Origin of the sequence: Streptomyces sp. NRRL F-5135, from assembly GCF_000719775.1 — a bacterium.
GTDB classification, from domain to species: domain Bacteria; phylum Actinomycetota; class Actinomycetes; order Streptomycetales; family Streptomycetaceae; genus Streptomyces; species Streptomyces hebeiensis.
This window is the reverse complement of sequence record NZ_JOHR01000010.1, coordinates 55,886-171,228: the sequence shown is the minus strand read 5'-3', so window position 1 is coordinate 171,228 and position 115,343 is coordinate 55,886. Positions and strand designations below refer to the sequence as shown.

The following is a 115,343-nucleotide window of genomic DNA, read 5'->3' as shown; positions in this document are numbered from 1 at the left end:
CCGCCGAGTGGAACTCCTTCTGGAGGTCCCGGATCAGGTCGAGGATCTGCGCCTGGACGGTCACGTCCAGGGCGGTCGTCGGCTCGTCGGCGATCAGCAGTTCGGGGTTGTTCACCAGCGCCATCGCGATCATCGCGCGCTGGCGCATGCCGCCGGAGAACTGGTGCGGGTAGTCGTGAAAGCGCCGGGCCGGCTCGGGGATCCCGACCCGGTCGAGCATCTCGATCGCCCGCTTCTTCGCGGTCTTCTTGTCGACGGCGTTGTGGACGCGGTACGCCTCCACGATCTGCGCGCCGACGCTGTAGTACGGGTGCAGGGCCGACAGCGGATCCTGGAAGATCATCGCCATCTTGTGGCCGCGCAGCTCGCGCACCCGGTCCGGGCCGGCCTCGACCAGGTCCTCGCCGTCCAGCCAGATCTGACCGGAGATCCGGGCGCGCTGGGAGTTGTGCAGACCCATGATCCCGAGGGAGGTCACGGACTTGCCGGAGCCGGACTCGCCGACGACGCCGAGGGTCTGGCCGGCCTTGAGGTCGAAGCTGACGCCGTCGACGGACTTGACTAGGCCGTCGTCGGTGTCGAAGTGGATACGCAGGTCCCGTACGGACAGGAACGCGTCGGCGGGGGCGCCCGCGGGCTTCGCGGCGGCCGTCTCCGAACCCGAGGCCGCGCCCGTACCGGTGTCCGTTCCCTTGCCGGTGTCCGTGTCCGTCTTGCGCACGTTGCTCATGAGAGCCTCACCCGGGGGTCGATCGCGGCGTACACGAGGTCCACCAGCAGATTGCAGACAACGATGAAGAAGGCGGCGACCAGGGTCACGCCCATGACGATGGGCAGGTCGCTGCTCTTCACTCCTGTGATGGCGTACTGCCCCATGCCCTGGAAGGAGAAGACCGTCTCGGTGATGACCGCGCCGCCCAGCAGCAGCGCGAAGTCCATGCCGAAGATGGTGACGAGAGGCGTGAGCGCGGCGCGCAGGCCGTGCTTGACGACCACCTGACGCTCCCGAAGGCCCTTCGCCCGCGCGGTTCTGATGTAGTCCTCGCCCATCGTCTCCAGCATCCCGGCCCGGGTGAGCCGGGCGTAGAGCGCGGAGTACAGGAAGGCGAGCGTGCACCAGGGGAGGATCAGGTTCCAGGCCCACTCACCGGGGTTCTCGGTGAACGGGACGAACTCCAGGTTCTGCCAGATCGTCCAGTGGTAGCCGAACAGGGCCAGCGAGACCAGACCGGTGAAGAACATCGGCAGCGAGACGCCGGCCAGGGCGACGGCCATGGCGATGCGGTCGAGGATCGTTCCCCGCTTCAGCGCGGAGAGCACGCCGATGGCGACACCGGACAGGACCCAGATGACCGCCGCGCCGACGGCCAGCGAGAGCGTGACCGGAACGCGCTGGAGGATCTCCGGCCAGACCTCGACGTGCGTCTTGAACGAGTAGCCGAAGCACGGTGCGTGGCACACCGAGGGGTTGGGGCCGAAGTTGTACTCGGCGCCCACCACGATGCCCTTGACGAAGTGCCAGTACTGGAGGTAGACGGGCTGGTCGAGCCCCAGGTTCTTCTTGATCGCGGCGATGGCGTCGGGATCGGCGCCCTTGCCCACGTACTGGGCGGCCAGCGAGTCGATGGTCTGCCCGCCGAGGCGGGGGACCAGGAAGAAGATCGCGAACGTGACTGCGCTGACCACCAGCAGCAGCAACACCGCGGCGAAGACGCGTCGGATGATGTACGCAGCCACAGCCGTGCGGTGTCGGGTCGTGCGGGCGGGATACGCCCGCACGACCCGACACCTTCACCTGCCTTTCGGGGGGTGCTGATTGATGTACAGGTGCGTGTTACGAGAAGTACGGATGACGGAACGGCCGTTGCCCGGCCGAGCCGGCCCTTACTTGGCCGAGCCCATCAGCACGTAGTCGTACATGCCCAGGTACGCCTCGGCGACCGTCACATTGGTGGCGGACTCGGGACGGTAGAGCAGGTTCTTCTTGTAGAAGAGCGGCACGACGGACGCGTTCTCGGCGACCAGCTTGTCGACCTCGCCCCACTTGGCCTGGCGCTGAGCGTCGTCGATGGTGCCGATGCCGTCCTGAAGCGCCTTGTTGATCTTCGGGTCGTCCAGCTCCATCAGGTTGGTGCCACCCGAGGGCTTGATCGCCGAACCGTTGACGATCTGGTCGAGGTAGCCGAAGCCCGACGGCCAGTCGGCGCCCCAGGCCATCATCATCATGCCGGCCTTGTTGTCGTGCACCCACTTGGGCGAGCCCGCGAAGTCGGTGAAGTACTTGTCCGCCGGGAAGGTCTTGATCTCGGCGGTGATGCCGACCTTCTTCAGGCTCTCCTGGAGCTGGGTGGCGGCGGTGACCTCGTCGGGACGGTCGGAGCGCGCGGTCAGCACGGTCTTGAAGCCGTTCGGCTTACCGCACTTGGTCAGGTGCTCCTTGGCCTTGGCCGCGTCGCCCTTGCCACCCGCGGACGGGTACGTGTCGAACTTCGTGTACCCGCTCACGGACGGCGGGATCAGCGTGGTGGCCACCTCGCCCTTGACCTCGCCGCCGATGGCGTTGACCATGCCGGCCTTGTCCGCGGCGTACTGCACGGCCTTGCGGCAGTCGGCGTTGTTGAAGGGCTCGACGTTGACGTTCAGCGCCAGGTACTGCGTGGCACCCGCGTACGGGTTGTCCGTCTTGGCCTTCTCGGCGGGCTTGACGAGAACCTTCGGCTGGGTCTTCGACTGGAGGCCGGTGCCCGCGATGTCCGCCGTGCTCGTGTCGGCCAGCAGGTGCTCGTCGACCGTGGTGGCGTTGACGTTGAACTTCAGCTCGATCTTGTCGGGCAGCGCCTTGCGGATCGGGTCCGACTTCGGGTCCCACTGCGGGTTGCGCGACAGCGTCGCGCCCCGGCTCTCGCTGTACGAGTCGAACTTGTACGGGCCCGAGGAGACGATCTTCTGGACGTACTCGGCGCCCTTGTCGGACTTCCGCGGCACCGGGGCCGTCTGCGAGAAGGCCGCGAGGTAGTCCATGTCCGCGAACGGCTTGGCCAGCTTGAAGACGATCGTGTAGTCGTCCGGGGTCTCGATGGACTTGATGCCCGCCTCGGACTTGTCCTTGTACGGACCCTTGTACTTGTCGCCACCCTCCAGGTAGGCCTTGAAGTACGTGGGGCCGTTGGACAGGGCCTCGGGCGCGAAGTTGGAGCGCTCGACGGCGTACTTGACGTCCTTCGCCGTGATCTCCGTGCCGTCCTCGAACTTCACGCCCTTGCGGATCGTGTACGTCCAGGTCTTGGCGTCGGGGCTGGCCTTGCCGAGCGAGGTCGCGAGGTCGGGGACGACCTGCAGGCCCTCCTTGCCCGCGGCGGGCTTGAAGGTGACCAGGGAACGCGCGTAGAGCCGGGAGAAGTTCTGCACCCAGCCGTAGTACGTGTTGCCCGGGTCCAGGGAGTCGGGGCCACTGGAGTGCTCGTAGGTGACCGTGCCCCCCTTCTTGTCCGACGCGTTGACGATGCCGGTCAGCCCGGCGTCGGCCTTGGCGGAGCCGCCACCCTTGCCGTCACTGTCCTTGTCGCTGCTCCCGCAGGCGGTGGCACCCAGGGCCAACGCGAGCGTCACGGCGATGGCCGATGCCGTCTTTCTGTTGTTCATCTCTGAGGAAAGCCCCCTCGGTTGACCGGTTGCGGCAGGGCCGCGATTACTTGCCACGCGGGTCGAGCGCGTCACGCAGCCCGTCCCCCAGCAGATTGAAGGCCAGCACGGTGATGAAGATCGCCATGCCGGGGATGATCATGAACATCGGGTCGACCTGGTACAGGTCCACCGCGGTGGAGAGCATGCCGCCCCAGGACGCCTGCGGCGGCGCGATGCCGACGCCGAGGAAGCTCAGGGACGCCTCGAAGAGGATGTTGGTGGGGATCAGCAGCGTCGAGTAGACGAGGATCGGCGCGATCAGGTTGGGCAGCAGCTCGCGGAAGAGGATGAACGGGCCGCGCGCGCCCAGCGACCTGGCCGCCTCCACGAACTCCCGCTCCCGCAGGCTCATCGTCTGCGCCCGCACGATCCGCCCCATGTACGGCCAGTTGAAGAAGCCGATGACGAAGATCAGCACGGCGATCCGCAGCGGCAGGCCCTCCAGGCCGAACGCGTTGCCCTGGAGGGAGGCCGAGATGGAGATCGCGAAGAGGAGGAGCGGGAACGCCAGGAAGGTGTCCATCATCCGGCTGATCGCGCTGTCCACCCAGCCGCCGTAGAAGCCGGCCACGACGCCCATGATCACGCCGATCACCACCGACAGCAGCGTGGAGCCGGCGGCGACCACGAGCGAGACCCAGGAGCCCTCGATGATGCGGGCCAGGATGTCGCGGCCGGTCTGCGGCTCGACGCCGAGCGGGTGGTCCCAGCTCATGCCGCCGAAGCTGCCCTTGGGGGCCAGGAGGGTGGGATCGACCAGATCTTGGTTGAAGGCGTTGGGGTCGAGCCCGAAGACCGCCTGGATCGGCTTGGAGAGCGCGGCGACGAGAATCAGCAGGACCACGACCACGCCGCCGGCCATGGCGACCTTGTCCCGCTTGAACCGCGTCCACGCGATCCGGCCGAGCGAGCGGCCCTCGATCTGCTTGCTCCCGGCGCCCTCCAGGACCGCTTCCGGCTGCGCCGTGGCCGCCGACCCGGTGGTCTCGATAGGTGCCGTCATTACGCTGGAGACCCCTCTCGGCCGACGGTGGCCGGCCCATGACCGCCGCTGTAGCGGCTCGTTCGCTGTCCGTGTGGAGCAAGTGACCCCACCACGGCGGGAACTGTGTTCTGTCAGCGCGTCGCACACAAGGCCGGGACAACTTGCTTGACGGAGTCTTCTGCCACGGCGCGATCACCCGCCAGCCCTCACGGGGAATGGTTGCCCAACCGTGATGCGATCAGAGGATTACCGTTATGCGGACGTGGAAATCACGTCAGCGGACCAACCCGGCCACTATTCCCCCACATCAAACATCCGGCGCAGATATATCCAGAGAGCCTGAAAAAGGGGCGAATTACTGCGCCTGACGGCCTTTTACGTGACGCCCAGCCATCGCGTCGCCGCCGTGAGTGCCCGAGGCATGTGGTCCGGACCATCGGCGCACGGGTGCGGTGTGCGGGTCGGGACGCGGCTCAAAATGTACGTTGCGGGAGCGGTACGTGTGGAGGGGCCGCGGGGCCGGAACGGCGTCCTCGCCACGCCGGAACGGGCCCGGATCGCGCGACAGGAACCCCCCGGCGCGGGGAGCGGACATCGGGGAGCGAACCCGAGGGCGGCACGCCGAGAGGCCGGACGCCGAGGGGCGGAGGGCCGAGGGGCGGGACGCTCCAAGGCCCCGGTGGGGTCAAGGAACCGGGGCGAGGGCCCGAGCGAGGCGGCTCCGGGCGCCCGCGGCCCCGGGCTCAGAACGCGTGTGACGCGGGCGGCGGGTAGCCGTAGCCCGGGGCGGGCGCGGCGGCGGGCGCGGGCGCGACATGCGCCTCGCGGTCGTAGAACGGCCGGGAGTTGGCCCGCAGCCACATCGTGACCGGGTCGTACTCGTCGGACATCGCGACGGTGGAGACGGGCAGTCCGTCCGGCACCGCCGAGACGGACTGGCTCATCATCGAGCGCACGGAGTCGACGGACGCCGGGCTCGTGTCGTACAGGTCGAGGCCGATCGCCAGGTACGGGGCGCCGAGCGACGGCTGCACCCAGGCGCGGCGCAACGAGCGGACGGCGGGCGTGCGGTGCGCGTTCTGGGTGAGCAGGGCGTAGAACTGCGGCAGCTGGATGGCCGGCTCGGACAGCCGCAGCGGCCCGGCGGGCATCCGGTCCAGGCCGGTGGCGATACGGCGCAGATCGAGCCACGGGATGCCGACGCCACCGCCGGCGGCGTGCGGATTGAGCCAGATCCCCCACCGGTCGGGATAGAGGATCCGGGCGATGTCCCGGCCGGAGACGATCTCGTGCGCCCGGGTCCAGCCACTGGCGGCGAGCTCCTGCCCGGAGGTGACGCAGGGGGCGTAACCCAGCCCGTCGACCTCCATGTTCCCGTACTGGGCGTCGGGGGAGCCGGCCTGGCCGTGCCAGAGCAGCATCCAGACGCCGCCGTCGGCGAGGGCGTGCAGGAGCGCCTCGTACGCGTCGTAGCGGCCTGGGGTCACCTGGCGCAGCATGTGCTCGACCTGCCCGGCCGCCGCGGTGCCTGACGCGCTCACTCTGGGTCCCGCCCCTCTTCGTTCCACCATGTCCGCCCCCGCGGGGGCCTCCGCCGGCCCGCACGACGGCAGGAGTCCCCAAGGTGTACGGCGCGGCGGCACCGCTTTCGCGGCACTCCCCCGTCATGAAACCAGCTTAGGCGGCCCTCACGGCACCGACTTGACGCCGGATGCGCCCGCCGCGTAGGCGGAACGGGACCGACGGTCCGCCGCACACGTACCCGCGATGCGTGACGGTATCCGTGACGGAGTCCGGAAGCGGTCCATACCTTCGCAGGATCTACGCGATTCCTCCCCGAGGCGGCCACCTCCGCGCCGTACGCCCCCTCGCCGTACGCCCCCTCGCCGTACGACCGCCTTGTCCGAGGCTAACGCTGGTAGAAGGGCCGCACCTTCGCCAGCAGCCAGTCGGCGACCGGGTCCTGGGCCAGGTCCAGCAGGACCAGGTTGACCGGCCAGGCGGCCTGCGCCCGGCCGAGCGCGCGGCCGAGCGCGTCCATCGGGGCGTTGCGGTCGCCCGCTTCCCAGGACGAGAGCTGGACGCCGACGACCAGGACCGGCGTCTCCCCCTCGACGCTGGCGAGGGCACGGCGGGCGCTGACCACCATCCCGGTCGCCTCGAACTCGGCCGCGGCGGCGGAGAGGAAGTCGACCGGGTCCTCCTGCCAGTCCGGCTCGAAGAGCCGCACCCGGCCGCCGCTGGCCGGACCGTCGAGCGGCGTCCGCCCGACCCGGCACAGCTCGGCGACGGCCCCGGGAGGCAGCGGCACGCCGACGGCGCCGCCGGGATTGACCGCGATTCCGAGCTGCGGGGGCAGGCCACGGGCGAAGTCCCGGGCCGGGGCCACGGTGAAGGACATGTGGGGGCCCACGCACTGGCGGAACTGCTCCTCCGAGCTGAACACCGGCACGTACGCGGCGCCGCCGATGTCGACCGTCGGCAGGTCGAGACTGCGGCTGTCGGGACCACCGCCGTTGGGCAGCGGCACCCAGATCCGACTCCGTCCGAGCACTTCGACGAGCCGTCCGCCCGCCGCGTCACTGCCGAGCGAGGCGACCAGTACCTCTTCCAACTCGTTGCCCGGCCACGCTGTGTTCACTGTTTACCCCTCCGCGCCGAAACCTGCCGGAGCACCCTAACGCCGCGCGTGCGAGCGGTGCAGCCACCCGACGGGGGCCTGGCGTCCGCACCACACCGCCCCGCTGACCGCCCCACTGTCCGCCTCGTTCACCGCCGCGTGCCCGGGGCCGGGAACATGATGCGCGCCAAGGCCGTCGCCGAGGCCCGGTCCAGGAGCACGGCCGAGGCGCAGCCGGGCGGCAGGCGGCCCTCCTCCGCGTCCGCCAGGAGACGGCCGACCGCGCCGCGATGGCGGGCGAAGGCGTAACCGGAGACACCTCTGCCACGCTCCCGCTGCCCCGCGCGGGCCACCTCCGCGGGGACGTCCAGCAGGACGAGGTGCAGGCGGGACCCGCGCGCACGGGCCTCGCGGGCGAGCCAGCGCCGTACCCACGACTGCGTGCCGCAGTCGTGCACGACGACGCTCCCGCCCGAGCGCAGCGCGCGCCACAGCCTCGCGTAGTGGGCGACCCGGACCAGGGGGCGGTAGACCGCGTACGGCAGCACGGCCGGCAGGCGCCGCTCCCAGCGGTCCCTGGTGTCCTGGGAATCGATGGCACGCCCCTCGGCCGCCCGCCGGATCAGCGTCGATTTCCCGCTGCCCGGCAGACCGGAGACCACGACCAGGTCCCCTTGCGCGAACGCCAGTCCCTTCGGCCGTCCGCTCCGTCCGCCGCGTCGGCCCTGTCCCCCGCTTCCGCGCAGGTCCCGGACCACGGCCGGCACGCCCTCGGACCGCCCGGCGCCCCCCGGCGCGGCTGCGGGCGAGGCGACAGCGGACGGCACCGCGGCGGGCGAGGCGACAGCGGACGGCACCGCGGCGGACGACGCGGCAGCGGACGGCACCTCGCCGGACGACGCGGCAGCGGACGGCGCTGGCAGCGGCGCGGACAGCACGGCCTTCACGCCCTGCGCGCCCTGTGCGGGCCGCCCCCCGGAGGCCACCGGCACACCGACGCCCCCCGCCGGCGCCCCGTCCGCCGCGTCCCCCGCGTCCGTCTCCGCCTCAGCGCCCTCCTCGGCCCCCGCCTCCGTCACATACGCGCCGGACCCCTGCGACATCATCGCCGTCCCCCTGTCAGCTCAGTCGACCTGGTCCCCAGAACCCTTCCCCGAAAGTGTAAAGAAATGGCAATGCGCCACAACCCTTTCCGGACGTGGCGCCCGTATGCCAGGAACACCTCGCACGGTTCCACACGCCGGTCCGCCGTCCGTGGTTCCCACCGGGTACCCGCCGGGCTCCCGCCGGCCCACCGCCTCGCGCCGCCCCCGCCGACCGGCGGATTCCGACCGTTTCCCACCGGCCTCACCACACCGTCCGCGCACATGCGATGATGTGCCCGCCAACTGCATACCGGCCGTTTGAATCCACGCGGGAGAGTCCCGGTCGCCGTGTGCGCCGGGCGCCGAAGGAGCAAGTACCTCCCTTGAATCTCTCAGGCCCCGTACCGCGTGGATGAGGCAGATCTGAAAAGCGGGCCGCGCTCTCGTGGCCCCACCCAAGGTGCAAGTCACGCCGCCCCGCGACGGTGTACGTGTCCGACGTACACGACGTGTGTCCCCGTGGTCGTGACGAACCTCTCAGGTTCCGATGACAGATGGGGAGGGCCGATCGCACCCTGTCGCCCCGTCGCCCGTCATCCCGACTCTCGCCTCACGCCCTGGGAGCCCCACCGATGAGCACTGTCCCCCCGAGCCCGACTCCCCGTACCCCCCGCAGGACGGCGCTCGACGCCGTGCACCGCGCGCTGGGCGCGACCATGACCGACTTCGCGGGCTGGGACATGCCCCTGCGGTACGGCAGCGAGCGGGACGAGCACCAGGCGGTCCGTACGAAGGCCGGCCTGTTCGACCTCTCCCACATGGGCGAGATCACCGTCACCGGCCCCGCCGCCGCCACGCTCCTCGACTACGCGCTGGTCGGCAACATCGGCGCCCTCGCCGTCGGCCGGGCCCGCTACACCATGATCTGCCAGGAGGACGGCGGCATCCTGGACGACCTGATCGTCTACCGCCTCGGCGACGAGACGTACCTGGTCGTCGCCAACGCCTCCAACGCGCAGACCGTGCTCGACTCGCTGACCGAGCGCGCGGCCGGCTTCGACGCCGAGGTCCGCGACGACCGTGACGCGTACGCGCTGCTGGCCGTCCAGGGCCCCGAGTCCCCCGGCATCCTGGCCTCGCTCACCGACGCCGATCTGGACGGCCTGAAGTACTACGCGGGCCTGCCCGGCACCGTCGCGGACGTCCCCGCGCTGATCGCGCGCACCGGCTACACGGGCGAGGACGGCTTCGAGCTGTTCGTCGCGCCCGAGCACGCCGAGCGGCTGTGGCGGGCGCTGACCGAGGCCGGCGAGGGCGTGGGCCTGGTCCCCTGCGGCCTCTCCTGCCGGGACACGCTGCGGCTGGAGGCCGGCATGCCGCTGTACGGGAACGAGCTGGGCACCCATCTCACCCCCTTCGACGCGGGCCTCGGCCGGGTGGTCAAGTTCGAGAAGACGACGAACGGCGGCGAGTTCGTCGGCCGGATGGCCCTCGCGACCGCGGCCGAGCTCGCGGCGGTCTCCCCGCCGCGCAAGCTGGTCGGCCTGGTCGCCGAGGGGCGCCGGGTGCCGCGCTCCGGGTACCACGTGATGTCCGGCAGCGCGACCGTCGGCGTGGTCACCTCCGGCGCCCCCTCCCCCACGCTGGGCCGGCCGATCGCCATGGCGTACGTGGACGCCGCGCACGCCGCCCCCGGCACGGCGGGCGTCACGGTCGACATCCGCGGCTCGCACGAGCCGTACGAGGTCGTGGCACTGCCGTTCTACAAGCGCCGCACATGACACTGCGACCGACGACACCGCGGCCGTGCACGCGCACGACGCCCGCGGCCGGCGCCGTGTCCCTCGTGGCCGCCGATACCGGCCGACAGGTCGGTCGTCGTCTCGGTTCGTGAGACAGCCGTTCCGTAGTTCCGCACCACACCCCCGCGTACAGGAGAATTCAGGTCATGAGCAACCCCCAGCAGCTTCGTTACAGCAAGGAGCACGAGTGGCTGTCGGCCGCCGAGGACGGCGTGGCGACGGTCGGCATCACGGAGTTCGCGGCGAACGCCCTCGGTGACGTCGTGTTCGCCCAGCTCCCGGCGGTGGGCGACACGGTGACCGCGGGCGAGACCTGCGGCGAGCTGGAGTCGACCAAGTCCGTCAGCGATCTGTACTCCCCGGTGACCGGCGAGGTCACCGCGGCGAACCAGGACGTCGTGGACGATCCGTCGCTGGTGAACACCGCTCCCTTCGAGGGCGGCTGGCTGTTCAAGGTGCGCGTCGCCGAGGAGCCGGAGGACCTGCTCTCCGCCGACGCGTACACGGAGTTCTCCAACGGCTGACCGCGACGGACGGCCGGCCGCGACAGCCGTCGCGGTCAGCCGACCACGCCGGCCGACCGCGGCAGCCCACCGCCCCGGCGCGGCGGCGACCGCCGATCGCCCCCGGTACCCATCAGCATCAGCATTCAGACACCCAGGGACTGAGATGTCTTCGAAGCCGCTTCTCACCGCCTCGCTCCACGAGGTCGACCCCGACGTCGCCGCCGCCGTCGACGCCGAACTCCACCGTCAGCAGTCCACCCTCGAAATGATCGCCTCGGAGAACTTCGCTCCGGTCGCGGTCATGGAGGCGCAGGGCTCCGTGCTGACCAACAAGTACGCCGAGGGCTACCCGGGCCGCCGCTACTACGGTGGCTGTGAGCACGTCGACGTCGTCGAGAAGATCGCGATCGACCGCGTCAAGGCGCTCTTCGGCGCCGAGGCCGCGAACGTACAGCCGCACTCGGGCGCCCAGGCGAACGCGGCCGCGATGTTCGCGCTGCTGTCCCCCGGTGACACGATCATGGGCCTGAACCTGGCGCACGGCGGCCATCTGACCCATGGCATGAAGATCAACTTCTCCGGCAAGCTCTACAACGTGGTCGCCTACCACGTGGACGACGAGACCGGCCAGGTCGACATGGCCGAGGTCGAGCGCCTCGCCAAGGAGTCCCGGCCGAAGCTGATCGTCGCCGGCTGGTCCGCGTACCCGCGCCAGCTGGACTTCGCGGCCTTCCGCCGGATCGCGGACGAGGTCGGCGCGTACCTGATGGTCGACATGGCGCACTTCGCCGGGCTGGTCGCGGCCGGTCTGCACCCCAACCCGGTGCCGCACGCCCATGTCGTCACCACCACGACGCACAAGACGCTCGGCGGTCCGCGTGGCGGCGTGATCCTCTCCACGAAGGAGCTGGCGAAGAAGATCAACTCCGCGGTCTTCCCCGGTCAGCAGGGTGGCCCGCTGGAGCATGTCATCGCGGGCAAGGCGGTCTCGTTCAAGGTGGCGGCCTCGGAGGAGTTCAAGGAGCGCCAGCAGCGCACGCTGGAGGGCGCCCGGATCCTCGCCGAGCGCCTGGGCCGGCCGGACGTCGCCGAGGCGGGCGTGTCCGTCCTGTCCGGTGGTACGGACGTCCACCTGGTCCTCGTGGACCTGCGGAACTCGGAGCTGGACGGGCAGCAGGCCGAGGACCGGCTGCACGAGGTCGGGATCACGGTCAACCGCAACGCCGTCCCGAACGACCCCCGCCCCCCGATGGTCACCTCCGGTCTGCGCATCGGCACCCCGGCGCTGGCCACCCGCGGTTTCACGGCCGAGGACTTCACCGAGGTCGCGGAGATCATCGCGGCGGCGCTGAAGCCGTCGTTCGACCGCGAGGCGCTGGCGGCCCGGGTCACCGCGCTCGCCGAGAAGCACCCGCTGTACCCGAACCTGTGACCGGCGGGCGGTAGCAGCAGCCGCGCGCCGTGCGGACCGTAACCCGGTCCGCACGGCGTCACCCGGTCGATGCGGCGTCACCCGGTCGATGCGGCGCCACCCGGTCGGTGCGGCACCACACCCGGTCCGCGCGGCACACGCACCGACCGGCACCCGCCGGGCCGCACCACCCCCGCGGCCGGCGGCGTCCCACCCACCAGCAAGGAGTCATCCCGTGGCCATCTCGGTCTTCGACCTGTTCTCGGTCGGCATCGGCCCGTCCAGCTCGCACACGGTCGGCCCGATGCGCGCGGCCCGGCTTTTCGCCGCCAGGCTCAAGAACGAGGGCCTGATCGCGCACACCGCGTCCGTACGGGCCGAGCTGTACGGCTCGCTCGGCGCGACCGGCCACGGCCACGGCACCCCGAAGGCGGTCCTGCTCGGCCTGGAGGGCGAGTCGCCGAGGACGGTGGACGTGGAGGGCGCCGACGATCGGATCGAGGCCATCCGCGCCGGCGGCCGGCTGAACCTGCTGGGCGTGCACGAGATCGCCTTCGACGCCGACAAGGACGTCGTCCTGCACCGGCGCAAGGCGCTGCCGTACCACGCGAACGGCATGACGGTCCGCGCCCACGACGCCGAGGGCGGCACACTGCTGGAGAAGACGTACTACTCGGTGGGCGGCGGCTTCGTGGTGGACGAGGACGCCGTGGGCGAGGACCGGATCAAGCTGGACGACACCGTCCTGAAGTACCCGTTCCGCACCGGCGACGAGCTGCTGCGGCTGGCGCGCGAGACGGGCCTGTCGATCCCCGCGCTGATGCTGGAGAACGAGAAGGCGTGGCGCACGGAGGACGAGATCCGGGCCGGGCTGCTGGAGATCTGGCAGGTGATGCGCGCCTGCGTCTCGCGCGGCATGTCCCGCGAGGGCATCCTCCCCGGCGGCCTGAAGGTCCGCCGCCGCGCCGCCCACTCGGCCCGCCAGCTCCGCGCGGAGGGCGCCCCGAGCACGCACGCGATGGAGTGGATCACGCTCTACGCGATGGCCGTCAACGAGGAGAACGCGGCGGGGGGCCGCGTCGTGACCGCCCCCACCAACGGCGCGGCGGGCATCATCCCGGCGGTCCTGCACTACTACATGAACTTCGCGGCGGGCGGCGCCACGGAGGAGGAGAAGGAAGAGGGCGTGATCCGCTTCCTCCTCGCGGCCGGCGCCATCGGCATGCTCTTCAAGGAGAACGCCTCCATCTCCGGCGCGGAGGTCGGCTGCCAGGGCGAGGTCGGCTCGGCCTGCTCCATGGCCGCCGGCGCCCTGGCCGAGGTCCTGGGCGGCACTCCGGAACAGGTCGAGAACGCCGCCGAGATCGGCATGGAACACAACCTCGGCCTGACCTGCGACCCGGTCGGCGGCCTGGTCCAGATCCCCTGCATCGAACGCAACGGCATGGCCGCGGTGAAGGCCGTGACGGCCGCGAAGATGGCCCTGCGCGGCGATGGCAGCCACAAGGTGTCCCTCGACAAGGTCATCAAGACGATGAAGGACACGGGCGCGGACATGTCCGTCAAATACAAGGAAACGGCCCGCGGCGGCCTGGCGGTCAACATCATCGAATGCTGAGCCCCCGCGCCGGAGCGGCCGAATAGCTACGCATGCCCCAATCGACTGACCCATCTGACGGCCCCGCCAGGCAGCGGGCTGGCCGCCGAGTAACTGGTGGCGACGAGCAGGCCGGTCATCTCGGAAGGCTGAATCGCCAGCCCCGTCTGGCGTGTAGCGCATAATGTCTCACATGACCTCTCTCGCCCCCACGGACAATCAGGGCCTACTGCGTTTTCTGCGGAGATGGTATGGCGCTCCTAAATCACCCAATCCGAGATTGGAGGAATCACCTGAAACACCTAGGGAGCTTGTCGAGTGGCATGAAATCTCCGCCCAGTGGGACGGGGCGATCGCGTCACACAACTACGCCATCCCTCTGACGGAACTGGCAGTAGAAGACGGAAAGATTCCGTTCTGGGTTGAGAACCAAGGAACTCGGGTTTGGGCATTCGACCCGAACGATGAAGATCACTCCGTGTACGAGCGAGAACCGTCCGACGAACCGGCCCCTTGGAAGCGGACCGGCGAGCGGCTCTCAGAATTCTTGATTCACGCCACAGTCTTGGAAGCCATCCTCGGTGCTCCTGCAACGAAGGTCACGCAAGGAGTACAAGCGTATTGGCTCTGGTCCCAGGAAGGGGTTCGTGAATTCCCCTTCCCTGCATGGAACTGGCCAGCCCCCGGTTCACGAATCCTCATCGGCGAGAGCTGGCTTGCTCTCGTCCACCCGAGCGACGACCCTGAGGCAGGCCAGGACATCACCCTGGCAGCGATTGCGCCAGGGGATCTTGCTTGGGCAGAGAACCTAGCAGGAGTCAAGTGGCGCTCATACTCTGGGGTTCAGGACTACACAACCGATGAGCCACTTCCCTGGTAGGCAACCAGAACATTAATTGGCGGCCGGTCCAACGGATCGGCCGCCAATTAATTCCCTTGACTCAATCAGGAAGTCCGGTGAATTTCTCAGTCCTTCGTGGCGATATCACCCACAGTTGAGTACCCTTGGGCAACATGCCAGGCAAGGTACTTTTGCATGTTGGACACGCCCCCGTTGGGTAGTCGATGTAGAGCACGGCCTTTCTGATGCCTGGGTTCATGCGCAAGAACGCTGCCGCGTGCGTCTCCACATGCTCTCCGTTGGCCTTCGCCCTGCCCGGAAGATTCTTGAGGAGCCCTGACTGCCCGCCTGGACCACTGATCATCGGAAGCTGATCGTTTCCGACATCAAGGATTCCCACTGTGCGCCGAGGGTAGTCCTTCTGCAAATCCTTCAGTGCCGGGCCACAATTTGAATTGTGAACCAAGACCGGCGTAGCCCCCGCCAGCACATAGTACGTGTGCTACGCGACCCCTCTCCACCTGCATATTCGCAGGTCAACGGCAGTTTCGCAGTCCGCTGGTGTCCGTGGATGTGCGTGGAAATCCGTGGCTGTTGCCGTCGCTACTGCCGTCAGCGGCTTGGGCCGCATAGTCGCGTTGCCGCTGGCGTGGTGTCGGCGCAGGGGGACTTTACTGCCATGCGCCGGGTTCGGCGCGGACGAGGGCGCGGACGGTCTGCTCGTACAGTTCGTGGCCGCTCTGGGCGCAGTGTCCGGCAATCCAGCGGGTGAGTTCGTCCGGGGTGTGCAGCGTGCCCGAGGTGGCGCCGCAGTTGCGCTCTTCGCCAGTGACGCAGACCGCCTCGAACGCTGGTAGCGCCAGGGGGGGCGGGGACGGTGGTCACGTGGTACTCGCGGAAGCGGTAGCGTCCCCGAGAGGCGTTGCGTGCTGGTGCGCCGACGTTCGGAGAGTCAGGCATCCTCGGCCGCCTCTTCCTGACCCGGGATGCGCTGTCCGCGCGAGTCTGCGACCCTGAGCGCGTCCGCCAGGGCTTCTGCCAACCGGCAGGCCAACCAACGGTATTCGCTCGCCGACAGGGATTTCGCGCCGGGCGACGTGACATCGCGGGAGTACTCCAACAGCTCTTGGCCCATGCTGAGCTGTACCGTCTCGATGCTGTCGGCGAGGGTGGAGAGGTAACCCCGGCCGTCGCTGCTCAGGTAGCAGGGCTTCCCCTCCGGGCTGGTCCACGGCAGTAAGCGGGGACCTCCCCCGCCCGACGCGGCGTCGTACAGCTCTCTGCGGCGCATGCGGTCGGCTTCGCTCCTGGGCTGGCTCACTGGCACTCCCGGGCCTGGGTCACTGACGGTGGACACACTGACCGTAGGCGCTGGCTGATCGTCACCCCAGGTGGGAGCCATGGCAGTTCGCGACTCTTGGTTTACGAACTGCCACGTTGCGTGGCAGCTACCCGACAACGCCCAGGTAGTCGGCCATTTCGCGCATCTCCGTCGTGAGGGTGCGCTTGCGCTTGCGCAGGATCTCCTGCATGGTCTCGGCGGCCCCGTTCTGGTGCCGCAGCCACTGCGGGGCGGCTTCCCTGGCACGGGTCAACTCGTCCATGGCGGCTGACAAGTCGCCGGTCCGGGTGTGGGCGCGCGCCACATCGAGGGTGAAGCGGTTCCCGTCGTTAGTGCTGGGCCTGCCCAAGCGCTTCCACGCCTTGGGCGACAACTCCTCCTGCTCGCCTGACTTGCGCACCACCGCGCGGGCGTCGCCGATCACCATGTCGTCTTCGAGTGCTTTGACCGCGGCTGTGACCGGCCCGAAGACAGACCAGTGCCGGGAGACGTTGCGATGCGCCGTCCCGATAGCGGTTGCCGCGACCCGGGCGGCTTGACGGTACTCCTTCGCCTCGTCGGGACGGTTGTTCCTCGCGGCTGCGGCGGCGGCCTCCATCGCCAGGCCACCCCACACCGCGTAGTGGTCCGGCTCGGCCCCGGTGATCTTCGGCTCCACCGCGTCCATGCTCTGGGCGGCGACCTGTTCCGCCTCGTCCAACCGTCCCTGCCTCACCAGCAGCCAGCACATGCAGCCGACACCGGAGCCCGCCGCGAGCATGTCTCCGGCCTGACGGGCGTCCATGATGGCGCCGCGCACAGCGGCGTACGCGATGTCGTACTGCCGTACCTGGGTGAGGTAGGTGCCGGCCAGACGCAGCGCCTCGGCGCGGGCCAACAGGGCCTGCCGGTGCTCGTCCCCACTGTCGTAGTAGGCGACGGCTTGAGCTGCATCGCGCAGCAGGCCCGGCAGTTGAGCCGCGACGCTCTTGTAGCTATCGGAGAAGTACAACACCCGTGCGTCTAGCAGCATCCGCTGGAAGGTGCGCAGGTTCGGTTCCTCGGTCACGGCTTCGATGTCCTGGTCCACGAGTCCGACGGCTGGGGTGAGGGCAGCGCGGAGCTGGATCAGGTTGACACGATTCGGCTCCTCGGCCCGACCGACGGGCTCCGGTGCGTCTGAGGCCATCAGCGCGGCCGTGGTCACCCCCAGCGCGCGGGCAAGCGTGTGCAGGGTCTCCATGCGGATGGTGCCGCCCTGCTCGGCCTTGCGCACGGTGCCCGGCGATACACCTGCGGCGTGGGCGAGTTCCTCCTGGCTCATCCCCGCGCGACGCCGGTACTTGCGGACGTTGTCAGCCAGTTCCGTGGTCATCAACTCACCACCTCCCACTCCACGGTACGCCCGGCCGGCACATCAACCGGGGTGATCCGGTCGGCACCCGCCCACAAAGGTGCCCCACTACGCGGCGGGCCGGGCTCCGGCAAGGCCGGGGCCTGAGCGGGTGGGGTCCCTCGTCGGTCGGGCAGCTTCGCCGAACCAGGGTTCTCCGGGGGCCGCCAAGGCTCACATCGTGACGCGTGCGCTCGGCCTTGGCGGCCCCCGGGGGTTCCTGGTACGCCTCCGGTGACCGGGCGGCGAGGGACACCACCCGCGACCCGCGACCGCTCACCACGACGAAGCCGCACCCGCACTCGGCCCCACTGCCCCTCGGAGGGAGGGCCGGGGTCTGGGGCAGAGCCCCAGGTGGTTCGCTGTGTCGGCTGTTGCGCGCCCGGACCGGCGGGGCCGACGGCAAGCGGGGCGGAGACAGGAGCGGGCGGCGGCCCCGCAGGGCCGGAGCGCGCGCGGCCCGCGCCAGCGGGCCGCCTTGATCAAGTAAAGAAACTCTGAACAGCTCACCACTGGTCGATCTGTCAGGCTGTCGATCAGGTGCGCTGCTGCCGGCGTTTCCTCGACTCGGCCAGTGCGGCCTCCAGCTTCTGGCTCGGCGACACGTCCGACGTGGTGTCGTCGTCATGGAGGGGTGGCAGGAACAGGCCGCGTCGGCTCTTCTCGCGTTTTACCTTCCGGCGCTCGTTGAAGACTCGCTGATGCTCCTCGCGGATCGTGACCCATCGCCGGTCCAGCTCCGCTTCCCGCTCCAGCAACTCGTCATCGCTGAGGTCGGCGAACTCGGCGGCAGCCGCACGGGCCTCGCGGGCGATCTCGTCTCGCAGCAGGTAGTTCGTGATCGGCCCGCGGTGCTTGCCCGGCTCCGGGGCCTGGCGCACGAAGACACCGCGCCCCTTGACCGCGTACACAAGTCCTGCCTGCTTGAGGCTCCGGTAGGCGTTCTGTGCGGTGGAGTTGGCGACTTGGAATCGCTCCTGGATCTCACGGGCGGGAGGAAGCTGAGAGCCGGGCGGATAGGTGCCTTCCTCGATCTCGCGACGGAGGATGTCGGCCACCTGAACGTACGGCGGGCGGCTGTCTTCGTTGTGGATGAGGTCGACCGGCCAGTCCGGGCCTTCGGACTCGGCATCGCCGTGGTCGTCGTCAGCTGGTCCGGCACTCTGGCCGGCTGAGGCGCTGACGTAGCTGCCCCGACCGAGCTGGGAGTAGACGAGCCCTTCCTGCTTGAGCACACGCAGGGCGTTTTGGACGGTGGAGCTGGAGACACCGAACCGGTCCCGCAGCACGTTGGCCGAGGGCAGGCGCTCGCCGGGGCGGAACTCACCGTTCAAGATCGCGTCCCGCAGAGCCTCGGCGGCCTGGAGATACGGCGGCCGGGAGTCCTCGTCCAAGGGCAGGGTCATGCCACCACGGTATCGCCAGCCAGCCGTAGCGCTACAGGCACATCCACGTGTTCCCCGCCTGACCGCCTCACAACCTGATCGCCTTCACGATCTAATCGACCTTGCAAGTTGAGCGATGATCTCCTTATGCTCCTAGCGAGCCGATCAAGCGGCTCTATCGATCAAGGGATGTGATGGCATGGCCATGTCTCGAATTCGTGTTGCTCTGCTGCCGTCGGCGGTGTGCATCGCGGGCACCGAGCCGGTGCTGAAGATCAAGGACCAGCAGACCGGGGAGGTCGCCACCGACCGGGAGACCGGCGCGTCGCTGTACACCGTGACCGTGATGCTCATGGAGGACGGCCGGGCCGAGGTCCTGAAGATCACCGTCCCGGAGGCGGGCCTCGCGACGGGGCTGAAGCCGGGCGTGATGGTGCGGCCGGTGGAGTTGTTCGCGACCCCGTGGGCGCGGATCTTCAACGGGCAGCTCTCCGACGGCATCGCCTACCGCGCCGCCCGCCTGGAGCTGGTCGCGGCGGAGGCGGCCCAGTGATCCGACCCGACAGCCGGGGGGCCGCAGCGGAGGCTGCACGCGCTGCGCCCCTTGCCGGGCACCGAGGGCAAGGCGACGTTCGCCGCCTCCGGTGCTGTGCTCGCCCGGCTCGGCCTGACCCCAGTGGACGCGGCCGGGCTGGGCCTGGCCGAGATGCTCCGCCTGATATCCGATACCGAGGGGGACTGACGTGGAGGACCTGACCGACCGCGCGCCGCAGGTGCTGCTGATCGTAGCCGTGCTGGCGGGCACGCGGCTGCTGTGGGCAATGGTGCGCTATATCCGTGCCGACCGGGGCACGCGGGTCAGCATCCGGCAGGCCATGCGGGTGCGTTGGGGCTGGGTACGGCTGGCGCGGATGGCCGGACTGACGGTCACCGACAAGACCCCGGGCCTGCTGGCACAGATCACCGCGCAGAAGGACAGTCCTGCCCCCGCGCCCCGGGTGCTGACTCCCAGGATCAAAGTCAAGCCGGACCGGTTCGGCGTGATCGTGCGGGCCAGGACGCTGCCGCAGGTGGGTCTGGAGGAGTACCAGAGGGCAGCGCGATTCCTGGCCGACGCCTGGCGGTGCACGCGGGTCTCCGTGCTGCCGGACGGGCCCGGCCGGGTGGTGATCCGTGGCGTGCGCTCCGACCCGTTGACCACGCCGACCGAGCACCGTCCCACCGGCCGCCCGCCGGAGGAGGTGTCGCGCTGGGAGTTGGGCGTGGACGAGTACGCGGCACCGGTGTGCGTGTCCTTGGCAAATGTGCCCGGGGTGACCGTGGCCGGCACCCCGGGCGCGGGCAAGACCTCGGCAGTGAACAAGTTCGTCTGTGACCTCGCGCCGTCGGCGGCCGTGCAGATCGTGGGCTTCGACGGGAAGGTGTCGCGGGCCGAGGAAGGCGACTACGCGGATCTGGTCAAGCGAATGTTCGCATTCTGCGGTGACGACCTGGACGAGGCCAACGCGCTGTTCAAGCGCCTGGTAGCGCTGCGTCGGCGTCGGTCCTCGCTGATCCGCGACATGCTGGGCGTGAAGAACATGTGGCACATCGGCCCCTCGCGGCTTTGGCCGCTCACGGTGGTGCTCATCGATGAGGCGCACACGTTCTTCCGTGAGTACAAGGGCAGCGACGCCGAGACGAAACGTTTGGCCGCGCTGACGGCGGAGAACGCCCGCCTGGTGGAAGACCTGGTCAAGAAGGGCCGCAGCGTCGGCATCCTCGTGATCCTGATCAGCCAGAAGACCACCGGGGATGCCATCCCGACCTTCATCCGTGACGTGTGCCCAGTCGGGCTGTCGTTCGCGCAGAAGACCGTGGAAGCCGCCGTGGCCGCGCTGGGCGACGACATCCGCAACTGGCCGGACGCCAGCCCGGTCACCTTGCAGGACCCCGCCTATGTCGGGGTAGCGGTGATGGCGATGCAAGGCCGCCCCGGCTTCACCCGCATCCGCACCCCCTACGTCTCCGACACCGACGCCGCCCGCATCGCGGAAGCCACCTCCCATCTGACCGCCGACCCTGTCCTGTGCCTGGATGCCCTCCTCGACGCCACCGGCCACACGAACCCCGGCGACGACGACGGGCCGGACGGTCCGGTCGTCTCCCTGTCCAAGCCCTGAACGCCCCCGATCCCACGCATTGAGAGGAGGTTCCGCGCATGGCGGAGGAACGGTTCACCCGGCGCACCGTGACCGTGGTCATGGCGGTCATCGCGGTCTTGGCCTTCGTCTTCTCCTTCGGGAACGTCTGGGCGCTCGCCCTGCGGCTCGGCGTCCCCCGCCCTATCGCGCCGCTGATCGCGCCCATGGTGGACCTGTCCGTCGTCGGCCTCCTGGGCGCGCTCCGGTACCTGGCCCTGCGCGGCGCCCCCAAGGCGGAGCTGAAGGCCGGCACCCGGCTGCTGCACCTGTGCGGGCTGCTCACCCTCGCACTGAACACCGCCGAACCCCTGCTGACCGGACGCTACGGCCGGGCCTGCCTGGACACCGTCGCCCCGCTCCTACTCCTGGGCTGGGGCCACGTCGGCCCCACCTTCCTCGCCCACTTCCACACCGCCGCACACCAGGAGGACGCCACCACAACCACCCCAGCCCCCGCGCCCATCGCCGAGCCGGTGCCCACTACCGCGCCCGCTCCCGAGACCGCGCCCCCGGCCCCGGCCCCTGAACCGGTCCCCACCGCGACACCTGCGCCGACCCTGGCCGAAGCACCCGCCGTGATGGAGGCGCCCGGCTCCGCCCCGGCCGTCGCCAAGGCCCCTGCCACCGGCCCTCGCCCGGCCCTGCCCGCCGCACTGCTGAGTGCGGCCCGGCGCATCGCGGACACCCACCACGCCGAGCACGGAACACCGGTCACCGCCGCCCAGCTCGCTACCCGCATGGGCATCGCCCTGCCGGTGGCCACCGCCGCCCTCGCGCAACTCTGAGCCACCCGGCCACCGGCCGGATCACCCCTCCGAAACCCACGCCCTCGATGGGCCTGGTTCGTCATGCCCCGAGCAGCACCAACACGCCTACGACCGTGGCCGGTTGCTGCTCGGGGCCCCATCCCGACAGAAGGGACACGCCCCGAATGGTCACCCTGGACCTGCGCCACGTGGCAAGCCCCGCCGTACGGGACCTGCTCAACCTCGTGAACCACCCCGACTTTAACCACGCACACCAGCAGATCGAACGCCTCGGCGGCTGCACCGAACCCGTCCGCCTGACCGGCCGCACCACCACCGTCGACACCACGACCGGCGAGGTCCTGCGCGCCTACAGCACGTCCGAGGAGCCCACGGGCAGCCTGCTCACCGCGTGCGGGAACCGCCGCGCCTCCCGCTGCCCGGCCTGCTCCCGCCTCTACGCCGCCGACACCTACCACCTCATCCGCGCCGGCCTCTCCGGCGGCAAGACCGTGCCCGACACCGTCCGCACCCACCCCCGCGTCTTCGTCACCCTCACCCCGCCGTCCTTCGGCCCCGTCCACAACCGCCCCACCACCCCCGGCGGCGACATCCGCCCCTGCCGCTGCCGCAAGCTCCACGAACCCACCGACGCCCTGCTCGGTACGCCCCTGAACCCGGCAACGTACGACTACGCGGGCGCGGTCCTCTTCAACGCCCACGCCTCCGCGCTGTGGGCCCGCTTCACCACCTACCTGCGCCGGGAGCTCGCCGCCCGACTCGGCATGACCCAGAAGGCCGCCCACGCGGTCCTGCGGGTCTCCTTCGCCAAGGTCGCCGAGTACCAGCAGCGCGGCCTGGTCCACTTCCACGCCGTCATCCGACTCGACGGCCCCGACTGCACCAGCCAGCCCCCGCCGCCGTACGCCACCGTCGCCGTTCTCGCCGACGCCGTACGGGCCGCCGCCGCACGGGTCCGCGTCACGGTCGAGTCGGACGCAGTCGGGGAACGAGAACTCTCCTGGGGCGAACAGCTCGACGTACGCGAGATCGCCGCCTTCGGCGCTGACGCCGACTTCACCGACCAGGCCGTGGCCGCCTACGTGGCCAAGTACGCCACCAAGTCCGCCGACGCCTCCGGCACCCTCGACCGCGCCCTGTACTGCCGCCCCTGCCAGGGACGCGGCGCCACCCTCCTGCCCCACGGAACCCCGCTCCCCTGCACCGCCTGCGACGGCACCGGACAGGCCCGCCCACTGCCACGGCTCGCGGTCGCACGCCATGTGCGGCAGATGATCCGCACCTGCTGGGAGCTGGGCAGGCTGCCGGAGTTCGCTGGCCTGAAGCTCTGGAAGTGGGCGCACATGCTCGGCTTCCGGGGCCACTTCTCCACCAAGTCCCGCTCCTACTCCACCACCCTCGGCGCATTGCGCGACGCCCGCCGCGCCTGGCGCACCGAACAGGCCCGCACCCACGCCGGCCTGCCCAAGCCCGACCCGGACACCACCCTCGTCGTCGGCCACTGGGCCTACCTCGGCTCCGGCTACAGCCCCGGCGCGGCCCTCCTTGCCGCCTCCGTATGGCACCGCAGAGAACTCGCACGGCAGTTCATCGCGGAAGGCGGCTGCTGATGACCACGCATGCACCCGCCCCGCCCCACCAGGGGCCGAGCACGGCGGAAGAGTTGCTGACGGTGCCGCAGGTCATGGCGCGCCTCCAACTCGGCCGCTCCGCCGTCTACGACCTGCTCCGCACCCGCCAGCTCGCCTCGATCACCCTCGGCCGCGCCCGTCGCATCCCCGCCCACGTGCTGGCCGACTTCGTCCGCACCCGCCTCGAAGAGGACCCTGCCTGATGACCACGCCCCGAGACACCCCCGCCTCCCGCCGCGTGCGCGCCAACGGCGACGGGACCGTCTACCAGCGCAAGGACGGCCGCTGGGAGGCCGCCGGATACGTCCTCGCCCCCGGCAACACCCGTCGCCGCGTCCGCGTCTACGGCACCACCCGCAAGGACGCGCTGGCCAAGCTCACCGAGAAGATCGCCGCCAGCAACCGCGGCGTCCCCGTCCCGTCCGCGCAGGGCAGCGTGGCCGCGTACCTGACGTACTGGCTGGAGAACGTCGCCGTCCACGACCTCCGCGAGAACACCCACACCCGCTACACCACCTGCGTACACCGGTACCTCATTTCCGGCCTCGGCAAGAAGAAGCTCACCAAGCTCACCGCCAAGGACGTCCGCACCTGGCTCAACCAGCTCCGCACCACCTGCCAGTGCTGCGCACGCGGCATCGACGCCCGGCGTGATCAGCCCCGATGCTGCGCCACGGGGGCCTGCTGCCGCAAGCTGCTGTCCCCGCTGACGCTCACCTACATCCACTCCGTACTCAAGTCCGCCCTGGAGCACGCGGTGCGCGAGGAAGAGATCCCACGCAACGTCGCCCGCAACGTCCGCACCGGCACCCCACGACCCCGACGCTTCGAACCCCTCACCGCCGACGAAGCCCGCCAACTCCTCACCACCGCACACGCTCACCGACTGCACGCGCTGTTCGAACTCGCTCTCCACACCGGGCTCCGCAAGGGCGAACTCCTGGGCCTGCGCTGGGAAGACCTCGACCTCGACGCCGGCACCGCCGCCATCCGCCGCACACTCCAGCGCACCAGCACAGGCGGGCTCACCACGCTGCCCACCAAGACGCGGGCCTCCGAACGCCGCATCGCCCTCCCAGCCCGCTGCCTCCAGTCGCTGAAACTCCACCATGAACAGCAGCAGCGCGAACGTGAGGCCGCGGGCACGGCGTGGCAGCACAGCGGGCACGTCTTCACCACTGCCCAGGGCAGAGCGATCGACCCGACCAACCTCACCCGGACCTTCACCACGCTCCTCCACCGCGCCGGCCTCCGCCGCATCCGCTTCCACGACCTCAGGCACTCGACCGCGACCTTGCTCCTGGAGCAGGGAGTCGAACTCGTCGTGATCAAGGAACTCCTCGGCCACGCCCACATCGGCGTCACCGCCACCGTCTACGCCCACGTCCGACTCCGCCTTCAGCGCCACGCCATCGACACCCTCAGCACCGCACTCGGCAGTCCGGAGACCATCAAGACAGCACGCTCCGACGGCGACGAACCGCCACCTTGCGCCGCCCTCGTCCGCTGACGTTGCCGTCAACTACTGCCGTCACCCCACGCAGAAGCCCCGTCAGGACGCACCTGGCGGAGCTTCTATTTACTGAGGCGAACCTTCAAGAACTATTCGAGCAGTGCCACTTCAAGGTGGTATTCCCGCCACAGGTCCTCCACCAGCCGCCTCCGCGCAAATTTCACCACGCCGCGCGCCCACCAGGATTCCTCAGAGATTCTTGGGAACGCATCTGGCATCAGGAGTGCGCGGAATCTTGCGTCTACCGCTTCCACTTCTGCACGAAGTAGCGCAAGCTCGGGAAAGCGTTGCAGTTCCGCAGCATCAAGAGCTCGCGCCAGCGAATCCCTCGACGTCAGATCATTGAAGTAGTCTTCGGCGTCATCCCGATAGCCCTGTTCGCAACTTTCGACGAAACCACGCCAGCGAGACAGGAGTGCCTCCGGTTCAACGTCACGCCACCGACCAGACTCTCTGACGAAGTTGGAGAACGCGTCACGGAAGTCCCAAGCGCCTTGAGTCATCGGGCCGCCTCTCTCTGGAAGTATGCGAGCGGATCATCTGGCCGGAAATAGGTCGTGATGGTGTTCCCGTCTCTCATTCCAATTCTCCCTTGGGAGTCCATTCGAATGATGACACCGTCACTTCTGACAGCTTCACGTGCAGCAGCGGGACAGCTACCGGGACACATCAGCGCCTGCGCGTCCGCAACGTATCTTTCAAAGCCATCATCCGTATCGTATTCCGGCATATCAGGCCTACGGGTCGGATTCCCGGAATCATCGAGCCCCAAGACATGCTTGTCATATTTCTCGTCCGCAACCCCAATCTTGAAGTCACAGTTGCTGTTGTGAACGAGGACCGGCGTCTGCCCCGCCAGCACATAGTACGTGTGGAGGTCGTCGACTGTGAGGTTGTAGGTGCGGGCGTGCTTGGTGAAGGCGCGGTTGGCGGTGACGATGACGGTGGTGCCGTCGTCGGTGAGCAGGGTCATGCCGGGTGTGAGGTCAGATGCCTCGACCCATTCTTGCTCCGAGGGGGACCAGAAGGGATGCTCGTGCGTAGCCGTCAGGGTTTCGATTCCGTCGCCTGTGGCGATCGACAGCTTATTGAAGTGCTTGTCGTCCTCGGTGACGATCAACCGGGTTACCGTACGGGAACCCGACTCGCCGGTTTCAGGGTCCGTCGCCAGGACCTTGTCCCCGATTTCGACGTCCTCAATGTCCTTGGTTTTTCCGTCGGCCATGAGGACGTCGGTACCAGCCAGGAAGCACTGGGTGCAGCCCGCCCTGGACCCGAGTTTCCCTCTGATTCCCCTTGCGCCAGCCCCCGGCCCCATCGCCGCCATCTCCGGCGTCACACCACGCAGAACGTTCGCCCACAACTCTCGCGTGTCGGAACAATGAGCGGCGCCACACGCAAAAAACGCGTTAATGGCGATTTGGTATTCGTCCGGATACTCGACCAGGCAGTTTACCCCGCCGCCAAATCCGCTGCACACCTTTTCAATTCGAGAGTAAAACTCCGCGATGAAAGCCCGCGTGACCTTCGGGGACCATTCCCACTTCTTGGGAATTATGACCCCCGGAAACACATTCACATATCCGTCATTGTTGAGGTCAGCCGCCGAATTACCTTCCGACTTCCAGCTTCCACATTCCCATTTACACTTGACGGCTTCGCCGGGACGTCCGTTGCCGGGCTTTCCCTCTGAGGTCGTGGGGCAGGCCTCGGTCGATCCGCCGGCACCACCGCAGGCAAGGCCGAGGCCGCTCGGGTCGGTGTTGGTGTGGGGGTTCTGGGCCGCGTAGGTGTAGCCGTTGAGGGTTTGCGGGATGTCGGTCTGGAGGAGCGGGTCGACGCTGATGAAGCGGCCTGTGGTGGGGTCGTATTCGCGGGCGCCGAGGTGGGTGAGGCCGGTGGCCTTGGTGTCGTCGGTGCCGCCGACGAAGCCCTTCGTGCCGGGCCAGGATGTGGGTGCGTCGCCTCGGATGGCGCCGAAGGGGAGCGTGCGGCGCTGGGTAATGCTCAGGTCGGTGGCCTTGACGGCGAGTTGGCCGGTGCCGTGGTGGTCGCCGATGGTGAAGGTGGTGGTGCGGTCGTCGTTGTAGACGGCCATCTGTCCGCCGCCGATGTCGGCGTAGCGGGTGCCTTTGGGCTTGTCGGCACCCTTGGCCAGGGTGATTTCCGTGTGGCCGAGGTAGAGGGTGGTCTCGGTCGGGGTGCGGCCGATGAGGCGGTTGCCGTCGGCGTCGTAGAGGTATTCGGTGGTCTTGGTGCCCTCGGTGACCTTGGCCAGGTGGCCTTCCGCGTCCCAGTCGAACTGCTGGCCGGGCCGGGCGGTGGTGTTGCCGGCCTTGTCGTAGGCGTACGCGTCGGTGGTGGTGCCCGAAGCGCCGGAGGTGGTGACCGAGGTCAGGGAGTGGGCCTGCGGCTTGCCCTGGCCCGGGTAGGCGTAGGTCCGCTTGACGTCCTTTGCGCTGTCACCGGTCGTGTTGTGCTGTGTCTCGGTGGCGCGGTTGCTGGCCTTGTCGTAGGTGTAGCTGTGCCAGTAGGGAGCCGGGCCGCCGATCGATCCCCCTGCCGGCGCCGGCGAACAGGACGAGGTGTTCTGGGTCCAGGCTTCGGTCAGGCGGGCGAGGTGGTCGTAGGTGAAGCACTGGTTGTCGGTCCCGGTGCGCGAGACGTCCGACATGGACAGGACGTTGCCGACCTCGTCGTACCGGTAGGTGAGGAAACGGTCGACGCCGTTCTGCTCCTCACGGTCCACCCGTGTCGTGGCCAGACGTTGCGTCCCCCACTCGTACGTGTTGGTGACCTGCGTCTTCTTGCCGCCACCGGACTGGTACATGGAGTACTGCAACGGCTTGCCGGTCAGGCTGTAATTGATGGCACCCACCGACCCGTCGCCACGGACGGCGTTCAAGCGCAGCGTCGCGTCGTCGTAGTCGTAGAGGGTCGAGCCACCGGGAAGCGACCCGGCCGACGAGTAACTGGTGGCCACGAGCAGGCCGGAAGGCTGAATCGCCATCCCCGTCTGGTAGGTGCCTTGCAGCTTTCCTTCAGCGGCCGGAATGACCACAGCGGTCTTCTTGGGCCGGTAGAGCCTGTCGTATTCGGTGACCCGGGACGTGTACGCCTCACCTCCCACGTACCGCGTGGCTTCGGCGAGCTGTCCCTTGGCGCTGCTGACCGTGTCGTACACCCATGCGGCGCGCAGCGTGCCGGTCGGGGTGCCCTCCCGGAGTTCCCTCTTGCGGCCGAGGTTGTCGTAGATGTTGACGAGGGTCGTGCCACGCGCGTCAGTCGTGGAGGTCAGCTGTCCACGGTCGTCGTACGTGCTCGTCGTGGTGCCCTTGTCGGGGTCGACGTCCTTGATCTTCCGGCCGAGCTGGTCGTACGCGTAGCTCCAAGTGCTGCCGGCCGGGCCGGTCACCTTCGCCGTCTCGCCGCGGGGCGTGTACGCGTAGGACGTGGTGTCGTACGGGGCGCTCGCGCTGCGCTCGTGGTGCTGGCGCAGTTCGGTGGTGCGGCCTCTGGCGTCCGTCAGCGTGGTGGTGGCGATACCGCCGACCGGCGGGATGACGGTCGTGCGATCGCCGCCGTAGCTGGTCGTGGTGGTGGCGAGTACGGTGCCGCCGTCGCCGTTGCCGGCGATCTGACGGGTTTCCGTCGGACGGCCCAGGCCGTCGAAGCTGGTGCGGGTCTGGGTCTCGACCGACAGCGCGTTCTCGGGCTCGAACAGGGTGAAGGTCGGCTTACCGGTCGCGTAGTACGGAGCGAATGTCTTGGCGGCCAGGCCACGCTCGTCGTAGAAGACGTCCGTCAGAACGCTTCCACCGTCCGGCCCCGGAGTCTGAGTCTGGCGTTCCCTCAAGAAACCGTCGTAGATGGTCCACGAGGTGACCTGACCACCGTTATTGTTCAGAACTTTGGTCGCGACCGCCGCGGGTTTGCCCTCCTCGACGCGATAGACGAATTCGCGGCTCGGTGTCAGGTCGCTCGGGCGGTCGGCGAGCCACACCTTGGTGGAGCGGCCGAGGGCGTCGTAGGAGGACTTGGTGACCCTGCCGTTGGCGTCGGTCTCCGTCAGCACCAGACCACGAGGTCCGATGCTCTGAGTGGTGGTCAGCGCGGTCGACGTGTCGCCGGCCTTCGCGGGCGGTGTGGTGGTCTTGACCTGGGTGGGCAGGCCGGTAGCCGGTGCGTAGGCGGTGGTGGTGGTACGGCCGTCGGCGCGTGCGGTGCGTACGGGTGCGCCGTCACCGCTGACGGTGACGTCTGCGGTCAGGTCGGTGCTCGTCAGCCCACGCCCGTAGCCGTCGTAGGTGGCGCCGGATTCCAGGTAGGTGGCCTTGGTCCCGTCATGGCTCTTCAGCGTCGCCGTCGCCGTCACGTCGCCCTTGGCCGGTACCGCCCCGTAGGCGCCACCGTCATAGGCGGTGCGGACGTCGGAGATCACGTCCTTGGAGCGGTCGGTGGTGGCGTCGCACGCCTTCGCCACGGTCTCGACGCGGGAGGGGAGGACGAGGATCGTATCGTCGGCGTTTGTGGCGTAGGTGGTGCGGGTGCACTGATTGTCGTCGGACGTGGTCGTGTCGCCGAAGTCGTCGACCTGGATCACCCGCCCCGCGACGGTGTCCTGCTTGGTGGCCGTGGACGTGGTGCGCCACGAGCTGCCCGCCCCCTTGTCGAGGGACGTCCACTCCTTGGTGCTGGAGGTGCCGGTGAAGTTGGCGGTCACCGTGCCCCAGTCACGTACCTTTTTCGCCGTCTCGTGGTGCCAGGGGCGGCTGACCGACTTGGCGAGGACGTTGCCGCCGGGCTTGTCGAAGGTGACTGTCTTGTAGCTGAAGCCGGCCGCGGACGAGTGATCGGTGATCGGGTCACCTTCGCCTTCGGCGAGGGAAACCGTCACGGCCTTGGTGCCACCGCTCGTGTCCTTGCGGTCGCCGTCCATGCCCCGGAGGAAGTACGTGTCCTGCTGGGACTTCATGGCCGACGCGCCGCCCTGGCCGCCGGTCTGGACGCGGACCTGACCGTACCCGCGCCATTGAGACCAGGTGCGGTGCTTCTCCTTGGTCAGGCCGTCGTCATCGTCGAAGTGCCAGGCCGCGCTGCCCAGGTACTGGTACGTGGTAACCGCGTCGGGAGCGCCGCCCATGCGGTCCGTGGTGGTCGTGGAGGTGACGACGTACTTGTTGAACCACTGCCGCTCGGGATCGTCCGAGCTGTCGCCACCGATGTACTGCGGGAAGCAGCGGGTGGTGTTCGTCTGCGGTGTCGGGAGCGCGTTCCAGTCGCAGGTGGGAGCCGAGTAGTTGACGTCGACCTGACCGCCCATCTCGTCGGCGACCGTGGACAGACGGTCCTTGATGAACGGCGCGTAGCCGTCGCCGGTCTTGTCCAGCCGGTTCTCCAGCTGGGTGTAGGCGAAAGTCGTCTTCGGAAGGGTGATGGCCGGGGTCGCGGACTGGCCGGTGTGCTGAACGGAGTCGAGCAGCAGCTGGTAGTCGGTGTCCGCCATTCCCCAGCGGTGACCCAGCTTCCAGGAGTCCACCTGCGCGTAGCTGCCGTCGGCGTTGAGGGTCTGCGTGGTGACGTCGGTCAGGCGCTTACGGGTCCAGAAGGAGGGCGACAGCCGTCCGTCGTCACAGGCTGTACCGGCCTTGCAGTTCAGGTCCCAGGGTGTGTCGTACCAGTAGGGCGCCTTGTCGTCGATGGTGGACGGATCGCAGGTGACGCCCGAAACGGGGAGGCAGCGTTCGGCGTTGCCAAAGACGACCTGGGCCTGCGGCTTGTCCGCGTACATCCGGTCGGATTTCACGCCGTAGTCGATGCGGTCGAGGTAGCCGCCACGGGTGTACGGAGTGTCGTCGTCCTTCTTCAGGTTGCGACCGTAGGAGTTGGACTCCTTGGTGTAGTGGTAGCCGATCGCGTTGCCGTGCGGGTCGACGACGTAGTCGAGGTTCCAGCGCCAGGCCTGCTGGCACCAGGAGCCGGCGAAGTCGGAGGCGTGGCAGGGCTCGCCCGAGTTATTGCCGTAGACGGGAACCGTCCAGGTGGAGTCCGTGGCCTCCTTGCCCTCCGTCCAGCCCGGAAGCCGGTGGTAACCGAAGTAGTAGCGGGTACCGTCGGGCACGGTCAGCCGCCAGTACTCGCCGTCGTTGTCCCCGTTGCCACGGTCCGTGGACTTCAGGCGCGTGATCTTGGTGCCGTCGTCCTGCTTCAGCTTGAACTCGTCGCCGCCGAGCGGTACCAGTTCACCGCCCTTGCCGTTGAAGGTGAGGAAGGCGTTGTCGTACGCCCAGCACAGGTCACCCGGTTTGTTACCGTCGGCGTTCTTCTGGCCGTCGTCCGCGCACGGCTTGTACCGGCGCTCGATGAAACCGGGCCAGAGGTCGAAGCCGTCACCGGCCCAGGACGCCTGGTTGTTGGTGCCGCCCGCGCGGCCGTCGATCGTGGCCGACGAGTAGGAGAGACCGACCGTCGGCGCCAGGCCGCCGGGAACGTCCGGCGTCGGCATGTCGTACGACCAGCTGAAGTCACCGGTGTTGAGGTTCGTGCTCCACGAGGCCGAGGGCGCGAGCGAGGTGGCCTTGTAGTCGCCCTTGTCGCCGTCCGTGTCGGCCGCAGCCGCGAGGACCGTCGGCGCACCGTCCGGGAGGCTGAGTGACTTCGCCGTGAGTGTCCGCTTGACGGTGTCGTTGATGGCGGCGACGGGTGTCGCGGTCCGGCAGGCGTCCTTGGCCGGGGAGGTCAGCGCGCAGGCGGGCAGCTGTACCAGCCGCATCCGGGAGGCGTACGAACCGCCGAAGGCTCCGGCGAAGTCCCCGTAGTCAACGGTGAGTGCGACGGACGCGGGCGTCGGCGTGGGGTCGGGGGCGGGGGCGGCTGCGCTTCGCTTGTGCGCCGTGGTTGCCGTTGTCGCTGTGGGCTGAAGGGAGAACAGCAGGCCCTTCACACCGGCCTTCTCAGCCTTCTTACGATCGTGTACGCGCGCTTCGACACTGGCAGGCTCGGTCTGCGCGCGGGTACCTCGTGCCGAGCTCGACGCTGCGGCACCGGACTGCTCGGCCGCCGCGAGGCCCAGAGGTGTGTCGTTGACCTCAGTGAACCGTGCTGCGCCGCCGTTCTCGGCAGGCGTCACCGTGACCGTCCGGGTGACGGCTCCCGGCCACTCCGCACGAGGAGGCGCCTCGGGCCTCCTGACCTCCGGCGGCGTCGCACGCGGGACGGTCTTGCCGCCGTACGTCCCCGGCACCGGTTTCTCCGACGCGGGCGGGCCGGGGAGGTTGCTGTCCGCCACCGCCGGTGCGGGTATCGCGGCGTTCTGCAGGATGGTGCCGATCAGCACCACGGACAGCGTTATGGATGTCCGTCGGAGCAGAGAGCCGGATCTGGATCGGGGGAACTGGACGAAGCTGGATCTTCTCATGTGTGGTATCCATCGCTGCCGGGCGTCGGAAGCCAACGGGGGCAGTCCCGACGCGGACCGTGAACGAAAAGAATGGATCGTTGAAATGGCCGCGCCCGAAAATCGGCGGCGCGCGGCCCGTTGAGGTCAGTCGCCGGGAGGCGGCACCTCGGTCGGCAGCTCGAACCACGTCTTCGCCAGCCGCTCAACCTGACTGTCGTCAAGGGCACCCTGGAACGCCCAGACGTCGTCGACCGAACCCGAGAAGTGCTCGCCCCAGGCGCCGTCGGTCTTGGCCCTGCCCACTTGGAGGGACCTCCCGGCCTTGAAGGTCAGTACGTCATCGGCCCACGCGATCAGGTCCTCACATGCGACGTCGTCCGCCTGGCCGTCGCCGTCCTGGTCGCCGCACGCGCTCTCCTGGAGACGTCCGTTGACGTACAGACGGGCCTCCTTGGCGAAGCCGTCGTACACCACGGCCAAGTGGTTCCACTCCCGTACGTCGATGAAATCGCTGTTGCCGACGCGCTCCACGGAAGCCTTGGAGCTGTCCTCGTCCGGCAGCGCCAGCTCCCATCGCCCCCGGCCTTCCGGATCCTTCGCGTCCGGGACGAAACGCACCGTGAACGCGCTCCCGCTCGTACCTTCGCCACTCACCACCGCCGCCGGGCGCTCGGGCAATGCCGCGGCCTGCGCCCACGCGGTGACCGTGAAACTGGCGCTGGTGTCGACGGGCACGAGGCCTGTCGCCGCGGAGGCTTTCACCCCGTCCAGTTGGAGCCCCCTGTCGCCGATCATTCCCGCCCCGAGCGCCGCTCCTCCGGAGAGGGTCATGGGGTTCTTCTCCTCGGACAGGTCGGGCGTGGTGGGTGACGTACCGCTGGTGGCTTCCTCGAAGCTCCACCGCCCCTTGAGCACCGCGGTCCGCTTGAACAGCTGCCGCACCTCGTCCGCCGAGACCGGCCGGTCGAAGAGCCGTACGTCGTCGATCTGGCCGGGGAAGTACGAACCGGGCTTGCCCTCGTAGGAGCCGGCACCGATCTGGACCGGGCCCCCGGCGTACCAGGTCTGGGAGACATCTGCCCGGCCCGCTTCGACCCCGTTGACGTACAGGGTCAGCTGGTCGGCGACCGTGTCGTGCACGCCCACCAGGTGGGTCCACTCACCGCCGTACGCGGTCTTGCCTTCGGCCTGCATGGCCCGGATCGCGCCGGAGTCCGAGGTGTCGGAGATGAACTGGTTGAAGACCCACCGGTCGTAGGCGCTGGAGTAGTACAGCTCGAACCCCGACTTGTGCACTCCCGCCTGGGTCGCGATGATCGCGGCGTGGTCGGGCTTGGCCTTGGGGAGCTTCGCCCAGGCCGAGACGGTGAAGCTGCGCTGGTTGTTCAGGTGCGGTGCGCCGGCGACGGCGTGGTCGTCCTTACCGTCCAGAGTGAGCGCCTTGCCAGCCACACCGGGCTGTCCCGGGGTGGCGCCGCCCTTGAGGACCGCCGGATACACATCGGCGCGGCCGGTGATCCGGGTGGCGTCGGCCGGCTCGTCCATCGGGAAGACCGCGCGGGCCGGGCGGCCCGCGCCGATGGGCTGCTTCTGGTGCAGGTTGGCGACTTCGGTCTCGGAGATCGGCTTGTCGTAGATCCGTACGTCGTCGATGGTGCCGGGGAAGAACGAGTCGGGCTTCCCGCTGTAGGAACCGGCCCCGATCTGCAGGCCGCGCCGAGCGTCCCAGGGACTGGTGTGCGTCGTGGTGCCGACCAGCTTCCCTTGGACGTACAGCTTCAGCTCCTTCGAGGCCGAGCTGTAGGTGCCCGCCAGGTGCGTCCACTCCCCGGCCTTCGCGTCGCCCGGGGTCGCGCTCATGGCACGTACGGCATCCGCGGTCGGTGAGTCGGACGTGTACTGGTTGAAAACCCACCGGTCGTAGGACTTGGAGTAGTAGAGCTCGAAGCCGGGGCTGTGGTTGCCGGGCTGCGCGGCGATGATCGCGGCGGCGTCCGGCATCTTCGACAGTTTCACCCAGGCGGCGGCGGAGAATCCGGTCTCCGTGGCCACGGTGGGGATGTCGGTCTGCGCGTAGTCGTCGACGCCGTCGAACGACACCGCCGTTCCGATCTGCCCAGGGACGCCTGGGGTGGCGCCGCCGCGCAGCTCGGCCACACGTGTGCCGCCCGCTCCCTGCGCCTCTGCCGCGCCAGCCGCATCGTCCATCGTCCAGGTGGCCTTCTCCGGCTGGCCCGCCTTGACCCGGTACTGGTACGTGCGGATCTCACTGCCGTTGCCGGCCGTGTCGAAGGCCTGGGCCGTGAGGAAGTTCAAGCCCGGCTCGGACGGCAGGACCCGCACGGTCTTCGCCGCGCCGCCGGTGGTGGTCACGGTGTTCTTCGACGTCGGGTCGCCGTTGACGCCGTACCAGTACTTCGTCACGTCACCGTCGGCGCCCTTCAGCTCGAACGCACCGTACTTGCCGACTCCGTCCAGCCAGGGATCCTCCGGATTCTCCGGGTCGGAGGCCGGATAGTCACCGGAGCTGATCGTTGGGGCCTTCGGGACGCTGGTGTCGTAGGTGAAGTAGCAGCCCGTCGGGTCACCCGCGGTCGACCAGGCTGAGTACTGGGCACCGTCGTAGGAGCGTGCGTACCACGCCACCTGCTTGTTCTTCGGTATCGAGGACGGCAGGCTCACCGCGAAGCTCGAACCGGACTTCTTGGCCGAGGTACGGGCCGGGCTCCAGCGGGCGACCATGCCCTTGCCGTCCCCGGTGTCCCAGGACGCCTGGAACTGCACGGAGACGTTGTCCCCGTCGGGGTCGGTGACGTTGTTCGCGTAGATCTTGCCGAGGGTGCGCACCCGGGCGGCGTTCGCCGGCTTCTTGCAGGTGCCGCCGTACTCCATCGCCAGCTGGGACATTTTGATCTGCGGCGGTGGCCGGTTGTACTTCACCCGCAGGAACGCCTTGTCCGAGAACCGCTTCCAGCCGTACGCGTCGGACTCGCTCGCCGCCCGCAGGCCGAACGTCATGGTGGACCACTTGCCGTTCGCGGCCTCCTGCACGGCGGACTTCACGTCGAACTCGGCGTCCTTGGCCGAGCAGCCCTCGTAGCCGTAGGCGAAGGACCGCGACGACAGTTCCTTGATCCAGAAGCCTGCGGCCTTCTGCGAGTTCCATGTCGTGGACGACGAGATGTCCTTCGTCCGCCACAGCTCCACGGAGCGCGCGTCGCACGAGGCGGACCAGGTGTTCCGGACCACGAACTCCGCGCTCAGGACGGACTTCCCCGCGAACTGCGAGGTCGGGATCCGGTAGAAGAGCCGCTTGGTGTCGTTCGGTTTGCAGTAGGACCAGTTGCAGTAGCCCATGCCGGCGGTCGACTCGCCGTTGAACTTCCACTGCGGAGACGACGCCCAGTACTCCGACGCCATCGTCCAGGCCGAGGCCTTGGGCGAGTACCACTGCGGGTCGATGAACACCGGATACACCGTGTCCTCACCGGTCAGCACATCCGCGTCCGGGGTCAGGACCAGCGCGTCGCCGGTGGCGGGAACGTCCACGTCGACGGCGGCGAGCTTGCCCGTCTCGCCCGCACCCGGTTCCGTCACGCCGTCCGCCGCATCCGCACTCGTGCCCGCATCCGTGCCGTCCGCGGCGGTGGCATTCTCGGACTTGGCCGTCCTGGCGGACCGGGCGTCCTCGCCGGCAGGGGCGCTGGAGTCCCACATCATCGGCTTCGGCGCCTCGAACACCGCGCCCTTCGCGCCCTGGTCGACCGCTTCCAGGCCGCCCTCCGCCGTCTCCCGCACGTCCACACCCTCGGCCGCGAGTCCCAGACGGAGGGCCGCGAGCTTCTCACTGGCAGCCGCCTCGGCCGACTTCACCACGAGCAGTTGCGTGAAACCGTCCTCCTGCGCCCCCATCCGCAGGTCCACGCCCGGCAGCACCTCGCGGTACGTGGCCGTCGCACCGTCCAGTTCCGGTGCCGGCAGCTCGTCGGGCCAGGACAGTGCCACCTCGCGTCCGGCCTTTTCCATCCGCACCAGGGGCTCGTCCCCGCCCCCGGAGAACCGCAGCGCCACCGTGCTCGCCTTCGGGGCGACCGCTCCGTCCGCGCTCTTCGCCAGCTCGGTGTCGACCGGTTTCCACTCACCGCCGACCCGGGCCCGCACCGGACGCAGATACTCGCGCGCCTCCAACGAGCCGTCCGGCTGGGCGAACACATCGCGGCGCTCGCCCCTGGCCGAGCCGACCTCGACGGGCTTTCCGATGCGCTTTGCCTCGGCCAGTGCCTCGTCGGTGGTCAGGGCCGGCTCCGTGCTCCCCTCGCCGCTCCTCTCACCACTGCGAGCGGAGCTCTCGGAACGCTGCGGCTGCGGCGCCGCCACGGCCGGAAGGGCGGTGGCCGGCACGAGTGCGGCCGACAGCGCCATCACCACACCGCACGCCACCGCTCCCCACCTCGACCGACCGCCCTGACGTCTCGGCACCCGGACAGCACGAATCTCCCCCATCTCACCCACGAACCCCGCCCCAGTCTTCACGCAAATCACACAACTTCGCAGAGTTAACGCGGAGTCGCACAGAGTTGTCAATAGTGATCAAGAGGATGGCGGAATTTGTCTCTCCACGCGCCCGTCACTCCTGGGGGGGAGCGGTCGGCGTCACTCCGAGGGGGCCGAAATGTGCTGGTCGGCGCCCCAGGAGGCGAGGAGAGTCCACCGGCGACGGGGTGGTGCACGCGCGATTGCGCGACGCCGGCGCGTGCGGCGTTTTCCAGTCGGCGTACCACGTCCGCGTCGCCGGATCGGGTGAAGAGAAGAGGGAACTGTCCGCCGCACGGCGGTCCGCCCGAGTGTGACGCTGGACAGCGAACGTCAAGAAGAACAGCCTTCGACCGGGAAACGGAAAGAGAAGGAAAACAGCCGTGGCGGAAAAGGAGTCCCCGCCCGGTCCGGTCCCGCTCAGGCGTCAACTGCGACTCGAGCGTCAACTGCCAGGAATACGGGGCACGTCGGAGATCATTGGCAGTCCGCCGCCCGGCGCCGCCGCCCGTACCGCTCGTCCCGACGGCCGAGCGCCGGGAACCCACACGAGAAGAAAGCGAGTCGTCCCCATGCGGGCCACCTTCTTGTACGAAGCCGGCGACGTACGCGTCCAGGACGCGCCCGACCCGGTCATCGAGCAGCCCACCGACGCGATCGTGCGCGTCGTGCGCTCCTGCGTGTGCGGCAGCGACCTGCACCCGTACCACACCATGTCCGCCGCCGACGGGCCCGTTCCCATGGGACACGAGTTCCTCGGCACGGTCGAGGACGTCGGCTCCGAGGTCTCCGGCTTCAGGCGCGGCGACCTCGTGGTGGCGCCGTTCGCGTTCGCCGACAACACCTGCGAGTTCTGCCGCGAGGGCCTGCACACCTCCTGCCCCCAGGGCGGCTTCTTCGCCGCCGGGGTCGGCGGCGCCCAGGCCGAGGCCGTACGCGTCCCCCAGGCCCAGGGCACCCTGGTCCGGCTCCCCAAGGACGTCGACGAGAAGCTGCTGCCGTCCCTGCTGACCCTCGCCGACGTGTACGCCACCGGCTACCACGCCGCCCACCGGGCCCGTGTCGAGCCGGGCGACTCGGTCACCGTCATCGGCGACGGCGCCGTCGGCCTGCTCGCCGTCCTGTCGGCCAAGCAGCTCGGCGCCGAGCGCATCATCCTCATGGGCCGGCACAAGGACCGCACCGACCTCGGACGCTACTTCGGGGCCACCGACGTCGTCGCCGAACGCGGCGAGGAAGGCATCGCCAGGGTCCGTGACCTGACCGGCGGGCACGGCACCCGCGCCGTCCTGGAGGCCGTCGGCCACATGCCCGCCTACGAGATGGCCGTCGGCACCGTCCGGCCGGGCGGTGTCATCAGCCGCGTCGGTGTGCCCCAGTACGAGGACGCGCCCGTGGGCTTCGGCAGCCTCTTCGGCCCCAATGTCACCCTCACCGGCGGCCCGGCGCCCGCCCGCGCCTATATCGAGCCCCTGCTGCCCGGCGTCCTGGACGGCACCGTCGAACCGGGCCGCGTCTTCGACCGCGCCCTCCCCCTGGAGCAGACCCCCGAGGGCTACCGGGCCATGGACCAGCGGGAAGCGCTCAAGGTCATTCTCACCCCCTGAACCCCCTGAACCCGGCGTCACCTGGCCGGGATCAGCGCCGGGACCTGGGGGGACGGGGACGGGGCCGTCGCCGCCGCGACGTATCTGGGCTCGGACCGGCGGGCCAGACCGGTCGGGCCCGTGGGCATGCACGCCTGCAGCGCGGTGAGCAGGCGCTGGACGTCCTCGTGCGGGCGGACCACCAGGCGCAGGAACTGGCTGCTGCTGCCGAGCTTGTTGCCGCACTCGCGGATGAAGACACCGTGCTCGGTCAGCAGCCGGTCGCGCAGGACCGCGCCGTCGATGCCGTCGGGCAGCTTGACCAGCAGGAAGTTTCCCTGCGAGAGGAAGACGACGAGGTCGGGGATCGCGGCCAGCGCCTGGGCCATGTCGGCGCGGTCGCGGGAGAGCAGTGCGAGGCTCTGGTGGTACTCGACGCCGTACTCCCTGAGCATGAAGACGACGTACTCCGCGAAGGAGTTGAGGTTCCACTTCGGCAGTGCCTTGCGAACGGTCGCCGCCAGGGCGGGGTTGGCGACCATGTAGCCGAATCTGATGCCGTGCAGACCGAAGTTCTTGCCGAGGCTCTTCAGAACGATCACATTCGACCGGATCGCCGCCTCGTCCGCGACGGACGGGGCCCGTTCGGCGTCCACGAAGTCGATGAACGACTCGTCCACCACGACCAGGTCCAGGTCCGACAGCTCGTCCAGCAGCCACAGCACCTGGTGCCGGCGCAGATAGCCGCCGTCCGGGTTGTTGGGGTTGCAGATCACGGCGACGCGGGAGCCGCGGCGCCGGATGAAGCGGACGTACTCCTGGAGGTCGAGCGTGAAGTCCTGGTCCTCGTGCAGGGGGAACATGTCCACCCGCTTGCCGGTCTCCAGCGGCTGGTCGGTCCAACGCCCGAAGGTGGGGATCGGGATGGCCAGGCTCTCCCGTACGAGCAGGTGGTCGATCCAGGTGATCAGCTCGGTGGAGCCGTTGCCCATGGCCACCGTCTGCGGGTTGAGGCCGAGCACCGAGCAGAGTTCGGCGGTGACCGTGTCGGCGTCGCTCGGGTAGTACTTGAGGATCGTCTCCAGCGAGCCGCGCATGCGGGCGAACATGTCCGGCGTCGGGAAGTACGGGTTGCACGGAATGCAGAAGTCGACCCGCTCGCGCGGCGGCTGGGGAGTGTGAGCCCGGAGCTCGCGCCCCGCCTGCGGTTCGGAAACCTCGGCCGGGATGCTCGGAGCGCTCGGCGTGAGGCGGCTCAGCATGGCCCAGGACGGGCTGTGCGCGGCACTGCGCAGGATGCCCGCTTCGGGGGACTGGGACACGGCGAAGTCTCCTTACGGTCGGTGCTTACGGGACGGGCCCACGGCCGCCGCCGCGCGCCGCCGACGCGAGGCGAACACCGCGATGCCCGCGGCCACCAGCGCACCGCCCGCCGCGATCGCCACGTAGTCGAGCTGGGTACCGGCGGCTACGGGGAAGGACGGCGTGGCCCGCTGAGGAGAGGTGGGAGTGGCGTCGGCCTGGGGAGCGGCGGCATCGGCGGACGATCCGGAGGTGGTGTTCCCGGGTCCGTCACCCTCGGGGACGGACGGCGGGGCGGAGGCGGCGGGTGAGGCCGTGCCGGAGGCGTCGGGCCGCGGCGGCACCGTCCCGGTGACGGCGGCGCTGTTGCCGACGCCGCCGAGACCGTTCCCCGCGCCACCGGCGCCGGTGCCCGCTCCGGTGTCGGCTCCGTTCCCGGTTCCGTCACCCCCCGCGGACGTGTCGCCGTCGTCGCTGCCGGCGCCGACGCCGTCGAAGACGACGTCGGAACAGGAGTAGTACGTGTCCGGCGTACTGGTGTTGCGCCAGATCGTGTAGAGCATGTGGCGGCCCGTCAGACCGGTGGGAAGCGTGCCGGAGACGCGGTAGGCGCCGTCGTCCAGGGGTGGGTTGTCGACCGTGAGGAACGGCTGCGGGGCCAGGTCGGACCAGGTCAGCGGGGCGGTCGGATCGTAGCCCTCCGTGGTGAGGTAGAGGCTGAAGGTGCCCTCGTGGGGAATGGTGGACACGTACGTCAGCGTGAAAGCGTCCCCTGCGCGCAGCCGCGTGGCGGGCCAGTCGGTGCGAGCGACGTCGAGCCCCTTGTACGCGTCGAGGCCGCCACTGCACAGCTTGCCGTCGGGGATGACCTCGCGGTCCCGGCCGTTCACACCGGCAACGCGCATGTTGTCGAACTCCTCGAAGCCCCGCCCGCCGTTGGCGGCGACGGCCGCCCGGCAGGCGTCCGTGCGCGCGAGCTGTCCCTGGGAACCGCAGGCGGCCACCCGGCTGACCGGATCGGTGGGAGCGCCGTGGGCGTACGCCGGGCTCGTGGTCAGCGCCACCAGCGCCGTCGCCGTCGGCACCGTCACCGCCAGGATCGCGGAGACGGCCCGGACAGCCCGGACGGCCCGGACAGCCCGGACAGCACTGGCAGCCGTGACGGCCCTGACGCCCTTGACAGTCCCGACGGTGCTCACAGCGGCTGCTTCACCGTCCCGAGCCCTGCGGCCGACAGCGGTCTCGGGAACAACTGCGGCGGTGCGGTGGCGGAACATCCGTGACTGACCTCCTCGGCGACCCGGGCGGCCTCGGACCCGGCAGCCTGCCGTGTATTACGGCGTCCGCCCGCCGGGCGTTCAGTACGTCGGCGGAAAGTTGGGCCGGGCCCGTCCCGCCCGCCCCGGAAGGGACGGCACGGCACGACACGTTGACGGCACGACACGTTGACGGCACGACACACGGCACAACCGGGCGCGTGCGGGCGGGCGCGTCCGCACACGAGCAGGTCCGCGTGCGGACGTACGCCGCTCGCGTCCGTCGTGGCCTCAGCGCGTGCTGAGCCAGTGCGGGTCGGGGACCACCGTCAGGACCGCGGAGACCACGACGACCATCCCCAGCACGACCAGTTCCGCCCGCGCGAGCCGGGCCGCCCCGGCGACGCCCGTCCCGTCCGGCCACGCTTCCGCCGTCCCCGTGCCCACGCCCGGGATCGCCACGCCCACGCTGCCCGCCGCGCCGGCACCGGCTTCCCCGGCGCCCGCTGTCGCCGTACGCGCCCCGGCCGCTCCGCGCAGCCGGGCTCCGGCCCTCAGGGCCAGCGCGCTCGCCACCGCCACCAGCAGCAGCTTCGCGATGAGCACTCGCCCGTACGCCGTCGTGAACACGACGTCCGCGGGGAGTCTGCGCAGCGTGGAGAGCGTTCCCGTGGCGGCCAGGGCGACGAAGAGCCACCCGGCCGGCCGGGCGTAACGGCGCAGCACCTCCCTGGCACCGGCCGGATCGCCCCGGCGCAGCCACAGGGTGCGCAGCACGTACAGCAGCCCGCCCGTCCACAGCGACGCCGCCGTCAGATGTACGACGGTGAGCGCCGCGCCGAGCAACGGGGTGTACGCCTCGGGGTGTGCGCGCAGCGCCTCCGCGCCCACGACCACGGCCAGCGGGACGGCGGCCGTCCGGGGCCGGCGGGTCGCGGCGCACGCGGCGGCCAGCAGGAAGCCGTTGGCCATGACCAGCAGGAGGCGGCCCTCGGCCGTGCCGTACACCGATGTGAGATCGAGTGCGCTGACCCGCGCCAGCAGCCCGATCTGCCCGGCCGAGGCGAGGGCCCCGGCGCCCGCGGCGGCGACGGACCAGCCGCGCGGTAGCGGCCCCGCCCCGGCGAACCGCCGTCCGGCCAACTCGCCCAGGTGGAGGGCGAGGGCCACGAAGACCACCGTGCGCAGTGCGGTGGTGGCACCCGCCGCCGGGATCCGCAGCTCGCCCGTGCCCCGGGCGGCGGTCCCCGCGCCGAACAGCGCGACGAGGAGGGCGGTCGCCGTGCCGCCCGCCACGAACACGGCCCGTGTCACGGCCGTCGTGCGGAGCCCGGCGCCACCTCCCTCGCCGACGCGAAAGCCATCGCCATCGCCAGGGCTACGGGGGCGGGCGCCGCGACCCCCGGATCTCCCGGCTCCCCCGTTCACTGCTCCTTGTTGCGAGCGGCCCAGAACTCGTCGAACGTCAGCAGCCCGTCGCCGTTGGCGTCATGGGCGTTGATGACGGCCTGCGCCACGGTCTCGGTCACGTGGAAGTCCCCGAGCTGCGCCATCGCGCTCTTGTACTCGGTGGCCGTGATGAGCCCGTCGCCGTTCACGTCGAACCGCTCGAACGCCTTGCGCGCCTCGTCGATGTCCGCCACTGTCCCGCCCCTTCGTGGTGCTGTTCCGATGGGGTCAGATTATCCGCTCGCGTTCACTCGTACGGCGGTGGTCCGGCACCAGGGGATGCCGGGCCACCGCCGTACGCGCGCGAACGTCAGCCGCGCCAGGGCTCGTAGTGCGGATTGTCGAGGCACTGCGCCATGATCTCGATCTTCTTGTGGCGGTCCACCGGGCAGACCCCGACGATGCGCTCCCGCGAGACGCCACCCGGGAAGGCGACCTCCTCCTGGGACGCGTACTTGTGGGTGTCCCCGATCGTCTTGTTGATGTCGATCCCGCCGGGGGCGTCGATGTAGTAGTTGAACCCGCTCTTCGAGAACTGCTTGTAGAGGTCGTGGTCGTACGAGGTCGAGACGTACGGCGACGGCTGGTTGACCAGGACGTACTTCTCCAGGTCGTACTGCCCGTCCATCGGCGCCTTGGGGTGGAAGCCCTGCTCGAAGACGGCCTCGGGGCCGCGGCTGTCGGCGCGGTAGAGCTGCTTGCAGTCGGTGCGCCAGGCGGGCTTCGGGCTGATCCGGGCCACTTCGACACCGTGGTCGGCCGCGGCGAACATGGGGTCGGCGACGGCGGGGCAGCGCTCGCCCTTCTTGCCGGCGGCGGAGGCGTGGGCGGGGGCCGGAGCGGGGGCGGTGGCTCCGGAGGGCGGCGCGGGCGCGGCCTCGGTGGCGGCGGCGGGCACCAGCAGGGCGGCGACGGACAGGGTGACGGCAGCGGCCCGGCGTCGCGAGCGAGAGATGGTCATGAGGAGCACCTTTCACGCCGCACGGCGACGGGCGGTGGACCGTCACCCGAATGGGGGCGTGTCAGACCGCCGTTCCGCCGCTCGTGGCCGCCGGGGGGTGTCCTGCGCGTGGACGGTGCCCCTCAGCGTCCCGAACGCCCAAACGCCCGAACGCCCGAACGCCCGAACGCCCGAACGCCCGAAAAGCCTGGACCTCTGGGCCCGTCCCGGGGCGCGGGCCCCGGGCGCCGGGCGCCGGGCCTCAGCGGAAGACCCCCGTGTGCCCGAGCGAGTAGCGGCCGGGCTGCGGGTACACCGCCAGACCGTGCGGGCCTCCGCCGACCGGGATACGGGCCAGTTCCTTCCCGTCGGTGGTGTCGATCGCGTACACCTCGGAGTCGTACCGGCCGGACAGCCACAGGACCTTTCCGTCCGCCGAGACCCCGCCCATGTCCGGGCTGCCGCCGTCCGGCAGCCGCCACTTCTTCACCAGGCGGTCGCGTGCGAAGTCGAAGACGGAGATCGTCCCCTCGCCCCGGTTGGAGATGTACATGACCTTGGAATCGCGGCTCACATAGACGCCGTGGGCGCCCTCGCCCGTCGGCAGCAGCTTCGGGACGGTGAACTTCGCGCCGTCCAGCACCCATACCCCGTGCGCCATCATGTCGGCGATGTAGTACCTCGTGCCGTCGGGCGAGAGCTTCACGTCCTGCGGCATCGCCCCCTCGAAGGGCAGCTTGAGCTTCGCGACGACCTTCATCTTCGTCGTGTCCACCTTCAGCAGTTCGCCGGAGAACTCGCACGAGACGATGAAGTAGCGGCCGTCGGCGGAGAAATCGGCGTGGTTGACGCCCGCGCAGTCGACGGGCTCGGTCTTCCTCACCTTCATCGTGTGCGGGTCGCGGAAGACCAGCTCGCGGTCCAGCGAGGCCATGACCACGGCGTACTTGCCGTCCGGCGTGAAGTAGAGGTTGTACGGGTCGTGCACCTCGACCGGCTCGCCCGCCTTTCCGGTGGCGGGGTCGATCGGTGTGAGGGTGTGCCCGCGGTTGTTGTTCACCCACAGGGTCTTCAGGTCCCAGGAGGGCACCACGTGCTGCGGCTGGCGGCCGACCGGGATGGTCTCGATGACCTTGTACGTCTTCGGGTCGATGACCGAGACCGTGTCGGAGTTGGTGTTGGGGACGTACACCCGGGACGGGAACTTGCGCACGACGGGCGAGAGCATGCCCGGCCGGTCCGCCGCGTAGATGTCCTTGGGGTCGCGCACCGGTGGCATGCCCGGGAGGGCGGCCGACCTGGACGGCTCGGACCGCTCCGGGGTGACGGGCCGGGCGGCCGCCCGGGTGGCGGCGTCCGTCGCCGTACGGTCCGGTCGCGGCCCGTCCGAACCGGCGCAGCCGGCGAGCGGGGACAGCAGCGCCACACCGGCGAGCAGGGCGGCGGCCGGGACGGTGGTGCGGCGCGTGGGGGGAGACATCCGGTGCATCAGGTCAGCAGCTCCGTGGTCGTCACCGCGCGCAGGTCGCGGCGTTCGAGTGCGTCGAGGAGGGCGGGCAGTGCGGCGACCGTGTCGGCGTAGCCGAAGTGCAGGCTCACGATCGAGCCGTCGCGGACACGGCCGGTGACGGTACGTGTGACGGCCGCGGCGCCCGGCGAGGTGAAGTCGAGCGAGTCGACGTCGTAGGACAGGACGTGCGGGTAACCGGCCCGCCGGGCCAGCCGCTGGACGAGCGGGGTGGCGTGCTGGGTGCGCGAGGGGCGGAACCAGCTGCCGATCGAGCCGGTCAGCCGCCGCAGCCGCGTGGCGCACCCGGTGATCTCCGCGAACGCCTCGTCCTCGTCCATCGCGGAGATGTCGGTGTGGTGCAGGGTGTGGTTGCCCAGGTCGTGGCCGCCGTCCAGGATCCGGCGGGCGAGTGAGGGGTGTTCGTCGAGCCAGGTGCCCACGGCGAGCACGGTGATCCCGGCCCCGGCCCGCTCCGCCTCCTTCAGAACGGCGGTGGCGGTGGCCGGGTCGCCCTGGCCGTGGAAGGTGAGGGCGACGCGGCCGCGGTCGCGGGGGCCGTGCGCGATCTCGACGGGCTGTCCGGGGAAGCGGCGGGGGGACGGGGCGGACCGGGCGGCAGGGCGGCCGGTGTCCGTACGGCCGGGTGTGTCCGTACCGCGACCACTGTCCGTGCCACCGCTGCCGCTGCCCGTGCCGCTGCTGCCGCCGTGCGTGTCACCGGTGTCCCCCTGGCCGGTGGCGGCTCGGCCGGTGTGCTCGTGGCCGGTGTCCGTACGGCCGCCGCCCGTACAGCCGGCGACGACGGCTCCCGTACCGCCGGCGGCGAAGGCGCCCGCGAGGGCCGCTCCGGCCGCACCGCGCAGCGCGCGGCGGCGGTCCGGGGGGTCTGCGCGTTCGATACGGTGGCGGTCGTCGTCGATCACGCCCCCATTTAAGGGCGGATCATGTCAAAAGGTGATGATTGACCCGATAGGGGATCCTGCGGGTCGTCAGGTGGACTGGCGGTCCGCAGCGATCCTCATCTCGAACCAGGTGGTCTTGCCGCGCGGCAGCAGATCCACGCCCCAGCGGTCGGACAGCCGGTCCACCAGGAAAAGCCCCCGCCCGCTCGTGTCCAATTCCTGTACGGGCATCAGACACGGCAGTCCGCGGGACGGGTCCCGGACCTCGATCCTGATCCAGCCGCGGCGGCGCAGCATCCGCAGCCCGAATACCCGGGCGCCGGTGTGCCGCACGGCATTGCCGACGAGTTCCGAGACGAGCAGCACAGCGGATTCCGCCGTCTGCGGGGAGAGTGCCCACTGGCGCAGAACAACACTGTGGGTGATGCGACGAGCGGCGGCGGCGGATTCGGGGCGGGACGGGAGCTGGACTTCGGCGTCTGTCGGATTTCCGTACAATTCAAGGGCCTTACGGCCCAGTTCGTCTTCGACGGACGGTATCCACCGCACAGTGGCCGCATCACCGCACTGCCGCGGCTGCTCCCTACCCTCCAGGCCCGCCATGTGCACCATCATGGCCGCCCAGCAGCTCCCCCGTGGCCGTTCCAAGGGAATCGCCCCTGCGGAATGAATCATTCCAAGGGGCGCGACGGCATATGCCCAAGGCACTGGATACCCCCGGTGATGACACTGAGCTGCGTCGACGCCCTCTGATTCAATGATCACCGATGCCGATCGGATCCGATTTCCTTAATGCTCCCTTAAGGCCACGCCAAGCCGTGCACCCGGTTGACGCACGGGTGTCCGCGGACGACGGAGGGCGCCCCGGTGTGCCTGCGGGACACACCGAGAGGTCACAACTGGTCACGGGTCAAAGGAACTTCGCCTTCCCCGGACCGTCCTCGACGAACGACCGCATCCCGCGCTCGCGGTCCTCGGTCGCGAACAGGCCGGCGAACCAATTGCGTTCAATGGCGAGCCCCGTCTCCAGGTCCGTCCCGAGCCCCGCGTCGACCGATTCCTTGGCCGCGCGCAGCGCGAGCGCGGGCCCCTGGGCGAGCTTGGCGGCCCAGGCGTGCGCCTGCTCGTACACCTCCGCGTCCGGGACCACCCGGTCGACCAGGCCGATCGCCAGCGCCTCCTCGGCCTTCACCTGACGACCCGTGAAGATGAGGTCCTTGGCGCGCGAGGGGCCGACCAGCCGGGCCAGCCGCTGGGTGCCGCCGGCGCCGGGGATCAGCCCCAGCAGGATCTCGGGCTGACCGAGCTTCGCACCGGCCCCGGCGATCCTGATGTCCGCGCAGAGCGCCAGCTCACAGCCGCCGCCCAGCGCGTAGCCGGTGACCGCCGCGACGACGGGCTTGGGGATCCGGGCGACGGCGGTGAACGACTCCTGGAGCGCCCGGGAGCGCACGACCATCGCGGCGTGGTCCATCGCGCGCATCTCCTTGATGTCGGCGCCCGCCGCGAAGACCTTCTCACCGCCGTACAGGATCACGGCGCGCACGTCCTCGCGCCGCCCCGCCTCCTCGGCGAGCTCGCGCAGCCGGTCCTGGACCGCGGTGTCCAGCGCGTTCATCGGAGGGCGGTCGAGCCGGATCGTGCCGACGCCGCCGGAGACCTCGAGGGTCACGTATGCCTGAGCCATACACAGCAGGTTAACGTCCGCTCACGACAACGGGCCCGGCGCGGCGTGCCGCCGTGCGCCGGGCCCGTTGTCGTGAGCGGACGGTGTACGCCCCCGGCCGGGGCGGGTGCTCCTACTCGGTCCACTCCGACCAGGACATGTTCCAGCCGTTCAGGCCGTTGTCCGGGGCGATCTGCTTGTCCTTCGAGTTCTTCACGATGACGACGTCACCGATCAGCGAGGAGTTGTAGAACCACGCCGACGGGGTGCCGTTGTTCCCGCCGCCGCGCAGGTCCCGCAGTCCCACACACCCATGGCTGACGTTCGCGGAGCCGAAGGTGCCGGAGGACGCCCAGTAGTTGCCGTGGATGAAGGTGCCCGAGGTGGACAGGCGCATCGCGTGCGGCACGTCCTTGATGTCGTACTCGCCGCCGAAGCCGACGGTCGCACCGTTCATCCGGGTCACGGAGTACTTCTCGCTGATCACCATCTGGCCGTTGTACGTGGTGGTCGACGGGGCCCCGGCGGTGATCGGGATGTTCTTGATCTGCTTGCCGTCCCGCACGACCTTCATCGTGTGGGCGCTCGCGTCGACGGTGGAGACCTGGCTGCGGCCGATGGTGAAGGAGAAGCTCTTGGCCTGCTCGCCGTACACCCCCGGACGGCCCTCGACACCGTCGAGGTCGAGTTCGACGGTGACCTTCGTGCCGGGCGCCCAGTACTTCTCGGGCCGGAAGTCGAGCCGGTCGTTGCCGAACCAGTGCCCCTCGACCGGTACGGACGGCTCGGCCGTCACCTTGATGGCCTTCTCCACCGCGTCGGGCTCGGTGATGCCCCGGGTGAAGTTGATGGAGACCGGCATGCCGACGCCGACCGTCGCCCCGTTCTCCGGCGTGTACTGGCCGATGAAGGTGTTCTTCGGGACAAGGGTGGTGAAGCTCGTGTCCTTGGCGGACTCCCGCCCTTCGGAGTCCTTGGCGACCGCGTGCACCTTGTACCGGGTGGCGCCGGCGAGATGCTGGAGCGGCTCCCAGCTCGCGCCCCCGGCGGACAGCTCGCCGTCGACCGGGTTGCCCTTGTCGTCCTGGACGGTGACCGTGGTGAGCCTGCCCTTGTCCGCGGTGACCTTGAGGGCGCCGGTGGTGGCGACGCCCTTCTCCTTGTCGTCGGGGGCGATGGTCACGACGGCCGCCGACGCCGCGTTCCTGACCTCCGACGCCCCCTTGTCGCCGTTCTTGCCGGGCGTGCCGCCCTCCTCGGAGGACCCGCCCCCGCCACAGGCGGTCACCACCAGGAGCAGCGCTCCGGTCGCCAGCGCGGCGAGGGTACGGGGCGCCCGCGCGCGCCGTCCCCGCTCTTCTCCCCGTCCCCGCTCGTCCTGCCGCCCCCGCCGTCCCGGCCGTATCCCCCGTACGCCCCGTGTCCCCCGTATGCCCGGCTCGGCGCCTGCCGCCTCTGCCGCCCCCGCCGTATCCGCCGTCTCCGCTGTCCCAGGTGTTCCCGCTGTCCCAGGTATTCCCGGTATCGGCAGCCCGTTCACTATGGTCTTCTCCCCTCGCACGGCCTGGCCCCGCCACGGCCCGTACTCCCGCGCGTCGAGTGCGCGCGTATGGCGCAAGATAATCACACCGCGAGCAGGGGTGAGTGCTCCGGAATGTCACCGTTCGGTCCCAACACCCGTCTCCTCCCGTCCCGTGACGCCCCGTACCGCCCCGGTGGTCGCATCCGGGACGGCACAGGTCAGCCATGGGTCGAAGGCGGAACCGGGCGGGAGGACGAGAACGGCGGGCGGTGCGCGGGGGGTTCGGGGGGCCGGGGGCGTCGTGCGGAAGGGGTGCGGCAGGCGTCCGCTCAGCGGAGCGCCGAACCCGCTGTCCACTCCTCCCAGTTCATGTTCCAGCCACCCAGCCCGTTGTCCGGAGCGACCGTACTGTCCTGGGAATTGACCACTTCCACCACGTCTCCGATCAGAGTCCTTTCGAAGAACCATCCCGCGGGGGTGTCCGTTCCGCCGCCCTTGGTGTCGCGCAGACCGACACAGCCGTGGCTGACGTTCTTGGTGCCGAACGTCTCGGCCGGCGCCCAGTAGTTGCCGTGCAGGAACGTTCCGGACGTGGTCAGCCGTACCGCGTGGGGCACGTCCTTGATGTCGTACTCGCCGCCGAAACCGACCGTCCTGCCGTCCATGCGCGTGACGTCGAACAGCTCGGAGACCACCATCTTTCCGTTGTACGTGGTGGTTCCGGGCGCGCCCGCCGTGATCGGCAGCGTCGAGGTCAGCGTCCCGTCGCGCCACACCCGCATGGTGTGCTCCGCCGCGTCCACCAGCGACACCTGGGAGCGGCCGATCGTGAAGCCGACGGTCTTGCGCTGGATCCCGAACACGCCGGGCGCCGCCTCGACGTCGCGCAGGCGCAGCTCGACGGTCACCCGGGTGCCGGGCCGCCAGTACGTACGGGGCCGGAAGTCGAGACGGTCGTCGCCGAACCAGTGGCCGACGATCTCCACGGGGGGCTCCGAGGTGACGCTGACGGCCCGTTCGACGGCCGCGCGGTCCTGGATCCTGCGGTTGAAGTCGAACGAGACGATCATGCCGGTACCGACCGTGGACCGGTTCTCCGGCGCGAAGTAGCCGATGAACCGGTCGGTGGGCACGAGCGTGGTGAAGGTCGTGTGGCGGGCCGAGCGACGGCCCTGCCGGTCCACGGCGACCGCGTCGACGCTGTACTTGGCGGCCAGCGCGACGGTCGCGCCGGGCTCCGGGGTCCAGGACCGGCCGTCCGCGGAGAGCCGGCCGGGCAGGTCCTCGGGGGTGGCGTTCTCGATCTGCCGGACCTCCACCCGCTCCAGCCGGCCGTCCGCCACCCTGACCTCGATCCGGTCCGTGAGGCCGACGCCCCGGGCGCCGTCCTCGGGAACGACCCGGATCGTGTCACCGGGAGCGCTTGCCTTGCCCTCGCTGAGGGTCTCCCCCTGGGAGCAGCCCGCCAGGCAGGCGACCAGCCCGGTCATCAGTCCTGCCCATGTCAGAACGACGGCCATGCGGGCGCCGGCCCGCTTCAGTACGTGTCTCACGCCCCGCCCAACGACCACCCCCCTCCCGGGGAAACGTGAGCGGGGCGCTCCTTGCGGGCAGAACAGGGAGGAGGACCGCGCGAGGGGGCGACGGCCGGGACGCCGTAGGCACCGATCCGCGGGGTCCGCGAGCCGCGGGAGGCCGGAAGGTGGCGAGCGCAGCCGAGCGTCGGTCAGTGCCGGAGGCACTGCGAGGGGCGGTACGGGAATCGGCCGGTGGGGTCGTCGGGGGCCACGCCGTGGACACCGGAAGGCCGAGGGAGGAAGGGGAAGCGCCCCGGGTGATCCGGCAGAGGCCCGCCCCGCCCGTGGTCCGGCCCGGCTCGCCCACTCCCCTGGGCGCGCGCTACCGCGTGGGCCCCGACGGCGTGGCGGGCACCAACTTCGCGCTCTGGGCGGGCGGCGCCGAGGCCGTCGAGCTGTGCTTGTTCACCGAACGCGACGGGCCTGCGGGCGGCGAGGACGTCGAGACGCGTCTGCCGCTGACCGAGCTGACCGACGAGATCTGGCACGGCTTCGTCCCCGGCGTCCGGCCTGGCCGGCGGTACGGCTTCCGGGTGCACGGCCGCTGGGACCCCTGGACGGGCGCCCGCTGGAACCCCGCGAAGCTGCTCCTCGACCCGTACGCCCGCGCGGTCGACGCCGCCGGGGGCAACGACTACGGCGCCCTGCCGCCGGAGGTCTACGGCCATGTCCGCGACTGGCCGCAGCAGCAGGTCGCGGACACCGTGCGCGACGAGCGCGACTCCGCCCCGTACGTGCCCAAGGGGGTCGTCGTGCACGACGGCGTGCCCGGAGACGCCTGGGCCGACGACCGGCGGCCCAAGACGCCGTGGGCGGACACCGTCATCTACGAGCTGCACGTGCGGGGCTTCACCAGGCGCCACCCGGGCGTGCCGGAGGAACTGCGCGGCACGTACGCCGGCCTCGGCCACCCCGCCGCCGTCGGCCATCTGCGGCGGCTCGGGGTGACGGCGGTGGAACTGCTGCCCGTCCACCAGTTCGCGCACGAGGACCATCTGCTCCGGCGCGGCCTGCGCAACTACTGGGGTTACAACTCCATCGGCTACTTCGCCCCGCACGCGGCCTACGCGGCGAGCGGCACGCGCGGGCAGCAGGTCGAGGAGTTCAAGGGCATGGTCCGGTCGCTGCACGCGGCCGGGATAGAGGTCATCCTCGACGTGGTCTACAACCATTCGGCGGAGGCGGGCGAGCGGGGGCCGACGCTCTCCCTGCGCGGGATCGACAACCGCGCCTACTACCGGCTGCCGGCCGACGCCCGGCGCTACGCGGACTACACCGGCTGCGGGAACACGCTGGACGTGGGCCGGCCGCAGGTGCTGCGGCTGATCACCGACTCACTGCGCTACTGGGTCACGGAGATGGGCGTGGACGGTTTCCGCTTCGACCTGGCGGCGGCCCTGGCCCGGTCCGGGCACGGCGTCGACATGCTCTCGCCGTTCCTCGCCGTGATCGCCCAGGACCCGGTGCTGCGCCGGGTGAAGCTGATCGCGGAGCCGTGGGACGTGGGGGCCGGCGGCTACCAGGTGGGCGCGTTCCCCCCGCTGTGGACGGAGTGGAACGACCGCTACCGCGACGCCGTGCGGGACTTCTGGCGCGGCGCGCTGCCGGACGTACGGGACCTCGGCTACCGGCTGTCCGGGTCGAGCGACCTGTACGGGTGGGGCGGCCGGCGGCCGTACGCCTCCGTCAACTTCATCACCGCGCACGACGGTTTCACCCTGCGCGACCTGGTGTCGTACGAGCGCAAGCACAACGAGGCGAACGGCGAGGGCAACCGGGACGGCACGGACGACAACCGCTCCTGGAACTGCGGCGCGGAGGGCGGGACGGACGATCCGGGCGTCGCCGCGCTGCGCCGCCGGCAGCTGCGCAACCTGCTCACCACCCTGCTGGTGTCGACGGGGGTGCCGATGCTCGTCGCGGGCGACGAGATGGGCCGTACGCAGCACGGCAACAACAACGCGTACTGCCAGGACAACGAGGTGAGCTGGCTCGACTGGTCGCTGCTGGACCGGACGGACGAGGAGGGCGGCGGACGGGGCCTGTACGGGCTCACCGCGCGGCTGCTGGCCCTGCGGCGGGCCCACCCCGTGCTGCGGCGCAGCGCGTTCTTCTCCGGCCGGCCGCAGGCGCCGGACGGGCTGCGGGACCTGGCCTGGTTCACCCCGCGCGGCACGGAGCTGACGGAGCGGGACTGGTACGCGCCGACCTCGACCATCGCGTTCTTCCTGTCCGGACGGGACATCCCGGGACGGGACGCGCGCGGACGGCGGATCGTGGACGACAGCTTCCTGACGGTGCTGCACGCGGGGGCGGAGCCGGTGGAGTTCACGCTGCCTGGGCCGCCCTGGGCGGAGGCTTACGAACTGGTGGTGGACACGGCGCGGGAGGAGCAGGAGGAGGCACCGGGGACGGTGTGTCCGGCGGGTACGACGGTGACGGTACCGGAACGGTCGGTACGGCTGTTCCGGGTGCGGCGGTAGGACGGCCGGACCGGGCCGGGCCGGGCACGGCGAATGCCTCACCCCGCTCAGCCGATCGGTTGATATGGCGGTACGACCACGAGCGCCGGCCGGGAAAAACGCGTGGGCGATGTCAGTGGCGAACCGTAGGCTCGCGGGTGATGACGACCACAGACGCGGAGACGAACGAGAGAGGCCCGTCAGGCCGGGTCCGAGCCCCGGGCCAGGACCACGACCACGACCAGGGCCGAAGATGTCCGGACGGATGTCCGGGCGGGCCCGACGGGCCTGCGGACGGGCCCGGCGCGCCGCCCGGCGAGCAGGCCCCTCGTCGGTCCTCCTTCCGCTCCCTGCTGCGGCTGTGGCCGTACGTACGCCCTGTGCGGGTGCGGCTGTTCGGCGCGGCGTTCGTCGCCATCGTCGCGTCCTGCCTGGGGCTCCTGATCCCGATCGTCCTGAAGTGGATGGTGGACGGGCCGGTCACGGACCGGGACCTGCCGGGCGTGTGGTTCGGCGCGCTGATCCTGCTGCTGCTCGGCATCGCCGAGGCGCTGCTGTTCGGCCTCCGGCGGTGGCTGGTGGCCCGGCCGCTGGCCGGTGTGGAGGCGGCGATGCGAGCCGATCTCTACCGCCATCTGCAGCGGCTCCCGGTGTCCTTCCACGACCGCTGGCCATCGGGGCAGCTGCTGTCGCGCGGGACGACCGACCTGATGCTGCTGCGGATGTTCCTGGCCTTCCCGCTGACCTTCCTGCTGGTCAACGGGACGACCATTGTCGTCGGATTCGTCATCCTCTTGATGCAGGACTGGTCGCTCGGGCTGGTCCTCCTGGCGCCGGCCGTTCCCCTGGTGGTTCTGCTGTCGCTGTTCGAGGCGCGGTACTCCCTGGTCGCGCGCCGGGCGCAGGACCAGGTCGGTGATCTGACCACGGTGGTCGAGGAGGGCGTTCTCGGCATCCGGGTCGTCAAGGGGTTCGGCCGCCACCGCAGCCAGTCCCTCGCCTTCCACGCGCTGGCCGAGCGGCTGCGCGCCACCGAGCTGGTCAAGGCCCGGCTGCTGGCGGGCATCTGGGCGCTGATCATGACCATCCCGGAGCTGGCGATCGGCGCGGCGCTGGTGCTGGGCACGATCCAGGTCGCGGACGGCGACCTCTCGGCGGGCACGCTCGTCGCGTTCCTGTCGACGGCGCTGGCGCTGCGGTGGCCGGTGGAGTCGATCGGCTTCCTGGTGGCGATGAGCCAGGACTCGGCGACGGCGACCGAGCGGTTCTTCGAGGTGATGGACGTGCCGGAGGAGTCGGACGAACGGCCGGGGACACGGCGGGACGAACTGCCGGACCAGCGGCCGGACGAGCGGCCGCGTGAACGGCCCCCCGGGCGGGGGGAGGGCGCGCGCCCGGAGCGGGACGGAATGCGGTTCGAGGGCGTCACGTTCCGCTACCCGGACGCCGACGCGGCCACGGGGCCCGTCCTGGCGGGCGTCGATCTGCACGTCCGGCCCGGCGAGACGATGGCCCTGGTGGGCGCGACGGGTTCGGGCAAGACCACGCTGACCGCGCTCGTACCCCGGATGTACGACGCGACCGAGGGCCGGATCACCCTGGACGGCGAGGACATCGCCGCGATGGAGCGCGCGCGGCTGCGGAAGCTGGTCTCGGTGGCGTTCGAGGAACCGACGCTGTTCTCCGCGAGCGTCGCGGACAACGTGCTGATGGGTGCGGCGGACGCCGGCGACGACGCGTTGGCGCGGGCGCTGCGGGTGGCGCAGGCGGGGTTCGTGCACGACCTGCCCCAGGGGACCGCCACCCAGGTGGGTGAACAGGGGCTGAGTCTGTCGGGCGGCCAGCGCCAACGGCTCGCCCTGGCCAGGGCGGTGGTGGGACAGCCGCGCTACCTGGTCCTGGACGATCCGCTGTCGGCGCTGGACGTGCACACGGAGGCCCTGGTCGAGGCGGCGCTGCGCGAGGTGCTCCAGGAGACGACGGCCCTGGTCGTGGCCCACCGGCCGTCGACCGTCCTGCTCGCGGACCGGGTCGCGCTGCTCTCGGGCGGCCGGATCGCGGCGGTGGGCACCCACCAGGAGCTGCTGCGGAGCAGCGAGGAGTACGCGTGGCTGATGTCCGGCGCGCGCCACGACGGGGAGGCGGGGCCCGGGGCCGCGACCGCGGCCGGCCGTGCCCCGGCCGCCGTCGCCGCCCCGGACGCCGATGACATGGCGGGCCGCTCCGCGGACGACTCGGCGGTAGAGGAGAGCGTGCGATGACGACACCGGCCACCACCGGGCCGGGCTCCGGCTCGGGCCCGGGCTCCGACCTCGCCGGGCGGGCGACGTCCGCGGCGGCCACCGACACCGAGGCCACCGAGACGGCCGAGACGGCCGAAGTCGCCGGGACGACCGGTGCCACCGCCCCGGCCGCGTCCGGCGACCCGTTCGACCGGGACGACCTGCCCACTCCCCCGGGCGCCACCGGCGCCCTCCTCCGGTCGCTGCTGCGCGCACGACGGGCGAAGGTGATCGTCGCCGCCGTCCTCCTGCTGTTCCAGCAGGCCGCCGCCCAGGCGGGGCCGCTCCTCGTCGCGTACGCCATCGACCGGGGCGTACCCGCCTTCCGCGACGGCGACCACGGTCCGCTGATCGCCGTCGGCACGGGATACCTGATCTGCGCGGTGGGCTCCGGCGTCTTCCAGTACGCGTTCATCCGGGCCTCGGCCCGGCTCAACCAGGACGTGCTGCTCGATCTGCGCGGCCGGATCTTCCGTCACGCGCAGGCCCTGAGCGTGGACTTCCACGAGCGTTACACCTCCGGACGGCTGATCTCCCGCTCGACCACCGACGTCGAGTCACTGCGCGAGCTGCTCAGCGAGGGGCTGCAGGAACTCATCGGCGTGGTCCTGGCGTTCGTGTACATCTCGGCGATGCTGCTCTACCTGGACGTCGGACTCGGTGCCCCCGCCGTGCTCTCGTTCGTGCCGCTGTACCTGCTCGTACGGCTCTACCAGCGGCGGGCGGGCCGGATGTACACCCTGCGTTCCACCGCCATCGCGGCGGTGATCGTGAAGTTCGCGGAGACCGTCAACGGCATCAGGCCCGTACGGGCCTTCCGCCGCGAGAACGCCAACGACAAGGACTTCCGGGCGCTCAACCACACGCACGAACGCGCCAACGGCGGGGCGCTGCTGGAGATGGCCCGCTACGTGGTCGGCTCGCGCCTCGTCGCCAACACCGCCGTCGCCGCCATCGTGCTCTGGGGCGCGTACCGGGTCGCGACGGGCACGCTCGCCCTCGGCGTGCTGGCCGCCGCCGTGCTGTACCTGCGGCGGCTGTACGACCCGATAGACCGGCTGGGGATGTTCCTGAACTCGTACCAGTCCGCCGCCGCGTCCCTGGAGAAGATCGCGGGGCTGCTGGCCCAGCGGCCCTCGGTCCCGGAGGCGAAGGAGCCCCGGCCGCTGCCCCCGCGCGCCGGGGACCTGCCCGGCCGCACGGCCGTCTTCGACGGCGTGAGCTTCGCGTACCGCACGGGCGGCGAGGTCCTGCCCCGGTTCGACCTGACGATCCCGGCCGGGCAGACCGTGGCCGTGGTCGGTTCGACGGGCGCCGGCAAGTCGACGCTGGCCAAGCTGCTGGCCCGCTTCTACGACCCGTCGGCGGGCCGGATCCTGCTCGACGGTGTCGACCTGCGGGCGCTGTCGACGCCCGAGCTGCGGCGCGGGGTGGTGATGGTGACACAGGAGGCGTTCCTGTTCTCCGGGACGGTGGCCGAGAACATCGCGATCGGCAGCCCGGACGCCACCCGGGAGGAGATCGAGCGGGCCGCCAGGGCGATCGGCGCGCACGACTTCATCAGCGGTCTGCCCGACGGGTACGACACGGACGTGCGCAAGCGCGGGGGCCGGATCTCCGCCGGTCAGCGCCAGCTCGTCGCCTTCGCCCGGGCGCTGCTCGCGGATCCGGCGGTCCTGATCCTCGACGAGGCGACCAGTTCGCTCGACATCCCGGGCGAGCGCGCGGTGCAGCGCGCGATGGACACGGTTCTGCGCGGCCGCACGGCGGTGGTGATCGCGCACCGCCTCTCGACGGTCGAGATCGCGGACCGGGTGCTGGTGATGGAGCACGGCCGGATCGTGGAGGACGGCCCGCCGCGGGAACTGATCGCGGGCACGGGCCGCTTCGCGGGCCTCCACCGCGCCTGGCGCGAGAGCCTGGCGTGACGACGTGGTGAGAGGCTCCGCTGGGCGGTGCGGTACGAGGAAAGGCGCGTTCCCGTGCTCCTGCTGCTGATGTCCGACACCCATGTGCCCCGGCGCGCTGGGCGCCTGCCCGACGAACTCCTCGCACGGGCCGAGCGCGCCGACGTCGTCCTGCACGCGGGCGACTGGGTGGACGTGGCGACCCTGGACCTGCTCGGGGCCCGGGCCCGGCGGCTGGTCGGGGTGTGGGGCAACAACGACGGCCCGGAGCTGCGGGCCAGGCTGCCCGAAGTGGCGCGCGTCGAGCTGGGCGGGCTGCGCTTCGGTGTCGTACACGAGACGGGGGCCGCCCAGGGCCGCGAGCGGCGGTGCGCCGAGCGGTTCCCCGGCCTCGACGTCCTGGTGTTCGGCCACAGCCACATCCCGTGGGACACGACCGCGCCGGGCGGGCTACGGCTGCTCAATCCCGGTTCGCCGACGGACAGACGCCGTCAGCCGTTCCGCACCTATATGACGGCCGAAGTGGCCGATGGACGGCTCACCGAGGTCACGCTGCACCGTCTGCCGCCCCGGCACCCCTGAACACCGGTCTTCACGCGGGCCCGCACGTGGTCACGGAACACACGGCCCACGGCACACGGCTCGGCCGAGTGCGCAACGAACCACCGCGCGAAACGCGCCACAAAGCCGCGCGGCCGGCCCGTACCGCGCCTCCGCCCCGCTCAACGCCCCGTTCACAATCGTCAACCCGCGCACCGACAAGCCGACTTACCGCACCCTCGCACCTTCGGCCCGCGATGAACGCCCGTCGGCGCACACGTGATGATCGACGAAACGTCCGCTTAACGAACAGGCAATTTCGGGCAGCGAACCATTTCCGGCCAACTTATTGACGCGCCCCTGACATGAGCGCGTTCCTGCTGCGACTCTTCCCCCGTCCTTCGCTCCGCCCCGCTCCACCGGCACCGCGTGTACCGTCCCGGCGGCCCACCGAGCCGCCCGGTCCCCCCTCGCAGAAGGAGTCCGTGTGAGACCCACGCCCAGCCGTCGCGCCACCGCGACCGGCGCTCTGATCGCCGCAGCGGCCCTGCTCTCCGTCGGCGTGCAGGCCGGCACCGCCACCGCACAGCCGGACCGCGCACCCACCGCGCCGGTCGCGGGCAAGGCCGACCCCGGGGCCCTGCCGCGCGACCTGTCGCCCGCGCAGCGCGCCGCGCTGATCCGCGAGGCCGACACCGCCAAGGCCGAAACCGCCAGGAAGCTCGGCCTCGGCGCGCAGGAGAAGCTCGTCGTACGCGACGTCGTCCAGGACGTCGACGGCACCACCCACACCCGGTACGAGCGCACGTACCAGGGCCTGCCGGTCCTCGGCGGCGACCTCGTCGTCGCCTCCTCCGGGGCGGGTGCCCCCAAGTCCGTGAGCAAGGCGTCCACGGCCGTCCTCAAAAACGTCGACACCACGGCGGACATCGCCCCGGCCGCCGCCGAGAAGCAGGCGCTGGGCGCCGCCAAGGCGGAGGGTTCGACCAGGACCGAGGCCGACCGCGCGCCGCGCAAGGTCGTCTGGATGGCGCAGGGCTCCCCCACCCTCGCGTACGAGACCGTCGTCGGCGGCCTCCAGCACGACGGCACCCCGAACGAGCTGCACGTCGTCACCGACGCCGCCACCGGCGAGAAGCTCTACGAGTACCAGGCCGTCCAGAACGGCGTGGGCAACACGCAGTACAGCGGCCAGGTCACGCTCGGCTCCACGCTGTCCGGCTCGACGTACAACCTCACCGACGGCGGCCGCGGCAACCACAAGACGTACAACCTGAACCGCGGAACGTCGGGCACCGGCACCCTCTTCTCGAAGTCCACCGACACCTGGGGCAACGGTGTCGCCTCCAACCTGGAGACGGCGGGCGCCGACGCCGCCTACGGCGCGGGTCTGACCTGGGACTACTTCAAGAACGTGCACGGCAGGACCGGCATCCGCGGCGACGGCGTCGGCGCGTACTCCCGCGTCCACTACAGCAGCGGTTACGTCAACGCCTTCTGGCAGGACAGCTGCTTCTGCATGACGTACGGCGACGGCTCCGGCAACGCCAAGCCGCTCACGTCCATCGACGTAGCCGCCCACGAGATGTCCCACGGTGTCACCGCCAACACCGCCAAGCTGGTCTACAGCGGCGAGTCCGGCGGCCTGAACGAGGCGACGAGCGACATCTTCGCCGCGGCCGTGGAGTTCTGGGCCGCCAACCCCAGCGACCCGGGTGACTACCTCGTCGGCGAGAAGATCGACATCAACGGCAACGGCACGCCGCTGCGCTACATGGACAAGCCGAGCAAGGACGGCGCGTCCAAGGACTCCTGGTACTCCGGGATCGGCGGCGTGGACGTGCACTACTCGTCCGGCCCGGCCAACCACTTCTTCTACCTGCTGTCCGAGGGCAGCGGCGCGAAGACCATCAACGGAGTCTCCTACAACTCCTCGACCTCCGACGGGCTGCCGGTGACCGGCATCGGCCGGGCGAAGGCCGAGCAGATCTGGTTCAAGGCGCTCGCCACGAAGTTCACCTCCACCACGAACTACGCGGCGGCCCGCACGGGCACGCTCGCGGTCGCGGCCGAGCTGTACGGCACCACCAGCGCCGAGTACAAGTCCGTCCAGGACGCCTGGGCCGGCATCGCCGTGGGCGCCCGCCCGGGCGGCGGCACCGGCACGGGCCAGACCTTCGAGAGCACCACGCAGGTCGCCATCCCGGACAACGGCGCGGCGGTCACCTCGTCCCTCACGGTCAGCGGTGTCGCCGGCAACGCCCCGGCCACCCTCCAGGTCGACGTCGACATCACCCACACCTGGCGCGGTGACCTGGTCATCGACCTGGTCGGGCCGAGCGGCGCCAGCTACCGCCTGAAGGCCAGCAGCGGCAGCGACTCGGCGGACGACGTGGTGGAGACCTACCTGGTCAACGCCTCCTCCGAGGTCGCCAACGGCACCTGGCAGCTGAAGGTCCAGGACGTGGCGTCGCAGGACACCGGCCGGATCAACGGGTTCAAGCTGACCTTCTGACGCTCAGGCGTTCTGCCGCTCGGAGCTTCCGGCCTTCTGGCCTTCTGGCCTTCTGGCCTTCTGGCCTTCTGGCCTTCTGGCCTTCTGCCGGATCTCCCTCTCGCGAGGAGCCGCCCGGGGTGTACGGACACCCCGGGCGGCCTCGCGCCCGTGGCCGAGAAATCGCGTGTGCGGCATTCCGCTTCCCGCGCGATTTCTTTTACGCGATCCCACGGCGTACGCGAACGGTCCGCCGAATGAACGGGCCGTGAATTCCGCCCCGGATGAGGGGCGTCGCGGCAACTCCGTTCCCTTTCCGTACAGTCCAGTCGTGACACGAAACTCTCAGACCCCGGAAAGACCTTCCGCGGGCGCTCGGTTCCGCCTCGACGTGCAAGGGCTCCGCGCCCTGGCCGTCACGCTGGTCGTCCTTTCCCACGCCGGGGTGGGCGCGTTCGCCGGCGGCTATGTCGGGGTCGACGTCTTCTTCGTCATCTCGGGCTTTCTCATCACCTCCCTCCTGCTGCGTGAACTGACTACCACCGGGGGCCTGTCGGTCAGGAGGTTCTACGCCCGCCGGGCACTGCGTCTGCTCCCCGCCTCGACACTGGTCGCCGTGACCGCACTCGCCGGTTCCTGGCTGTTCCTGTCGAAAGTCCGGTTCACGGAATACGCGGGCGACGCGATCAGCAGCGCCCTCTACACGGTCAATTTCCGTCTGGCGCTCTCGGGCACCGACTATCTCGCCCAGGACAGCCCGCCCTCCCCTTTCCAGCACTTCTGGTCGCTGGCCGTGGAGGAGCAGTTCTACCTGGTGTGGCCGCCGCTCCTGCTGCTCAGCTGGAAGGCGGCGGCGCGACGGCGCGGGCTTCTGGCCGCGCCGCTCGCCCTGCTGTGCGCGGTCTCGTTCGGGCTGAGCGTGTACGCGACCGCGTACGCGCCTAGGGACGCGGCGTCGTGGGCGTACTTCGGCACCCACACCCGGGCCTGGGAACTCGGTGCCGGGGCGCTCCTGGCCCTGTTCCTCGCCCGCCGGGAGCCGGCCGGCGCGCGGGGGCCGCTGCGGCAGGCCCTCGCCGCCTCCCTCACCTGGGCCGGTCTGGCCTGTGTCCTCCTCGCGGCGGTCCTCTTCGACGCCGACACCCCGTTCCCCGGGTACCACGCGCTCCTGCCCGTGCTCGGCACCGTGCTCGTCCTGGCAGGCGGCGCCCGGCCGACACCGTTCGGCGCGGAACTGCTGCTCGCGCGGCGGCCGGCGGTATGGCTGGGCGGGCTCTCGTACGGCTGGTACCTGTGGCACTGGCCGCTGCTGGTCGTCGGCCCGATGGCACTCGGCAGGCCGGCCTCCGTCCGGCTCGCACTGGGCTTGAGCGCGGTGGCGCTGGTGCTGGCGTGGGGCACGCTCCGGCTGATCGAGAACCCGGTGCGCTTCCACACCGCGTTCCGCCGCCGGCCCCGGCGGGCCATGGCGTTCGGGCTCGGCCTGTCCGCCGTCGCCGCGTCAACCGCCCTGGTGGCGGCGGCCTTTCCGCCGCCGATCAGCTCCGACGCGACCGCGCCCGCGGTCTCCGAGACGCTGGCCTCGGCACCCGGCCCAGGGGCGCGCGGGGCGGAACTCGCCGATCTCGTCGCGCGCTCCGGCGCCGGTCTGCCGAGCAACCTCACCCCCGCGCTCGGCGAGGTGAAGAAGGCGCGATCGGCGGTCTACCGGGACGGCTGTCACGTGCCGTACGGCCCCACGCGGTCACCGGCCTGCGTGTACGGCGACCGGTCCTCGGACACCGTCGTCGTCCTCCTCGGCGATTCCCACGCGGCGCAGTGGTTCCCGGCGCTGGACCGGCTCGCGCGGGAGCGCGGGTGGAAACTGGTCTCCCTGACCAAGGCCTCGTGCAAGGTCGCCGCGGTGACCGTCGTCGATCACCGGAAGCCGTACACGGCGTGCGATGCCTGGCGGCGGACGGCCGTCGAGCGCATCGGGCGGCTGCGGCCGGCGCTGGTGGTCGTCTCCTCCTCGGACGCGGGCACGCCGGCCCGGCCGGCCGGTGATCCGGTCCGGCAGTGGACGGCCGGCTTCCAGGACACGTTCCGGTCCCTCACCGCCACCGGCACCCGGGTGGCCGCCCTCCTCGACACGCCCTGGCCCAAGGTCGACGCGGTCGACTGCGCCGCCTCCTACCCGCTGCGGCTGGGGCGCTGCGCGAACCACCTGCCCCAGGCGATACGGGACGAGCGCCGGCAGCGGGCGGAGAGGGCCGCGGCCGCCACGACCGGTGTCACGGTGATCGACCCCACGCCCTGGCTGTGCGACGCGCGCGGCAACTGCCCGGTCGTCGTGGGCGACCGGTTCGTCTACCGCGATGACAGCCACCTGGCCGAGGGCTACGCGGAAGCCCTCGCGCCGGTTCTCGGCGACCGGTTGCCCGAGCCGGTGCGGCGGAAACCGACGAGCTGAGGAACCCGTCCGGCGAAGGCCCCGGAGGACGTGCTCGGTCGAACGCCCCGGGAGTGGAGCCGGAGGGACGGGCCCGAGGGTGGGGCCGGAGGAAGGGGCCGGAGGAAGGGGCCTGACGGGGGCCCGGTCAGCGGCCGGGGTCCGCGGCCCGGACGAGCTGACGCAGCGCGCCGTGGAAGACCTCGTGGTCGGTCACGGCGGGCACGATCGCGGCCAGGTGCCCGGTCAGTACGGGGAACTCCTCGGGATCGAGCGAGGCCAGCGCCGTCCGGGTCAGGGCCATCGATCCCTTCGGGTCGCGGTGGTCGACGAAGGTCGCGCTCCCCAGCGTGAGCAGGTACATCCGCCGGTAGGCGGCGATCGCCTCCCCGGCCGTCATGCCCGCGGCGAGGCTGTCGGCGAGCTGCGGCTCCACCAGCCGTCCCAGCAGCCGGGGGCCGAGCCAGGGCCGGGCGCCCCGCAGGGCGAGCAGGCCGGGGTGGGCGATCAGCACCTCGTACAGGCGGCGGAACCGCTCCTCGGTGGCCTCCGCCCAGCCCGTGCCCGGCGGGATGTCGGGCAGCTCGGCCGCGAGCTGGTCGGCGCACAGGTCGAGCAGGCCGGCCAGGTCGACGCACCGGCGCTGGACGGTGGCGTGCGCGACGCCGAGCCGCGCGGCCACCGTACGGAAGCTGAGCGCTCCCGGGCCGTCCCGGTCGAGGAGGGCGAGGGCCGCGGCGGCGATGCGCTCGGGGGCGGCGGGGTCGCTGGAAGCCATTTGCCCGGTCATGCGAGCCAGCGTACGGTACACCGTATCGCAGACGGAACGGAGCGGTCTCAATGCAGGACTGGGAACTCACCTACGACGAGGTCGGGAGGGCCGCCGGGCGCATCGCCGGACAGGTGCGGCCGGTGACCGTCGCGCCGGTGGAGCCGGGGGCCTACGGGACGGGCGCGTACGGGACGGGGCGCCGGTCCGGCGATCCGAACGTCCGAGGCGGGGCCGCGGGCGCGTCCGGCGCCGCCTCACCTGTCGCGTCCGGCGGCCGGGGGAACGCGACGGGGGACGCAGAAGACGGGCCCGGGGCCCCGGCCCGGCTCTGGCTGGCCCTGGAGCACCTCCAGCACACCGGCAGTTTCAAGGCGCGCGGCGCGCAGAACTTCCTGCGCGCCCACCGCGAGGCCGGTGCCCTGCCGGACGCCGGGGTGACGATCGCCTCGGGCGGCAACGCGGGGCTCGCCTGCGCCTGGGCCGCGCGGCAGCAGGGCGTACCCGCGACGGTGTTCCTGCCCGAGACGGCTCCCGCGGTGAAGGTCGGGCGCCTGCGCGCGTACGGCGCGGACGTACGGCTCGCCGGGAACACCTACGCCCAGGCGCTGGCCGCGTGTGAGGACTTCGCCGCGACGGCGGGCGCGCTGCGCTCGCACGCGTACGACCACCCGCTGATCGCGGCCGGGGCGGGCACCCTGCTGGAGGAGATCCACGAACGGCTGCCGGACCTGGACACGGTCGTGGTCGCGGTCGGCGGGGGCGGCCTGTTCGCGGGCGTGGCCACGGCGGCGCGCGAGCACGGCGTACGGGTCGTGGCGGCCGAGCCGGAGAACTGCCGCGCCCTGAACGCCGCGGTCGAGGCGGGCCGGGTGGTGGAGGTGCCCGTCGACTCGGTCGCCGCGGACTCGCTGGGCGCGTCGCACGCCTCCCCTACGGCGCTGGCCGCCGCGCTCCACGGAGACGTGCGCTCCGTCCTCGTACGGGACCCGGAGATCACCGCGGTCCGCCGCGCCCTGTGGGACGACCGTCGGCTGGCGGTGGAACACGCGGCGGCCACCGCCCTGGCGGCCCTCACGAGCGGCGCGTACCGGCCGGAGCCCGGGGAGCGGGTGTGCGTGGTGCTGTGCGGCGCGAATACGGATGTGACCTCGCTGGCGCGAGAGGCGTAAGAGAAGCGAGAGACGCGAGAGACGCGACAAGTGGCGCACCAGGCCTGACCGACGGCGCGAGGGCCGCCCCGCGCGAACGGCTCCCGCGGGCGGGTTCCGGCCACTTGGCTTGTCAGGACACGTGTCACGTAGCGTGGCCGGGCTGAAAGGAGCACCTGATGAACTCACCCGTCTCCCGCCTGGTCAAGGCCATTCCCCCATCCGCCGCCCCGCAGCCGAAGGACTGGCAGCGGGTCGAGACCCAGATCGGCGCCTCGCTGCCGAACGACTACAAGGAGCTGGTCGACGCCTATGGCGGCGGGGTGTTCGACGGCACGCTGTGGCTCCTGGAACCGTGGTGTGCCAACAAGCACTACGACCTGGTGACGGAGAACAAGGAACGCCCGCACGCCCTGGAGCGCCTCTGGTCGTTCGGCGAGCCGAAGCCTCCCGAACTGGAAGAGGAGGGCACCCGTGTCATCGCCTGGGCGCTGACGGAGGCCGGGTCGTATCTGTACTGGCTCGTGCGCCCCGGGCAGAAGCCGGACGAGTGGACCGTCATCCTCAACGGTGCGCACGGCCCGGAATGGGAGACACACGAGATGGCTTGCGGGGAGTTCCTGGAAGGCGTCCTGCTGACCGGGAGCGTGGCGTCGGACTACTGCGGCCGACCGTCGGCCGGTTCACACGAGTTCCGTCCCAGCTCCGCCTTCGTCTGAACCCGGCGACGGCGCGGCGCCGCTCGGTCGAGCCGCCGCCGCTCCGCCCATGACGGAAGCCCCGTGGTGAGCGCACCGCGCCGCGCGCTCACCACGGGCCCGGCGGCCGCCGGGCTCACGGCACGGCTTCGAGGCCGCGCCCCCTCACCTCAGCAGGACGCCCGCGCCCTCCCCCGTCGCCTCCGTCGGCAGTGTCACCAGGCCCAGATCCGCGCCCGTCGCGAGCAGGGGGTGCGCGGGCAGCACCCGGACCGTGTAGCCGTACGGGCCCGTGCGGTCCAGCGCGAGCGGGCCCTCGTACACCCAGCGGCCCTCCATGTCGGGCCCGGCTGCCGGTTTGAGGGGGAAGGTGCGGGCCTCCGCGAGCGCGTCGTCCGAGCCCACCCGGCCCGCGACGGCCTGCACCTCCACGTCCTCCGGGCGCAGTTCACCGAGACCCACGCTCACCCGCAGCGAGAGCGTGGAGCCCAGCTCGGCCCCGCCCGCCGCGCCACCGGACGAACCACCGCAGCCGCCGGGCCCGCCACCGGGTGTGCCGGCCGCCACCGCCTCGACGTGGTCGACCGAGACACGCGGCCAGAGCGTGCGCGTACGGTACTTCCAGGCGGCCAGCTCCGCGGCCGTGCCGGCGTCCAGGGCCCGGTGGGCGCGGGCGGCGGGCGCGTACAGCCGCTCCACATACTCGCGCACCATGCGTCCCGCCAGGACCTTCGGCCCCAGAGTGGTGAGGGTGCGGCGCACCATCTCGATCCAGCGGCCGGGCAGTCCCGCCTCGTCGCGGTCGTAGAAGCGGGGTGCGACCCGGTCCTCGATCAACTCGTAGAGCGCGCCGGCCTCCAGGTCGTCCCGGCGGTTCTCGTCGGTGGAGAGGCCCTCGGCGGTGGGGATGGCCCAGCCGAAGTCCGGCTCGAACCACTCGTCCCACCAGCCGTCCAGCACCGACAGGTTGAGACACCCGTTGAGCGCGGCCTTCATTCCGCTCGTGCCGCACGCCTCCAGGGGGCGCAGCGGGTTGTTCAGCCACACGTCACACCCCGGGTAGAGCTTCTGCGCCATGCCCATGCCGTAGTCGGGGAGGAAGACGATGCGGTGCCGCACCCGGGCGTCGTCGGCGAACCGCACCAGTTCCTGGACCAGCCGTTTGCCGCCGTCGTCCGCCGGGTGCGCCTTGCCGGCGACGACGATCTGGACCGGGCGGTCGGGGTGCAGCAGCAGATCCATCAGGCGGCTCCGGTCGCGCAGCATCAGCGTGAGCCGTTTGTACGAGGGGACCCGGCGGGCGAAGCCGATGGTGAGGACGTCGGGGTCCAGTACGCCGTCGATCCAGCCCAGTTCGGCGTCCTGTGCGCCGCGCAGCCGCCAGGACGCGCGCAGGCGCTCCCGTACCTCGGCGACCAGTCGGGCCCGCAGCTCGCGGCGTACGTTCCAGATCTCGGCGTCGGGGACCCGGGCGAGCGCGTCCGTCGAAGCACCATGGTCCAAGGCGTCCGCCGAAGCACGTTCCATGGCGTCCGCCGAGGCAGGGCGGGCGTCCGCCGATGCGATGTCCGGGGACTTGCCCGGTGTCGTGGCCGGGGGCTCCCCCGACGCGGTCTCCGGGCTACACCCCGGCCCGGCGTCCGGGGCATCCGCCGACACGCGGTCCCGGGCCTCCGCCGACACCCGGTCCCGGGCCTCCGGCGACACGCGGTCAGCGGCGTCCGCTGGTTCGGCATCCGGAGCGTCCGGGGCGTCCGCGGGCCCGTCCCCGGCTGCCCGGCCCGCCCCGCCCCCGGGTGCCCGGGGCGCCTCGGCCTCCGGCGCCCCGGCCGCCCCGTCGCCGTACGTTCCGGGCGCCGCCCCGTCGCCGTGCCTGCCCAGCTCCGCCCCGTCGCCGTTCCTGCCCAGTGCTGCGATCTCCGGTGCCACCCACGTCGGCGCGTGCACCCCGTTGGTCACGGAGGTGATGGGCACCTCCTCCGGGTCGAAACCCGGCCAGAGCCCGGCGAACATCCGCCGGCTCACCGCGCCGTGCAGCGTGGAGACACCGTTGGCCCGCTGGGCGAGCCGCATTCCCATCACGGCCATGTTGAACAGCCTCGGGTCGCCGCCGGGCTGGGTCTCCAGGCCGAGGCCGAGCACCCGGTCCACGTCCACGCCGGGCAGTTCGCCGTCGTCCCCGAAGTGCCGGGCCACCAGCGCGCGGTCGAAGCGGTCGATCCCGGCGGGCACGGGCGTGTGCGTGGTGAAGACCGTCCCGGCCCTGACCGCCTCCAGCGCGGCATCGAAGCCCAGTCCGGCGGCCGGGGCCGTACCGGAACCGCCGCGCCCGTCCCCCGCCCCGGTGGGCGCCGTGGCCCGTGCAGTCCCCGTACCACCACCGGCACCCGCGCCACCCCCGGCGGTTCCGCCGGTCACCAGCTCCCGGATGCGCTCGAGGCCCAGGAACCCCGCGTGCCCCTCGTTGGTGTGGAACACCTCGGGCGCCGGGTGGCCGGTCAGCCGGCAGTACGCCCGTACCGCCCGCACCCCGCCGATGCCCAGCAGCATCTCCTGGAGCAGCCGGTGTTCACTGGCACCGCCGTAGAGCCGGTCGGTCACGTTTCGCTCGGCCGGCCCGTTCTCCTCGACGTCCGAGTCGAGCATCAGCAGCGGTACCCGTCCGACCCGCGCCTGCCAGACGCACGCGCGCAGCGACCGGCCGCCGGGCAGGGCCAGCACCACCTGCGCCGGGGCGCCACCGTGTTCGCGCAGCAGCGTGAGCGGCAGTTCGTCCGGATCGAGGACCGGGTACTGCTCCTGCTGCCAGCCGTCGCGCGAGAGGGACTGGCGGAAGTATCCGTGCCGGTAGAGCAGTCCGACGCCGATGAGCGGAACGCCGAGGTCGCTGGCCGCTTTGAGATGGTCACCGGCGAGGATGCCGAGCCCGCCGGAGTACTGCGGCAGGGCCGCCGTGACCCCGAACTCGGGGGAGAAGTAGGCGACCGCCGCCGGCAGCTCCCCGTCCTCGCCGTCGCGCCGCTGGTACCAGCGGTCGCCGCGCAGGTAGGTGTCGAGCCCGGCCGCCGCCGCGGCCAGTCTCTCCAGGAAACGGCGGTCCGCGGCCAGTTCGGCGAGCCGGGCGGCGGACACACCGCCGAGCAGCCGCACCGGATCCCCGTCGGCCGCCCGCCAGCCGGCCGGGTCGACCGACTCGAACAGGTCACGGGTCTCCGTGTGCCAGGACCAGCGCAGGTTACGGGCGAGGTCGCCGAGCGGTTGGAGGGGTTCCGGCAGGACGGGGCGGACGGTGAACCGACGAATTGCCTTCACGTGTTCCACCTTCGCAAGGACATACGAGTGGCAGCGGACATATGAGCGGGACATATGAATCGGACGGGGCCACACGGAGGCGCCCCGGACACGAGCACAAGAGCGGGCACGAACACAGGCACGGACACAGGCACGGGCACGGGCACGCATACGAGCGCGGGGGCGCACCCCGTTGTGCGCCCGCCGTCTGTCCGACGTTAGCCTCACCCCGCCCTGCGCAAACACGGCGCATTCGCGCACTCACCCCCGGGTCTTCGCGCCCTTCCGGGGCAACCGACACAGCAGTGGGTCGCGTTCGGCCCGTGCCCACGGCTCGGCCCACGGTCCCCCGGAGCAGTTACCAGGTGATCATCATTACGTCCTAGTAGTTAACAAACCGCCGGATTGCCCACCCGAACAGAGGGGGAAGGCTTCTCCGGTACGCACGGCGCACAACACGCTCAGGCGCACGCGTACGGCTCGTGCCGCACACCCGCACGGCACGGACGCACGGCACGCCCAGGGCTCATATGCACGGCGCACACGGCACCGGACCGGCGCGCGAACACACCACGCGCGACCCCTCGCGCGACGGCACGACGCACGGCAACGCCCCGCACGGCGACACCGCACGAGAGCACGCGGCACGACAACGCGATTCGTGTGTACGGCATACGAGCGCGTCACCACACAATTCCACCGCTATTCGAGTGAACGCGGACAGGAGCGGCCATGCCCGCAGCCTCCCAGTCGTCTACCGAGCAGCTACAAAGAACACCCGGCCATCACACCGGAGCCGGTCCGCAGGCCGATTCCGCTCGGCCTGCCACCCGTGCCCAGCCCGATCCCCCACCGGCCCCGCTCTGCTCGCCACGCCTGCCATCACCGCAACACCCCTCACGCCTGCCATCTCCGCCTCCCCCGGCACGACTGCCACGCCTGCCACGTCTGCCTCGCCCGGCCCATCTGTCATGCCCGTACCACCCTCGTCAGGTGATCCAGTGAAACCACTGATTGGTCGCATTCCCGTCCTGGACGTACGCCCGTCGGTCGACGGCGGCAGACGCCCCGCGAAGGCGGTGAGCGGTGAGACCTTCCAGGTCACCGCGACCGTCTTCCGCGAGGGGCACGACGCCGTCGCGGCCGATGTCGTCCTCGTGGACCCGGCCGGCCGGCCCGGCCCCCGGACCCCCATGCGTGAACTGGCTCCCGGCACGGACCGCTGGGGCGCCGAGGTCACCCCCACCGAGGAGGGCCGCTGGAGCTTCACCGTCGAGGCATGGAGCGATCCGGTCACCACCTGGCGGCGCGCCGCCCGCGTCAAGATCCCCGCGGACATCGAACCGGAGCTGGTGCTCACCGAGGGAGCCGAGCTGTACGAACGGGCCGCGGCGGGCGTCCCCAAGAACGACGGGCGGGAGGCCGTGCTGGCCGCCGCCGACCGGCTGCGCGACACCTCGCTGACCGCCGCGGACCGGCTGGCGGCGGCGTTCGCCCCCGACGCCGACGCGGCGCTCGTCCGGCACCCGCTGCGCGAACTGGTGACCGCCTCGCGCCCCGCTCCCCTGCTGGTCGAGCGGCGGCGCGCGCTGTACGGGTCCTGGTACGAGCTGTTCCCGCGCTCCGAGGGCGCCGTGGTCAGGCAGGGCGAACCGCCGGTCAGCGGCACGTTCCGGACGGCGGCCAAGCGGCTGCCCGCCGTGGCCGCCATGGGTTTTGACGTCGTGTATCTGCCACCGATCCACCCCATCGGCACCACCCATCGCAAAGGCCCCAACAACTCCCTGACACCGGGCCCGCACGACGTCGGCGTGCCCTGGGCGATCGGTTCGGCCGACGGCGGCCACGACGCGATCCACCCGGACCTCGGCACGATCGAGGACTTCGACCACTTCGTGGCGACGGCGCGCACCCTGCGCATGGAGGTCGCCCTCGACTTCGCGCTCCAGTGCTCACCCGACCACCCCTGGGTCACCCGGCGTCCCGACTGGTTCCATCATCGGGCCGACGGCTCCATCGCGTACGCGGAGAATCCCCCGAAGAAATACCAGGACATCTATCCGATCGCTTTCGATCGCGATATGCGCGGAATCGTTCGCGAGACGACCAGGATTCTTCGTTACTGGATGTCCCACGGAGTACGGATCTTCCGCGTCGACAATCCGCACACCAAGCCGGTGGTCTTCTGGGAGAAGGTCATCGCCCACATCAACCGCACCGATCCCGATGTCGTCTTCCTGGCCGAGGCATTCACCCGGCCGGCCATGATGCACACGCTCGGCGCGATCGGCTTCCAGCAGTCGTACACGTACTTCACCTGGCGGAACACCAAGCACGAACTGACCGAGTACCTGACGGAACTGGCCGGTGAGTCGGCGGCCTGCATGCGGCCGAACTTCTTCGTGAACACGCCGGACATCCTGCACGCCTATCTCCAGGAAGGAGGGCGCCCCGCATTCGAGGTGAGGGCCGTACTGGCCGCCACGATGTCACCGGCGTGGGGAGTGTACGCGGGATACGAACTCTGCGAGAACGTACCCGCGAAAGCCGGGAGCGAGGAGTACGTTGACTCGGAGAAATACCAGCTGCGCCCCCGGGACTGGGCGGCGGCCGAGCGTGAAGGCCGCACGATCGCCCCGTTGATCACCACGCTCAACCGGATCAGACGACGGCACCCCGCCCTGCAGCAGCTGCGCGACATCCATTTCCACCACGCCGACAACGACGCGGTCATCGCGTACAGCAAACGGTCGGGCACGGACATCGTTCTGGCGGTCGTGAACCTCGACCCCCACCACACCCAGGAGACGACGCTCTCGTTGGACATGCAACGGCTCGGCCTCGAACCGGACGAGACCGTCACGGTGCGCGATGAGCTCACCGGCGAGACCTATCACTGGGGCAGTGCCAACTATGTGCGCCTCGAGCCGGGTGTCACGCCCGCGCACATCCTGGTGCTGCGACCGTCCCCGCCGATCGGAGGGTCACCCACATCATGATCGTCAATGAGCCCGTCCACGACACGTTCGAGGACACCCCGGCCAAGGACCGCGATCCCGACTGGTTCAAGCGGGCCGTCTTCTACGAGGTCCTGGTGCGCTCGTTCCAGGACAGCAACGGAGACGGCGTCGGCGACCTCAAGGGTCTGACGGCCAAGCTCGACTACCTCCAGTGGCTGGGGGTCGACTGCCTCTGGCTCCCCCCGTTCTTCAAGTCGCCCCTGCGCGACGGCGGTTACGACGTGTCCGACTACACGGCGGTACTGCCCGAGTTCGGCGACCTCGCCGACTTCGTCGAGTTCGTCGACGCCGCGCACCAGCGCGGTATGCGCGTCATCATCGACTTCGTCATGAACCACACGAGCGACCAGCACGAGTGGTTCCAGGCGTCCCGCGAGGACCCCGACGGACCGTACGGCGACTACTACGTCTGGGCCGACGACGACAAGCAGTACCAGGACGCGCGCGTCATCTTCGTCGACACGGAGAGCTCGAACTGGACCTTCGACCCGGTCCGCAAGCAGTACTTCTGGCACCGCTTCTTCTCCCACCAGCCGGACCTCAACTACGAGAACCCGGCGGTGCAGGAGGAGATCGTCTCCGCGCTCCGCTTCTGGCTGGACCTCGGCATCGACGGCTTCCGGCTGGACGCCGTGCCGTACCTGTACCAGCAGGAGAACACCAACTGCGAGAACCTGCCCGCCACCCACGAGTTCCTCAAGCGGGTACGCAAGGAGATCGACGCCAACTACCCCGACACGGTGATCCTCGCCGAGGCCAACCAGTGGCCGGAGGACGTGGTCGACTACTTCGGCGACTACGCCTCGGGCGGCGACGAGTGCCACATGGCGTTCCACTTCCCCGTCATGCCGCGCATCTTCATGGCGGTGCGGCGCGAGTCCCGCTACCCGGTCTCGGAGATCCTGGCCAAGACCCCGGCCATCCCCACGGGCTGCCAATGGGGCATCTTCCTGCGCAACCACGACGAGTTGACGCTGGAGATGGTCACGGACGAAGAGCGCGACTACATGTACGCGGAGTACGCCAAGGACCCGCGCATGCGCGCCAACATCGGCATCCGGCGCCGGCTCGCCCCGCTGCTGGACAACGACCGCAACCAGATCGAGCTGTTCACCGCCCTGCTGCTGTCGCTGCCCGGCTCCCCGATCCTGTACTACGGGGACGAGATCGGAATGGGCGACAACATCTGGCTGGGCGACCGGGACGCCGTGCGCACGCCCATGCAGTGGACGCCGGACCGGAACGCGGGCTTCTCCTCCAGCGACCCCGGCCGGCTCTACCTGCCGACCATCATGGACCCGGTCTACGGCTACCAGGTCACCAACGTGGAAGCGGCGATGGCCTCACCGTCCTCGCTGCTGCACTGGACCCGGCGGATGATCGAGATCCGCAAACAGAACCCGGCCTTCGGACTCGGCTCGTACACCGAACTGCCCTCGTCCAACCCGGCCGTGCTCGCCTTCCTGCGCGAGGCGCCCTCCCCGCAGGGCGACGGTGACGACGTGGTGCTGTGCGTGCACAACTTCTCGCGCTTCGCGCAGCCGACGGAGCTGGACCTGCGGGAGTTCAGCGGACGCCATCCGGTGGAGCTGATCGGCGGCGTGCGCTTCCCGGCCATCGGGGAGTGGCCGTATCTGCTGACGCTCGCGGGGCACGGCTTCTACTGGTTCCGGCTCAGGAGAGACATGCCCGCTCTCGGATGACAGGCGTTACACGGAGTTGACCTGTGGGCCCTGTTCGAGGCGTTTTCCATGACTCGAACGGGGCACTCTCCCCGACATCGGTTCGATTCATACGGATCTGCTCGATCACCCGCGCACTCATTCGTACGAAAAAGATCCGTACGGATCATCCTCACCCGACACGTCCCGCACAGCCGGACAGCCATTGCCGCAATCCGGGACACTCTGCGCATCCTGTGGTGTGCCCGGGGAAAGGACGCGAGGCCATGTCGAAGGCTGCATCCACCCGGATCACGCCGCGTCCCGTCACCGCCTCATCCTCCGTACCCGCCTCCCTCCCGCCCCACGACGCGAGGGTGCTGGTCGGCTCGATCGCCCCGTTACTGCGTGACTGGCTGCCCGGCCGACGCTGGTTCGCGGGCAAGGGCCGCCCCGTCACCGGCTTCACCCCGGTGGCGGTCACCGAGCTGCTGCCGTCGGACACGGGCGGTCCGGGGCTGCTGCATCTGCTCGTGCGCGTCGAACAGCGCGGGCCCGCCGGGCCGCCGCCCGCCGTCCCGCCCACGATCCCCTCCTCCACCCCCGCCCCCGATCCCGCGGGCGACTGCTACCAACTCCTGCTGGGCGTGCGCAAGGCGCTCCCGCCCCGGCTCGCGCCCGCGCTGATCGGACACGTCACCCAGGGCCCGCTGACCGGCCGCACGCTGTACGAGGCGCTGTACGACCCGCGCCTGGCGGACCTTCTGCTGGAACGATTGCGCACGCCCGGCACACTGGGTCCGCTGCGCTTCGAGGGGTCGGGCACCGTGTCCGCGGGACTCCCCGGCCGGCCGCTGGGCGCCGAGCAGTCCAACTCCTCGCTGGTGTACGGGGAGGAGTACATCCTCAAGATCCTCCGCCGGGTCCTCCCCGGCCCGCACCCGGACCTGGAGCTGCCGCTGGCGCTGGCCGCCGAGGGCTGCGGGCGGGTGCCGGCCCCGGTCGGCTGGTTCGAGGCGGCCGACCCCTCGGGCAGCGGGGACACCCTCACGCTCGGGGTGCTCCAGCCGTTCCTGCGCGGGTCCCAGGACGGCTGGCGACTGGCCCTGGCGGCGCTGGCGCGGGGCCGGGAGTTCACCGGTGAGGCGTACGCGCTGGGGCGGGCCACCGCCGAGGTGCACACCGCGCTCGCCACCGCCCTGCCCACCGTCACCCTGGGGCGCCGGCAGACCGCGCAGCTGGCGGGCGGCATGGCCGAGCGCCTGGACGCGGTCGCCCGTGCGGTGCCCGCGCTCAAACCGTACGTCCCCGGACTGCGCACCGCGTTCACCGCGGTCGCCGGGCTCGACGAGGCGGGCCGCGCCAGGCCGGCCCAGCGCGTGCACGGCGATCTGCACCTCGGCCAGGCCTTGCGCACCCCGGACGGCGAGTGGTCGGTCATCGACTTCGAGGGCGAACCGGCCAGACCGCTCGCCGAGCGGCGGCGCCCGCAGCCGCCCGTCCGCGATGTGGCGGGCATGCTCCGGTCGTTCGACTACGCGGCGCGTTCGCACCAGCCGTGGCGCCCGGAGTGGGCGGCGCGCTGCCGGGCGGCGTACTGCGAGGGGTACGCGGCGGCCTCGGGCACCGACCCGCGCGCCGAACCGGAGCTGCTGCGGGCCTACGAGACGGACAAGGCGGTGTACGAGGTGCTGTACGAGGCGCGGCACCGGCCCGACTGGCTGCCGGTGCCGATGGCGGCGATCAGCCGGCTGGCCGGTGGTGCCTGATTCGGTGTCCGGGAGACACGGCGGCGGCCACGGTGGTCGTGCACACGACGGACGTCGGGGCCCACCGCGGTCGCGTACGCGGGCGGTCCGCCCGGCGTGCGCTCCGGCGCGACGCGACCGTGCCGCTCCCCCACCGTCGGAGGGACGGATCACCACGGTTGGCCGGTCGGACCGCCACCGTCGGGCGGTACGGGCGTTACGCCCTGGGGCCCGTCCCGGAGCGGCGGGCCCCGGTGGCGGGCTCCCGGGACCGGCGGCCGGGTTCCGTCCGCCGCGACCGTCCCGCCGTGCCCCCGGCGGGCGGGCACGACCGGGACGTACGCCGGGCCCGCGCCCGGCCCGTCCCCGTAGCCGGCCCCGCCCGTCAGCCCGACCGCACCGACCCCGCCCCGTACCGTCCGGCCCTCACCGGCCCCGTCCCCCTACCGGCCGCGACCGGTCCGGCCCCGCGCCCGTACCCGCTCCGACCGCCCCGCAGTGAAGCCCGCCGAGGAGGCAGCACCCCGTGACCGCCCGCCCGCCGTCCGACCAGCCGTCGGACCGCCCGTCCGAGCCCGGCACACCCCGTGACTCCGTCCCGGGACCGATGCCCGCACCGGCCGCCGAGAGCAAGCCCGCGGCCAAGCCGCCGAAGCCGCCGAAGCCGCCGAAGAAAACCACGACGAAGAGCGCGTCCAGGGCGTCGAAGAAGGCTCCGAACACCCCCAACAACGCCCCGGCCCGGACTCGCTCGAAGAGCACGAAGGCGTCCGCGCCCGCCCCCGTCCGCGCCGCCCCGGGCACGGGCCCGGCCACCGCCGACTCCGGTACGACCGCCGCGACCGGCACGAGAGCCGCCGCCGGAACGCCCGGGCCCCGCAAGGCACCGGCACCGGTCGCCGCACCGGCACCCGCGGCGGCGACGCCGGCACCGGCGTCCGCGTCCGCTTCGGCCGGCCGCCCCGTACGAGCGGTACGAGCGGCGGCCCCCCTGGCCGACGGCGACCGGCAGCGCCTGCTGTCCGGAACACACCACGATCCGCACGCGCTGCTGGGGGCGCGCCCCGTGCCGGGCGGTGTGCTCGTCCGGACGCTGCGGCCGTACGCGCGGGCCGTGACCGTCGTCGTCCGGCAGCCGCACACGCGGGCCCTGCTCAACGACGAGGGGGACGGCTTCTTCTCCGGGATCCTGCCGCTGCGCGACGTGCCGGACTACACCCTCCTCGTCCGCTACGGCGACGACGACGCGCCCGCCGGGGAACGGGACGAGCTGGAGGTGCACGACCCCTACCGCTTCCTGCCCGCGCTCGGCGAGCTGGACCTGCACCTGATCGGGGAGGGCCGGCACGAGGAGCTGTGGAAGGCGCTCGGCGCCCGGCCGATGGCCCACCAGGGCGTCACGGGCACCCGGTTCACGGTGTGGGCGCCCAACGCGCTGGGCGTGCGGATCGCCGGGGACTTCACGTACTGGGACAGCACCGCCCTGCCGATGCGCTCGCTGGGTTCGACCGGGGTGTGGGAGCTGTTCGTCCCGGGGGTCGGTGAGGGCGCGCTCTACAAGTACGACATCACCCGTCCCGACGGCAGCCACACGCTGCGCGCCGACCCGATGGCCCGGCACACGGAGGTGCCGCCCGCGACCGCGTCCGTCGTCACCGAGTCCCACCACGTCTGGCACGACGACGAGTGGATGGCCGGGCGGACGCGGCGGCCCGCTCACGAGGCGCCGTTCTCCGTGTACGAGGTCCACCTGGGGTCCTGGCGACCCGGCCTGACGTACCGCCAGCTCGCCGCCCAGCTTCCCGCGTACGTCAAGGACCTGGGCTTCACCCATGTGGAGCTGATGCCGGTCGCGGAGCACCCGTTCGGCGGCTCATGGGGGTACCAGGTCACCGGCTTCTACGCGCCGACCTCCCGGATGGGCACCCCGGACGACTTCCGGTACCTGGTGGACGCGCTGCACCGGGCGGGCATCGGCGTGCTGGTCGACTGGGTCCCCGCGCACTTCCCGAAGGACGAGTGGGCGCTGGCGCGGTTCGACGGGCCGCCGCTGTACGAGCACAGCGACCCCCGGCGGGCGGAGCACCCGGACTGGGGCACGCTGGAGTTCGACTACGGCCGCCCGGAGGTGCGCAACTTCCTGGTGGCCAACGCGGTGTACTGGTGCGAGGAGTTCCATGTGGACGGGCTCCGGGTGGACGCGGTCGCCTCGATGCTCTACCTGGACTACTCGCGCCAGGAGGGCCAGTGGGTGCCCAACGAGCGCGGCGGCCGGGAGAACCTGGACGCCGTGGCCTTCCTCCAGGAGATGAACGCGACCGTCTACCGCCGCTGTCCCGGTGTGGTCACCATCGCGGAGGAGTCCACGGCCTGGAACGGGGTCACCCGCGCCACCCACCACGTGGGCCCCGACGGCTTCGGCGGCCTCGGCTTCGGGCTCAAGTGGAACATGGGCTGGATGCACGACTCGCTGGAGTACGTCTCCAAGGAGCCGGTGCACCGCAAGTACCACCACGGCGAGATGACCTTCTCCATGGTCTACGCCTACAGCGAGAACTACGTCCTGCCCATCTCGCACGACGAGGTCGTGCACGGCAAGCGCTCGCTCGTCTCCAAGATGCCCGGCGACTGGTGGCAGCAGCGCGCCAACGAGCGGGCCTATCTGGGCTTCATGTGGGCCCACCCCGGCAAACAACTGCTCTTCATGGGGCAGGAGTTCGCACAGGGGGCGGAGTGGTCCGAGGGGCACGGCCCCGACTGGTGGCTGCTGGACCCGTCGTACGAGGCCGAGGCCGACCACCGGGGCGTGCGCGACCTGGTCCGCGACCTGAACGCGGTCTACGCGGCCACGCCCGCGCTGTGGCAGCGGGACACCGCGCCGGAGGGCTTCGCGTGGGTGGCCGGCGACGCGAGCGAGGACAACGTCTTCGCGTTCCTGCGCTACGACGCCGAGGGCGCCCCCCTGCTGGCGGTCTCGCACTTCTCGCCGGTGGTGCGCCACCAGTACCGGCTCGGGGTGCCGGAGGAGCTCGCGGCGTGGACGGAGGTCCTCAACACGGACGCGGCGCGGTACGGGGGCGGCGACGTGCTCAACGACGAGGCGCTGAAGCCGGAGTCGGTGGGCGCGCACGGCCGGCCGGCGAGCATCCGGCTGACGCTGCCGCCGCTGGCGACGGTGTGGCTGCGTCCGGCCGGCTGATGGACCGTCCCCCGGCGCGGCCGCGCCGGCGTACGGACGGCCGACGGGACGGGGCCGGGGTACGCACGCCCCGCAGGACGGCGCCAAGGCACGAACAACTACGGAACGGCATTACTGACGTGCCCTCACGTGCCGACTGACGTAGCATCGCGGGCACCGCGTGGCCCCCGCCGGATCCGCTCTCCGGCGGGGGCCATGGCGTCTTCTCCCTCATGGCGTCCTACGGCGCCAGGGACGCCGGCCGGGGCGGCACGTCGCGGTCCCGGACGATCCCCAGCCGCTGGGTGGCCCGGGTCAGTGCCACGTACAGGTCGTTGATCCCGCGGGGCGAGCCGTCCAGGATGCCTTCCGGGTCCACGACCACGACGGTGTCGAACTCCAGGCCCTTCGCCTGCCGCGCGTCCAGCAGGACGACCCGCCGGGTGAGGTCGGGCGTGCGGCCCCAGGAGGCGTCGGGCAGTTCCGCCGCCAGCACGGGCAGCAGGCCCTGCGGGGCGATCACCGCGAGCCGGCCCTCGCGCCCCTCGGCCGCCTGTTCCTTCACCTGCTCGGAGGTCAGCTCCGCCGCCGCGTGGGCGAGTTCGGGCCGGGGGACGGCGCGGACCACCGGGTGCGCGCCGGTCGAGCGCACGGACCGGGGCGGCTCGAAGCCCGGCTCGGCCAGTCGCCGCACCTCGGCCGCGACCGCCATGATCTCGGCCGGCGTACGGTAGTTGACGCCCAGCCTGGTCAGCTCCCAGCGCTCCCCCGCGTACGGCCGGAGGATCTCCTCCCAGGTGTCGCAGCCGGCCGCGTCGCCGGTCTGCGCCGGGTCCCCCACGAGCGTCATGGACCGGCTCGGCGAGCGGCGCATCAGCAGCCGCCAGGCCATCGCGGACAGCTCCTGTGCCTCGTCCACGACGATATGGCCGAAGGCCCAGGTGCGGTCGGCGGCGGCGCGTTCGGCGGCGCTGCGGGTGTCGATCTCCTCGTGCCGGTCCGCGAACCGCTCGGCGTCGATGATGTCGTGCGCGGCCAGGACCTCCGAGTCCTCGTCCTCCTTGTCCTCGAACTCCTGGGTGCGGGAGCCGTAGGACAGCTCCAGCACGCCCTGGGCGTACTCGATCCGCTCCTGCCGCTCCCGGGCGGCGGCGGCCCGGGCGGCGCTGTCGTCCTCGCCGAGCAGTTCGGCCGCCTCGTCCAGCAGCGGCACGTCGGCGGGGGTCCAGTCGATCCTGGCGTCCGTCCCGGTGCGGGGCGCGGGACGGCGTACGGCGGCGGCGTCCTCCGGGTCCAGCCGGGCCGGGTCCTCGAGGAAGCCGGCCACGAGCTCCTGTGCTGTCAGGCTCGGCCAGAGCGCGTCGATCGCGGCCTGCACCTCGGGGCTGCCCGCGATCTCCTTGCCGAGCTGGGCGATGTCCGCGGGGTCGAGGAGGTTGGGACCGCCGAGCGGGTCGGCGCCGATCCGGTCCGCGAGCTGCTCGGTGAGGGCGTCGATGATCCGGAAGGCGAAGGCGGGGCGGGCGAGGTTGTGCGGCAGCCCGGTGTCCCGGGCGCGCCGCCGGGCCTCCTCGGCCGTGGCGCGGTCGAGCACGAGCGTGCCGTGGTCCTCGTGCGCGATCTCCAGGACGGGATCGGGCAGGGTCTGCCGGTCGGCCAGTTCCCCGGCCAGCACCCGCGCCATCTCGGCGCGGCCCTTGATCTCGGCGGCGCGCGGGGTGTCCGTACCGGTGGCCCGTACGCCGGGGAACAGCTCGCCCACCGTCGCCAGCAGCACCCCGGTCTCGCCGAGCGAGGGCAGCACCTCGCCGATGTAGCCGAGGAAGGCGGGGTTCGGCCCGACGATCAGCACGGCGCGGCGGGCGAGTCGCTCGCGGTGCGCGTAGAGCAGGTAGGCCGCCCGGTGCAGCGCGACGGCGGTCTTGCCGGTGCCGGGGCCGCCCTCCACGACCAGGACGCCGCGGTACGGGGCCCGGATGACGCGGTCCTGTTCCGCCTGGATGGTCTGCACGATGTCGCTCATCCGGCCCGTACGCGCGGAGTTCAGGGCGGAGAGCAGCACCGCGTCGCCGTCGGGGTCCTCGAAGCCGGTGCGGGTGGTGTCGGCGAGATCCATGATCTCGTCGTGCAGCGCGGTGACCTCGCGCCCCCGGGTGGTGATGTGGCGACGCCTGCGCAGCCCCATCGGGGTGTAGCCGGTGGCGAGGTAGAAGGGGCGTGCCACGGGGGCCCGCCAGTCGATCAGCAGCGGGGTGCGCTCCTGGTCGTCGCGGCGCATTCCGAGGCGCCCGATGTGGTGGCTGACGCCGTCCGCGAGATCGATCCGGCCGAAACAGAGCCCGGATTCCACGGCGTTGAGCGTGGCCAGCCGTCCGGAGTGCTCGGCGACGCTGATGTCCCGCTCGACGCGTGCCTGCCGCACGGTGCTGACCTGGCCGGCCGACACCTCGACCGCGGCCTCGGCCTGCTCGCGGAGTGTGTCGAGGCGCTCGTAGAGGACCGAGACGAATTGCTGTTCGTGTCGCAATTCCCGCGCTTCCCGCAATTCCTCGTTTGACAATTCAGCCCCTGTTCGATACGCTGCTCAGAGCGAGTTGGTCTTATGTTTCACGCGAAAGGCGTGCGGCAATCATCCAATATACGCAGGGAAGAACCCCGGCCGTCAATTCGGACCGGGGTTGTTTTGTGTGATCAGCGCCGCGTGAAACCGTGCGCCCGGGCGGGCCGTGGGCGCGCGAGGGGACCCCCGGCGGCACGGGCGCCATTGACGGGCGGTACCGACCCCCGCTACAAGACGTACTGACACGTTCTGAGAGCGCTCTCAGCAGACGTGGGGCCTCGGACACGAGACCTCTCGTCCCCTCGGCACCATCCGCACCGCACCGGAGGTGTTTCCTTGAGATCGACCCCCACCTGGCCCGTCCGGCCGGCCCGCCGTACCGCGCGCACACCGGTCCTCGCCACCCTGCTCGCCCTGACCGTGGCCCTGGCCGGCTTCGTCGGCGTGACGGGCGCGGGAACCGCGCGCGGCGCCGTACCGCCGGCGCCCGGCTGGACCTTGCAATGGAGCGACGACTTCAACGGCGCGGACCGCACCCCGCCCTCCGCCGCCAACTGGATCACGGACACCGGCCACAGCTACCCCGGCGGTCCCGCGAACTGGGGCACCGGCGAGGTCCAGAGCTACACCGCCAACCCGGACAACCTGAGCCTCGACGGCAACGGGAATCTCCGTATCACCCCGCTCAGGGACGGCGCGGGCAATTGGACCTCGGGCCGGATCGAGACGCAGCGCTCGAACTTCAAGCCCCCGGCCGGCGGCACCCTGCGCATCGAGAGCCGTATCCAGATGCCGAATGTGACGGGGAACGCCGCGCTCGGCTACTGGCCCGCTTTCTGGGCGCTCGGCTCACCGTACCGGGGCAATTACTGGAACTGGCCCGGCATCGGTGAATTCGACATCATGGAGAATGTCAACGGCATCAATTCCGTATGGGGCGTGCTGCACTGCGGGGTGAGCCCGGGCGGCCCCTGCAACGAGTCCACCGGCCTCGGCGCCAGCCGCGCCTGCCCGGGGGCGAGCTGCCAGTCCGCGTTCCACACCTACCGCTTCGAGTGGGACCGCGCGGCCACCCCGAACGAGCTGCGCTGGTACGTGGACGACCAGCTCTTCCACACCGTACGGCAGAACCAGATGGACGCCGCGAGCTGGGCGAACATGACGGACCACGCCGGCTACTTCATCATCCTCAACGTGGCGGTCGGCGGTGCCTTCCCCAACGCGCTGGGCGGCCAGACCCCGACGGCCGAGACCGTGCCCGGCCGTCCGATGCTGGTCGACTACGTGGCCGTGTGGTCGCGCGGCGGCACGTCCGAGCCCCCGCCGACCGACCCGCCGCCGTCCGGATCCTCGCAGCTGTACGCGCGCGCCGGAGGCGGCCTGGGCGACTCCACCGGCTCGGCGTCGACGGCCTCCCTGGCCTCGGCGGGCGGCGGGAATTACGACGGTACGGCGCACAACCCGCAGGTCTTCACCTCGGGCCCGATCACCCGGAAGTACAACGGCGGCGCGACGCAGTTCGACCTCTTCGTGGACGCGGGCAGGACCGTGGGCAACGGGCAGCAGGTCCGGGTGAGTTATGACCGTACGGGCGACGGCACGTGGGACCGCACGGAGACGTACCGGTACTTCGCCACCGACCCCGAACCCGGATACGAGCACTACACGCAGGCGAGCGGGCAGGCGTCGGCCACCGGGTCGCAGGGCGACCTGGTGAACGGCAAGGTGCGGGTGGAGGTGTGGAACGCGATCGGCAACGGCGCGAGCACACTGGGCATCGGCAACCAGTCGGTGGTGCGTATCCCGTTCGGCTGACCGCCGGACCAACGGGCCGGTACGGCCGGTACGGGTCGTCTCCGCCCGTACCGCCCGTACCGGCCCTCGCTCGGTGGCGACTCGGGCCCGCCGCCGTCGGGAGCGCCGGTCAGCGGCAGGCGGCGACGTCGTCCGCCGTGCCGGGACTGGCCGCCGCCCGCACCTGGGTGAAGTTCGCCAGGAACGCGTCGTACACGGACGGTGTGGTGACGCGCAGCATCGCCTCGTCGTTGTCGCGCAGTGCGGGCCCGCTCCAGTTGTGGCTGCCGGTGAACACGAGCTTCGACCGCTCCCCCGCGTACATGCCGTCGATCATCATGTTCTTGGAGTGGACGATCCGGTTGGGTGTGTCCTTGTCCGCGTCGTGGTCGTGCTGGTAGCAGCGGACGGTCAGGCGGCTCTGCCCGTGCAGGGCGTTCCAGGTCCCGCTGTCGGTCTCGCTGTAGACGAGATCGACCGCGCACCCCTCGGCCGCCTTGGCGCGCAGCGCGTCGGCCACGCCCTGCCGGGTGACCTTGAGCATGGCGGCGCGGATCACCGTACGGTGCGAGCCGGCCGCGTCCGTCCACGTACAGCCGACGTTGTCCAGCGTGTTCACGACCGTGTCGCTCGCGTCCGTCGTACCGGCGCGCGGGAAGAAGTAGACCTTGTAGTCGCCGGCGTTGGCGTACGTGTACGACCAGTTGGCCCGGTCCTGCTTGCCGAGCTTGACGAAGTAGTCGCTGTACGCGGAGTGGAGCGCGGCGTTCCCCGCGACGACGACGGCGCTGTTCCAGTAGCGCGCGTAGTTGGACGGGGTGAGGTTGGAGGACGTCTGGAGGACGACCTGCCGGGCCGCCCCGCCGCCGACGCTGCTGAAGAGCAGGAACTTGTTGTGGTTGATGCCGCCGCTCGCCGAACCGAGACAGGACCGTCCGGCGGCGCACAGCTTCACGTACGACGACGCCGCGATGTCGGTGCCGAGCGCGGCCTTGAGGGTGTTGTACGAGACGGCCGGGTTCGCCACGTCGGCGCTGATCGTCGACTCGTCCAGGACCACCTGCACCTTGACGGAACGGTCCCGGTGCGCGGCCACGAGGTCCTGGGCGACCGTGTTGTCCCAAAGGTGGTACAGCCCCATGCGGATGGTGGAGCCTTCGTCGGCGGCGGCGATCAGATCGCGGACCCGGTCACGGATCGCATTCTGCCGGGCCGCGTCCGCCGAGGTCGGATCGTTGAAGACGGTCCCCATCGGCGGCACATCGGCGGCCGAGGCCCGGGCCACCGGGCCGGTGGCCCCGAGCCCGACGGCGGCAAGCACCAGAGCCGACCCCACAGCGGTCATACGAGCACGTACGCGCGAGAACACCGCGTCTCCCCCCAGAGCGTCGATTGAGCTGTGCACATGCCATTTTCCGCCCGCGACCCTACCGCCCCGGGAGTGCCGGGGGCAGGGGGCCGGGGCGGCTCTCTCGACGGGCGACGCGACGGGCGACGCGACGGGCGACGCGACGGGGCACAGGACCACGGCCTCCACCATTGAACTGAACGTTCCCCAATCCTATTTACATTGCCGCCACCATTTTTTAATTCGAGCGAGAACGTCCTCCAAGCGACAACGCCCTGACATGAAGGCGCCATTGAGTACCCGCACGGGTGAGAACACCCGATCTCTCTGGATTTCGCACCACTCGACCCGGGATAAAGGAGAAGAACATTTTCCCCGCCCAGAAGAGAGAGGGAACAATGTACGAACTGCGGAACAAGGCCAGGGCATTCGCCGTCGTCACGGCATTCGCGGTCGCGAGCGGCGGAGTCGTGGCGGCCACCTCGGCCACGGCCGAACCGGCCTTCGACGCCGCCCGTACCGTCTCGGCGCCACAGCCGGACGAGCACACGGCAGCGGTCAGGGCCCAGATCAAGAAGGGGCCGAACGCGATCGTCCGCAAGACCCCCACTCGCGACGGCGAGCAGTGGGGAATCATCTTCGACCAGGAGTTCGTCAACCTGGACTGCCATGTGATCCGGGACAAGATCAAGTGGTTCCGTATCTCCGGTCAGGGGCCGGACAGGTACATTCGCGCCTCGCTCGTCAAGGACGACCCGGTAACTCCGCGGTGCTAGTGACGACAGTCCGGCAACGCGGAAAGGATCCGGGCTCGACTGCTCCTGTCGGGCCTGCCTGAACGGCCGCGGCGTCGTCGGCGCGATCGCGCGTCGGCGGCGCCGTTTCCGGTGGCGGGTTTCGCGCGTCCGCGCCATGAGGTCATGGAGCGATGACGGCGCCCGCCACCGGCCCGGTCACCGGCCGGGCCCGCCCCGCGCCCGCACCGGATCGACGCGGCTGCGGCTTCACCGATGATGTCCGACCCGTATGACAGTCTCCCTTGCCGTAACCGCTGAAGCAGCGCGAGCAAGAGGAGCCGTTCTCATGCGCATCCTGATCACCGAGTTCATCAGCCTGGACGGCGTCGTGCAGGCACCCGGCGCGCCCGACGAGGACACCGACGGCGGATTCGCGCACGGCGGCTGGTCACACGCCTTCTTCGAACCGGAGGTAGTGGGCGGCTCGTTCGCGGGCGCGCTCGCCGAGGCCGAGGCATTGCTGTTCGGGCGCCGCACCTGGCAGACGATGGCCGCCGCCTGGCCGGAGCGGGCCGGTGACCCGTTCGCCGACCGGATGAACGCGATCCCGAAGTACGTGGTGTCCGCCACCCTCGGCGACGACGAGCTGACGTGGAACAACACCACGCGCGTCCCCGGCGCCGAAGCCGTCGCCCGTATCCGGGAACTGCGCGGGGCCCAAGGCGGCGACCTGGTGGTCATGGGCAGTCCCACGCTCGTCCGCACCCTCCTGCGCGAGGGTCTGGTGGACGAGCTCCGGCTCGTGGTCATGCCGGTGCTGCTCGGCGGCGGCAAGACGATCTGGCCCGACGACGCCACGCTGCGCACGCTGGAGCTGGTCTCCACGACCACCAGTGACACGGGCGCGAACGTGTGCACGTACCGGCCGGCGGCCGCCGGGTAGCGGCCGCCCCGCGGGCACCGGCAGGACGGAGGCGGCCGGGCCCGTGGGAACGGCCGCCGCGACTCAGCCGCTCAGGAGGTGGCGGCGTTGCGCCATACGGTGAGGTCCACGCTGACGAACCGGCTCGGTGACTCCTTCGGCGCGAACTCGCGCACGGTGACCAGGCCGTAGTGCCCCGAGCCGGTTTTCACGCAGATCCGGGACCCCTTGCTGAGGGTTTCCCGCGGGATGGACGTGGTGTACCGGGTGTTGGAGCGGCAGCCGGCCAGCGAACCCGGCTCACCGGAGTCCAGCAGTGCCATGGTGTTGTCGGAACTGTTGGTGGCGACCGTTTCGTCCTCGAACAGGTCGATCGAGTACCCGAAGTCCCCTTCGTAGTTCACATCGAGGTCCTCCGGGCGCGGCGGCTCGTCCGCGAAGGTCACCGAGTACCCCTCGGGAATGCTGATGTTCTTGTACACGGCCCCCTTCGGATCCGCCGGAGCCTTGGCCTTCCCGCCGGAGTCACCAGCGTCCGACGCCGCTCCTGAAGCCTCCCCGGAAGCCCTCCCTCCGGGCTGCGACGCGCCGCCCCGCCCACTGTCCTTCGCGCTCTCCGAGCCGTTGTCGGCACCGTACTGTCCGGCTGCGTAGGCGCCGCCGCCGATGAGCGCGCCGACGGCCACCGCCGCGACGATCAGCCCGGCACGGTTCCGCTTGCGGGAGGGCTGGGGCGGCACCGTCCCCGGGTACCCCGGGAAGGCACCGGGCGCCGGATACCCGGCGGCCGACGGGTAGGTGTGACCGCCCGCCACCCCGGGACGCGCGGACTGCGGATGTGCCGCCCGGGGAGCTACCGGCTGCGCGTGTACGGGCTGGGTCGGCGGATGGACCGCCGGTGGGCGGGGGGTGTTCGCCGGCCCGGCCGTCTGCGTCTGGGGATAAGCGGGCGGCGGGGTCGGGGCCGCGGCCTGGGTGAGGTCGGCGGCGTAGGAGGACGGCAGCCAGCCGTCGGGACGGCGCAGCGCCGGGTCCTGGGACGCCCGGCCGCACCATTCGATGATCCTGGCGGGGGACGGCCGCAGCGTCACGTCCTTGCTGAGGCACCCGGTGACGATCTCGCGCAGTTCGTCCGGCAGCCGGGACAGGTCCGGGTCCTCGTGCACGATCCGGTAGAGCACCCCGTGCGAGGGCCCGTCGCCGAAGGCGGCGGCGCCCGTCGCGGCGAAGACCGCGATCTGGCCGAGCGCGAACACATCGGTCGCCTCGGTGCAGTTCGCGCCCGTCGCCTGCTCGGGCGACATGAAGGACGGGGTACCGATACTGGCGCCGGTACCGGTGAGCGCGGTGGTGTCGGCAGCCCGCGCGATACCGAAGTCGATGACGCGCGGGCCGTCGGCCGCGAGCAGCACGTTGGAGGGCTTGAGGTCACGGTGGACGATGCCCGCGCCATGGATGACCTGCAAGGCCTCGGCTATCCCGGCCACGAGCAGGAGAACGCTCGCCACCGGCATCGCGCCGTGCGCGTCGACCGCCGCGTGCAGGGAGGGCCCCGGTACGTAGGCGGTGGCCAGCCAGGGGTGCGGGCCCTCGGTGTCGCTGTCGATCACGGGCGCGGTGTAGAGGCCCTGCACGCGCTGGGCGGCCCGCACCTCCCGCTGGAACCGGCGGCGGAATTCCGCGTCCTCGGCGAACTCCGGGCGGATCACCTTGATCGCCACCGGGCGCCCGCCGGGCGTGTAGGAGAGGTACACCTTCCCCATGCCACCGGCGCCGAGCCGGGCACTGAGCACGTACCCGGCCACGGTACGGGGATCGTCCTCGCCCAGCGGCTGGAACACCTCCGAATCCCCGGCCGAAACACCGGCTCCGTCGGCGCGCAGCGGTTCCCGCTGATGTTCCGTCATGGTCTCCCCCGAGTTTTTCTTTATTCGCCTCTTAGGTCGCTGAGCCTACCGAAGCTCGGCGCGGGCACGGCCAAGGCGTCGGCAGGGTGCGCGGCGGCGCGGCTTTCGACACGTACGGCCCGGAGCCGAGGAACTCGCGCGTATCACGCGCCGTCGTCCGGAACCCTCCCGCCCGGTACCGCGTCTCCGCTGTCACACGCCAACCACAGGGGGAAGCATGACACGTTGGAAGCGGACAGCCGCGAGCGTCACCGCGCTCGCCGCGATCGGCACGGCAGGCATCGCCGCCGCACCCGCCGCCTTCGCCGCCGGGCCCGCGAAGTCCTGGGGCCCGTTCACCGACTCCGCGGCCGTCAAGAAGGCCATCAGCCTCTGCCGGAGCGTCGGAAACGACGGCGTCGAGGCGAAGAAGTGGCGCAGTTACACCTGCGAGGTCGAAGCGGGCAAGGTCGGCGACTACGTCAGCCTGTACGTCAAGATCTGAGCGCGGACAGCCCCTCGGGGCGGCGCGGCGGCTCCCGGCTCCCCCGGCCCTTCCGGTGAGCCGGGAGCCACCCCCGCCTTTGGTGTCGTGTGTTGCGTTACGGGGGTGATCGGACGCACGAGTGTCCGCCCGGTCCCGGCTCCGGCCGGAAGGCAGGCCCCACCCCGGGCGTCAATAACCGATGCCTCAATTCGCCCATATGGGCGATGATGCGGTGTAGTACCACCAGGCGGCCATATGGTTCGACCACGTCATCTCCGACGAGTCGTAGCCATTCGCGCACGGACCGGCATATACGGGAATCGAGGGCGGTACGTATGCCCGGGTACCTGTCCCCTCAGCATCTGCCCCTCGTCGACGTGCGCGCTCACCCGCCCGCCCTGGAGTACGCGATGACCGAAGTCACCGAAACACCCGTCCCGACCTGTCCGTTCGATTTCAGCGAGGGGCTGGACTTCGATCCGGTGCTCGCCGACCTCGCCCAGCGCCCCATCACCCGCATCCGGCTGCCCTACGGAACGGCCGACGCCTGGCTGGTCACCGGGTTCGAGGGGGTCCGGCAGGTGACGACCGACCACCGGCTCAGCCGGGCCGGGATCATGGGACACGACTATCCGCGGCTGACGCCGGAGCCGATCGTCTCCCCCGAGTCGGTCAACGTGATGGACCCGCCGCGCAGCGCCCGGCTGCGCCGACTGGCCTCGCAGGCGTTCACCAAGCGGCATGTGGACCGGATGCGGCCCGCCATCGAGTCCATCGCGGACTCGCTCCTCGACGAGATGGCCGAGCGGGGCGCGCCGGCCGACCTCGTGCACCACCTGTCGGACCGGCTGCCCCAGCACACGATCTGCGAACTGCTCGGCATCCCGGCCCAGGACCGGCCCCTGATGCAGGAGTACGCGCACCGCCTGCTGGCCACGGCCCCCGAGGCACGCAAGGCCGCGGCGGGCGCCAAGGCGAGTCTGCGGGAGTACTTCGGCGAGCTGGTGCTCGAGCGCCGGCGCGCCCCGGGTGAGGACCTGCTCAGCGCGCTGGCCGCCGCCAAGGACGGGGACGACGTCTTCGACGACCAGGAGCTGGCCGTCATGGCGCTCACGCTCATGCTGAGCGGGCACGACACGGCGACCTGCGAGATCAGCAACATCTCGTACCTGCTGCTGACCCGCCCCGAGCTGATGGCCCGGCTGCGGGAGAGGCCCGAGACGCTGACACCGGTGCTGGACGAGCTGCTGCGTTACATCCCCTTCCGCAAGGGGGTGGGGATCCCGCGGGTGGCCCTGGAGGACGTGGAGCTGCTGGGCGCGCGGATCAAGGCCGGCGACTTCGTGCACGTCTCGTACCTGACGGCCAACCGGGACCCGGAGCGGTACGCCGACCCGGACGTGATCGACGTGGACCGGCCGCCGAGCCCGCACATGACGTTCGGCTGGGGCGGACACCGCTGCATCGCCGCCCCCCTCGCCATGGCGGAGCTGGAGGCGACCATCGGACGACTGGTGGCCCGCTTCCCCGCGCTGCGGCTCGCGGTGCCCGCCGAGGAGGTGCGCTGGGACACGGAGACGATCCGGCGCTTCCCGCACGAGCTGCCGGTCGCCTGGTAGGAAGCCGGCCGGGAGCCGGCGGGCCGCAGGCCGGGAGCGGGGCCGGGGGCTCGTACGGGTGATCGACCCGACAACCCCGCCGGACAGCGGGCGGATTACGATCTGGGCAGGTCCGGCACTGCGGCCCGGCCTGCGACCGGAGATCCGACGGGGCAGGGCCGCCGAGCACCCGGCGTCGAAGGGAACGAACCACATGTCACGGCCCATCACCGTCGTCACGGGCGGCAGCCGGGGTATCGGCGCCGCGACCTGCCGCCGGCTGGCGGCGGACGGGCACGACATCGTTCTGGCCCACATCACGAACAGCGCGGCGGCGGAGGAGACGGCGACGGCCGTACGGGCGGCGGGGGCGCGTTGTGTCACGGTGCGGGCGGACACCTCCGACGAGGCGGACGTGGAACGGCTCTTCGACACCGCCGCGGCCGAACTCGGGCCGGTGACGGGGCTGGTGAACAACGCGGGCGTGACCGGCCCGCTCGGCGGGCTCGCGGACGCCACCACGGATAACCTGCGCCGGGTCGTGGAGGTGAACCTGCTGGGCTACCTGTTCTGCTGCCGCCGGGCCGCCCGGGACATGACGGCGCTCGGCCGGGGCTCGATCGTCAACGTCTCCTCGGCCGCCGCGACGCTGGGCAGCCCCGGGGAATACGTCCACTACGCGGCGACCAAGGCGGCGACGGACGCGCTGACGGTCGGTCTGTCGAAGGAACTGGGACCGGCGGGCGTCCGGGTCAACGGGGTGGCTCCCGGCGTCATCGACACCGGGATTCACGCCGCGATGGGTGACCCGGACCGTCCCGTGCGGGTCGCGTCCCGCATCCCGCTCGGCCGGGCGGGCGAACCGACCGAGATCGCCGGGGCCGTGGCCTGGCTGCTCTCGCCGGACGCCTCGTACACCACGGGTACGGTCATGCGGGTCTCCGGCGGACTCTAGTGCCGCGTCAGCCAAGGCTGACGCGGCACTAGAAGGTCGGACGCGGGAGCCGGCCCGTGGCCCGACGGTGCCGTCAGGCGCCCCGCATGGACAGCGAGCGGAGGATGAGCGAGAGACCGTAGTCGAAACGCTCGTCGAACGTTCCGCTCTCGAAGTGGCCCACCACCCGGTTCAGCGCGGGATAGCTCACCGGCCCCACCGCCCCGCCCAGCCGGTGGCCGCCCGCCTCCGGCGCGGCCTGCTCCTCCTGGACCAGGCCCAGGACGAAGTAGATGACGGTGAAGCAGGCCCACGCCGCCTCCCGCTCGGAGAGTCCGCCGTCGAGCAGCGCCCGTACGACCTCCTCGGCCGCACCGAGCGTGGCGGGCTCGGCGACGTACGTACCGGCCACGACCGCCGCACCGTCGCGGTGGGCCAGCAGGGCACGCCGGTAGCGGTGGGCGAGTTCGCGCACCCGCGCCTCGCACGGCTCGGGCAGGTCGTCCAGCGAGACGCCTGCCACGATCGCGTCCGCCATCAGGTCGAGCAGGCGGGCCTTCGACTTGGCGTGCCAGAGCACCGTGTTCATCCGCACACCCAGACGCTCGGCGATGGCGCGCATCGAGACCGCGTCCATCCCCTTCTCGTCGAGCAGCTCCAGCGCCGCCCGCACCACGGTGGCGGTGTCGAGCCGCGCCTTGGCCGAGGCGCCCGAGGAGGCGTCCGGAGAGGCACCCGACGAGGCGTCCGAAGAGGCGTTCGATTGATTTTTGGTCACTGACCTAGTCTACTGTCGCAGTCATCATTGGTCACCGACCAAGAGAGAGGTCACGCATGCATCCGACCGCGGAAGAGGTCGTCGTCGTCGGCGGCGGCCCCGTCGGACTCTGGCTGGCCGCCGAACTGCGCCTGGGCGGGGTGGCCGTCACGCTCCTGGAGACCCGCGAGGAACGGAATCCGCACTCGAAGGCGCTCACCCTCCATCCCCGGACCCTGGAGATCCTGGCGTTCCGCGGCGCGGCGGAACCCCTCCTCGCCGAGGGCCGGCCCATCCCGAACGGCCATTTCGGCTCGCTGGACGACCGGATGGACTTCGGCGCGCTGGACACGCCGTTCCCGTACACGCTCGCGCTGCCCCAGGCCCGTACCGAGGAACTGCTGGAGGCACGGGCCCGGTCGGCCGGGGTACGGATCCGGCGCGGCCACCGGGTCACCGGCCTCGTCCAGAAGGCGGACGCGGTCACGGTGACGGTGGAGGGGCCCGGGGGTGAGACGTACCCGCTCCGGGCGCGGTACGCCGTCGGCTGCGACGGCACCCGCAGCACCGTCCGCGAGGCGGCGGGCATCGGCTTCCCCGGCACCGACGCCACGGTGTGGGGCTGGCTCGCCGACGTCTTCCTGGACAGCCCGCCGCCGGGCCCCGGCCTCAGCGTGTCCAACAGCGAGGGCGGGATCATGGCATTGCGGCTGCCGGGCGGGCTGTACCGATTCGTCGGCGCCACCCGCGAGGACATGGGGGCGCGTCCGGCCGCGGCACCGACCCTGACGGAGCTGCGGGCCAAGATCGCCCGGGTCGCGGGCGACGACTTCGGCATGCGCGACCCGGTCTGGCTTTCCCGCTTCGGCAACGCGACCCGGCAGGCCGCGCGCTACCGCGCCGGGCGCGTGCTGCTCGCCGGGGACGCGGCGCACACGCACTTCCCGGCCGGGGGCGTCGGGCTCAACGTCGGTCTCCAGGACGCCACCAACCTCGGCTGGAAGCTGGCGGCGGTCGTACGCGGGACGGCGCCGGAGAGTCTGCTGGACAGCTACCACGACGAGCGGCACCCCGTCGGCGCGGAGCTGCTGGAGAGCACCCGCGCGCAGACCGCGCTGATGACGGCCTTCACGCCGGAAGGGCAGGCGCTGCGCGCGTTCCTCGGCCGGCTCATCGCGACCAATCCCGCGTTCTCGCGGGACCTGGCCGAACGGCTGTCGGGGCTCTCGGTCGCGTATCCGCCCGCGCGCGGGACGGCAGGGTGGGGGACGGCAGCGCGGGGGACAGCGGGGCCCGGGGCCGCGGTGGCGGTGGACGTACACCCGCTCGTCGGCCGGCGCGCACCGGACCTGGCGTTCGCCGGGCGGGACAGCGACGGCCACGGCGAGGGCGCGGAGACTTCATTGTTCACTCTGCTGCACGCGGGCCGTCACGTTCTGCTCGACCTCACCGGCGAGGCTGGTGACGCGCTCGCGGCCCCGTCCGGCCCCTCCTCCGGCCTCCCTGTCCCGGCCGGGAGAACCGTCGTACACCACGCGCCCCTGGCACGTCCGCACCCCGGCTGGTCCGGCGTACGGTCCGCTCTCGTCCGTCCCGACGGGCACGTGGCCTGGGCGACCGGCTGACGACTGGGCGGACCGGACGACTGGGCGGACCGGACGACTGGGCGGACCGGACGACCGCGCGCGGGCCATCACGCGGACCGGCCCGCACGGAAGCGTCTCCGTGCGGGCCGGTCCTTGGCGGGGCCACAGGTGTGGGGAAAGCACCCGGCCCCGCTCATTCGCGAAGGTTCATGCGGTTGTCCGGGACCGTGTGTCCGGGACCCGGGGCCCTCAGACCCCGGCCTTGTCCCTGCCCTTGTCCAAGTCGGCGCCGGCAGGCTCCACCGGGGCGGCGGCCTCGGCCTCCGCGGGGCCACCGTGACCGTCGTCCACCAGGGTCTTCTCGTCGAACGGAATCTTCCCGGCCAGCACCTGCTCCGCCCGCTCCTTGTCGAACTCCTTCGTCCACGTGCCGATCAGGACCGTGGCGACCGCGTTGCCCGCGAAGTTCGTCATGGCGCGCGCCTCGCTCATGAAGCGGTCGATACCGACGATCAGGCCCACGCCGTCGACCAGCTCCGGCCGGTGCGACTGGAGGCCGCCGGCCAGCGTGGCCAGGCCGGCGCCGGTGACGCCCGCCGCGCCCTTGGACGCGATGATCATGAACAGCAGGAGCGAGAGCTGCTCGCCGATGGAGAGCGGGTCGCCCATGGCCTCGGCGATGAAGAGGGAGGACATCGTCAGGTAGATGGCGGTGCCGTCCAGGTTGAACGAGTAGCCGGTCGGCACGGTGATACCGACGACGGGCTTGCTCACGCCGACGTGCTCCATCTTCGCGATCAGACGCGGCAGCGCCGACTCGGAGGAGGAGGTGGAGAGGATCAGCAGGAACTCGCGGCCCAGGTACTTCAGCAGCGAGAGGATGTTGATGCCCGAGACCACCCGGAGCAGCGCGCCCAGCACGAGGAAGACGAAGAGGGCACAGGTGACGTAGAAGCCGATCATGATCATGGCCAGCGACTTCAGCGCGTCGAGGCCCGTCTCGCCGACGACCGCCGCGATGGCACCGAAGGCACCCACCGGCGCGGCCCACATGATCATGGCGAGGATCCGGAAGACCAGCCGCTGGATGTGCCCGATGCCGCGCAGGATGGGCTCGCCCGACGAGCCCATGGCCTGGATGGCGAAGCCCGCGAGCAGCGCGATCAGCAGCGTCTGGAGGACGGAGCCCTCGGTGAAGGCCGAGACCATCGTCGTCGGGATGATGCCGAGCAGGAAGTCCGCGGTGGACTCGCTCGCGCCGCCCGCCTGGGCGGCGCCCGCGCTCCGGGCGGCCTCCGTGATGTGCAGGCCGGAGCCCGGCTCCAGGATGTTGCCGACGACCAGGCCGATGGCGAGCGCCACGGTCGACATGATCATGAAGTAGCCGAGGGCGAGCCCGCCCACGGCGCCGACCTTGGCGGCCTTCCTGACCGATCCGACGCCCAGCACGATGGTGCAGAAGATGACCGGGGAAATCATCATCTTGATGAGGTCGACGAAGCCGGTACCGAGCGGCTTCAGCTCGACAGCCACACCGGGAGCCGTGAAGCCCACGAGAATGCCGAGCAGTACAGCGGCGATCACCGCGATGTACAGGTAGTGGGTACGGTCCCGTTTTGCAGCGGCCACGGGTCCTCCTTGACTCGTCCCTGGGGTGACCCCCGGTCCCTGTCCCGGATTCCCTGTCCCGAAGGGGGTCCCGAGGACTATCCACCACAGCTGTGACGCCGGTCACCCTTACGTTCATTTCGTTCATATGAATCCGGCCAGGCATTCTTGTTGCATGCACCTGCCCCGACCGCGCAGCCTCGCCGGTCAGCTGTTCGCCATGCAGGTCGTGCTCGTCGCGGCCGTGGTGGCCGGATGCGCTCTGTTCGCCTACCTCACGGGCCGCGACCAGGCGGAGGACTCGGCGCGCAAGGAGGTGCTCGCCGCGGCGCACTCGCTGGCCGATTCCCCCTCTGTACGGGAGGCCATCCGCGAGCCCGATCCGACCGCCCGCCTCCAGCCGTACGCGGAGCGGGTACGGCACGACACCGGCATCGACTTCATCACGATCATGAACCCGAAGGGGATCCGCTGGACGCACCCCGACCCGGACGAGATCGGGATGCGTTTCCTGGGCCGTACGGAGCCAGCGCTGCGCGGCAAGACCTTCACCGAGACCTACACCGGCACGCTCGGCCCCTCCATACGGGCCGTTACGCCGATCAGGGACGGCGGCCAGATCACCGGCCTGGTCAGCGTCGGCATCACGGTGGACCGGGTGTCCTCGCAGGTGACGCGGCAGGTCAAGATGGTGTCGCTGATGGCGGGCGGGGCGCTGGTCCTCGGCGGCGCGGGTACGTACGTGATCAACGCGCGGCTGCGCCGGCACACCCACGGGATGAACGCGACCGAGCTGAGCCGGATGCACGACTACCACGAGGCCGCGCTGCACGCCGTCAGCGAGGGACTGCTGATGCTCGACGGCGGACGGAGAATCGCGCTGATGAACGACGGCGGCCGGGAGCTGCTGGGGCTGGACGAGTCCGCCGTGGGCCGCCCGGTCGCGGAGCTGGGCCTGCCCGCGTCGCTGACCGGCGCGCTGCTGGCCTCCGAGCCGCGTACGGACGAGGTGCACCTGACCGCCGACCGGGTCGTGGTGGTCAGTACGCGTCCGGTGGTGGGCGGCGAGCGGCACGGCACGGTGGTCACCCTGCGCGACCACACCGAGCTCCAGGCGCTCTCCGGCGAGCTGGACTCCGAGCGCGGTTTCACCCAGGCACTGCGTTCACAGGCGCACGAGGCGGCCAACCGCCTGCACACGGTCGTCTCGTTGATCGAACTGGGCCGGGTGGAGCAGGCGGTGGACTTCGCCACGGCGGAGCTGGAGCTGGCGCAGGCGCTCACGGACCGGGTGGTCGCGGCGGTCGGCGAACCCGTCCTCGCCGCGCTGCTGCTGGGCAAGGCGGCCCAGGCCAACGAGCGCGGGGTGGAGCTGGTGCTGACGGACGAGAGCCGGATCGACGACGGGGTGCTGCCGGCGTCGCTGCCGGACCGCGACCTGGTGACCATCCTCGGCAATCTGATCGACAACGCGGTGGACGCGGCGCAGGGCGGCGAGGGCGCGCGGGTCACGGTGACCGCGCTGGCCGAGGACGGGGAGCTGCTGCTGGGCGTGCGGGACACGGGCGCGGGGGTGGCACCGGACGCGATGGACGACGTCTTCCGGCGCGGCTGGTCGACGAGGGGACCCGGACGCGGGCTGGGCCTGGCGCTCGTCCGGCAGGCCGTGCACCGGGCGCGGGGGACGGTGGCGCTGGCGCGGGGCGCGGAGGGCGGTGCGGAGTTCACCGTACGGCTGCCGCTGGACGGCCGCCGGGGGCCGGCGGCGACCGTGCCGTCCGTCGCGGCAACGCCCGCGACCGTGACAACCGCGGCCGCGACCGGCATGACGGAAACAGGCGGCGCGAACGTGAACGGCACGGGCGGCTCGAACGGCTCGGACGGCGCGCACGTGGACGGCGCGGGGACGGAGGTGCGGCCATGAGCATGGACGCGCGGGGTCCGTCGGGCTCGTCGGTACCGTCGAGCGGTGCGCAGGGTCCGTCCGGACCGTCGGGCGCGTCGAACGCGCCCGGCCGCCCCGGGCCCTCGGGGCCCTCCGGCAGCCCCATCAGGGTGCTGGTGGTCGAGGACGACCCGGTCGCGGCCGACGCCCATCAGCTGTACGTGGGCCGCGTACCCGGGTTCAGCGTCGAGGGCGTCGCCCACTCGCGCGTGGCGGCCGGCCGGCTGCTGGACCGTACCGACATCGACCTGATCCTGCTCGACCTCTACCTCCCCGACGGCCACGGCCTCCAGCTGCTGCGCAGCCTGCGCGCGGCCGGGCACCACGCGGACGTCATCGCCGTGACCTCGGCGCGGGACCTCACGGTCGTACGGGAGGGGGTCTCGCTGGGCGTGGTGCAGTACGTCCTCAAGCCCTTCACCTTCGCCACCCTGCGGGACCGGCTCACGCGGTACGCCGAATTCCGCGCGGCGGCCGGGGAGGCGAGCGGCCAGGAGGAAGTGGACCGGGCCCTGGGCGCCCTGCGCGCGCCGCAGCCGTCCTCGCTGCCCAAGGGCCTGAGCGCGCCGACGCTCGAGGCGGTGACCCGGACGCTGCGCGCGTCGGTCGAGGGACTGACGGCGGCCGAGGCGGGCGCCCTGGCCGGGATCTCACGGATCACGGCACGCCGGTATCTGGAGCACCTGGTCACGAGCGGCCGGGCGGAGCGGAGCCCGCAGTACGGGCACGTGGGGCGGCCCGAGTTGCAGTACCGGTGGGTCTCGACGACGCGCTGAGCCGACGCGTGCGCCGACCGGATCCGCGCGGACCTGACTGACCTGCCCCGGCCCGGGCCAGGGCCCGGCGCGGCATACGCACGAGTGCGTGCCGCGTGCACCCGTACGGCGCACGGCGGGCCCGGTGCGCCAGGGGGCGCCAACTCCTCTCCTTTGCAAGGGGATTGACCTTCCTCCCGGCCCGGTCCTACGGTCGCCGAGCGGCCCGTGGCGGCTCAGCGGCTCGGCGGGCGGCTCCCAGCGGCTCAGGAGGACGTCGTGCCCGTGCGCCCCACCGCCCCACTGCTCCTCGCCGGCGTGCTCGCCGCCTGTTCCCTCGCCACCGGGTGCGGTGGCGGATCGGGCGGCGATCCGGACACGGTGAAGGTCGCGTACAACCGTTCCACGGACAACAAGGTCCGGTTCAAGGACGCGTTCCTGGAGTCCGTGAAGAAGCAGTTCGAGCGGGCGCACCCGGGCAAGAAGGTCCAGCTCGTCCCCATCCAGGCGCCGGACAACGACTACGCGACCAAGGCGCAGCAGATGATGCGGTCGCCGAAGACCGCGCCGGATCTGGTCTACGAAGACACGTTCCGTGTCAACGCCGACATCGAGGCGGGCTACCTGCGGCCGTTGGACGACTACCTGGCGAAGTGGCCCGCCTGGGGGCAGTTCGTCGACACGGCGAAGGCGGCGGCGCGGGCGCAGGACGGCAAGACGTACGCCGTGCCGGACGGCACGGACACGCGGGGCCTGTGGTTCAACAAGAAGATCTTCGCGCGGGCGGGCCTGCCGGCCGACTGGCAGCCCAGGACCTGGGCGGAGGTCCTGGACGCGGCGCGCACGGTCAAGCGGAAGGTTCCGGGCGTCATCCCGCTGAACGTCTACACCGGCAAGGCGGCGGGCGAGGCGGCCGTCATGCAGGGCTTCGAGATGCTGCTGTACGGCACCGGGGAGCGGGGCGAGGACCCGCTGTACGACGCGAAGGCCAAGAAGTGGGTGGCGGGCGGCAAGGGCTTCCGTGACGCGCTCGGGTTCGTCCGCACGGTGTACGCGGAGAAGCTCGGCCCCGAGGTCTCCGACGCGCTGGACCCCAATGTCGGTACGCGCGTGGGCACGGAGTGGTTCCCGGAGGGGAAGCTGGCGATCTCGCTGGACGGTTCCTGGCTGGGCCAGTTCTGGCTGGAGGGGGGATCCAAGGGCTGGCCCGGCTGGTCGGAGGAGCTGGGGCAGGCGGCGATGCCCACGCGCACCGGCCGGCCGCCGGGAAAGGTGTCGATGTCGGGCGGCTGGGCGTGGGCGATCCCGCGGCGGGCGAAGAACCCGGATCTGGCGTGGGAGTTCCTGAAGACGATGCAGACAAAGGACAACGCGGTCCGGTGGGACATCGTCGACGCGCAGGTCGCGGTGCGCGAGGACGTGGCCGCCGACCGCCGCTACCTGACGTCGATGCCGGGCATCGAGTTCTTCACCGGCCTGGTGCGACACACCCACTACCGCCCGGCGCTGCCGGTGTATCCGCAGGTCTCGGCGGCGATCGGCGAGGCGATGGAGACGGTGACGACGGGCGACGGCTCGCCGGAGCAGGCGGCGAAGGAGTACGACGCCCAGTTGACGACGCTGGTGGACGGCGCGGTGGTGAAACGGTGAGGCGGCAGGGCGCCCTCCACGGTGGTGAGGCGGGAGGACATCGCGGTGGTGGGACGGTGAGGCGGGGCGACGTCGCGGTGGGGCGCGCGTGACGGGGGCCGCCGCCCCGGCGCGCGGCGCCGGCGCGCTGACGACCGGACCCGCCGGGGCCCGGCGCGCACGGCGGCGGTTCCTGCGCTGGCTGCCCCTCGCGCCCGCCACCGTCCTGCTGCTGCTCTTCCTCGCGGGCCCCATCGTCTACTGCGTCTGGATCGCCTTCACCGACGCCCAGCTGACCGGCTCCGCCGGTGCCGATTTCGTGGGCCTGGCCAACTTCCGGCGCGCCTTCGCCGACGCGGACTTCCGTAACGCGGTCCTGCTCACCCTCGTGTTCACCGTCGTCTCCTCGATCCTCGGCCAGAACACGCTCGGCCTGGCCCTGGCCGGACTGATGCGCGCCGCCTCGCGCCCGGTCCGTACGCTCACCGGCGGGCTGGTGATCGCCGCGTGGGTGCTGCCGGAGATCGTCGCGGCGTTCCTCCTCTACGCGTTCTTCCGCCGGGAAGGCACCCTGAACGCGATCCTGGACCAGCTCCATCTCCCCTCCCAGAACTGGCTGTTCACACTGCCGATCCTGGCGGTGTCCTTCGCCAACGTCTGGCGCGGCACGGCGTTCTCCATGCTGATCTACTCCGCCGCGCTCGCCGAGATCCCCCGGGACGTCACCGAGGCGGCGCAGGTGGACGGAGCGGGCGGGGTGCGGCGGGTGTGGCACATCACCCTGCCGATGATCCGCCGCTCCATCGGCACGAACCTGATGCTCAACACCCTCTCGACGCTCTCCGTCTTCGGCCTGATCTGGGCGATGACGCGCGGCGGCCCCGGCAACCGCAGCCAGACGCTGCCGGTGTTCATGTACGACCAGGCGTTCCTCAAGAGCCTGATCGGGTACGGGACGGCGGTGGCGCTGCTCCTGCTGCTCGTCGGCGCGCTGTTCTCGCTGGTCTACCTGCGCCTGATGAAGGTGGAGGTGTGACGTGCCGAGCCCACGCGTCGGGGACGGACGCCTGCCGAACCGGCACCGCCGGGGCCGCCTCGCCGCCGACGGGGCCCTGCTGCTGACCGCGGCGGCGTTCGCCCTGCCGCTCCTCTGGCTGGTGCTCGCCTCCGTGGACGGCGAGGCGGACCTGCGCGTACGGGCGCCCGCCTCCCCCACCACGGACAACTACGCCGCCGTCCTCACCGACGAGATCACGTTCACGCCGATGCTCAACAGCCTGATCCTGTGCGGCGGCGCGACCCTGCTGACGGTGGTCTGCGCGGCCCTCGCGGCCTATCCGCTCTCCCGCTACCGTTCGCGCCTGACCCGGCCGTACCTGCTGACGGTCCTGTTCACGACCTGCCTGCCGATCACGGCGGTCATGGTCCCGGTGTACGGACTGTTCGTCCAGGTCGATCTGGTCGACACGCTCCACGGCACGGCGCTGTTCCTGGCCACCTCCCAGCTCCCGTTCTCCATCTGGCTGATGAAGAACTTCATGGACGGCGTGCCCACGGTCCTGGAGGAGGCGGCCAGGACGGACGGCGCGTCCGGCCTCCAGACGCTGACCCGGGTGGTGCTGCCGCTCATGGGGCCGGGCCTCGCGGTGGTGACGATCTATACGTTCATCCAGCTCTGGGGCAACTTCTTCGTCCCGTTCATGCTGCTGCTCACGCCGGAACAACTGCCCGCGTCCGTCTCGGTCTTCACGTTCTTCGGCAACTACGGGTCGGTGATCTACGGGCAGCTCGCGGCGTTCTCGATCCTGTACTCGGCGCCGGTGCTGGTGCTGTACGTCCTGATCTCGCGCCGCCTGGGCGGCGGCTTCGCCCTGGGCGGCGCGGTGAAGGGCTGAGAGCCGGCAACGGAATCTCCGCCGGCCCTCGGCCCTCGGTCCCCGCCCCTCAGCGGGTACGTTTCGGCGCCGCCCCGCGCGGTTTCCTCGCGAGGGCGGTCACGGAGGCGATCGTGAGGATCAGCCCGAGCACCCCGATCCCCGCGAGCGCGACGACGTCGAGCGTGTCCGCCCCCGCGCCCGCGCCCCCGACGGCGCCCGTGATGCCCGCGACGGACGCGAGGATGCCCAGGACGAGGGTCCGGTGATTGCTGAGGAAGGCCTCGAAAAACGTTCTGTTCCCCGGTCCGGTGTCCGGCCGGTCGCCGCCTCGGGGCTCCGTGCCCCGCCGGTCGCCTCGGGGTCCCATGTGTTCGCTCACTTCCAATGCACCTTGCCCGGATCCTTGGGGGCCATGATCTTCGCGTCGGGCCCCTCGGACGCGTGCTGGGCAGGCGTGTAGTAGAAGTCGAGCCCGGTCGCGACCACGGCGGCCGGAAAGCCGAAGATCTTCCCTCCGACATTGCCCACTTTGTTCATCAGGGTCGGTTTGCGGTGCCGTCCGCCGCCACCGGAGGTCGCCAACAACTCGGCCTCCATGCCCGCCAGGTACGCCGGCATGCCGCCGAGGAAGTACGTCTTGGCGTCGGCCCACTTGCCTTTCTGGAGGCTGTCCGCACTGTTCAGCCAGGACCGGTAGCCGAGGAACTCGGCCGCCGGTTTGAGGGTGTCGCTGCCGAACTTGCCCTTGGAGGCGTTGTCCAGCCTGGTCTGGATCTCCTGGTCGGAGATCTCCTTCAGCGAGATCTTCTCGCCGGTCTGCCGCGCGCTCTGCTCCCGGCTCCGCCGCGCCTCCGCGAGGCCCGTCGGAGCCGCCGGGAAGAATCCCGTGCCGTAGCACTCGCTCAGCTCGCGCAGGGACCAGCGGAGGGTCGTATCAGCCTCCTCGGCGTCGTCGACGGCCTGTCGGGTCCTGGTCCGGTACGACTCGACCGTGGGCTGGTACGACTTGTTCAGCGGCCCCAGCTGCTCGGGCTCCACCTTGTCGGCGTCCACGTACACCGAGCCGTCGGCCGCGTTGAGCGAGAGATGTTCGTGGCCCGCGACCTCGTCCGCGATGTCGTCCAGTACCTTCTTCGTCCTGCGGAATTCCTTGAGGCAGGCCTGGAGGAAGGTGTGGATGTTCTTCGCTTCGGATTCCGCGTGGTCGATCTCGTACTCGAGGGTTTCGAGTTCGGTGCACGCCGCTTCCGCCGTGTCCCCTTTCCAGTCGGACTCCCGCAGCCCCTTGGCCACCTCGGTGCGGAACGTGCTGCCGGCCTCTCCGATCTGCCCGGGCAGCTTGCCCCAGGCGTCGACCGCCGTCGAGAACGTCGCGAGGTCGACGCCCCTCACGTCCTTGTACGTCAGCGTCATGCTTCCCCCTAGATGACGTCGCCGGGCTTGTACGTGTACTCCTTCTTGAAGGACTTCTTGCGCTCGTCCTCCTCGTCGTCGAAGGAGTCCGCCGCCGATCGCAGGGCCGTCGCCAGCCCGTCCTTGCCGATCTGGCCGGCCACGTACGCGGCGCCCTTCTTCCAGGAGGTGATGAAGTCCGCGAAGGCCTCGTCACACGAGAAGCCCCTCATGGAGCCCGGCACCTCGGACGTCGTCGTCACGGCGCTCTTGTGGGCGTCCCGGAACTCCTTGGCCGCCTTGTTCTCGGCCTTGCCCGCGCGACCGCGCAGCACGGAAGGTGTCACATGCAGCTTCTTCTTCGTTCCCCGGTCGCCGCCACCGGCCGAGTCGAGCCGCGTTCCCACGTCCTGCTCCGCCTGGGCGTCGGCCTTGTGCCGGGCCCATTCCTCGTCAAAAGACATCAGTCCCCCGTTCGTCCGGCTACGGTGCGCCCGCCTCGAACAGCTGCGTGGCGGATGCACGCATACCCATGCACCGTAACCCGATGATCCGTTCGGGCGCACACCCCCTTCGGGCGCGCCCGCGACCACCGCACCGGAAGACGAACCGCCCCTTCAGCAGGCGCACCGAACCGTCACAGGACGCACCGATCGTTCAGGACGCACACCGAATCCTCAGAAGACGGACTCCGCCTCGAACATCCGGTCCTCCGGCACCGTCTTGAGCCGCGTCACCGCCTCCGCCAGCGGCACCATCTCCACCGCCGTGCCCTTCAGCGCCGTCATCTTCCCGAACTCGCCCCGGTGCGCCGCCTCCACCGCGTGCCAGCCGAAGCGGGTGGCCAGGACGCGGTCGTACGCCGTCGGGGTGCCGCCGCGCTGGACGTGGCCGAGGATCACGGGGCGGGCCTCCTTGCCCAGCCGGCGTTCCAGCTCGGCGGCCAGGCGGTTGCCGATGCCCTGGAAGCGCTCGTGGCCGAACTGGTCGATCTCGCCCTTGCCGTACTCCATGGACCCCTGCGCCGGGTGCGCGCCCTCGGCCACGCAGATCACCGCGAACTTCTTGCCCCGGGAGAAGCGCTCCTCGACCATCTTCACCAGGCTGTCCACCTCGAACGGCCGCTCCGGCAGGCAGATGCCGTGCGCGCCGCCCGCCATGCCCGACTCCAGCGCGATCCAGCCCGCGTGCCGGCCCATGACCTCGACCACCATCACCCGCTGGTGGGACTCGGCCGTGGTCTTGAGGCGGTCTATGGCCTCGGTGGCGACCGTGACCGCGGTGTCGAAACCGAAGGTGCGATCGGTGGAGGAAATGTCGTTGTCGATGGTCTTCGGCACGCCCACGACGGGCATCCCCGCGTCCGACAGCAGTCGCGCCGCGGTCAGCGTGCCCTCGCCGCCGATCGGGATGAGCGCGTCGATGCCGTAACGGCGGGCGAGCTGGGCGCAGTTCTCCGCGGCCTCGCGCAGCCGCCCGCGCTCCAGCCGGGCCGAGCCCAGGATCGTGCCGCCACGGGCGAGGATGCCGCTGACGGCGTTGAGGTCGAGGGGGCGGAAGTGGCCGTCGAGCAGGCCCTTGAACCCGTCCTCGAAGCCGATGACTTCGTCTCCGTGCCCGGTCATGGCCCGGTGCACGACCGACCGGATCACTGCGTTCAGGCCGGGGCAGTCGCCGCCTGCGGTGAGAACTCCGATACGCATCGTGCTGTATCTCCTGCTCGCTAGTGCTGTGGATTCCCGGGGTCGGGGCTCCGGCCCCGCACAGGATCCGGCCCCACGCATGAGCCGGCCTCGCGTATGAACCGTCCCCGCGCATGAGCCGCTGTCCGATCCTCCCACGGGTGATGCGCACCACGTACCGGCGCGAAGGCCCGGGCCCGGCTCGTACCCCCGTACCGCGCGGGGTATACACCACAAGGCGCCTTTATCACCCCCAGAGGTATTGTCAAGGGGGCATCGCCACCCTAATGGAAATTTTTGTCCAGACATGAGTTCGCATATACCGGGACCTCGCCCGGGCCTCGGGGCGCGCCCCCGTACGGCTCGCCGAGCCGTCCCACGAGTACGGACGGGAGAGCGCGCGTGACGCGGAGCGTGTACGTGACCGGGATCGACCGGGGGGACGGCCGCCAGGTCGTGGAGCTGGGAGTCATGGAACTCCTGACACGGCAGGTGGACCGGGTGGGGGTGTTCCGGCCCCTCGTCCACGACGGGCCCGACCGGCTCTACGAGCTGCTGCGCGCCCGCTACCGGCTTTCGCAGGACCCGGCGGACGTGTACGGGCTCGACTACCACGAGGCGTCCGCCCTCCAGGCCGAGGAGGGCACGGACGCACTGGTGTCCCGGCTGGTCGAGCGGTTCCACCGGGTGGCGCGGAACTACGAGGTGGTGCTCGTCCTCGGCACGGACTTCGCCGCCACCCAGCTGCCCGACGAGCTGTCGCTCAACGCGCGGCTCGCCAACGAGTTCGGCGCCTCGGTGATAGCCGTGGTCGGCGGCAAGGGCCAGAGCGCGGAGTCCGTCGCGGCCGAGGCCCGCAACGCCTACCGCGCCTACGAGGCCCTGGGCTGCCACGTCCTGACCATGGTGGTCAACCGGGTGGCCCCGGGCGACCGGTCGGCGATCGCCGAGGCCCTGACCGACCAGCCGCCCGTCCCCACCTACGTCCTGCCGGACGAGCCGGCGCTGTCCGCGCCGACCGTCGCGCAGGTCACCCACGCGCTGGGCGGAAAGGTGCTGCTGGGCGACGACTCCGGGCTCGCCCGCGACGCGCTCGACTTCGTCTTCGGCGGCGCGATGCTGCCGACCTTCCTCGCCGCCCTGACCCAGGGCTGCATGGTGATCACCCCCGGCGACCGGGCCGACCTGGTGGTCGGCGCCCTCGCCGCGCACTCGGCGAGCACCCCGCCCATCGCGGGGGTCGTCCTCACCCTGGACGAGCGGCCCGACGAGTCCGTCCTGGCCCTGGCCGCGCGGCTCGCGCCCGGCACGCCCGTGATCTCGGTGCCGGGCGGCTCCTTCCCGACCGCCGCCGAGCTGTTCGGCCTGGAGGGCAAGCTGAACGCGGCCACGCCGCGCAAGGCCGAGACCGCCCTCGGCCTGTTCGAGCGCCATGTCGACACCGCGGATCTGGTGGCCAGGATGTCGGTGGCGCGCAGCGGCCGGGTGACGCCGATGATGTTCGAGCACGACCTGCTGGAACAGGCCCGGTCGAACCGCCGCCGGGTCGTCCTGCCCGAGGGGGCCGAGGAGCGCGTGCTGCGCGCGGCGGACGTGCTGATCCGCCGGGGCGTGTGCGACCTGACCCTGCTCGGCGACACCGACGTCATCCGGAAGAAGGCGGCGGACTTCGGCATCGACCTGGGCGACACCCAGCTGACCGACCCGGTCACCTCCGAGCTGCGCCAGGGCTTCGCCGAGCGGTACGCGGCGCTGCGCGCGCACAAGGGCGTCTCGGTGGAGCTGGCGTACGACGTGGTCTCGGACCCGAACTACTTCGGCACGCTGATGGTGGCGGAGGGCCTGGCCGACGGCATGGTGTCCGGCTCGGCGCACTCGACGGCCGCGACGATCCGACCGGCCTTCGAGATCATCAAGACCCGGCCCGACGCGTCGATCGTCTCGTCCGTGTTCTTCATGTGCCTGGCGGACAAGGTGCTGGTGTACGGCGACTGCGCGGTGAACCCGGACCCGGACGCGGAACAGCTCGCGGACATCGCCGTCCAGTCCGCCGCGACCGCCGCCCGCTTCGGTGTCGAACCGCGCATCGCGATGCTCTCGTACTCCACCGGCACCTCGGGCTCCGGCGCGGACGTCGACAAGGTGCGGGAGGCGACCAAGCTGGTCCGCTCCGCCCGGCCCGATCTGCGGATCGAGGGCCCGATCCAGTACGACGCGGCCGTGGAGCCGTCCGTGGCCGCCACGAAGCTGCCGGACTCGGAGGTGGCGGGGCAGGCGACCGTACTGGTCTTCCCGGACCTGAACACCGGCAACAACACCTACAAGGCCGTCCAGCGCTCGGCGGGCGCGGTCGCGGTCGGCCCGGTGCTCCAGGGGCTGCGCAAGCCGGTCAACGACCTCTCGCGCGGCGCGCTGGTGCAGGACATCGTCAACACGGTCGCGATCACGGCGATTCAGGCGCAGGGCGAGCCGGCGTGAGCACGTCGGCCGACGACACCGTAAGAGGTCGCGCGGCTGCCGGGCCCCCGGGCGCCGCCCGCACGGCTGCCGACGCCTCCATACCCGCCGGGGGCGACACCACCGCCTCGGCCGGGGGCGCCATTTCCGCCCGCTCCGTGGGTAGCCGCACCACCGGACACACCCGTATCAGCACCAGCACCAGCACCAGCACCAGCACCAGCACCAGCACCAGCACAGAAGGCGCCACCTCCGTGACCGAGAGTTCCCGACCCACCCGAGTCCTCGTCCTCAACTCCGGCTCCTCCTCCGTCAAGTACCAGCTCCTGGACATGGCGGACAGCTCGCGCCTGGCGGTCGGGCTGGTCGAGCGCATCGGCGAGGAGACCTCCCGGCTGGTGCACACCCCGCTCACCGGCGGTCCCGACGGGGCGGGCAAGCGCGAGCGCACGGGCCGGATCGCGGATCACACCGCCGCGCTGAGGGAGGTCGCGGACGAGCTGGCCCGGGACGGGCTCGGGCTCGACTCCCCCGAACTGGCGGCCATCGGCCACCGGGTGGTGCACGGCGGGCTCAAGTTCAGCGAGCCGACCGTCGTGGACGACGCCGTGTGCGCGGAGATCGAGCGGCTGGTGCCGGTGGCGCCGCTGCACAACCCGGCGAACCTGACCGGCATCCGTACCGCGCGCGAGCTGCGTCCCGACCTGCCCCAGGTCGCGGTCTTCGACACCGCGTTCCACACGACCATGCCCGAGCACGCGGCCCGCTACGCGATCGACATCGAGACGGCCGACGCCCATCGCATCCGGCGCTACGGCTTCCACGGCACCTCGCACGCGTACGTCTCCCGCAGGACCGCGGAACTGCTGGGCAAGGACCCCGCCGACGTCAACGTGATCGTGCTGCACCTGGGCAACGGGGCGTCGGCGTCGGCGGTCGCGGGCGGCCGGTGCGTGGACACCTCGATGGGACTGACGCCCTTGGAGGGGCTGGTGATGGGTACGCGCTCCGGGGACATCGATCCCGCGGTGACCTTCCACCTGGAGCGCGTGGCGGGAATGTCCACGGACGAGATCGATGAACTTCTCAACAAGAAAAGCGGTCTGGTCGGTCTCTGCGGGGACAACGACATGCGCGAGATACGCCGCAGGGTCGACGAGGGCGACCCGCGGGCCGCCCTCGCCTTCGACATCTACATCCACCGGCTGAGGAAGTACATCGGCGCCTACACGGCGGTGCTCGGCCGGGTGGACGCGGTGGCGTTCACGGCGGGCGTCGGGGAGAACGCGGCCGCCGTACGGGAGGCCGCCGTCGCGGGCCTGGAGGCATTGGGCCTGGCAGTGGACGCCGAGCGCAACGCCGTACGGTCCGACGAGCCCCGGATCGTCTCGCCGGACTCCGCCGGGACCGTGGTGGCCGTGGTCCCGACCGACGAGGAGCTGGAGATCGCCGCGCAGACCTTCGCACTGGTCGGCGGGGACCGCGCGGGCGGTGAGAACCGGGCCCGCGCGGGTCGGGCGGACGACGCCTGAGCGGCCCCCCGCCCATTTGTATCTTCCGCCAGACGGAATATTCCGAGTCGAAACAAACCGATAGGATCCGCCTCATGCGCCGTTCCAAAATCGTCTGCACGCTGGGCCCCGCCGTCGACTCGTACGAGCAGCTGAAGTCGCTCATCGAGGCCGGTATGAACGTGGCCCGTCTGAACATGAGCCACGGAAGCCACCCGGAGCACGAGGACCGCTACCGCCGCGTGCGGGAGGCGGCGCAGGACACCGGCCGCGCCGTGGGCGTCCTCGTGGACCTCCAGGGGCCCAAGATCCGTCTGGAGACCTTCGCCGAGGGTCCCGTCGAGCTGGTGCGGGGCGACGAGTTCACCATCACCACCGAGGACGTCGCCGGCGACAAGTCGATCTGCGGCACCACCTACAAGGGCCTGCCCGGTGACGTCTCCAAGGGCGACCAGGTACTGATCAACGACGGCAACGTCGAGCTGCGGGTGGTCGACGTCGAGGGCCCCCGGGTCAGGACGATGGTCATCGAGGGCGGGGTCATCTCCGACCACAAGGGCATCAACCTGCCCGGCGCGGCCGTCAACGTGCCCGCTCTCTCCGACAAGGACGTCGAGGACCTGCGCTTCGGGCTGCGGATGGGCTGCGACATGGTCGCCCTGTCGTTCGTCCGGGACGCCCACGACGTGGCGGACGTCCACAAGATCATGGACGAGGAGGGCCGCCGGGTCCCCGTCATCGCCAAGGTGGAGAAGCCGCAGGCGGTGGCCAACATGGAGGCCGTCGTCGCGGCCTTCGACGGGGTGATGGTGGCGCGCGGCGACCTGGCCGTCGAGTACCCGCTCGAGAAGGTCCCGATGGTGCAGAAGCGGCTCATCGAGCTGTGCCGCCGCAACGCCAAGCCGGTGATCGTGGCGACCCAGATGATGGAGTCGATGATCACCAACTCCCGCCCCACCCGCGCCGAGGCGTCCGACGTCGCGAACGCGATCCTGGACGGCGCGGACGCGGTCATGCTCTCGGCGGAGTCGTCGGTCGGCGCGTATCCGATCGAGACGGTCAAGACGATGTCGAAGATCGTCGCCGCCGCCGAGGAGGAGCTGCTCTCCAAGGGCCTCCAGCCGCTGGTCCCGGGCAAGAAGCCGCGCACGCAGGGCGGTTCCGTGGCCCGCGCCGCCTGCGAGATCGCGGACTTCCTGGGTGGCAGGGCGCTGGTCGCCTTCACACAGTCCGGTGACACGGCCCGCCGGCTGTCCCGCTACCGCGCGTCGCAGCCGATCCTCGCCTTCACCACGGACCATGCGACGCGCAACCAGCTCGCGCTGAGCTGGGGCGTGGAGTCCTTCATCGTGCCGTGGGTGGCCAGCACGGACGAGATGGTCGACCTCGTGGACGAGGAAGTGCTCAAGCTCCAGCGGTACGGCGAGGGCGACATCATGATCATCACGGCGGGCTCGCCCCCCGGGGTCCCCGGCACGACGAACATGGTGCGCGTGCACCACCTGGGCGGCGGCTCCGACACCGCGACCGCCTGACGTCCGCCTGACCCCCTTTCAGCTCCCCTGGGCCCCGTCGGCGTCCCGACACCGGCGGGGCCGAGCGCGTTCTCGGTCCTGCCGGTGGGCGACGTCCACGTACGGGAGTTAGCGCTGGGACAGCAGTGGTTCACCGAGACGCTTTTGTGCGCTGGGGCCCGCCGAACGCGGCGCAGGACGCAAGAGCCGCCCGAACCCTCGCTCGGGCAGGTGGGTCGGTGGCATGGTTGTGGCCCACACCGACCGGTCGGTGTGGGCCACAACCACATAACCGGCGCGTGAAAGCACCTGGCCCGGGCGTCGGGCCCGAGCCCGCCGGGCGTCAGTCCGTGAGGTAGTTCCGCAGGCCGGGGACGGTCAGGGTGCCGCCGAACTGGCCCGCCTGGATGACCTCCACGTCCGTGAAGAAGGCGTACGGGACGTTCAGCGGCGGCGGGGTCTCCGGGCTGAAGGTGATCGGGACGATGCCGAAGAGATTGCCCGTCAGCTTCTCCGTGTACATCGTCACCTCGCCGTCGCGGAAGGTGGACGTCGAGCCCTCGGCCGCCTTCACGTTCCCCGTCTTTCCCTCGGGGTAGACGACGGTCTGGTGCAGGTCCTTGATGTCGATGGAGGTGGACGTGAACTTCAGCGCCTTCTTGACCTCTCCGGCGGCCGTCCGCACCTCCACGATCCCCTTGTAGTCGAGCCCGCGCAGCGTGAGCAGCGTGCTGTGCAGCGTCCAGGGGTCGTCGGGCAGCAGCGGAATGCCCGGCTCCTCCTCTGCCGCGGCGAGGGCGTCGGGGTCCGGGGTGGGGCAGGGGAAGGGTTCCTTGCCGCTCGCCGCGGAGGGGATGTCGTCGTCCTTACGGGCTTCGAGGCCCTTGGCGGCGTCGTCCAGTTCCTCGACGGAGGCGCCGGCCTTCCGGGCCGCTTCCTCGATGGACTTCCGGGTCTCGTCCGCCGCGTCGTCGGCGTCGTCGGAGGCCCTGCCGTCGGAGGCCGTGTCGTCGGAGGCCGTGTCCGAGCCGTCCTTCTTCTTGCCGGAGCCCTTGTCGGCTCCCTCGTCGGTGCCGTTGTCCGCGGCCTTGTCGGCGTCCTCGGCTCCGGCCTTGTCCTTGTCCTTGTCCTTGTCGGCAGCCTCGCCCGATGACGTGCCCGGGTCCGTGTCCGTGGGCCGGTCCGCCGTGGCGCCCGGCTCCGGGCCGGCCGTCTCCTTCTTGCCGTCACCGCCGAACAGGCCGCCCAGCGCGTCGCCCAGGCCCAGCGGATCGAGCGGGTTCCTGGTCTTCGTCGGGGTGGGTGCCGGTGTCGGCGTGGGAGTCGGTGCGGGACTCCCCGAGGGCGACGGCGACGGTGCGGTCCCCGGCCGCGACGCGCCCGTGTCGGCCGCGTCCCCCGTATCCCCCGTACCGCCGTCACCCGAGGGACTCCGCTCCCCGTCCGGCCGCTCGTCCTGCCCGCTGCCCGACGGGGCCGGGCTCCCGGAGGGGGACCCGTCCGGCTTCGAACTGCCGGACGCGGACGGCGAGGGCGACGCGGAGGCGTCCGGCCCGTCCGAGCGCGTCACGCACGGGCCCGGCGCGAAGGGGATGTCCTTGCTGTCCTCGGCCAGCGCGAGCCGGGGGGTGAGCCCCATCCCCACGAAGACCGCCGTCGGCATCGCGGCCAGGGCCATGGCCTTGCCCGCGGGTATCTGGAGCTTCGTCAGGAGCGACTTTCTCGGTGCCGCGTGACGCGGCCCCTTTCTCGTACGGGGCGTCTCGCCCCCGGCCGCGTCGCGCGGCGCACCGTCACCCCGCACTTTTCCTCCCGCCGTTCGCTTGGGCAGTCATATCCGGGACGTTCGGGGCCTCCCCGTCGCGCGGCTCGGGGAAGAAGGGGTCGTCGTCGGGGACCGGCGCTCCGCGGGGTGTGTCCGGACCGGCCGCCGGTCTGACGGGGGCGCCGGGGGCCCAGGAGATGGAGAGCGCGCCGCCGATCAGGGCGAACAGGAAGCCCAGCAGGAAACCGCCGATGTTGGACACCGGGATCGACACCAGCGCGAGCAGGATCGCGGCGACACCGGCGAAGACGCGGACGATGCTCTGGAACCACATCGTCAGACCCAGTGTCACCAGCAGGACGCCGATGATCAGCGATCCCGCGCCCGCCGTGGTGGACATGGCCAGGGTCAGGTTGCCGAGATGGAGCTGCGCGTAGGGGAAGTAGGCGATCGGCAGTCCGCCGAGCAGGGTGAACAGGCCCGCCCAGAACGGCCGGGTGCCTCGCCAGGCGCGGAACCGAAGCCGCCAGTACGTGAATCCGCGGGAACCTGTGGACTCGGCGCTCATGGAAAACAGCTCCCTGGAAAGCGGTGTTGCGGTGAGAGACAGGGCCGGGCGGGCCGGGCGAGCCGCTGGTCCGGGCCGCCCGCCCCGCCCGGAGGGTGCCTAGTAGCACTCGTATTTCTTGGGATCGCCGACCTTGAGCCGCAGACTCAGGTCAGGCAGTTTGAACGTGCCCGCGGTGGTGGCCCAGGCGGTCTGCTTCACATCGGTCAGCGTGGCGGTCTCGGACTCCTGGCTGAAACCGTTCGGGTTGGCCTTCGTCCCCGGCTGGATGCCCGGCGACTTGTTCTGACCGGCGGCCACGCCGATGTTGATGTTCTTGAACTCCGCGTCGGCGTCGAGGGACTCGACGTCGAGGTACAGGTTCTGCGCCTCGATGTCCCGGCCCTTGTCACCGGCGTTCAGCACGAGCGTCACACTCGTGCCGAGGACCGGCAGCGGGGTGACCACGGACTGGCACATTTTCGTGATCTCGGCGGTCTTGAAACCGGAGACGGCGACCGGGTGGATGGCCTTGTTGCCCTCCATGTCCACGCCCTCGGCGACCCCGCCGTACTGGACGAAGTCGTGACCGACGAGCTTGGCGGCCCGCACCTTGAAGCTCTGGCCCGACACACTGAACGACGCCGCCAGCGCCCCCTGCGCGAGCGCGACACCTATCGCTGCCGTGGCGGCGACACTTGGCACCATGACGACGGCGAACCGCCGCCATCTGGTCCCGCCACGAACTTGGGACTCCATGAATGTCCTCCTTCTCGGACGTACATCTCCGGTCGGGCCGGAGCCCGTCCTGGGATGGGAGAAGTGCTACGTCCTCGGGAAGGAGAGCGCCCGTTCCCCTCAGGCGCGACTGCGTCCGAAAGCACCGGCGATCACCCCCGAGCGACAACCACTGGCCACGCCTTCGCGCAACCTCTGGACAGGCCCTGCCCCTTGGGCAAGGACCCCCCTGTCCGGGCCGGCGGACGTGCCACCGGTCCGCCCGGTGGGGACCCAGGACCGCGACCGCGGCTGGCTGCCGCGCCGGCGCGGTGATGGAACCGAGCGTCGCCGATCGTGGTGCATTCGCGCCCAGGACACAAGGGGGTTCGTTACTGGCTAGTAACGGCCTGACAGCCGGGGCACGACCCCGTGATATCGGGCAGGCACGCACGGTGCCTCCCCTCGCGGCGACAAAAGCGGCAAGGTCCCCCACAGCAGGACAGAGGAAGTGGGTTGATTTACTGCGAGTAACAGTGCCGCACTTTACCAAGTTTCGGTAAAGTGCGGACGCCGATGTCACATTGTCGCCAAATCCATGGCGGTGTCACGGTGGTGACGGCGCTACGGGGCGAAAACGTCGGCGCCCGACACTATGTCAGGCCCTCCGCACCGCCGCCACGCCACCCCCACCACCGGTCCCGGCCCCGCCGGGGCTGTCGGAAAGGCGACGCCGGAGCCGTCGCCAGAGCCGTCCCCGGGGTTGTCACCGGGCTGTCAGAAGAGGACCCTCGCCAGCGCCGAGCGGGCGGCGGTCACCCGTACGTCGTCCGGGCCGATCACCTCGAACAGCTCCAGCAGCCGCACCCGGGCCGCCTCCCTGTCCTCGCCGGCCGTCCGGCGCACCGCCTCCACCAGCCGTCCGAAGGCGTCCTCCACATGCCCGCCGACCAGGTCGAGGTCGGCGGCGGCGATCTGCGCCTGCACGTCGCCCGGCCGCCGCGCCGCGTCGTCGCGCACCTTCTGCGCGTCCATGTCCCGGACCCGGCCGAGCAGTTCGGCCTGTGCGAGGCCCAGCTTGGCCTCCGTGTTGCCGGGGTCGTCGGACAGGACGTTGCGGTACGCCTGGGCCGCGCCGGCGAAGTCGTCGGCGTCCAGCGCGCGGACGGCCGCCTCCAGCAGGGCGTCGTACGGTCCCGGCGGCGCCGCCTGCGGTTCCGCGCCGGCCGCCGCGTCCGCGTCCGCGTCCACCGCGATGCCGGTCAGCCCGAAGCGCTCCTCGGCGACCTGGATGAGCTGGTCCAGGGTCTGCCGGATCTGGGCCTCCGGCGCCGCGCCCTGGAAGAGCGGCAGCGCCTGGCCCGCCACCACCGCGAAGACGGCCGGGATGCCCTGGATCCCGAACTGCTGCATCAGCATCTGGTTGGCGTCGACGTCGACCTTGGCGAGCACGAACCGGCCGTTGTACTCCCGCGCCAGCCGCTCCAGCACCGGGCTCAGCTGCTTGCACGGCTCGCACCACTCGGCCCAGAAGTCGACGACGACCGGGGCCTCGGTGGAGCGCTGGAGGACATCGCGCTCGAAGCCCGCCTCGTCGACGTCGATCACCAGGTTCGACGGGGACACGGCGGGGGTCCCGCCCTGGCGGGCCGCCTCCGCGCGGGCCTGCTCCGCCTTCGCCTTGGCCTCACCGGCCGCTTTCACCGCGGCGAGGTCGACGACGCCGCTCATGGACATGTTCCTAGGCTGCATGAGTACATCCTCCCCCTTCCGCGCACACTTGAGAAAAGCGGTGCGTTCACCGACGTTTCGCGAGTCGGCCGGCGGCTTCCGCCACACGGCTCCCGCACGGTGCGCGTCCACCACACGCTTACGCTACGGCTCGTAGCGTAACGTGCCGCCCCGGGCCGGGACACGGGACACCCGGTGACCTGGCTCACAACACATCGGCCGCCGCCCGCTATCGTCGGTCGTCATGCCCCGCCGTACCCATCCCGCAGACGACGCGCGCGCACCCGCGGCGACGTCGTCCCCCGTGGGCCGCCCCGGCCGCCCGCGCAGGCCGGAGACGGATTCCGCGATCCTGGCGGCGACCCGGGCCGCGCTGGTGGAGCTGGGCTGGTCCAAGCTGACGATGAGCGACGTGGCGAAACGCGCCGGAGTCGCCAAGACCACGCTCTACCGGCGCTGGTCCGGCCGGTGCGACCTGGTCGTGGACGCGGTCGCGGTCCTCTTCGACGATCTCGAACTCCCCGACCGGGGCAGTCTCGCGGCCGATGTCGAAGGAGTGGTGCTCCAGTTCGCCGCGCTGCTGGCGCGGCCGGAGGCCGGGGCCTCGCTGCTGGCACTGGTCGCGGAGTCCACGCGCGACCAGACACTGCGGCAGCGGATCCGTCACTCGATCGTGGACCGCCAGAAGCGCCTGGTACTGCTGGGCCGGGAACGCGCCCGGCTGCGCGGTGAGCTGCCGTACGAGCCGGACCCGGAGGCGGCCGGCCGCACCGCGGACCTGGTCTTCGACGTGATCGCCGGGGCGGTGCTGCACCGCGCGCTGGTCAGCGCGCGGCCGGTGGACGAGGGCTGGACGCGCGCGTTCACCGCGCTGCTGCTGGACGGCCTGTCGCCGACGGGGGCGCGGGGCTGACACCGGAGCCGCCGGAATCGGCGGTGCGGTCGGAGCCGGAGCCGGCGGTGGGGCCGGAGCCCGCGCAGCGCCCCCGTCCCGTGTCCACCGGCACGATCCGCACCTTGCCCGCCGGGACCTTGAGCGTGTCGCCGGATTCCCGGTCCCGGAGCACCGCGTCGCCGCCCGCGACCCCGAACGACAGATAAGGGCGCGTGGGATCGAGCCGCCCGCCCTCGCCGGGCAGCGAGGCGAGCGGGACGGTCGGCTCCAGGCACGACCACTCCGGCTCGACACCGAAGTACGAGGGAGCCGGGTCGCCCTTCCGCGCGGCCTCCGCCGTCCGGCGTGCCGCCCCGGTCGCGTCGTCGACGGCGATCCCGCCCGCGGTGACCAGGAAGACGGCGAGCAGCGCGAGGTACATCAGCCCGTTCATGCGCTCGTCCGGCTTCACGTAGTGGAAGTGCTTCGCGATCCCCCAGACCGCGGGCAACAACAGGACGGGCAGCAGGAAGGAGACCAGTCTGAGTGCCGAGGCGAACTGCCAGATCGGCGGTACGTCGAGGTCCCCGGGCGAGAGCGAGAGCGCGTCCGCGTAGAGCGCGTGCAGCACCGAACCGGCCCCGACGAAGGAGGAGAACACCAGCGTCACCACCAGCGGCACCACCCAGGTCGCCCACTCGCCCCAGCTCCACTGCCGCACCAGCAGCCACA

General features: G+C 71.1%; 81 protein-coding genes, 3 pseudogenes and 1 riboswitch (2 of these 85 running past the window's edge). Of the genes and pseudogenes, 41 read left to right on the top strand and 43 right to left on the bottom strand.

From position 1 onward, the window contains the following. The 7 genes from IG02_RS0119670 to IG02_RS0119635 form a co-directional block, all read right to left on the bottom strand. Positions 1-730 carry the 5' portion of an ABC transporter ATP-binding protein gene (locus IG02_RS0119670; RefSeq protein WP_051765334.1) on the bottom strand. It extends 401 nt beyond the left edge of the window, so 730 of the gene's 1,131 nt are visible here — the first part of the coding sequence; its start codon is at positions 728-730; its stop codon lies beyond the left edge, outside the window. Next, positions 727-1,737: an ABC transporter permease gene (locus IG02_RS0119665; protein ID WP_030749501.1), complete on the bottom strand. Its 1,011-nt coding sequence runs from the start codon at positions 1,735-1,737 to the stop codon at positions 727-729. The genes IG02_RS0119670 and IG02_RS0119665 overlap by 4 nt, the downstream gene beginning before the upstream one ends. A 147-nt stretch (positions 1,738-1,884) precedes the next feature. Next, positions 1,885-3,642, bottom strand: a complete 1,758-nt coding sequence (locus IG02_RS0119660) for an ABC transporter substrate-binding protein (protein ID WP_030749498.1) — start codon at positions 3,640-3,642, stop codon at positions 1,885-1,887. 46 nt (positions 3,643-3,688) lie between these two features. Beyond that, positions 3,689-4,687 (bottom strand): ABC transporter permease, encoded by a 999-nt coding sequence (locus tag IG02_RS0119655; RefSeq protein ID WP_030749495.1) that lies wholly within the window; start codon positions 4,685-4,687, stop codon positions 3,689-3,691. A 725-nt stretch (positions 4,688-5,412) separates the two neighbouring features. Beyond that, entirely contained in the window at positions 5,413-6,210 is a 798-nt protein-coding gene (locus IG02_RS0119645; RefSeq protein ID WP_030749493.1) for an enhanced serine sensitivity protein SseB C-terminal domain-containing protein, read from the bottom strand. Positions 6,211-6,578: 368 nt separating this feature from the next. Continuing rightward, positions 6,579-7,310: an enhanced serine sensitivity protein SseB gene (locus tag IG02_RS0119640; protein ID WP_030749490.1), complete on the bottom strand. Its 732-nt coding sequence runs from the start codon at positions 7,308-7,310 to the stop codon at positions 6,579-6,581. 128 nt (positions 7,311-7,438) lie between these two features. Further along, the gene (locus tag IG02_RS0119635; RefSeq protein ID WP_030749487.1) at positions 7,439-8,146 is read right to left on the bottom strand and encodes an AAA family ATPase; all 708 of its coding nucleotides are present in this window, start codon (positions 8,144-8,146) and stop codon (positions 7,439-7,441) included. Between the two features lie 547 nt (positions 8,147-8,693). Then, positions 8,694-8,791, top strand: a riboswitch (glycine riboswitch). Between the two features lie 215 nt (positions 8,792-9,006). Here IG02_RS0119635 and gcvT point away from each other — a divergent pair. The 5 genes from gcvT (at position 9,007) to IG02_RS41655 (ending at position 14,570) form a co-directional block, all read left to right on the top strand. Further along, positions 9,007-10,155 (top strand): glycine cleavage system aminomethyltransferase GcvT, encoded by a 1,149-nt coding sequence (gene gcvT, locus IG02_RS0119630; protein WP_030749484.1) that lies wholly within the window; start codon positions 9,007-9,009, stop codon positions 10,153-10,155. Between the two features lie 167 nt (positions 10,156-10,322). Then, entirely contained in the window at positions 10,323-10,700 is a 378-nt protein-coding gene (gcvH, locus tag IG02_RS0119625) for a glycine cleavage system protein GcvH (RefSeq protein ID WP_030749481.1), read from the top strand. Between the two features lie 145 nt (positions 10,701-10,845). After that, positions 10,846-12,114: a serine hydroxymethyltransferase gene (glyA, locus tag IG02_RS0119620; protein WP_030749480.1), complete on the top strand. Its 1,269-nt coding sequence runs from the start codon at positions 10,846-10,848 to the stop codon at positions 12,112-12,114. A 214-nt stretch (positions 12,115-12,328) separates the two neighbouring features. Further along, on the top strand, positions 12,329-13,711 hold the full coding sequence (locus IG02_RS0119615; RefSeq protein ID WP_030749477.1) for an L-serine ammonia-lyase: 1,383 nt from the start codon (positions 12,329-12,331) through the stop codon (positions 13,709-13,711). Positions 13,712-13,883: 172 nt separating this feature from the next. Continuing rightward, positions 13,884-14,570, top strand: a complete 687-nt coding sequence (locus tag IG02_RS41655) for a hypothetical protein (protein ID WP_158712341.1) — start codon at positions 13,884-13,886, stop codon at positions 14,568-14,570. A 61-nt stretch (positions 14,571-14,631) separates the two neighbouring features. On the opposite strand, the gene IG02_RS39535 is transcribed toward IG02_RS41655, so the two are convergent. The 4 genes from IG02_RS39535 to IG02_RS42180 form a co-directional block, all read right to left on the bottom strand. Then, on the bottom strand, positions 14,632-14,895 hold the full coding sequence (locus tag IG02_RS39535; protein WP_234314828.1) for a DddA-like double-stranded DNA deaminase toxin: 264 nt from the start codon (positions 14,893-14,895) through the stop codon (positions 14,632-14,634). A gap of 588 nt (positions 14,896-15,483) precedes the next feature. Then, positions 15,484-15,822 (bottom strand): hypothetical protein, encoded by a 339-nt coding sequence (locus tag IG02_RS0119610; RefSeq protein WP_051765333.1) that lies wholly within the window; start codon positions 15,820-15,822, stop codon positions 15,484-15,486. 157 nt (positions 15,823-15,979) lie between these two features. After that, a complete protein-coding gene (locus IG02_RS0119605) occupies positions 15,980-17,227 on the bottom strand; it encodes a helix-turn-helix domain-containing protein (RefSeq protein ID WP_030749473.1) in 1,248 nt (415 codons plus the stop codon). Positions 17,228-17,781: 554 nt separating this feature from the next. Next, positions 17,782-18,651, bottom strand: coding sequence for a winged helix-turn-helix domain-containing protein (locus tag IG02_RS42180; RefSeq protein ID WP_078854621.1), 870 nt, complete (start codon positions 18,649-18,651; stop codon positions 17,782-17,784). Positions 18,652-18,829: 178 nt separating this feature from the next. On the opposite strand from IG02_RS42180, the gene IG02_RS0119595 reads away from it, so the two are divergent. The 7 genes from IG02_RS0119595 (at position 18,830) to IG02_RS0119565 (ending at position 24,721) form a co-directional block, all read left to right on the top strand. Next, positions 18,830-19,183 carry a hypothetical protein gene (locus IG02_RS0119595; protein ID WP_051765331.1) on the top strand — a complete coding sequence of 118 codons (354 nt, stop codon included), beginning with the start codon at positions 18,830-18,832 and terminating at the stop codon, positions 19,181-19,183. A gap of 51 nt (positions 19,184-19,234) precedes the next feature. After that, the gene (locus IG02_RS41650) at positions 19,235-19,372 is read left to right on the top strand and encodes a hypothetical protein (RefSeq protein ID WP_158712340.1); all 138 of its coding nucleotides are present in this window, start codon (positions 19,235-19,237) and stop codon (positions 19,370-19,372) included. Position 19,373: 1 nt separating this feature from the next. Further along, entirely contained in the window at positions 19,374-20,792 is a 1,419-nt protein-coding gene (locus tag IG02_RS0119585; RefSeq protein WP_030749464.1) for an FtsK/SpoIIIE domain-containing protein, read from the top strand. 38 nt (positions 20,793-20,830) lie between these two features. Continuing rightward, the gene (locus tag IG02_RS0119580; RefSeq protein WP_030749461.1) at positions 20,831-21,598 is read left to right on the top strand and encodes a DUF2637 domain-containing protein; all 768 of its coding nucleotides are present in this window, start codon (positions 20,831-20,833) and stop codon (positions 21,596-21,598) included. 146 nt (positions 21,599-21,744) lie between these two features. After that, positions 21,745-23,190 carry a replication initiator gene (locus IG02_RS0119575; protein WP_030749458.1) on the top strand — a complete coding sequence of 482 codons (1,446 nt, stop codon included), beginning with the start codon at positions 21,745-21,747 and terminating at the stop codon, positions 23,188-23,190. Next, a complete protein-coding gene (locus tag IG02_RS36650; protein WP_030749456.1) occupies positions 23,190-23,414 on the top strand; it encodes a helix-turn-helix domain-containing protein in 225 nt (74 codons plus the stop codon). The genes IG02_RS0119575 and IG02_RS36650 overlap by 1 nt, the downstream gene beginning before the upstream one ends. Continuing rightward, the gene (locus IG02_RS0119565) at positions 23,414-24,721 is read left to right on the top strand and encodes a tyrosine-type recombinase/integrase (RefSeq protein ID WP_030749453.1); all 1,308 of its coding nucleotides are present in this window, start codon (positions 23,414-23,416) and stop codon (positions 24,719-24,721) included. Before IG02_RS36650 ends, IG02_RS0119565 begins: the two co-directional genes overlap by 1 nt. A 92-nt stretch (positions 24,722-24,813) precedes the next feature. On the opposite strand, the gene IG02_RS39525 is transcribed toward IG02_RS0119565, so the two are convergent. The 3 genes from IG02_RS39525 to IG02_RS0119555 form a co-directional block, all read right to left on the bottom strand. Continuing rightward, on the bottom strand, positions 24,814-25,227 hold the full coding sequence (locus IG02_RS39525) for a hypothetical protein (protein WP_078854620.1): 414 nt from the start codon (positions 25,225-25,227) through the stop codon (positions 24,814-24,816). Further along, positions 25,224-32,141, bottom strand: coding sequence for a polymorphic toxin-type HINT domain-containing protein (locus tag IG02_RS36645; protein WP_078854619.1), 6,918 nt, complete (start codon positions 32,139-32,141; stop codon positions 25,224-25,226). The genes IG02_RS39525 and IG02_RS36645 overlap by 4 nt, the downstream gene beginning before the upstream one ends. A 126-nt stretch (positions 32,142-32,267) precedes the next feature. Then, positions 32,268-36,626, bottom strand: coding sequence for a LamG-like jellyroll fold domain-containing protein (locus IG02_RS0119555; RefSeq protein WP_030749448.1), 4,359 nt, complete (start codon positions 36,624-36,626; stop codon positions 32,268-32,270). Between the two features lie 602 nt (positions 36,627-37,228). Between IG02_RS0119555 and IG02_RS0119550 the strand changes: the two genes are divergently transcribed. Then, on the top strand, positions 37,229-38,263 hold the full coding sequence (locus IG02_RS0119550) for an alcohol dehydrogenase catalytic domain-containing protein (protein ID WP_030749445.1): 1,035 nt from the start codon (positions 37,229-37,231) through the stop codon (positions 38,261-38,263). A gap of 134 nt (positions 38,264-38,397) precedes the next feature. On the opposite strand, the pseudogene IG02_RS0119545 reads toward IG02_RS0119550, so the two are convergent. The 11 genes and pseudogenes from IG02_RS0119545 to IG02_RS0119495 all read right to left on the bottom strand — a co-directional run. Beyond that, positions 38,398-39,504: pseudogene (locus tag IG02_RS0119545) on the bottom strand (pyridoxal phosphate-dependent aminotransferase); the annotation flags it as partial. 72 nt (positions 39,505-39,576) lie between these two features. Beyond that, positions 39,577-40,743 (bottom strand): lytic polysaccharide monooxygenase auxiliary activity family 9 protein, encoded by a 1,167-nt coding sequence (locus tag IG02_RS36640; RefSeq protein WP_063756818.1) that lies wholly within the window; start codon positions 40,741-40,743, stop codon positions 39,577-39,579. A gap of 348 nt (positions 40,744-41,091) precedes the next feature. Further along, positions 41,092-42,114, bottom strand: a complete 1,023-nt coding sequence (locus IG02_RS36635; protein WP_051765328.1) for a CopD family protein — start codon at positions 42,112-42,114, stop codon at positions 41,092-41,094. Between the two features lie 110 nt (positions 42,115-42,224). Beyond that, on the bottom strand, positions 42,225-42,443 hold the full coding sequence (locus tag IG02_RS0119530; protein WP_030749434.1) for an EF-hand domain-containing protein: 219 nt from the start codon (positions 42,441-42,443) through the stop codon (positions 42,225-42,227). A gap of 116 nt (positions 42,444-42,559) precedes the next feature. Further along, a complete protein-coding gene (locus IG02_RS0119525) occupies positions 42,560-43,210 on the bottom strand; it encodes an ADP-ribosyltransferase (RefSeq protein WP_030749432.1) in 651 nt (216 codons plus the stop codon). A 241-nt stretch (positions 43,211-43,451) separates the two neighbouring features. Next, positions 43,452-44,669: a YncE family protein gene (locus IG02_RS0119520; RefSeq protein WP_030749431.1), complete on the bottom strand. Its 1,218-nt coding sequence runs from the start codon at positions 44,667-44,669 to the stop codon at positions 43,452-43,454. An 8-nt stretch (positions 44,670-44,677) separates the two neighbouring features. Beyond that, positions 44,678-45,622: a polysaccharide deacetylase family protein gene (locus IG02_RS0119515; protein WP_234314819.1), complete on the bottom strand. Its 945-nt coding sequence runs from the start codon at positions 45,620-45,622 to the stop codon at positions 44,678-44,680. Positions 45,623-45,688: 66 nt separating this feature from the next. After that, positions 45,689-46,204 carry an ATP-binding protein gene (locus IG02_RS0119510; RefSeq protein ID WP_030749426.1) on the bottom strand — a complete coding sequence of 172 codons (516 nt, stop codon included), beginning with the start codon at positions 46,202-46,204 and terminating at the stop codon, positions 45,689-45,691. 307 nt (positions 46,205-46,511) lie between these two features. Beyond that, the gene (locus tag IG02_RS0119505) at positions 46,512-47,288 is read right to left on the bottom strand and encodes an enoyl-CoA hydratase/isomerase family protein (RefSeq protein WP_030749424.1); all 777 of its coding nucleotides are present in this window, start codon (positions 47,286-47,288) and stop codon (positions 46,512-46,514) included. 112 nt (positions 47,289-47,400) lie between these two features. After that, entirely contained in the window at positions 47,401-48,561 is a 1,161-nt protein-coding gene (locus tag IG02_RS0119500; RefSeq protein ID WP_030749422.1) for a L,D-transpeptidase, read from the bottom strand. A gap of 557 nt (positions 48,562-49,118) precedes the next feature. Continuing rightward, a complete protein-coding gene (locus IG02_RS0119495) occupies positions 49,119-50,342 on the bottom strand; it encodes a L,D-transpeptidase family protein (RefSeq protein WP_030749419.1) in 1,224 nt (407 codons plus the stop codon). Between the two features lie 149 nt (positions 50,343-50,491). On the opposite strand from IG02_RS0119495, the gene glgX reads away from it, so the two are divergent. From glgX to IG02_RS0119465, 6 genes are all read left to right on the top strand, one after another. Next, positions 50,492-52,849, top strand: coding sequence for a glycogen debranching protein GlgX (glgX, locus tag IG02_RS0119490; RefSeq protein ID WP_078854616.1), 2,358 nt, complete (start codon positions 50,492-50,494; stop codon positions 52,847-52,849). 140 nt (positions 52,850-52,989) lie between these two features. After that, positions 52,990-55,089 carry an ABC transporter ATP-binding protein gene (locus IG02_RS0119485; RefSeq protein ID WP_199814043.1) on the top strand — a complete coding sequence of 700 codons (2,100 nt, stop codon included), beginning with the start codon at positions 52,990-52,992 and terminating at the stop codon, positions 55,087-55,089. After that, positions 55,086-57,038, top strand: coding sequence for an ABC transporter ATP-binding protein (locus IG02_RS0119480; RefSeq protein WP_078854615.1), 1,953 nt, complete (start codon positions 55,086-55,088; stop codon positions 57,036-57,038). Before IG02_RS0119485 ends, IG02_RS0119480 begins: the two co-directional genes overlap by 4 nt. A 54-nt stretch (positions 57,039-57,092) precedes the next feature. After that, positions 57,093-57,599, top strand: a complete 507-nt coding sequence (locus IG02_RS0119475; RefSeq protein ID WP_030749409.1) for a metallophosphoesterase family protein — start codon at positions 57,093-57,095, stop codon at positions 57,597-57,599. A gap of 445 nt (positions 57,600-58,044) precedes the next feature. Next, entirely contained in the window at positions 58,045-60,072 is a 2,028-nt protein-coding gene (locus tag IG02_RS0119470; RefSeq protein WP_030749407.1) for a M4 family metallopeptidase, read from the top strand. A 310-nt stretch (positions 60,073-60,382) separates the two neighbouring features. Further along, on the top strand, positions 60,383-62,503 hold the full coding sequence (locus tag IG02_RS0119465; protein ID WP_030749404.1) for an acyltransferase family protein: 2,121 nt from the start codon (positions 60,383-60,385) through the stop codon (positions 62,501-62,503). Between the two features lie 127 nt (positions 62,504-62,630). Here IG02_RS0119465 and IG02_RS0119460 read toward each other — a convergent pair whose 3' ends face one another. Further along, a complete protein-coding gene (locus tag IG02_RS0119460) occupies positions 62,631-63,272 on the bottom strand; it encodes a TetR/AcrR family transcriptional regulator C-terminal domain-containing protein (protein ID WP_030749402.1) in 642 nt (213 codons plus the stop codon). Positions 63,273-63,322: 50 nt separating this feature from the next. On the opposite strand from IG02_RS0119460, the gene IG02_RS36630 reads away from it, so the two are divergent. Together IG02_RS36630 and IG02_RS0119450 are read left to right on the top strand one after the other, a co-directional pair. Beyond that, a complete protein-coding gene (locus IG02_RS36630) occupies positions 63,323-64,423 on the top strand; it encodes a serine/threonine dehydratase (RefSeq protein ID WP_037803501.1) in 1,101 nt (366 codons plus the stop codon). Between the two features lie 158 nt (positions 64,424-64,581). Next, positions 64,582-65,121 (top strand): SMI1/KNR4 family protein, encoded by a 540-nt coding sequence (locus IG02_RS0119450; protein ID WP_030749396.1) that lies wholly within the window; start codon positions 64,582-64,584, stop codon positions 65,119-65,121. Between the two features lie 144 nt (positions 65,122-65,265). Here IG02_RS0119450 and glgP (IG02_RS43650) read toward each other — a convergent pair. Together glgP (IG02_RS43650) and glgP (IG02_RS43930) are read right to left on the bottom strand one after the other, a co-directional pair. Next, a pseudogene (gene glgP, locus IG02_RS43650) lies at positions 65,266-66,609 on the bottom strand (alpha-glucan family phosphorylase); the annotation flags it as partial. Between the two features lie 393 nt (positions 66,610-67,002). Continuing rightward, positions 67,003-68,412 (bottom strand): annotated as a pseudogene (gene glgP / locus IG02_RS43930) (alpha-glucan family phosphorylase); the annotation flags it as partial. Between the two features lie 989 nt (positions 68,413-69,401). Between glgP (IG02_RS43930) and IG02_RS0119435 the strand changes: the two are divergent. The 4 genes from IG02_RS0119435 to glgB all read left to right on the top strand — a co-directional run bounded on the left by IG02_RS0119435 (position 69,402) and on the right by glgB (position 78,019). Then, positions 69,402-71,390 carry an alpha-1,4-glucan--maltose-1-phosphate maltosyltransferase gene (locus IG02_RS0119435; protein WP_030749395.1) on the top strand — a complete coding sequence of 663 codons (1,989 nt, stop codon included), beginning with the start codon at positions 69,402-69,404 and terminating at the stop codon, positions 71,388-71,390. Further along, a complete protein-coding gene (gene treS / locus IG02_RS0119430; RefSeq protein ID WP_030749392.1) occupies positions 71,387-73,114 on the top strand; it encodes a maltose alpha-D-glucosyltransferase in 1,728 nt (575 codons plus the stop codon). The genes IG02_RS0119435 and treS overlap by 4 nt, the downstream gene beginning before the upstream one ends. A gap of 245 nt (positions 73,115-73,359) precedes the next feature. Beyond that, entirely contained in the window at positions 73,360-74,841 is a 1,482-nt protein-coding gene (locus IG02_RS0119425) for a maltokinase N-terminal cap-like domain-containing protein (protein WP_030749389.1), read from the top strand. Positions 74,842-75,427: 586 nt separating this feature from the next. Beyond that, a complete protein-coding gene (gene glgB / locus IG02_RS0119420; protein ID WP_199814049.1) occupies positions 75,428-78,019 on the top strand; it encodes a 1,4-alpha-glucan branching enzyme in 2,592 nt (863 codons plus the stop codon). 220 nt (positions 78,020-78,239) lie between these two features. Here the strand turns inward: glgB and IG02_RS0119415 are convergent, their stop codons facing one another. Then, positions 78,240-80,525, bottom strand: coding sequence for a HelD family protein (locus tag IG02_RS0119415; protein ID WP_030749382.1), 2,286 nt, complete (start codon positions 80,523-80,525; stop codon positions 78,240-78,242). A 369-nt stretch (positions 80,526-80,894) separates the two neighbouring features. Here IG02_RS0119415 and IG02_RS0119410 point away from each other — a divergent pair, with 369 nt between their 5' ends. After that, entirely contained in the window at positions 80,895-82,373 is a 1,479-nt protein-coding gene (locus IG02_RS0119410) for a glycoside hydrolase family 16 protein (protein WP_030749379.1), read from the top strand. Between the two features lie 109 nt (positions 82,374-82,482). On the opposite strand, the gene IG02_RS0119405 is transcribed toward IG02_RS0119410, so the two are convergent. Next, complete coding sequence (locus IG02_RS0119405; protein ID WP_030749376.1) at positions 82,483-83,697, bottom strand: phospholipase D-like domain-containing protein; 1,215 nt, start codon at positions 83,695-83,697, stop codon at positions 82,483-82,485. Between the two features lie 401 nt (positions 83,698-84,098). On the opposite strand from IG02_RS0119405, the gene IG02_RS0119400 reads away from it, so the two are divergent. Further along, positions 84,099-84,476 carry a hypothetical protein gene (locus IG02_RS0119400; protein ID WP_030749374.1) on the top strand — a complete coding sequence of 126 codons (378 nt, stop codon included), beginning with the start codon at positions 84,099-84,101 and terminating at the stop codon, positions 84,474-84,476. Positions 84,477-84,783: 307 nt separating this feature from the next. Then, entirely contained in the window at positions 84,784-85,380 is a 597-nt protein-coding gene (locus IG02_RS0119395; protein ID WP_030749371.1) for a dihydrofolate reductase family protein, read from the top strand. A gap of 71 nt (positions 85,381-85,451) precedes the next feature. On the opposite strand, the gene IG02_RS0119390 is transcribed toward IG02_RS0119395, so the two are convergent. After that, the gene (locus IG02_RS0119390; RefSeq protein WP_051765326.1) at positions 85,452-87,266 is read right to left on the bottom strand and encodes a serine/threonine-protein kinase; all 1,815 of its coding nucleotides are present in this window, start codon (positions 87,264-87,266) and stop codon (positions 85,452-85,454) included. A 217-nt stretch (positions 87,267-87,483) separates the two neighbouring features. On the opposite strand from IG02_RS0119390, the gene IG02_RS0119385 reads away from it, so the two are divergent. The 3 genes from IG02_RS0119385 to IG02_RS0119375 all read left to right on the top strand — a co-directional run bounded on the left by IG02_RS0119385 (position 87,484) and on the right by IG02_RS0119375 (position 90,285). Next, the gene (locus tag IG02_RS0119385) at positions 87,484-87,750 is read left to right on the top strand and encodes a hypothetical protein (protein WP_030749359.1); all 267 of its coding nucleotides are present in this window, start codon (positions 87,484-87,486) and stop codon (positions 87,748-87,750) included. A gap of 392 nt (positions 87,751-88,142) precedes the next feature. Next, positions 88,143-89,351, top strand: a complete 1,209-nt coding sequence (locus IG02_RS0119380) for a cytochrome P450 (RefSeq protein ID WP_030749356.1) — start codon at positions 88,143-88,145, stop codon at positions 89,349-89,351. 193 nt (positions 89,352-89,544) lie between these two features. After that, the gene (locus tag IG02_RS0119375) at positions 89,545-90,285 is read left to right on the top strand and encodes an SDR family NAD(P)-dependent oxidoreductase (protein WP_030749355.1); all 741 of its coding nucleotides are present in this window, start codon (positions 89,545-89,547) and stop codon (positions 90,283-90,285) included. A 73-nt stretch (positions 90,286-90,358) separates the two neighbouring features. Here IG02_RS0119375 and IG02_RS0119370 read toward each other — a convergent pair whose 3' ends face one another. Further along, complete coding sequence (locus IG02_RS0119370) at positions 90,359-90,940, bottom strand: TetR/AcrR family transcriptional regulator C-terminal domain-containing protein (RefSeq protein ID WP_037803543.1); 582 nt, start codon at positions 90,938-90,940, stop codon at positions 90,359-90,361. 158 nt (positions 90,941-91,098) lie between these two features. Here IG02_RS0119370 and IG02_RS0119365 point away from each other — a divergent pair, with 158 nt between their 5' ends. Then, the gene (locus IG02_RS0119365; protein WP_030749350.1) at positions 91,099-92,646 is read left to right on the top strand and encodes an FAD-dependent monooxygenase; all 1,548 of its coding nucleotides are present in this window, start codon (positions 91,099-91,101) and stop codon (positions 92,644-92,646) included. A 210-nt stretch (positions 92,647-92,856) separates the two neighbouring features. Here the strand turns inward: IG02_RS0119365 and IG02_RS0119360 are convergent, their stop codons facing one another. Continuing rightward, complete coding sequence (locus tag IG02_RS0119360; protein ID WP_051765323.1) at positions 92,857-94,236, bottom strand: cation:dicarboxylate symporter family transporter; 1,380 nt, start codon at positions 94,234-94,236, stop codon at positions 92,857-92,859. A gap of 154 nt (positions 94,237-94,390) precedes the next feature. Here IG02_RS0119360 and IG02_RS0119355 point away from each other — a divergent pair, with 154 nt between their 5' ends. From IG02_RS0119355 to IG02_RS0119335, 5 genes are all read left to right on the top strand, one after another. Beyond that, positions 94,391-96,139, top strand: a complete 1,749-nt coding sequence (locus IG02_RS0119355) for a sensor histidine kinase (RefSeq protein ID WP_078854614.1) — start codon at positions 94,391-94,393, stop codon at positions 96,137-96,139. After that, positions 96,136-96,936, top strand: a complete 801-nt coding sequence (locus tag IG02_RS0119350) for a response regulator (RefSeq protein WP_078854613.1) — start codon at positions 96,136-96,138, stop codon at positions 96,934-96,936. The genes IG02_RS0119355 and IG02_RS0119350 overlap by 4 nt, the downstream gene beginning before the upstream one ends. 264 nt (positions 96,937-97,200) lie before the next feature. Then, the gene (locus IG02_RS0119345; RefSeq protein ID WP_030749341.1) at positions 97,201-98,565 is read left to right on the top strand and encodes an extracellular solute-binding protein; all 1,365 of its coding nucleotides are present in this window, start codon (positions 97,201-97,203) and stop codon (positions 98,563-98,565) included. 127 nt (positions 98,566-98,692) lie between these two features. Beyond that, positions 98,693-99,580, top strand: a complete 888-nt coding sequence (locus IG02_RS0119340) for a carbohydrate ABC transporter permease (RefSeq protein ID WP_030749340.1) — start codon at positions 98,693-98,695, stop codon at positions 99,578-99,580. 1 nt (position 99,581) lies between these two features. Next, positions 99,582-100,439 carry a carbohydrate ABC transporter permease gene (locus IG02_RS0119335; RefSeq protein WP_030749339.1) on the top strand — a complete coding sequence of 286 codons (858 nt, stop codon included), beginning with the start codon at positions 99,582-99,584 and terminating at the stop codon, positions 100,437-100,439. A 49-nt stretch (positions 100,440-100,488) separates the two neighbouring features. Here the strand turns inward: IG02_RS0119335 and IG02_RS0119330 are convergent, their stop codons facing one another. From IG02_RS0119330 to IG02_RS0119315, 4 genes are all read right to left on the bottom strand, one after another. Next, positions 100,489-100,800 carry a hypothetical protein gene (locus IG02_RS0119330; RefSeq protein WP_158712339.1) on the bottom strand — a complete coding sequence of 104 codons (312 nt, stop codon included), beginning with the start codon at positions 100,798-100,800 and terminating at the stop codon, positions 100,489-100,491. Then, positions 100,797-101,834 (bottom strand): hypothetical protein, encoded by a 1,038-nt coding sequence (locus IG02_RS0119325; protein WP_030749333.1) that lies wholly within the window; start codon positions 101,832-101,834, stop codon positions 100,797-100,799. Before IG02_RS0119325 ends, IG02_RS0119330 begins: the two co-directional genes overlap by 4 nt. An 8-nt stretch (positions 101,835-101,842) precedes the next feature. Continuing rightward, positions 101,843-102,277, bottom strand: a complete 435-nt coding sequence (locus tag IG02_RS0119320; RefSeq protein WP_030749331.1) for a type VII secretion target — start codon at positions 102,275-102,277, stop codon at positions 101,843-101,845. Between the two features lie 213 nt (positions 102,278-102,490). Further along, complete coding sequence (locus IG02_RS0119315) at positions 102,491-103,516, bottom strand: ATP-dependent 6-phosphofructokinase (RefSeq protein ID WP_030749328.1); 1,026 nt, start codon at positions 103,514-103,516, stop codon at positions 102,491-102,493. Between the two features lie 381 nt (positions 103,517-103,897). Here IG02_RS0119315 and pta point away from each other — a divergent pair, with 381 nt between their 5' ends. Then, positions 103,898-105,973, top strand: a complete 2,076-nt coding sequence (pta, locus tag IG02_RS0119310) for a phosphate acetyltransferase (RefSeq protein ID WP_030749327.1) — start codon at positions 103,898-103,900, stop codon at positions 105,971-105,973. Here the strand turns inward: pta and IG02_RS41645 are convergent. Further along, the gene (locus IG02_RS41645) at positions 105,939-106,190 is read right to left on the bottom strand and encodes a hypothetical protein (RefSeq protein WP_158712338.1); all 252 of its coding nucleotides are present in this window, start codon (positions 106,188-106,190) and stop codon (positions 105,939-105,941) included. The genes pta and IG02_RS41645 overlap by 35 nt on opposite strands. A 16-nt stretch (positions 106,191-106,206) precedes the next feature. Here IG02_RS41645 and IG02_RS0119300 point away from each other — a divergent pair, with 16 nt between their 5' ends. Further along, positions 106,207-107,484, top strand: a complete 1,278-nt coding sequence (locus IG02_RS0119300; RefSeq protein WP_030749321.1) for an acetate kinase — start codon at positions 106,207-106,209, stop codon at positions 107,482-107,484. Positions 107,485-107,558: 74 nt separating this feature from the next. Continuing rightward, a complete protein-coding gene (gene pyk, locus IG02_RS0119295) occupies positions 107,559-108,998 on the top strand; it encodes a pyruvate kinase (RefSeq protein WP_030749318.1) in 1,440 nt (479 codons plus the stop codon). Positions 108,999-109,320: 322 nt separating this feature from the next. Here pyk and IG02_RS0119290 read toward each other — a convergent pair whose 3' ends face one another. From IG02_RS0119290 to IG02_RS0119275, 4 genes are all read right to left on the bottom strand, one after another. Continuing rightward, the gene (locus tag IG02_RS0119290; protein WP_030749315.1) at positions 109,321-110,781 is read right to left on the bottom strand and encodes a hypothetical protein; all 1,461 of its coding nucleotides are present in this window, start codon (positions 110,779-110,781) and stop codon (positions 109,321-109,323) included. Continuing rightward, entirely contained in the window at positions 110,771-111,310 is a 540-nt protein-coding gene (locus IG02_RS0119285; protein WP_030749312.1) for a DUF6114 domain-containing protein, read from the bottom strand. Before IG02_RS0119285 ends, IG02_RS0119290 begins: the two co-directional genes overlap by 11 nt. Positions 111,311-111,409: 99 nt before the next feature. Continuing rightward, complete coding sequence (locus IG02_RS0119280) at positions 111,410-112,048, bottom strand: DUF6230 family protein (RefSeq protein WP_030749308.1); 639 nt, start codon at positions 112,046-112,048, stop codon at positions 111,410-111,412. A gap of 735 nt (positions 112,049-112,783) precedes the next feature. Further along, on the bottom strand, positions 112,784-113,758 hold the full coding sequence (locus IG02_RS0119275) for a tetratricopeptide repeat protein (RefSeq protein WP_199814042.1): 975 nt from the start codon (positions 113,756-113,758) through the stop codon (positions 112,784-112,786). Between the two features lie 223 nt (positions 113,759-113,981). On the opposite strand from IG02_RS0119275, the gene IG02_RS0119270 reads away from it, so the two are divergent. After that, positions 113,982-114,650: a TetR/AcrR family transcriptional regulator gene (locus IG02_RS0119270; protein ID WP_051765321.1), complete on the top strand. Its 669-nt coding sequence runs from the start codon at positions 113,982-113,984 to the stop codon at positions 114,648-114,650. Here the strand turns inward: IG02_RS0119270 and IG02_RS0119265 are convergent. Continuing rightward, positions 114,601-115,343, bottom strand: partial view of a hypothetical protein gene (locus tag IG02_RS0119265; RefSeq protein ID WP_051765319.1) — the final stretch only. The gene runs 916 nt beyond the window's last position; only the last 743 of its 1,659 coding nucleotides appear in the window; its start codon lies beyond the right edge, outside the window; it ends in the stop codon at positions 114,601-114,603. The genes IG02_RS0119270 and IG02_RS0119265 overlap by 50 nt on opposite strands.

Excerpts from the sequence above, each read along its gene's own strand:
- IG02_RS0119660 (WP_030749498.1), bottom strand. The coding sequence starts at position 3,642 with ATGAACAACAGAAAGACGGCATCGGCCATCGCCGTGACGCTCGCGTTG.
- IG02_RS0119655 (WP_030749495.1), bottom strand. The coding sequence starts at position 4,687 with ATGACGGCACCTATCGAGACCACCGGGTCGGCGGCCACGGCGCAGCCG.
- gcvT (WP_030749484.1), top strand. The coding sequence starts at position 9,007 with ATGAGCACTGTCCCCCCGAGCCCGACTCCCCGTACCCCCCGCAGGACG.
- gcvH (WP_030749481.1), top strand. The coding sequence starts at position 10,323 with ATGAGCAACCCCCAGCAGCTTCGTTACAGCAAGGAGCACGAGTGGCTG.
- glyA (WP_030749480.1), top strand. The coding sequence starts at position 10,846 with ATGTCTTCGAAGCCGCTTCTCACCGCCTCGCTCCACGAGGTCGACCCC.
- IG02_RS41655 (WP_158712341.1), top strand. The coding sequence starts at position 13,884 with ATGACCTCTCTCGCCCCCACGGACAATCAGGGCCTACTGCGTTTTCTG.
- IG02_RS39535 (WP_234314828.1), bottom strand. The coding sequence starts at position 14,895 with ATGATCAGTGGTCCAGGCGGGCAGTCAGGGCTCCTCAAGAATCTTCCG.
- IG02_RS0119610 (WP_051765333.1), bottom strand. The coding sequence starts at position 15,822 with ATGCGCCGCAGAGAGCTGTACGACGCCGCGTCGGGCGGGGGAGGTCCC.
- IG02_RS0119605 (WP_030749473.1), bottom strand. The coding sequence starts at position 17,227 with ATGACCACGGAACTGGCTGACAACGTCCGCAAGTACCGGCGTCGCGCG.
- IG02_RS42180 (WP_078854621.1), bottom strand. The coding sequence starts at position 18,651 with ATGACCCTGCCCTTGGACGAGGACTCCCGGCCGCCGTATCTCCAGGCC.
- IG02_RS0119595 (WP_051765331.1), top strand. The coding sequence starts at position 18,830 with ATGGCCATGTCTCGAATTCGTGTTGCTCTGCTGCCGTCGGCGGTGTGC.
- IG02_RS0119580 (WP_030749461.1), top strand. The coding sequence starts at position 20,831 with ATGGCGGAGGAACGGTTCACCCGGCGCACCGTGACCGTGGTCATGGCG.
- IG02_RS0119575 (WP_030749458.1), top strand. The coding sequence starts at position 21,745 with ATGGTCACCCTGGACCTGCGCCACGTGGCAAGCCCCGCCGTACGGGAC.
- IG02_RS36650 (WP_030749456.1), top strand. The coding sequence starts at position 23,190 with ATGACCACGCATGCACCCGCCCCGCCCCACCAGGGGCCGAGCACGGCG.
- IG02_RS0119565 (WP_030749453.1), top strand. The coding sequence starts at position 23,414 with ATGACCACGCCCCGAGACACCCCCGCCTCCCGCCGCGTGCGCGCCAAC.
- IG02_RS39525 (WP_078854620.1), bottom strand. The coding sequence starts at position 25,227 with ATGACTCAAGGCGCTTGGGACTTCCGTGACGCGTTCTCCAACTTCGTC.
- IG02_RS36645 (WP_078854619.1), bottom strand. The coding sequence starts at position 32,141 with ATGAGAAGATCCAGCTTCGTCCAGTTCCCCCGATCCAGATCCGGCTCT.
- IG02_RS0119555 (WP_030749448.1), bottom strand. The coding sequence starts at position 36,626 with ATGGGGGAGATTCGTGCTGTCCGGGTGCCGAGACGTCAGGGCGGTCGG.
- IG02_RS0119550 (WP_030749445.1), top strand. The coding sequence starts at position 37,229 with ATGCGGGCCACCTTCTTGTACGAAGCCGGCGACGTACGCGTCCAGGAC.
- IG02_RS0119525 (WP_030749432.1), bottom strand. The coding sequence starts at position 43,210 with ATGACCATCTCTCGCTCGCGACGCCGGGCCGCTGCCGTCACCCTGTCC.
- IG02_RS0119520 (WP_030749431.1), bottom strand. The coding sequence starts at position 44,669 with ATGTCTCCCCCCACGCGCCGCACCACCGTCCCGGCCGCCGCCCTGCTC.
- IG02_RS0119510 (WP_030749426.1), bottom strand. The coding sequence starts at position 46,204 with ATGGCGGGCCTGGAGGGTAGGGAGCAGCCGCGGCAGTGCGGTGATGCG.
- IG02_RS0119505 (WP_030749424.1), bottom strand. The coding sequence starts at position 47,288 with ATGGCTCAGGCATACGTGACCCTCGAGGTCTCCGGCGGCGTCGGCACG.
- IG02_RS0119485 (WP_199814043.1), top strand. The coding sequence starts at position 52,990 with ATGACGACCACAGACGCGGAGACGAACGAGAGAGGCCCGTCAGGCCGG.
- IG02_RS0119480 (WP_078854615.1), top strand. The coding sequence starts at position 55,086 with ATGACGACACCGGCCACCACCGGGCCGGGCTCCGGCTCGGGCCCGGGC.
- IG02_RS0119460 (WP_030749402.1), bottom strand. The coding sequence starts at position 63,272 with ATGACCGGGCAAATGGCTTCCAGCGACCCCGCCGCCCCCGAGCGCATC.
- IG02_RS36630 (WP_037803501.1), top strand. The coding sequence starts at position 63,323 with ATGCAGGACTGGGAACTCACCTACGACGAGGTCGGGAGGGCCGCCGGG.
- IG02_RS0119450 (WP_030749396.1), top strand. The coding sequence starts at position 64,582 with ATGAACTCACCCGTCTCCCGCCTGGTCAAGGCCATTCCCCCATCCGCC.
- treS (WP_030749392.1), top strand. The coding sequence starts at position 71,387 with ATGATCGTCAATGAGCCCGTCCACGACACGTTCGAGGACACCCCGGCC.
- IG02_RS0119425 (WP_030749389.1), top strand. The coding sequence starts at position 73,360 with ATGTCGAAGGCTGCATCCACCCGGATCACGCCGCGTCCCGTCACCGCC.
- glgB (WP_199814049.1), top strand. The coding sequence starts at position 75,428 with ATGCCCGCACCGGCCGCCGAGAGCAAGCCCGCGGCCAAGCCGCCGAAG.
- IG02_RS0119405 (WP_030749376.1), bottom strand. The coding sequence starts at position 83,697 with ATGACCGCTGTGGGGTCGGCTCTGGTGCTTGCCGCCGTCGGGCTCGGG.
- IG02_RS0119400 (WP_030749374.1), top strand. The coding sequence starts at position 84,099 with ATGTACGAACTGCGGAACAAGGCCAGGGCATTCGCCGTCGTCACGGCA.
- IG02_RS0119395 (WP_030749371.1), top strand. The coding sequence starts at position 84,784 with ATGCGCATCCTGATCACCGAGTTCATCAGCCTGGACGGCGTCGTGCAG.
- IG02_RS0119390 (WP_051765326.1), bottom strand. The coding sequence starts at position 87,266 with ATGACGGAACATCAGCGGGAACCGCTGCGCGCCGACGGAGCCGGTGTT.
- IG02_RS0119385 (WP_030749359.1), top strand. The coding sequence starts at position 87,484 with ATGACACGTTGGAAGCGGACAGCCGCGAGCGTCACCGCGCTCGCCGCG.
- IG02_RS0119380 (WP_030749356.1), top strand. The coding sequence starts at position 88,143 with ATGACCGAAGTCACCGAAACACCCGTCCCGACCTGTCCGTTCGATTTC.
- IG02_RS0119375 (WP_030749355.1), top strand. The coding sequence starts at position 89,545 with ATGTCACGGCCCATCACCGTCGTCACGGGCGGCAGCCGGGGTATCGGC.
- IG02_RS0119365 (WP_030749350.1), top strand. The coding sequence starts at position 91,099 with ATGCATCCGACCGCGGAAGAGGTCGTCGTCGTCGGCGGCGGCCCCGTC.
- IG02_RS0119355 (WP_078854614.1), top strand. The coding sequence starts at position 94,391 with ATGCACCTGCCCCGACCGCGCAGCCTCGCCGGTCAGCTGTTCGCCATG.
- IG02_RS0119350 (WP_078854613.1), top strand. The coding sequence starts at position 96,136 with ATGAGCATGGACGCGCGGGGTCCGTCGGGCTCGTCGGTACCGTCGAGC.
- IG02_RS0119325 (WP_030749333.1), bottom strand. The coding sequence starts at position 101,834 with ATGACGCTGACGTACAAGGACGTGAGGGGCGTCGACCTCGCGACGTTC.
- IG02_RS0119320 (WP_030749331.1), bottom strand. The coding sequence starts at position 102,277 with ATGTCTTTTGACGAGGAATGGGCCCGGCACAAGGCCGACGCCCAGGCG.
- IG02_RS0119315 (WP_030749328.1), bottom strand. The coding sequence starts at position 103,516 with ATGCGTATCGGAGTTCTCACCGCAGGCGGCGACTGCCCCGGCCTGAAC.
- pyk (WP_030749318.1), top strand. The coding sequence starts at position 107,559 with ATGCGCCGTTCCAAAATCGTCTGCACGCTGGGCCCCGCCGTCGACTCG.
- IG02_RS0119285 (WP_030749312.1), bottom strand. The coding sequence starts at position 111,310 with ATGAGCGCCGAGTCCACAGGTTCCCGCGGATTCACGTACTGGCGGCTT.
- IG02_RS0119280 (WP_030749308.1), bottom strand. The coding sequence starts at position 112,048 with ATGGAGTCCCAAGTTCGTGGCGGGACCAGATGGCGGCGGTTCGCCGTC.
- IG02_RS0119275 (WP_199814042.1), bottom strand. The coding sequence starts at position 113,758 with ATGCAGCCTAGGAACATGTCCATGAGCGGCGTCGTCGACCTCGCCGCG.
- IG02_RS0119270 (WP_051765321.1), top strand. The coding sequence starts at position 113,982 with ATGCCCCGCCGTACCCATCCCGCAGACGACGCGCGCGCACCCGCGGCG.